101 protein-coding genes and 1 rRNA gene (1 of these 102 only partly in view) are annotated in these 107,826 nt (G+C 69.5%); 43 read left to right on the forward strand and 59 right to left on the reverse strand.

Annotated features, from left to right (window positions below; translation table 11 throughout):
* The 6 genes from KXS11_RS09840 to KXS11_RS09865 form a co-directional block, all read left to right on the forward strand.
* Positions 1-618, forward strand: the 3' end of a protein-coding gene (locus KXS11_RS09840; protein WP_437385389.1) for a bifunctional aldolase/short-chain dehydrogenase. The gene continues 1,422 nt to the left of window position 1, outside the view; only the last 618 of its 2,040 coding nucleotides appear in the window; the start codon falls outside the window, past its left edge; its stop codon occupies positions 616-618.
* Positions 615-2,102 (forward strand): rhamnulokinase, encoded by a 1,488-nt coding sequence (locus KXS11_RS09845; protein WP_437385390.1) that lies wholly within the window; start codon positions 615-617, stop codon positions 2,100-2,102. The genes KXS11_RS09840 and KXS11_RS09845 overlap by 4 nt, the downstream gene beginning before the upstream one ends.
* Before the next feature lie 9 nt (positions 2,103-2,111).
* Complete coding sequence (locus KXS11_RS09850; RefSeq protein ID WP_437385391.1) at positions 2,112-3,044, forward strand: 2-hydroxyacid dehydrogenase; 933 nt, start codon at positions 2,112-2,114, stop codon at positions 3,042-3,044.
* Positions 3,045-3,210: 166 nt separating this feature from the next.
* Positions 3,211-4,104, forward strand: a complete 894-nt coding sequence (locus KXS11_RS09855; protein WP_437385392.1) for a FadR/GntR family transcriptional regulator — start codon at positions 3,211-3,213, stop codon at positions 4,102-4,104.
* Positions 4,097-5,434: an alpha-hydroxy acid oxidase gene (locus tag KXS11_RS09860; protein ID WP_437385393.1), complete on the forward strand. Its 1,338-nt coding sequence runs from the start codon at positions 4,097-4,099 to the stop codon at positions 5,432-5,434. The genes KXS11_RS09855 and KXS11_RS09860 overlap by 8 nt, the downstream gene beginning before the upstream one ends.
* A 243-nt stretch (positions 5,435-5,677) precedes the next feature.
* Positions 5,678-6,346, forward strand: coding sequence for an NAD(P)-dependent oxidoreductase (locus tag KXS11_RS09865; RefSeq protein ID WP_437385394.1), 669 nt, complete (start codon positions 5,678-5,680; stop codon positions 6,344-6,346).
* 151 nt (positions 6,347-6,497) lie between these two features.
* Here the strand turns inward: KXS11_RS09865 and KXS11_RS09870 are convergent, their stop codons facing one another.
* The 4 genes from KXS11_RS09870 to ddaH all read right to left on the reverse strand — a co-directional run bounded on the left by KXS11_RS09870 (position 6,498) and on the right by ddaH (position 11,090).
* Positions 6,498-7,259 carry a polyprenol monophosphomannose synthase gene (locus KXS11_RS09870; protein ID WP_437385395.1) on the reverse strand — a complete coding sequence of 254 codons (762 nt, stop codon included), beginning with the start codon at positions 7,257-7,259 and terminating at the stop codon, positions 6,498-6,500.
* Between the two features lie 115 nt (positions 7,260-7,374).
* On the reverse strand, positions 7,375-7,614 hold the full coding sequence (locus KXS11_RS09875; protein WP_437385396.1) for a hypothetical protein: 240 nt from the start codon (positions 7,612-7,614) through the stop codon (positions 7,375-7,377).
* A gap of 105 nt (positions 7,615-7,719) precedes the next feature.
* The gene (locus KXS11_RS09880) at positions 7,720-10,008 is read right to left on the reverse strand and encodes a glycoside hydrolase family 3 C-terminal domain-containing protein (RefSeq protein WP_437385397.1); all 2,289 of its coding nucleotides are present in this window, start codon (positions 10,006-10,008) and stop codon (positions 7,720-7,722) included.
* 200 nt (positions 10,009-10,208) lie between these two features.
* Positions 10,209-11,090: a dimethylargininase gene (ddaH, locus tag KXS11_RS09885; protein ID WP_437385398.1), complete on the reverse strand. Its 882-nt coding sequence runs from the start codon at positions 11,088-11,090 to the stop codon at positions 10,209-10,211.
* 162 nt (positions 11,091-11,252) lie between these two features.
* On the opposite strand from ddaH, the gene KXS11_RS09890 reads away from it, so the two are divergent.
* Both KXS11_RS09890 and KXS11_RS09895 read left to right on the forward strand, forming a co-directional pair.
* Positions 11,253-11,690 carry an Lrp/AsnC family transcriptional regulator gene (locus KXS11_RS09890; protein WP_347870036.1) on the forward strand — a complete coding sequence of 146 codons (438 nt, stop codon included), beginning with the start codon at positions 11,253-11,255 and terminating at the stop codon, positions 11,688-11,690.
* 91 nt (positions 11,691-11,781) lie between these two features.
* Positions 11,782-12,141 (forward strand): GntR family transcriptional regulator, encoded by a 360-nt coding sequence (locus tag KXS11_RS09895; RefSeq protein ID WP_437385399.1) that lies wholly within the window; start codon positions 11,782-11,784, stop codon positions 12,139-12,141.
* Positions 12,142-12,207: 66 nt separating this feature from the next.
* Here the strand turns inward: KXS11_RS09895 and KXS11_RS09900 are convergent, their stop codons facing one another.
* On the reverse strand, positions 12,208-16,002 hold the full coding sequence (locus KXS11_RS09900; protein WP_437385400.1) for a proline dehydrogenase family protein: 3,795 nt from the start codon (positions 16,000-16,002) through the stop codon (positions 12,208-12,210).
* A gap of 190 nt (positions 16,003-16,192) precedes the next feature.
* On the opposite strand from KXS11_RS09900, the gene KXS11_RS09905 reads away from it, so the two are divergent.
* A complete protein-coding gene (locus KXS11_RS09905; protein WP_437385401.1) occupies positions 16,193-17,863 on the forward strand; it encodes a phytoene desaturase family protein in 1,671 nt (556 codons plus the stop codon).
* Between the two features lie 116 nt (positions 17,864-17,979).
* On the opposite strand, the gene KXS11_RS09910 is transcribed toward KXS11_RS09905, so the two are convergent.
* From KXS11_RS09910 to KXS11_RS09970, 13 genes are all read right to left on the reverse strand, one after another.
* The gene (locus KXS11_RS09910; protein WP_437385402.1) at positions 17,980-19,806 is read right to left on the reverse strand and encodes a glycoside hydrolase family 18 protein; all 1,827 of its coding nucleotides are present in this window, start codon (positions 19,804-19,806) and stop codon (positions 17,980-17,982) included.
* A gap of 152 nt (positions 19,807-19,958) precedes the next feature.
* Complete coding sequence (locus KXS11_RS09915) at positions 19,959-20,948, reverse strand: DNA-3-methyladenine glycosylase family protein (RefSeq protein ID WP_437385403.1); 990 nt, start codon at positions 20,946-20,948, stop codon at positions 19,959-19,961.
* 111 nt (positions 20,949-21,059) lie between these two features.
* Entirely contained in the window at positions 21,060-21,506 is a 447-nt protein-coding gene (locus tag KXS11_RS09920) for a hypothetical protein (protein ID WP_437385404.1), read from the reverse strand.
* 173 nt (positions 21,507-21,679) lie between these two features.
* Positions 21,680-23,140, reverse strand: a complete 1,461-nt coding sequence (locus KXS11_RS09925) for a hypothetical protein (protein ID WP_437385405.1) — start codon at positions 23,138-23,140, stop codon at positions 21,680-21,682.
* Positions 23,141-23,257: 117 nt separating this feature from the next.
* Positions 23,258-25,489, reverse strand: coding sequence for a hypothetical protein (locus KXS11_RS09930; protein WP_437385406.1), 2,232 nt, complete (start codon positions 25,487-25,489; stop codon positions 23,258-23,260).
* A 402-nt stretch (positions 25,490-25,891) separates the two neighbouring features.
* Positions 25,892-27,013, reverse strand: a complete 1,122-nt coding sequence (locus KXS11_RS09935) for a bifunctional 2-methylcitrate synthase/citrate synthase (RefSeq protein ID WP_437385407.1) — start codon at positions 27,011-27,013, stop codon at positions 25,892-25,894.
* Positions 27,014-27,122: 109 nt separating this feature from the next.
* Complete coding sequence (prpB, locus tag KXS11_RS09940; protein ID WP_437385408.1) at positions 27,123-28,022, reverse strand: methylisocitrate lyase; 900 nt, start codon at positions 28,020-28,022, stop codon at positions 27,123-27,125.
* Positions 28,023-28,284: 262 nt separating this feature from the next.
* On the reverse strand, positions 28,285-29,838 hold the full coding sequence (locus KXS11_RS09945) for an MmgE/PrpD family protein (RefSeq protein WP_437385409.1): 1,554 nt from the start codon (positions 29,836-29,838) through the stop codon (positions 28,285-28,287).
* Between the two features lie 463 nt (positions 29,839-30,301).
* The gene (locus KXS11_RS09950; protein ID WP_437385410.1) at positions 30,302-30,664 is read right to left on the reverse strand and encodes a helix-turn-helix domain-containing protein; all 363 of its coding nucleotides are present in this window, start codon (positions 30,662-30,664) and stop codon (positions 30,302-30,304) included.
* A gap of 214 nt (positions 30,665-30,878) precedes the next feature.
* Positions 30,879-31,703 (reverse strand): SDR family oxidoreductase, encoded by an 825-nt coding sequence (locus KXS11_RS09955; RefSeq protein ID WP_437385412.1) that lies wholly within the window; start codon positions 31,701-31,703, stop codon positions 30,879-30,881.
* The gene (locus tag KXS11_RS09960) at positions 31,700-32,578 is read right to left on the reverse strand and encodes an enoyl-CoA hydratase/isomerase family protein (protein WP_437385413.1); all 879 of its coding nucleotides are present in this window, start codon (positions 32,576-32,578) and stop codon (positions 31,700-31,702) included. Before KXS11_RS09960 ends, KXS11_RS09955 begins: the two co-directional genes overlap by 4 nt.
* Before the next feature lie 112 nt (positions 32,579-32,690).
* Positions 32,691-33,470, reverse strand: a complete 780-nt coding sequence (locus tag KXS11_RS09965) for an SDR family NAD(P)-dependent oxidoreductase (RefSeq protein WP_437385414.1) — start codon at positions 33,468-33,470, stop codon at positions 32,691-32,693.
* A gap of 88 nt (positions 33,471-33,558) precedes the next feature.
* Entirely contained in the window at positions 33,559-34,740 is a 1,182-nt protein-coding gene (locus tag KXS11_RS09970; RefSeq protein ID WP_437385415.1) for a thiolase family protein, read from the reverse strand.
* Between the two features lie 343 nt (positions 34,741-35,083).
* On the opposite strand from KXS11_RS09970, the gene KXS11_RS09975 reads away from it, so the two are divergent.
* The 6 genes from KXS11_RS09975 to KXS11_RS10000 all read left to right on the forward strand — a co-directional run bounded on the left by KXS11_RS09975 (position 35,084) and on the right by KXS11_RS10000 (position 40,794).
* On the forward strand, positions 35,084-35,482 hold the full coding sequence (locus tag KXS11_RS09975) for a hypothetical protein (protein ID WP_437385416.1): 399 nt from the start codon (positions 35,084-35,086) through the stop codon (positions 35,480-35,482).
* Positions 35,483-35,597: 115 nt separating this feature from the next.
* Positions 35,598-36,566, forward strand: a complete 969-nt coding sequence (locus tag KXS11_RS09980; RefSeq protein ID WP_437385417.1) for a tRNA uridine(34) hydroxylase — start codon at positions 35,598-35,600, stop codon at positions 36,564-36,566.
* Positions 36,567-36,759: 193 nt separating this feature from the next.
* Positions 36,760-37,713, forward strand: coding sequence for an L-lactate dehydrogenase (locus KXS11_RS09985; RefSeq protein ID WP_437385418.1), 954 nt, complete (start codon positions 36,760-36,762; stop codon positions 37,711-37,713).
* Between the two features lie 217 nt (positions 37,714-37,930).
* Positions 37,931-38,836 carry an ABC transporter ATP-binding protein gene (locus KXS11_RS09990; RefSeq protein WP_437385419.1) on the forward strand — a complete coding sequence of 302 codons (906 nt, stop codon included), beginning with the start codon at positions 37,931-37,933 and terminating at the stop codon, positions 38,834-38,836.
* The gene (locus tag KXS11_RS09995) at positions 38,833-39,642 is read left to right on the forward strand and encodes an ABC transporter permease (RefSeq protein WP_437385420.1); all 810 of its coding nucleotides are present in this window, start codon (positions 38,833-38,835) and stop codon (positions 39,640-39,642) included. Before KXS11_RS09990 ends, KXS11_RS09995 begins: the two co-directional genes overlap by 4 nt.
* A gap of 135 nt (positions 39,643-39,777) precedes the next feature.
* A complete protein-coding gene (locus tag KXS11_RS10000) occupies positions 39,778-40,794 on the forward strand; it encodes an acrylyl-CoA reductase family protein (protein ID WP_437385421.1) in 1,017 nt (338 codons plus the stop codon).
* A 264-nt stretch (positions 40,795-41,058) separates the two neighbouring features.
* On the opposite strand, the gene KXS11_RS10005 is transcribed toward KXS11_RS10000, so the two are convergent.
* The 9 genes from KXS11_RS10005 to hemQ all read right to left on the reverse strand — a co-directional run bounded on the left by KXS11_RS10005 (position 41,059) and on the right by hemQ (position 48,710).
* Positions 41,059-41,349: a hypothetical protein gene (locus KXS11_RS10005; RefSeq protein ID WP_437385422.1), complete on the reverse strand. Its 291-nt coding sequence runs from the start codon at positions 41,347-41,349 to the stop codon at positions 41,059-41,061.
* Positions 41,350-41,462: 113 nt separating this feature from the next.
* Positions 41,463-41,873, reverse strand: coding sequence for a DUF4190 domain-containing protein (locus KXS11_RS10010; protein ID WP_437385423.1), 411 nt, complete (start codon positions 41,871-41,873; stop codon positions 41,463-41,465).
* A gap of 168 nt (positions 41,874-42,041) precedes the next feature.
* Positions 42,042-42,389, reverse strand: coding sequence for a hypothetical protein (locus KXS11_RS10015; protein WP_437385424.1), 348 nt, complete (start codon positions 42,387-42,389; stop codon positions 42,042-42,044).
* Positions 42,390-42,498: 109 nt separating this feature from the next.
* On the reverse strand, positions 42,499-43,914 hold the full coding sequence (hemL, locus tag KXS11_RS10020) for a glutamate-1-semialdehyde 2,1-aminomutase (RefSeq protein ID WP_437385425.1): 1,416 nt from the start codon (positions 43,912-43,914) through the stop codon (positions 42,499-42,501).
* Complete coding sequence (gene hemB / locus KXS11_RS10025; RefSeq protein WP_437385426.1) at positions 43,911-44,918, reverse strand: porphobilinogen synthase; 1,008 nt, start codon at positions 44,916-44,918, stop codon at positions 43,911-43,913. The genes hemL and hemB overlap by 4 nt, the downstream gene beginning before the upstream one ends.
* An 87-nt stretch (positions 44,919-45,005) precedes the next feature.
* Positions 45,006-45,797 (reverse strand): uroporphyrinogen-III synthase, encoded by a 792-nt coding sequence (locus KXS11_RS10030; protein ID WP_437385427.1) that lies wholly within the window; start codon positions 45,795-45,797, stop codon positions 45,006-45,008.
* On the reverse strand, positions 45,794-46,741 hold the full coding sequence (gene hemC / locus KXS11_RS10035) for a hydroxymethylbilane synthase (protein ID WP_437385428.1): 948 nt from the start codon (positions 46,739-46,741) through the stop codon (positions 45,794-45,796). Before hemC ends, KXS11_RS10030 begins: the two co-directional genes overlap by 4 nt.
* Positions 46,738-47,988 (reverse strand): ferrochelatase, encoded by a 1,251-nt coding sequence (locus KXS11_RS10040; protein ID WP_437385429.1) that lies wholly within the window; start codon positions 47,986-47,988, stop codon positions 46,738-46,740. Before KXS11_RS10040 ends, hemC begins: the two co-directional genes overlap by 4 nt.
* The gene (hemQ, locus tag KXS11_RS10045; RefSeq protein WP_437385430.1) at positions 47,988-48,710 is read right to left on the reverse strand and encodes a hydrogen peroxide-dependent heme synthase; all 723 of its coding nucleotides are present in this window, start codon (positions 48,708-48,710) and stop codon (positions 47,988-47,990) included. Before hemQ ends, KXS11_RS10040 begins: the two co-directional genes overlap by 1 nt.
* Before the next feature lie 92 nt (positions 48,711-48,802).
* On the opposite strand from hemQ, the gene KXS11_RS10050 reads away from it, so the two are divergent.
* Positions 48,803-49,264, forward strand: a complete 462-nt coding sequence (locus KXS11_RS10050) for a GNAT family N-acetyltransferase (protein WP_437385431.1) — start codon at positions 48,803-48,805, stop codon at positions 49,262-49,264.
* Positions 49,265-49,303: 39 nt separating this feature from the next.
* Here KXS11_RS10050 and KXS11_RS10055 read toward each other — a convergent pair whose 3' ends face one another.
* Positions 49,304-50,035: a hypothetical protein gene (locus KXS11_RS10055; protein WP_437385432.1), complete on the reverse strand. Its 732-nt coding sequence runs from the start codon at positions 50,033-50,035 to the stop codon at positions 49,304-49,306.
* A gap of 165 nt (positions 50,036-50,200) precedes the next feature.
* Between KXS11_RS10055 and KXS11_RS10060 the strand changes: the two genes are divergently transcribed.
* The 3 genes from KXS11_RS10060 to KXS11_RS10070 are packed head-to-tail and all read left to right on the forward strand — an operon-like array spanning position 50,201 to position 53,394.
* Positions 50,201-51,505, forward strand: a complete 1,305-nt coding sequence (locus KXS11_RS10060) for an alpha/beta hydrolase (protein ID WP_437385433.1) — start codon at positions 50,201-50,203, stop codon at positions 51,503-51,505.
* Between the two features lie 51 nt (positions 51,506-51,556).
* Positions 51,557-52,954 (forward strand): alanine--tRNA ligase-related protein, encoded by a 1,398-nt coding sequence (locus KXS11_RS10065; RefSeq protein ID WP_437385434.1) that lies wholly within the window; start codon positions 51,557-51,559, stop codon positions 52,952-52,954.
* A 38-nt stretch (positions 52,955-52,992) separates the two neighbouring features.
* On the forward strand, positions 52,993-53,394 hold the full coding sequence (locus KXS11_RS10070) for a hypothetical protein (RefSeq protein ID WP_437385435.1): 402 nt from the start codon (positions 52,993-52,995) through the stop codon (positions 53,392-53,394).
* On the opposite strand, the gene KXS11_RS10075 is transcribed toward KXS11_RS10070, so the two are convergent.
* On the reverse strand, positions 53,395-54,018 hold the full coding sequence (locus KXS11_RS10075; protein ID WP_437385436.1) for a hypothetical protein: 624 nt from the start codon (positions 54,016-54,018) through the stop codon (positions 53,395-53,397).
* A 100-nt stretch (positions 54,019-54,118) separates the two neighbouring features.
* Between KXS11_RS10075 and KXS11_RS10080 the strand changes: the two genes are divergently transcribed.
* Entirely contained in the window at positions 54,119-55,873 is a 1,755-nt protein-coding gene (locus KXS11_RS10080) for an alkaline phosphatase family protein (RefSeq protein WP_437385437.1), read from the forward strand.
* A 50-nt stretch (positions 55,874-55,923) separates the two neighbouring features.
* Positions 55,924-57,555, forward strand: coding sequence for a bifunctional aspartate transaminase/aspartate 4-decarboxylase (locus KXS11_RS10085; protein WP_437385438.1), 1,632 nt, complete (start codon positions 55,924-55,926; stop codon positions 57,553-57,555).
* Positions 57,556-57,558: 3 nt separating this feature from the next.
* On the opposite strand, the gene KXS11_RS10090 is transcribed toward KXS11_RS10085, so the two are convergent.
* The 6 genes from KXS11_RS10090 to hemE all read right to left on the reverse strand — a co-directional run bounded on the left by KXS11_RS10090 (position 57,559) and on the right by hemE (position 63,545).
* Positions 57,559-59,625, reverse strand: coding sequence for a bifunctional lysylphosphatidylglycerol flippase/synthetase MprF (locus tag KXS11_RS10090; RefSeq protein WP_437385439.1), 2,067 nt, complete (start codon positions 59,623-59,625; stop codon positions 57,559-57,561).
* A 48-nt stretch (positions 59,626-59,673) separates the two neighbouring features.
* Complete coding sequence (locus KXS11_RS10095) at positions 59,674-59,925, reverse strand: DUF3618 domain-containing protein (protein WP_437385440.1); 252 nt, start codon at positions 59,923-59,925, stop codon at positions 59,674-59,676.
* Positions 59,915-60,337: a phage holin family protein gene (locus tag KXS11_RS10100; RefSeq protein WP_437385441.1), complete on the reverse strand. Its 423-nt coding sequence runs from the start codon at positions 60,335-60,337 to the stop codon at positions 59,915-59,917. Before KXS11_RS10100 ends, KXS11_RS10095 begins: the two co-directional genes overlap by 11 nt.
* A gap of 18 nt (positions 60,338-60,355) precedes the next feature.
* The gene (locus KXS11_RS10105; RefSeq protein WP_437385442.1) at positions 60,356-60,772 is read right to left on the reverse strand and encodes a hypothetical protein; all 417 of its coding nucleotides are present in this window, start codon (positions 60,770-60,772) and stop codon (positions 60,356-60,358) included.
* A gap of 140 nt (positions 60,773-60,912) precedes the next feature.
* The gene (locus KXS11_RS10110; protein ID WP_437385443.1) at positions 60,913-62,457 is read right to left on the reverse strand and encodes a protoporphyrinogen/coproporphyrinogen oxidase; all 1,545 of its coding nucleotides are present in this window, start codon (positions 62,455-62,457) and stop codon (positions 60,913-60,915) included.
* Complete coding sequence (gene hemE / locus KXS11_RS10115) at positions 62,454-63,545, reverse strand: uroporphyrinogen decarboxylase (protein ID WP_437385444.1); 1,092 nt, start codon at positions 63,543-63,545, stop codon at positions 62,454-62,456. Before hemE ends, KXS11_RS10110 begins: the two co-directional genes overlap by 4 nt.
* Before the next feature lie 91 nt (positions 63,546-63,636).
* Between hemE and KXS11_RS10120 the strand changes: the two genes are divergently transcribed.
* Positions 63,637-65,085, forward strand: coding sequence for a glutamyl-tRNA reductase (locus tag KXS11_RS10120; RefSeq protein WP_437385445.1), 1,449 nt, complete (start codon positions 63,637-63,639; stop codon positions 65,083-65,085).
* A 162-nt stretch (positions 65,086-65,247) separates the two neighbouring features.
* Here the strand turns inward: KXS11_RS10120 and KXS11_RS10125 are convergent, their stop codons facing one another.
* Positions 65,248-65,823 (reverse strand): DUF4190 domain-containing protein, encoded by a 576-nt coding sequence (locus KXS11_RS10125; protein ID WP_437385446.1) that lies wholly within the window; start codon positions 65,821-65,823, stop codon positions 65,248-65,250.
* A gap of 198 nt (positions 65,824-66,021) precedes the next feature.
* Between KXS11_RS10125 and KXS11_RS10130 the strand changes: the two genes are divergently transcribed.
* Entirely contained in the window at positions 66,022-66,795 is a 774-nt protein-coding gene (locus tag KXS11_RS10130; protein WP_437385447.1) for an esterase/lipase family protein, read from the forward strand.
* Positions 66,792-67,202, forward strand: coding sequence for an NUDIX hydrolase (locus KXS11_RS10135; RefSeq protein WP_437385448.1), 411 nt, complete (start codon positions 66,792-66,794; stop codon positions 67,200-67,202). Before KXS11_RS10130 ends, KXS11_RS10135 begins: the two co-directional genes overlap by 4 nt.
* Before the next feature lie 208 nt (positions 67,203-67,410).
* Here KXS11_RS10135 and KXS11_RS10140 read toward each other — a convergent pair whose 3' ends face one another.
* Positions 67,411-68,316 (reverse strand): serine hydrolase, encoded by a 906-nt coding sequence (locus KXS11_RS10140; RefSeq protein ID WP_437385449.1) that lies wholly within the window; start codon positions 68,314-68,316, stop codon positions 67,411-67,413.
* A gap of 422 nt (positions 68,317-68,738) precedes the next feature.
* Between KXS11_RS10140 and KXS11_RS10145 the strand changes: the two genes are divergently transcribed.
* From KXS11_RS10145 to KXS11_RS10180, 8 genes are all read left to right on the forward strand, one after another.
* Positions 68,739-70,025: an extracellular solute-binding protein gene (locus KXS11_RS10145; protein WP_437385450.1), complete on the forward strand. Its 1,287-nt coding sequence runs from the start codon at positions 68,739-68,741 to the stop codon at positions 70,023-70,025.
* A gap of 6 nt (positions 70,026-70,031) precedes the next feature.
* Positions 70,032-71,015, forward strand: a complete 984-nt coding sequence (locus KXS11_RS10150; RefSeq protein ID WP_437385451.1) for a carbohydrate ABC transporter permease — start codon at positions 70,032-70,034, stop codon at positions 71,013-71,015.
* 86 nt (positions 71,016-71,101) lie between these two features.
* The gene (locus KXS11_RS10155) at positions 71,102-71,944 is read left to right on the forward strand and encodes a carbohydrate ABC transporter permease (protein ID WP_437385496.1); all 843 of its coding nucleotides are present in this window, start codon (positions 71,102-71,104) and stop codon (positions 71,942-71,944) included.
* Positions 71,941-73,533, forward strand: a complete 1,593-nt coding sequence (locus KXS11_RS10160) for a glycoside hydrolase family 3 N-terminal domain-containing protein (RefSeq protein WP_437385452.1) — start codon at positions 71,941-71,943, stop codon at positions 73,531-73,533. The genes KXS11_RS10155 and KXS11_RS10160 overlap by 4 nt, the downstream gene beginning before the upstream one ends.
* A complete protein-coding gene (locus KXS11_RS10165) occupies positions 73,530-74,471 on the forward strand; it encodes an N-acetylglucosamine kinase (protein WP_437385453.1) in 942 nt (313 codons plus the stop codon). The genes KXS11_RS10160 and KXS11_RS10165 overlap by 4 nt, the downstream gene beginning before the upstream one ends.
* Positions 74,455-75,438 (forward strand): N-acetylmuramic acid 6-phosphate etherase, encoded by a 984-nt coding sequence (murQ, locus tag KXS11_RS10170; protein WP_437385454.1) that lies wholly within the window; start codon positions 74,455-74,457, stop codon positions 75,436-75,438. The genes KXS11_RS10165 and murQ overlap by 17 nt, the downstream gene beginning before the upstream one ends.
* Entirely contained in the window at positions 75,428-76,297 is an 870-nt protein-coding gene (locus KXS11_RS10175; protein WP_437385455.1) for a MurR/RpiR family transcriptional regulator, read from the forward strand. The genes murQ and KXS11_RS10175 overlap by 11 nt, the downstream gene beginning before the upstream one ends.
* 121 nt (positions 76,298-76,418) lie before the next feature.
* Positions 76,419-76,703: a hypothetical protein gene (locus KXS11_RS10180; RefSeq protein ID WP_437385456.1), complete on the forward strand. Its 285-nt coding sequence runs from the start codon at positions 76,419-76,421 to the stop codon at positions 76,701-76,703.
* A gap of 36 nt (positions 76,704-76,739) precedes the next feature.
* Here the strand turns inward: KXS11_RS10180 and KXS11_RS10185 are convergent, their stop codons facing one another.
* The 7 genes from KXS11_RS10185 to KXS11_RS10215 all read right to left on the reverse strand — a co-directional run bounded on the left by KXS11_RS10185 (position 76,740) and on the right by KXS11_RS10215 (position 83,240).
* Positions 76,740-77,390, reverse strand: coding sequence for a GntR family transcriptional regulator (locus KXS11_RS10185; RefSeq protein ID WP_437385457.1), 651 nt, complete (start codon positions 77,388-77,390; stop codon positions 76,740-76,742).
* 192 nt (positions 77,391-77,582) lie between these two features.
* On the reverse strand, positions 77,583-78,029 hold the full coding sequence (locus tag KXS11_RS10190; protein WP_437385458.1) for a hypothetical protein: 447 nt from the start codon (positions 78,027-78,029) through the stop codon (positions 77,583-77,585).
* A gap of 67 nt (positions 78,030-78,096) precedes the next feature.
* A complete protein-coding gene (locus tag KXS11_RS10195; protein WP_437385459.1) occupies positions 78,097-78,843 on the reverse strand; it encodes an SDR family NAD(P)-dependent oxidoreductase in 747 nt (248 codons plus the stop codon).
* Between the two features lie 25 nt (positions 78,844-78,868).
* A complete protein-coding gene (locus tag KXS11_RS10200; protein WP_437385460.1) occupies positions 78,869-79,654 on the reverse strand; it encodes an SDR family NAD(P)-dependent oxidoreductase in 786 nt (261 codons plus the stop codon).
* Positions 79,651-81,030, reverse strand: coding sequence for an MFS transporter (locus KXS11_RS10205; RefSeq protein ID WP_437385461.1), 1,380 nt, complete (start codon positions 81,028-81,030; stop codon positions 79,651-79,653). The genes KXS11_RS10200 and KXS11_RS10205 overlap by 4 nt, the downstream gene beginning before the upstream one ends.
* A gap of 163 nt (positions 81,031-81,193) precedes the next feature.
* The gene (locus KXS11_RS10210) at positions 81,194-82,075 is read right to left on the reverse strand and encodes a polysaccharide deacetylase family protein (RefSeq protein ID WP_437385462.1); all 882 of its coding nucleotides are present in this window, start codon (positions 82,073-82,075) and stop codon (positions 81,194-81,196) included.
* Positions 82,076-82,106: 31 nt separating this feature from the next.
* Positions 82,107-83,240 carry an asparaginase gene (locus tag KXS11_RS10215; RefSeq protein WP_437385463.1) on the reverse strand — a complete coding sequence of 378 codons (1,134 nt, stop codon included), beginning with the start codon at positions 83,238-83,240 and terminating at the stop codon, positions 82,107-82,109.
* Between the two features lie 182 nt (positions 83,241-83,422).
* On the opposite strand from KXS11_RS10215, the gene KXS11_RS10220 reads away from it, so the two are divergent.
* Positions 83,423-84,544, forward strand: a complete 1,122-nt coding sequence (locus KXS11_RS10220) for a LacI family DNA-binding transcriptional regulator (RefSeq protein ID WP_437385464.1) — start codon at positions 83,423-83,425, stop codon at positions 84,542-84,544.
* A gap of 79 nt (positions 84,545-84,623) precedes the next feature.
* On the opposite strand, the gene KXS11_RS10225 is transcribed toward KXS11_RS10220, so the two are convergent.
* The gene (locus tag KXS11_RS10225; protein ID WP_437385465.1) at positions 84,624-85,499 is read right to left on the reverse strand and encodes a LysR family transcriptional regulator; all 876 of its coding nucleotides are present in this window, start codon (positions 85,497-85,499) and stop codon (positions 84,624-84,626) included.
* 154 nt (positions 85,500-85,653) lie between these two features.
* On the opposite strand from KXS11_RS10225, the gene KXS11_RS10230 reads away from it, so the two are divergent.
* The 3 genes from KXS11_RS10230 to KXS11_RS10240 all read left to right on the forward strand — a co-directional run bounded on the left by KXS11_RS10230 (position 85,654) and on the right by KXS11_RS10240 (position 88,487).
* Complete coding sequence (locus KXS11_RS10230) at positions 85,654-86,556, forward strand: EamA family transporter (RefSeq protein WP_437385466.1); 903 nt, start codon at positions 85,654-85,656, stop codon at positions 86,554-86,556.
* Between the two features lie 159 nt (positions 86,557-86,715).
* Positions 86,716-87,309, forward strand: coding sequence for a hypothetical protein (locus KXS11_RS10235; RefSeq protein WP_437385467.1), 594 nt, complete (start codon positions 86,716-86,718; stop codon positions 87,307-87,309).
* A gap of 38 nt (positions 87,310-87,347) precedes the next feature.
* Complete coding sequence (locus KXS11_RS10240; RefSeq protein ID WP_437385468.1) at positions 87,348-88,487, forward strand: FAD-dependent oxidoreductase; 1,140 nt, start codon at positions 87,348-87,350, stop codon at positions 88,485-88,487.
* A gap of 37 nt (positions 88,488-88,524) precedes the next feature.
* Here KXS11_RS10240 and KXS11_RS10245 read toward each other — a convergent pair whose 3' ends face one another.
* Positions 88,525-89,460 carry an EamA family transporter gene (locus KXS11_RS10245; protein WP_437385470.1) on the reverse strand — a complete coding sequence of 312 codons (936 nt, stop codon included), beginning with the start codon at positions 89,458-89,460 and terminating at the stop codon, positions 88,525-88,527.
* Between the two features lie 91 nt (positions 89,461-89,551).
* Here KXS11_RS10245 and KXS11_RS10250 point away from each other — a divergent pair, with 91 nt between their 5' ends.
* Complete coding sequence (locus KXS11_RS10250; RefSeq protein ID WP_437385471.1) at positions 89,552-90,118, forward strand: CGNR zinc finger domain-containing protein; 567 nt, start codon at positions 89,552-89,554, stop codon at positions 90,116-90,118.
* Between the two features lie 34 nt (positions 90,119-90,152).
* Here KXS11_RS10250 and KXS11_RS10255 read toward each other — a convergent pair whose 3' ends face one another.
* Positions 90,153-90,686 (reverse strand): DinB family protein, encoded by a 534-nt coding sequence (locus tag KXS11_RS10255; protein WP_437385472.1) that lies wholly within the window; start codon positions 90,684-90,686, stop codon positions 90,153-90,155.
* 124 nt (positions 90,687-90,810) lie between these two features.
* Positions 90,811-92,109 carry a serine hydrolase domain-containing protein gene (locus KXS11_RS10260; protein ID WP_437385473.1) on the reverse strand — a complete coding sequence of 433 codons (1,299 nt, stop codon included), beginning with the start codon at positions 92,107-92,109 and terminating at the stop codon, positions 90,811-90,813.
* A 148-nt stretch (positions 92,110-92,257) separates the two neighbouring features.
* On the opposite strand from KXS11_RS10260, the gene KXS11_RS10265 reads away from it, so the two are divergent.
* From KXS11_RS10265 to KXS11_RS10285, 5 genes are all read left to right on the forward strand, one after another.
* Positions 92,258-92,566, forward strand: coding sequence for a DUF2470 domain-containing protein (locus tag KXS11_RS10265; RefSeq protein ID WP_437385474.1), 309 nt, complete (start codon positions 92,258-92,260; stop codon positions 92,564-92,566).
* A gap of 111 nt (positions 92,567-92,677) precedes the next feature.
* Positions 92,678-93,088 (forward strand): DUF4383 domain-containing protein, encoded by a 411-nt coding sequence (locus KXS11_RS10270; RefSeq protein ID WP_437385475.1) that lies wholly within the window; start codon positions 92,678-92,680, stop codon positions 93,086-93,088.
* A gap of 1 nt (position 93,089) precedes the next feature.
* A complete protein-coding gene (locus KXS11_RS10275; RefSeq protein ID WP_437385476.1) occupies positions 93,090-93,689 on the forward strand; it encodes a hypothetical protein in 600 nt (199 codons plus the stop codon).
* A 95-nt stretch (positions 93,690-93,784) separates the two neighbouring features.
* Positions 93,785-94,444 carry a heme oxygenase (biliverdin-producing) gene (locus KXS11_RS10280; RefSeq protein ID WP_437385477.1) on the forward strand — a complete coding sequence of 220 codons (660 nt, stop codon included), beginning with the start codon at positions 93,785-93,787 and terminating at the stop codon, positions 94,442-94,444.
* A 49-nt stretch (positions 94,445-94,493) separates the two neighbouring features.
* Complete coding sequence (locus KXS11_RS10285; RefSeq protein WP_437385478.1) at positions 94,494-95,198, forward strand: alpha/beta fold hydrolase; 705 nt, start codon at positions 94,494-94,496, stop codon at positions 95,196-95,198.
* Between the two features lie 7 nt (positions 95,199-95,205).
* Here the strand turns inward: KXS11_RS10285 and KXS11_RS10290 are convergent, their stop codons facing one another.
* Positions 95,206-95,637 carry a hypothetical protein gene (locus KXS11_RS10290; RefSeq protein WP_437385479.1) on the reverse strand — a complete coding sequence of 144 codons (432 nt, stop codon included), beginning with the start codon at positions 95,635-95,637 and terminating at the stop codon, positions 95,206-95,208.
* Positions 95,638-95,692: 55 nt separating this feature from the next.
* A complete protein-coding gene (locus KXS11_RS10295) occupies positions 95,693-96,952 on the reverse strand; it encodes an ATP-dependent DNA helicase (RefSeq protein WP_437385480.1) in 1,260 nt (419 codons plus the stop codon).
* A gap of 66 nt (positions 96,953-97,018) precedes the next feature.
* Between KXS11_RS10295 and KXS11_RS10300 the strand changes: the two genes are divergently transcribed.
* The gene (locus KXS11_RS10300) at positions 97,019-98,086 is read left to right on the forward strand and encodes a hypothetical protein (RefSeq protein WP_437385481.1); all 1,068 of its coding nucleotides are present in this window, start codon (positions 97,019-97,021) and stop codon (positions 98,084-98,086) included.
* A gap of 15 nt (positions 98,087-98,101) precedes the next feature.
* On the opposite strand, the gene KXS11_RS10305 is transcribed toward KXS11_RS10300, so the two are convergent.
* The 9 genes from KXS11_RS10305 to rrf all read right to left on the reverse strand — a co-directional run.
* Positions 98,102-100,087, reverse strand: coding sequence for a cytochrome c oxidase assembly protein (locus KXS11_RS10305; protein ID WP_437385482.1), 1,986 nt, complete (start codon positions 100,085-100,087; stop codon positions 98,102-98,104).
* 118 nt (positions 100,088-100,205) lie between these two features.
* The gene (locus tag KXS11_RS10310) at positions 100,206-103,424 is read right to left on the reverse strand and encodes an AAA family ATPase (RefSeq protein WP_437385483.1); all 3,219 of its coding nucleotides are present in this window, start codon (positions 103,422-103,424) and stop codon (positions 100,206-100,208) included.
* A complete protein-coding gene (locus KXS11_RS10315; protein WP_437385484.1) occupies positions 103,424-104,593 on the reverse strand; it encodes an exonuclease SbcCD subunit D in 1,170 nt (389 codons plus the stop codon). Before KXS11_RS10315 ends, KXS11_RS10310 begins: the two co-directional genes overlap by 1 nt.
* 125 nt (positions 104,594-104,718) lie before the next feature.
* Positions 104,719-105,000, reverse strand: coding sequence for an HU family DNA-binding protein (locus KXS11_RS10320; RefSeq protein WP_437385485.1), 282 nt, complete (start codon positions 104,998-105,000; stop codon positions 104,719-104,721).
* 203 nt (positions 105,001-105,203) lie between these two features.
* Entirely contained in the window at positions 105,204-106,598 is a 1,395-nt protein-coding gene (locus KXS11_RS10325; protein WP_437385497.1) for a DHA2 family efflux MFS transporter permease subunit, read from the reverse strand.
* Positions 106,599-106,773: 175 nt separating this feature from the next.
* Positions 106,774-107,079 carry a 30S ribosomal protein S14 gene (rpsN, locus tag KXS11_RS10330; protein ID WP_437385486.1) on the reverse strand — a complete coding sequence of 102 codons (306 nt, stop codon included), beginning with the start codon at positions 107,077-107,079 and terminating at the stop codon, positions 106,774-106,776.
* 2 nt (positions 107,080-107,081) lie between these two features.
* Positions 107,082-107,249 (reverse strand): 50S ribosomal protein L33, encoded by a 168-nt coding sequence (gene rpmG / locus KXS11_RS10335; protein WP_056010525.1) that lies wholly within the window; start codon positions 107,247-107,249, stop codon positions 107,082-107,084.
* Positions 107,249-107,485 carry a 50S ribosomal protein L28 gene (gene rpmB, locus KXS11_RS10340; RefSeq protein WP_056010522.1) on the reverse strand — a complete coding sequence of 79 codons (237 nt, stop codon included), beginning with the start codon at positions 107,483-107,485 and terminating at the stop codon, positions 107,249-107,251. The genes rpmG and rpmB overlap by 1 nt, the downstream gene beginning before the upstream one ends.
* Positions 107,486-107,735: 250 nt before the next feature.
* Positions 107,736-107,826, reverse strand: a 5S ribosomal RNA gene (gene rrf / locus KXS11_RS10345); the annotation flags it as partial.

A 107,826-nucleotide genomic window follows, 5' to 3' on the forward strand; every position in this document is an offset into this window, starting at 1 on the left:
GCCGACGTCTCGAACGAGGCCGCGGTCAGGGCTGCGATCGACGAGACCGTCCTCGCCTTCGGCGGCCTCGACCTCGTCGTCAACAACGCCGGCCTGTCGCTCTCGAAGTCGCTGCTCGACACGACCGAGGCCGACTGGGACCTCCAGCACAACGTCATGGCGAAGGGTTCCTTCCTCGTCTCGAAGGCCGCTGCCCGTGTCCTCATCGATCAGAAGCTCGGTGGCGACATCGTCTACATCTCCTCGAAGAACTCCGTGTTCGCCGGCCCGAACAACATCGCCTACTCCGCGACGAAGGCAGACCAGGCGCACCAGGTCCGCCTGTTGGCGGCGGAGCTCGGCGAGTACGGTGTGAAGGTGAACGGCATCAACCCCGACGGCGTCGTCCGCGGCTCCGGCATCTTCGCCTCCGGTTGGGGCGCGAACCGCGCCAAGACGTACGGCATCGACGAGCAGGACCTCGGGAAGTTCTACGCGCAGCGCACCATCCTCAAGCGCGAGGTCGTCCCGGAGAACGTCGCGAACGCGGTCTTCGCCATCTGCACGAGCGACTTCAGCCACACGACCGGACTCCACATCCCCGTCGACGCGGGCGTCGCGGCAGCCTTCCTGCGATGAGCGCGGCAGCGGCCACCGGGCCGGGCGGTCCAGGATCGAGCGGGACCGTCGCGGCGGTGGACCTCGGGGCGACGAGTGGCCGGGTCATGCTCGGTCACGTCGGCCCGGGCGAGCTCCGGCTGGTGCCGGTCGCCCGCTTCCCGAACACGCCCGTCCGCACCCCGGACGGCCTGCACTGGAACATCCTCGAGCTGTACCGGTCGATCCTCGCGGGGCTGTCGGGCGCCGCGAGGCAGGCCCCGCAGCTGTCGAGCATCGGCATCGACTCCTGGGCGGTCGACTACGGACTGCTCCGACAGGGACGCCTGCTCGGCGCCCCGTTCCACTACCGCGACGAGCGCACGGCCGCCGGAGTCGAGGCGGTGCACGCCACCGTCCCCTTCGCGGACCTCTACCGCGCGAACGGACTGCAGTTCCTGCCGTTCAACACCGTGTACCAACTGGCGACGGAACGCGACGCCGGCATGCTCGACGTCGCGGACACTGCGCTGCTCGTCCCCGACCTCATCGCGCACTGGCTGACGGGCGAGCGTGTCGCGGAGGCCACCAACGCCTCGACGACGGGCCTCGTCCGCGCCGGCGAGCCGACCGCTTGGGACACGGAGTTGCTGACGCGGCTCGGGATCCCGTCTGCGATCCTGCCGGCGCTCGTCCAGCCGGGCGACCGCATCGGCACCCTGCTGCCCGCAGTCGCCTCCGAGGTCGGCCTCGACGCCTCGACGCCGGTCACGGCGATCGGCTCGCACGACACCGCGTCGGCCGTGGTCGCCGTCCCGATGCTGTCGCCGGACGCGGCCTACATCTCCTGCGGCACGTGGGGACTCGTCGGAGTCGAGCTCGAGCACCCGGTCCTGACCGAGGCGAGCCGCGCCGCGAACTTCACGAACGAGGGAGGCGTCGACGGCCGGACCCGATTCCTGCACAACGTCATGGGTCTCTGGCTCCTGAGCGAGTCGGTCCGCACGTGGGAGCGCGGGGGCGAGACGATCGACCTCCCGGGCCTCATCGCCCAGGCGGCGGCCGTCACGGCCGAGGTCGCCGTGTTCGACGCGAACGACCCGCGCTTCATGACCCCCGGCGACATGCCGGTCCGCATCGCGGCGTACCTCAGCGAGCACGGCCGGCCCGTCCCGCGGTCCCGCGCCGAGTTCGTCCGCAGCATCATCGAGAGCCTCGCGCAGGCGTTCGCCGACGCGGTCCACACGGCCTCGGAGCTGTCCGGCGTCGACGTCCGGACGATCCACGTGGTCGGTGGCGGCTCGCAGAACGCGCTGCTCTGCCAGCTCACGGCCGATCGGGCGGGTATCGCGGTGGTCGCGGGGCCCGTCGAGGCGACCGCGCTCGGCAATGTGCTGGTCCAGGCACGCGCCGTCGGCATCATCGGCGGAGACCTCGAGTCGATGCGCGCGCTCGTCGCGGCGAGCTTCGAACCGACCAGGTACGAACCACGCCCGTCGCGCGGCTCGGCAGCGGTGAGCCGGTAGCGTCGCAGCATGAGTGCTTCCACCGTCACCGTCGCCCTGCCGTCCGAACTCCGCGAGGAGCTGCTCGCCCAGGGGCCGCTGCCCGAGGGGGTGGAGGTCTTCGAGTGGGACCTCCGCACGGATCCGCCGGCCGAACGCGTCGACCTCGTCGTGCCGTCGTACCTGGGTTCGAAGCGGCCGCTCGCGGACATCGCCCGGGTGAGCCCGAAGCTCATCCAGCTGCAGTCGATCGGCTACGACGGCATCGCCGACCTGGTGCCGTCGGGGATGACGATCGCGAACGCGGCGACCGTGCACGAGGCGTCGACCGCCGAGCTCACCGTCGGTCTCATCCTGGCCTCGCAGCGCGGGATCCCGGACTTCGTCCGCAACGCGGCCACGGGCTTCTGGGCGCAGGAGTCGCGCCCGAGCCTCGCCGACCGCCGCGTGCTCCTCATCGGCTACGGCGGCGTGGGCGTCGCGATCGAGGACCGGCTGCTGCCGTTCGAGGTGGAGGTCACCCGGGTCGCGTCCCGTGCTCGTGCGGACGAGCGCGGAGCGATCCACGGCATCGACGAGCTTCCGGAGCTGCTGCCGCACGCAGAGATCGTGATCGTCGTCGTGCCCTTGACGGAGCACACGCGGGGCCTCATCGACGACGCGTTCCTGTCGGCCCTGCCCGACGATGCGCTCGTCGTGAACGTGGCGCGCGGACCGGTCGCTGACACCGATACGCTCGTCCGGCACGCGACGAGCGGACGCATCCGGCTCGCCCTGGACGTCACCGACCCGGAGCCGCTGCCGGCCGACCACCCGCTGTGGTCGCTGCCGAACGTGCTCGTGTCGCCCCACATCGGCGGCGCGACGAGCGCGATGTTGCCGCGCATGGCCCGTCTCGTGCGCCGCCAGATCGGCCGGCTCCTCGAGGGTGCAGAGCCGGAGAACGTCGTCCTGCGCACCTGAGTCCCACCCCACGCGGGCACGTGCCCGCTCTCGCGGTGCGCCCTGCACGACGTGCCGCGAACCCGGGCACGCGCCCCTCGGAGAATGTCGGGTAACGGCTCGCATTGAATCGGTTCAAGGAGTACAGTTTGTGGTCTGACCACATCGGAGTGTCGAAGGAGGATCGATGAACGCCGCAGCACCAGCAGGACCACCGCTCGAGCAGGTGCTCGATCCGGAGGCGACCTCGGCAGCGCCCGACGACCCGACAGCGGCTCCCGCCGCTCCTGCGGCGATCGCCGTCCGACCCGAGCCCCGTGCCTGGGAGGTCGTCCTCGCCCGCATCGAGTCCGACCTGTTGAGCGGCGTCCTGAAGCCCGGCGACCGCCTGCCCGGTGAACGCCAGCTCGCGATCGACCTCGGTGTCGGACGATCGAGCGTCCGTGAAGCGATCCGCGTGCTGGAAGTCCTCGGGCTCATCCGGACGCACACCGGCTCAGGGCCGACCGCGGGCGCGATCATCGTCGCGACCCCATCGGGCGGCATGGCCACGCTCATGCGACTCCAGGTCGCCGCGCAGGGGTTCGCCGTCCAGGACGTCGTCGACACCCGTCTCGTCATCGAGACGGCGGTGGTCCACAGCCTCGCGACACAGGCGCAGCACCAGGAGCCCGAGCTCGAACACCCGGTGTCGCTGCTCGACGCAATGGATCAGCAGAACCTCACCGAGGCGGAGTTCCTCGCGCTCGACGCCCAGTTCCACCTGTCACTCGCCGAGGCCGAGGGCAATCAGGTCCTCGTGGCGACGATGTCCGGTCTCCGCGACGCCATCGAGCGTTACGTCCTCGCCGGCGTTCCGCAGCAGGCCTCGTGGTCGGCCACCGCCGATCGCCTGCGAGCCGAGCACCGAGGCATCCTCACCGCCATCCGTGCGGCCGACCCGGACGAGGCGCGCCACGCCATCCGTTCCCACATCACCAACTACTACCAAGCTCGCGAGGGGTCCCAAACGGCTGCCGCGAGCACGCCAACACCCACCATTTCGGCCCCCTCGCGGGAGAAAGAAGCCAGCCATGGTTGAACGCCGCATCCCCAAGCCCCACGACCTGCTGCCACTCATGCAGTTCAAGAAGCCCGAGTTCAACGCGCGTCGGCGACGCCTCGCGGCCGCGACGACCATCAGCGACCTCCGCACGATCGCCAAGAAGGTCACGCCGACGGCACCGTTCGACTACACCGACGGCGCCGCCGAGGGCGAGATCTCTCTCGCCCGCGCACGCCAAGCGTTCCAGGACATCGAGTTCCACCCGAGCGTGCTGAAGAACGTCGCGAACGTCGACACCGGTTGGGACGTCCTCGGCGAGCGGGTCGCATTCCCGTTCGGCATCGCCCCCACGGGCTTCACCCGCATGATGCAGACGGAGGGTGAGCGCGCGGGTGCCGCAGCCGCCGCAGCCGCCGGGATCCCCTTCACCCTGTCGACGATGGGCACCACGTCCATCGAGGACGTCAAGGCGGCAGCACCGGGTGGCCGCAACTGGTTCCAGCTCTACATGTGGAGTGAGCGCGAACGGTCGATGGCCCTCGTCGACCGAGCGGCCGCAGCGGGCTACGACACGCTCGTCGTCACGGTCGACACCCCGGTCGGTGGCGCGCGCCTCCGCGACGTGCGCAACGGCATGACGATCCCGCCGTCGCTCACCCCGAAGACCATCATCGACGCCCTCCCCCGACCGGCCTGGTGGATCAACTTCCTCACCACGGAACCGCTGGCGTTCGCGAGCCTCGACCGCTGGTCGGGCACCGTCGCAGCACTCATCGACACGATGTTCGACCCGACCGTCGGACCCGACGAGGTCAAGTACATCCGCGAGCAGTGGAAGGGCAAGCTCATCGTCAAGGGTGTGCAGTCCGTCGCCGACGCGAAGCTCGCCGTCGACCTCGGCGCCGACGCCGTGCAGCTGTCGAACCACGGCGGACGCCAGCTCGACCGCGCGCCGATCCCGTTCCACCTGCTCCCGAGCGTCGTCCGCGAGGTCGGCAAGGACACCGAGGTGCACCTCGACACCGGCATCATGAACGGTGCCGACATCGTCGCGTCCGTGGCCCTCGGAGCCCGCTTCACGTTCATCGGCCGCGCGTACCTGTACGGCCTCATGGCCGGCGGTCGCGAGGGTGTCGACCGCGCGATCCAGATCCTGTCGAGTGAGATCACGCGCACGATGAAGCTGCTCGGTGTCGCCTCCCTCGAGGAGCTGCAGCCGCACCACGTGACCCAGCTGTCGCGCTTCACCACCCTGCAGCCGCTGCCCGAGACCCTCGCCGCCGCGGCCCCCAGCCGCGCCGCGTCGAAGCCGGCCACCGCAGCACGCAAGGCCCCGGCACGGAAGCCGTCCGCCGCGAAGGCCTGACGCACCGGACACCACCCGAGGGGCCACGGACGCCAGGTCCGTGGCCCCTCGTCGTTCCCCCAGAACGCGCCCAGGGATCGAACGGGGTGCACGGTCCGGCATGCCCGGGGGCATCCCTGGGCTGCTTCCTCGGGTTGTCCCCGATGCCGATGCGCACACGCTGGACGAGCATGGGAGGGCACCAGTTTTCAGCAGTCCCTGCACCACATGTGCCTGTGCTCAGATGTCCGCGAAAGGAGCGCTGTGGCACATATCCTCGTGCTCGGCGGCAGCGGCCGCACCGGGCGACTCGTCATCGCAGAAGCGCTCCGTCGTGGCCATTTCGTCACGGCGCTCGTCCGCGACCCCTCCGTCATGGTGCCTGGCGACCGACTCACCGTCGTCGAGGGCTCGCCGCTCTCCCCCGACGACGTCGACGCGGCGATGCGAGGCACTCAGGCGGTCATCGTCGCGCTGAGCAACGTCGGTTCCTCCGAGTGGCCCTGGGCGCGCCAGGTGAGCCCGCCCGACCTCGTCGCCGAGGCGGTCCGCACGGTCACGGACGCGATGCGCTCGCGCGGCCTCAAGCGCATCGTGTTGCTCTCCGCGCTGGGCGCCGGCGACTCGGTCTCGAGTGTGCCACGGCTCCTGCGCTGGGCCACCAGGTTCCTCCGCCTCGGCACCGTGTACGCCGACCACGAGCGGGCGGACGGCGAGCTGCGTCGCTCGGGTCTCGATTGGACGATCGTCCGCCCGACGGTCCTCTCGGGTAGCGCCCACCGTCGCCCCATCGTCATCGCCGGACCGGGCAGCTGGCCGAGCTCGGTGCGCATCAGCCGGGCCGACGTCGCCGGGTACCTCGTCGACGCCCTGGGCGACGAGCAGCTCATCGGGGTCGCCCCCGTCATCTCCTCGGGCTCCGTCGCCGACTGACCTCCCTGCGCGTCCGACTCCACCACCGCACGTGCACAAGTCCTGCTCTCGCTCCGCAGGGCGGGCCCGCACCCCGCAGTCCAAGCCACGCAGGTGTCGCCCAGCCGCCCGAGCAGGAGTTGCGAACGGGCCGAGGCCTCCGGCAGGACGCCTACCGCTCGGCGACGGCGCCGGCACGAACCGGACGACGGCCGGTGATGCGGTCGGTCAGCTCGCAGATGCCCCACCAGGTGACGCGCAGCATCGCCTCGACCACGATGCCCGTCGTCATCTTCGAGGCGCCGTAGGCCCGCTCGGTGAAGGTGATCGGCACCTCGACGATGCTGAGCCCGGCTCGATGCGCATGCCAGAGCATGTCGACCTGGAAGCCGTACCCGTGGCTGTGGACCTCGTCGAGGTGCAGCCGTTCGAGCGCTTCCGTGGTGAACACCCGGTAGCCGCCGGTGACATCGCGGGCCGGCAGCCGCAGCATGGCACGTGCGTACGCGCTGCCGCCTCGGGAGATGAGTTCGCGCCGCTTCGGCCAGTTCACGACCGAACCGCCCGGTACCCAGCGGGATCCGAGCACGACGTCTGCGCCGGCCGAGCCCGCGTCGAGCATCGATTGCAGCTGTTCCGGGGCGTGCGAGCCGTCGGCGTCCATCTCGACCACGCGGTCGAATCCGCGCTCGAGCGCCCAGGCGAACCCGCCCTTGTAGGCGGCACCGAGGCCCTCTTTGCCCGCACGGTGCAGCACGTGCACGGCGGTGTCGGCTGCGGCGAGCGCCGTGGCGATCTCACCGGTGCCGTCGGGCGAGTTGTCGTCGACGACGAGCACCTGGACGTCCGGTGTGGCGACGCGGACGCGCGCGACGATCCGTTCCAGGTTCTCGCGCTCGTTGTAGGTGGGAATGATGACCACCGTGGATTCCATCGTTGCCGTCCTCGTGTCTGCTCAGTCAGCGTAGCGCGCTGAACAGGACGGTATCCGCGCTCCCCGATCGTCTGGTCGACGTGCGGTGAACGTGGAGCGAACCCGGAGGGTCCCGTCAGTTCCGGCTGGCGAAGTGCGCGGGGACGAAGAGGGCGAGGGCGATCATGAGGATGCCGCCGAAGAACCAGAGGAACTGCAGGAAGTCCGTCCGGAAGGCCTCCCCGAAGCACCAGAGTCCACCGGCGAACAGGGCGAGCGCGATGACGACCCAGAAGCCTGTGGCGTCGCCTGACGCGCTCGAGGTCGCGGCCCGTGAGCGCTCGGTGTCCCGTGATCCGCCGTGTTCCGTCGCCATCGTGCGCCTCCGTTCGTCGCGTGCCTGTGCTTGCCAGGTATACGCCGGGCCACCCACGCCCGCAAGCCCCTCGCGTCGGGTGCGAGGGGCTTGCGCGCCGACGGGTCAGACGTTGACGGTGTTGATCAGCTCGTCGAGCGCCTCGCTGGAGATCGGGCTGTTCGGGAAGGATGCGACGCGGCCGATGGGCATGGAGGCCATCATCTTGAGGATCGCGGGGTCGCCGAACATGCCGGCTTCGCCTCCCGCGCCGGCCGCACTGGCCATCGCCGCGCCGAGGACCTGGCCGACGACGGGGTGCTCCAGCCATTCGCCGATCGTGGAGTCCGCGTCGAGCGGCAGGATCAGTTCGTCTCCGACGAGGTCGATGCTCACGGTGGCGCGGAGGTCGCGTGACGAGGCACCGATCGCGAAGGTCACGGCGGCACCCTCGACGACCCAGCGGTCTGCGATGGGGTGGAAGTAGGCGAGGTCCTCGCGACGGATCGTGACGACGACTTCGGCGGACTCCCCCGCCTCGAGCGCGACCGATGCGAAGCCCTTGAGTTCCCGCTCCGGACGGATCACGGTGGATCCTTCGACCGTCGAGTACACCTGGACGACCTCGCGTCCCGCGACGGCGCCGGTGTTCGTGACGGTGACCCGTACCTCGAGGTCGCCCGACGCGTCGGAGCCTGCGACCGGGGCCACCGACGCGTCCGAGTAGGTGAAGGTCGTGTACGAGAGGCCGTGGCCGAACGGGTAGCTGACAGCGAGGTCGTGGCGGTCGAAGTGGCGGTAGCCGACGAAGAGGCCCTCGCCGTAGCGGACGTGGCCGAACTCGCCGGGGAAGTCGGTGTAGGAGGACGTGTCCTCGAGACGCACCGGGATGGTCTCGGCGAGGCGTCCGGACGGGTTGACCGATCCGAAGAGCACGTCGGCGATCGCACCACCGCCGGCCTGGCCGAGGAGCCAACCCTCGACGATGGCCTGCACGCGGTCGGCCCAGCCAGACACGCGCACGACGCCGCCGTTGGACAGCACGACGACGACGTTCGACGTGACGGCGAGCACCGCGTCGAGCAACTCGGTCTGCACGGCGGGCAGTTCCAGGTGCTCGCGGTCGAAGCCCTCCGACTCCTCGTCGCCCGGCAGGCCGAGGAAGAGGACGGCGACGTCCGAGGCGGCTGCCAGTGCGACGGCCTCAGCGGTGAGCGCCGCGGCGTCGGTGGCGGCTGCAGCGTCGGTGGTGATGCTGAAGCCCGGTGCGAACTCGATCGAACGCCCGCCGGCCAGCGCGCGCAGCTCCTCGAGAGCGGTGTCGAGGCGGGTCGGGTTGATCTGCGAGCTCCCGGCGCCCTGGTAGCGGGGCGTGCGGGCGAACTCCCCGATGACCGCGATGGTTCCCGCGCTGGCATCGGCGGCGAGCGGGAGCACACCGTTCTCGTTGCGCAGCAGCACGATCGAGCGACCGGCGACCTCGCGGGCGAGCGCGTGGTGATCGTCGACGCTGTACACCGCGTCGGGGTTGCGCCCGGCCGTGGCGCGCACGGCGAGCTGCAGCAGCCGGTCGACCGCGGTGTCGAGCGCGGCTTCATCGAGCGAGCCGTCGGTGACGGCGGCGACGACCTCGGCATCCGTTCGCCCGCCGGACGACGGCATCTCGAGGTCGAGCCCTGCCGCGACGCCCGCGACCCGGTTGTTCACCGCGCCCCAGTCGGAGACGACGATGCCTTCGAAGCCCCACTCGCCCCGCAGCACGTCGGTGAGCAGCCACGGGTTCTCCGAGGCGTAGACCCCGTTGATGCGGTTGTACGAGCACATGACCGTCCACGGCTTGGCCTCGGTGACGACGCGCTGGAAGCCGCGCAGGTAGATCTCGCGGAGCGGACGGATGTCGACGTCGGCGCTCACGCGCAGGCGATCGGTCTCCTGGTTGTTCGCGGCGAAGTGCTTGAGGGAGGCTCCGACGCCCTGGCTCTGCAGACCACGGACGAGCGCGCTGCCGAGCACCCCGCTGACGATCGGGTCCTCGGACAGGTACTCGAAGTTGCGACCGCACAGCGGCGAGCGCTTGATGTTGATCCCGGGGCCGAGCAGCACGGCGACGTCTTCGGCCGCAGCCTCTTCGCCGAGGGCGGTGCCGACACGGACGAGGAGTTCCGGGTCCCAGGTGGAGCCGAGCGCCACGGCGGGCGGGAAACAGGTGGCCGGGACACTGTCGTCGAGGCCGAGATGGTCGCCACTCCCCGTCTGCTTGCGGACCCCGTGCGGACCGTCGGTCATGAAGACCGAGGGCACACCGACGCGGTCGATCGCCTTGGTGCTCCAGAAGTTCGCGCCGCTCGTGAGCGATGCCTTCTCCTCGAGCGTGAGGTCTGCCGCGCTGAATGCGCTGAGCTCGGAGTTCGTCATCGTGAATGCCCTTCTCGCGGCCTCGGCGCCGCTGCGTCACGGTGATCGTATCACCCAAAACCGAACGGTATTAGGAATTGATTTCACCCGTCGGACACACTGAGCGCCGCCCCTCGACAGGCTCACGGACCAGGCCGGAGCGAACACGGGGCGTCAGGCACACGATCCCACTCGCTGAGCCGACTGCAGGGCGGACAGGCCTACCCGCGCAGCTCCAGCGTGCAGCACTTCACGCCGCCGCCACCGAGCAGCAGCTCGGAGAGGTCGACACCCACAGGGGTGTAGCCGCGCTCGCGCAGCTGCGCCTCGAAGCCGGCGGCCCGAGCAGCGATGACGACGTTCCGGCCGTCGGAGATCGAGTTGAGACCGAGCACGGCGGCATCCTCGGAGCTCACGTGGATGGCGTCGGGGTAGCGCTCGGCCAGGATACGGTTGCTCGCCTCGTCGAACGCGTCCGGCAGGTAGGCGATGTTCGCCGCGCGGCCGTCACCGGGGACGATCGGGTCGAGGACGGAGATGGCCGTGTCGAGGTGGTAGAAGCTCGGGTTCACGAGGTTCAGGGTCACGACCTCGCGATCGAAGATGCGGCGCACCTCGTCGTGGCTGCGCGGGTCGGTGCGGAAGCCCGTGCCGGCGAGGATCGTGTCACCGACGAGCATGATGTCGCCCTCGCCCTCGTTCACGAACTCGGGGCGCACGACGCGGAACCCGTTCGCCTCGAACCAGTCCATGTACGCAGGACCCTCCGGGATGCGCTCGTCGTGGGTGAACTTCGCACCGTAGGCGACGCCGTCGAGCGTGAAACCGCCATTGGCCGCGAACACCATGTCGGGCAGGCCGTCGAGGGGGTCGATGAGCTCCACCGTGTGCCCGAGTTCGAGGTAGTGCTGGTGCAGGACCTCCCACTGCGACACGGCGAGCGAGGTGTCCGTCGGGTCGTCCGGGTTCATCCAGGGGTTGATCCGGTAGCTGACCGTGAAGCGGTCGGGCCGACACATGAGGTACCGGCGGCGCGTGGCCTGGCGGCCCGCCTGTGCGGAGTCCTGGGCGGTGGGTGCAGGGGTGTTGAGCGTCGACGACACGTCGGCCTCCAAACGAGCGAGGAACGGCGGACGAGGTCCAGGGGCCCGGGGGCACGCCGGAATCATCATCGCATGCGATTCACGGCGTTTTCTCGGAATATGGCGCATGATATCTGCGAATTGGCAGCTTTTCACGCAATGAAAGCGCGTACACTTGCCCTCATGGACAACCTTGATCGTGGCATCATCGACCTGCTCCGGCAGAACTCCCGCGCCGGCTACGGCGACATCGGAGCGGTCGTCGGGTTGTCGGCATCAGCCGTCAAGCGCCGCGTCGACCGCCTCGTCGCCGACGGGGTCATCCAGTCCTTCACGATCCAGGTCGACCCCACTGTCGACGGCATGCAGACTGAAGCCTACGTGGAACTGTTCTGCCGCGGCACCGTCTCACCCAACGAGCTGCTGCGCATCCTCTCCGGAGTGCCCGAGGTCGTCGACGCCGGCACGGTCACCGGCAGCGCGGACGCCATCGTGCACATGCGCGCACGCAACATCCCCGCCCTGGAAGACGCGCTCGAGAAGGTGCGCATCGCCCCGAACGTCGACCACACGCGGAGCGCCATCGTCCTCACCCGCCTGATCCACCGCCACGTCGACTGACCGCCCCTCCCCGGCCCGCGAGGGGTCCCGAATGGCTGGTTCTGATGCTCCAAACTCACCGTTTGGGACCCCTCGCGGGCAGGATGGGGGGATGATGGCGATCAGGATAGAGACCGGGAGCAGTGTCAGCGTGTTCGAGCAGCTCCGGACGCAGGTGATGGAGCAGGTGCGCGACGGACGACTCGCCCCCGGAGCGAAACTCCCGACCGTCCGCGGGCTGGCCGACGAACTCGGCATCGCGCCGAACACGGTCGCGAAGGCGTATCGTCTGCTCGAGACCGATGAGGTCATCGAGACCCGTGGTCGCGCAGGCACCTTCGTCTCCGCCCACGGTGACCCGACCACCCGCCAGGCACAGCAGGCGGCAGCCGCCTACGCGGCGCGGATCCGCGAGCTCAACATCCCGGCAGACGAGGCGCTCGCGCTCGTGGAGGCGGCGCTGCGGAGCTGACCACCCTTCGACGAGCTCAGGGACCGGGACACCTCAGGACCGAGACGCCTCAGGGACCGGCCCCGCTCAGATGACGGACTGGGTCCACGGATCGGGCTGACCGTAGCGGTGCGTGGTGATCGAGATCGACTGCTCCCGCAGGAACGGCAACAGCTCGACCCGCCCCGCCTGAGTCACCGGGCCCGCGTAGACGGCGACCTCCGGGTCACCCCCGAGGACCTCCGCCAGCTGCGCGACGAGCGGCTCGGGCGCCGGACGAAGCGCCTCGACACCGCCCGGCACCGTGACGAGCTCGGGTTCCCGCCTCCGGCCGACGATCCGCACGCGCGACACGGTCTCCGAAGCACTTCGCGCGAGCGCGTCGACTCCGCCACCGGATCCGGCGCTGAACCCGTCGGACCCGTCGAGAGCACCCCGCGCGCCCATCCGGGCCAACCACTGGTCATCGGTCTCGAGCGCCACCGGGACCTCCAGCAGCGTCAGCCAGTCGCGAACCTCGCGAGGCAGACGACCGCCGAGGCTCACCGTGAACCGCGACCGCGAGCGGACGGCGGCGATGAGCACGCGGAGCGCGTCACCGAGGTCTGCTCCCGCCGCCACCCGCACCGCGACGGCGACCGGACGGTACCGCCGCAGATTCCGCTCGACACCCAGCTGTGACACGTCCGTCACCTCGCCGAACTCGTTGCCCCAGGCCACCGCGTCGGAGAGTGCCGCGCGGCGCAGCACGTCGAAGGCTTCGTAGGTGAGCGACGGCTGCGCGGCCTCGATGAGCTTCACGATGCGCGTGTCGAGCCCCCGAAGGTGCAGCGTACGGCTCTGAGAGCCCTGGTCGGGCAACCAGTCGCCGAGCACGGCGAGGGCGTTCGGCCCGCCGAGCTTCGCGCCGCCGCCGAGCGCGGAACGCTTCCAGCCGCCGAACGGCTGCCGCTGCACGATCGCGCCCGTGGTCGCCCGGTTGACCGCGAGGTTCCCGGCCTGAACGGCGTCGATCCATTCGCCGACGTCGACCGGGTCGAGGGTGTGGAGTCCTGCCGTCACGACACCGGCGGGAGCGTTCTGGGCGTCGATCGCCTCGCCGAGCGTCTGCACCTGCATGAGTCCGAGCACCGGACCGAACGTCTCGGTGAGGTGGAACGGCGATCCCGGCTGCACCCCGGTGCGCACACCCGGCGACCACAGCCGATTGCTCGGTTCGCCGAAGTTCACGGATGAGTCGTCGAGCAGTTTCGGCTCCACGAGCCACTGTTCGCCGAGTCGTGGTTCGGTCAGCGCTGCGAGCAGCTGCGGACCGGCCGGCTCGATGACGGGCCCGAGCTCGGTGCGTCCATCCGACGGCCACCCGACCCGGAGCGAGCGGACGGCGTCCACCAGCTGCCGACGGAACCGCTCCGACCGGCCCATCGATCCGACGAGGATGACGAGGGACGCCGCGGATCGCTTCTGTCCGGCGTGACCGAACGCACTCCGCACCACGTCGGCGACGGCCAGGTCGACGTCGGCGCTCGGCATCACGATGATCGCGTTGCGGCCCCCGACATCGGCGTGCATCGGCAGCGCTGGGCGCCACGCGCGGAAGCGCGCGGCGTCCTCGAACGAGCCGGTGTGGAGCACGCGGTCGACGGCCGGGTGCCGGACGAGGTGCCTGGTCAGGGACTCGTCCGCGAGGTCGGCGACGACGAGCAGGTCTCGTGGCACCCCCGCATCCCAGAGCGTCTCGGCCAGCACGGCCGCGGACCTCCTGGCGAGCGGGTCCGGGGTGAGGATGACGCCGCTCCCGGCGGCCAGCGCGTTCAGCACGCCTCCGGCCGGGATCGAGACGGGGAAGTTCCAGGGCGAGGACACGACGGTGAGTCGGGCCGGCACGAAGCGGGCGCCCTGCACGCGATCGAGTTCGTGGGCTGCTGCGGCGGCGAAGTGGGCGAGGTCGACCGCCTCGCTCACCTCGGTGTCCGCCTCGCCGAAGACCTTCCCGGTTTCGGCGGCGACGACCTCGATGAGGCGCGCACGACGGGAGGCGAGCATCCGTCCGACCGCGTGCAGCACGACCGAGCGGTCCGCGGCGGTCTTCGCACCCCAGCGCGACCCGGCGGCGGCGACCATCGCGACGGTGCGGTCGAGCACCCGCGCATCACTGATCTCCTGGGCCGCCACGCCCGCCTGACCAAGGGTCGATCCGGGGATCCGCGCCAGGATGTCGCCGGCCCACTTCCGGTTCGCCGCGGTCGACGGATCGGTGTCGGGTGTGTTGGTGAAGCCGCCGGCGCCGCTGACGATGCCGCCCCGCTCCGAGCGCGCGAACACCGCCGTCTCGACGTACCCGGTGCTCGAGGGGATCACCCCGTCACCGCTCGACCCCCGATCGAGGCCGAGGACCTGATGGGTGAGCCCGGGCTCGTCCTGGTCGGCCGGATCGCGGAAGCGCGTGTCCGCTTCGAGGCGAACCGGTTCTTCAGCCTCGGCGATACGATCCTGCGTCCGGTTCGTCTCGGGCACCTGGTCGGCAGAAGCCTCGAGCGACTGGACGGACGCGACGAAGCGTCGCCGTTCGCGAGTGAAGAGCGACGGCTTGGCGGCGAGTTCGTGTGCCGCGGAGAGGAAGTTCTCGGGCCCCGCCTGCTCTTCGAGCCGTCGTGCGAGGTAGGAGATCGCGACGTCGAGCTCCTTCGGGTCGACGACCGGCACGTAGAGCAGCACCTGACCGACGTCCCTCTTGACCGCGGCGACGTGTCCGGTGGCCATGCCGAGGAGCATCTCCACCGTGAGCGCCTCCTGCACGCCACGCTCGCCGGCGAGCAGCCAGGCATAGGCGATGTCGAACAGGTTGTGGCTCGCCACACTCACCCGCACGACACGGGCGTGCTCAGGGGTGAGCGACCACTGCAGCACCCGCTTGAGGTTCGCATCCGTCTCGCGCTTGGAGCCGTAGCTCGCGAGCGGCCAGCCGCGCAGCGCCGAGTCGACCCGTTCCTGCGCGAGGTTCGACCCCTTCACCAGACGGAGGGTGATCGGCGCGCCACCCGCGGCGACCCGCTGCTTCGACCACGCGGTGAGCTGCATGACGGCGGTCAACGCGTCCGGCAGCGACGTCTGGATCGCGAGTCCGGCCGAGTACCCGTGCAGCTGCGGTTGATCGAGGAGCGAGGTGAACACCGCAATGGTGAGGTCGAGGTCGCGATACTGCTCGAGGTCGAAGGTGATCGTCGTGCCGTTCGCGAGCGCCGTCTCGAACAGCGGCATGAGCCGACGGACCGCTCGGGCGACGGTCTGCTCGAACGACCACGACGAGCTCGGACCGACGATCGACGAGACCGTGAAGGACACGTGGTCGACGTCCGCACGCTCGATGAGTGTCCGCACCGCGGCGAGACGCTTCTGCGCTTCAGCAGCACCGAGCACGGCGTCGCCGAGCGGCGCGAGGTTGAGGGCGGCACCGTCCTCACGCAGGCTCGCGATGCGCTCTCCGAGCTGCTTCGGTCGGGAGTCGAGGACGAGGTGACCGACCATGTCGTGCAGCACACGGCGGGCGATGGGCACGACGACCCACGGCAGCACCGGTCCGATGGCACCACCCGCGTGGATGGCGGCACGCTGGTACCAGGGCAGGAAGGCCGGAGCGAGCTGCGCGAGTCCGTGGAGGGTGTTTCCCGCGACGAGGCGGTCCTCGGGTCGGAGGACGCCGTCGACGAAGCCGAGGGTGAAGCCGAGGCCGTCCGGGTCGCGCAGGATGCCGGAGAGCCGTTCGGTCGCGACGTCGGCCGGCTCGTTCGCCGCGGCCTGCACCCAGGTGGAGGCGAGCGCGATCGCCCGGTCGGTGAGCCCGGTCGTCCCGGTGGACTCCTCGCCCGCTACGTTCGCCATGCTCACAGACTATTCGCTCACCCGCCGCGCGCCCCTCAGGCGCACCCCGGTCCGTGAGGCAAACCCCGGGACCACGAGGCGCACCCCGTTCTCTGAGCGTGTCGAAGGGGCTTGCCGCGAACGCGCCGCCCCTCGACGAGCCCGGGGCCGACACCGGGGGGCTCGGGGATCGATGCCATAGGCTCTCCGCATGCACTCGGAGGAACGCTACGACGCGATCATCGTCGGCGGTGGCCACAACGGGCTGACCGCTGCCGCCTATCTCGCCCGCGCCGGGAGGCGGGTGCTCCTGCTCGAACGTCTCGACCACACCGGCGGCGCCGCGGTGTCGGAGCGCCCGTTCCCCGGCGTCGAGGCACGCCTCTCCCGGTACTCGTACCTCGTGAGTCTGCTTCCCCAACGCATCATCGACGACCTCGGGCTCGACGTCCGCCTGGCGCGTCGCCGCTACTCCTCCTACACGCCGGACCCGGCAGCTCCCGGCACGGGTCTGCTCGTCGACAACGGCGACGACGCAGCGACCACGGCGTCGCTCGCCAGTGTCGGGGCCGAGGAGGACGCGGCTGGACTGGCCGAGGTCCACCGACTCATCGACCTCGTGGCCCGCACCGTCTGGCCGACGATGACCGAGCCGCTGCGGTCCCGGTCCGAGATGCGTGCCGCCGTCATCGACGCCGCAGCGACGATCGGCCTGAGTCGTGCGGACGCCGAGCACGTGTGGTCGGCGATGACCGAGCGACCCATCGGTGAACTCATCGAACAGGAGACCGGGTCCGACCTCGTCCGCGGCGTCGTGCTGACCGACGCGCTCATCGGCACCTTCGCCCGTGCGGGAGACACGGACCTGCAGCAGAACATCTGCTTCCTCTACCACCTGATCGGCGGCGGGACGGGAGACTGGGACGTCCCGATCGGCGGGATGGGCGCCGTCACCGATGAGCTCGCCCGCGTCGCCCGTGAGGCCGGTGCGGAGGTCCGCGTCTCCACCGAGGCCACTGCCATCGACGCCGAAGCGGGAACCGTCCAGTACCGCGCGGCGGACGGCTCGGCGATGAGTGCCACCGGTGACTGGATCCTCTCCGGCGCGGCACCGCTCGTGCTCGACCGGCTCCTCGCGGAGGGCGCACGCCTCGGTGGTGACGGCGCTGATGCGGCACCGGGCGCAGCAGCTCCGGAGCACGCCACGCCGGAGGGCGCCCAGGTGAAGGTGAACCTGCTCGTGCGCCGGCTCCCCCGCCTCCTCGACCCGACGGTGGACCCCGCGGCCGCGTTCGGCGGCACCTTCCACGTGAACGAGGGGTGGGCACGGCTCGACGCCGCCTACCTCGAGGCAGAGGCGGGGCGGATCCCTGTGCCACTCCCCCTCGAGATCTACTGCCACACGCTGAGCGACCCGAGCATCCTCTCCCCCGAACTGCAGGAGGCGGGCGCCCACACGCTCACCGTGTTCGGTCTGCACGTCCCTCACCGCTTGGCGCTCGCGGCGGACGAGGTCGACGGCGGCCACGACGCCTTCCGAGATGAACTGACCGCCGCGGTCCTCGCGTCGCTCAACGCCGTGCTCGCCGAACCGATCGACGACCTGCTGCTCCTCGACGCCGAGGGCCGGCCGTGCCTTGAGACGCGGACGACGCTCGACCTCGAACGCTCACTCGCCATGCCGGGCGGCAACATCTTCCACGGTCCGCTGTCCTGGCCGTTCCAGGACGACGACGCCGCTCGATCGACCCCCGCCGAGCGGTGGGGTGTCGCGACGACCCACCCACGTGTGCTGCTGTGCGGGGCCGGCGCTCTGCGCGGCGGAGCCGTCAGCGGGCTCGGTGGGCACAATGCGGCGATGGCCGTGCTGGAACACGACTGACGACTCGTCGCCGGCCACACGGACGGCGAGGCCGCCCGGCTCCAGCGCGATTGCGCCGAAACCGGACGGCCTCGTGGGGTGGCCCGAACCTGACCCCGGAACCTCAGCGGCTGGGATCAGCTCTGGGCGTCGGCGATGGCCGTGATCAGCTCGCCGTCCTCCGTGTCGCCCGAGAGCTCCCAGATGAACGTGCCGCCCATGCCCTGGGACTGCGCCCATGCGACCTTGGTCGCGATGGTCTCCGCGGTGTCGTACGACCACCAGTCTGAACCGCAGTGCGCGTAGGCGGAGCCACCGACCGTGCCGGTGACCGGGCAGTCCTGCTTCAGGAGCTTGTAGTCCTGAATACCGGGCTCGTACTTGCCGAGCGCCGCGCCGGTGGCCGAGCCACCGGGCTCGCTCTGCGTCACGCCCGTCCACCCGCGGCCGTAGAAGCCGATGCCGAGCAGCAGCTTCTCGGCGGGGATGCCCTGCGAGCGCATCTTCTCGAAGGCGGCCTGCGTGTTGAAGCCCTCCTTCGGAACACCGGGGTAGGAGCTGAGCGGCGAGTGCGGAGCCGTGGGGCCGGTTGCGTCCCACGCGCCGAAGTAGTCGTACGTCATCGGCATGAGCCAGTCGAGCTTGTCGATGGCCGCGCCGTAGTTCGCCTTGTCGATGTTGCCGCCGTCGCTACCGTCCGCGGTGGTCGCAGCGGTCACGAGACGGTCGGGACCGAACTCGTCGCGGATCGCGGAGATGATCGTGTCGAACGAGTCCGGACCGCTGGTGTCGCACGTGGCACCACAGGCGTTGGGGTACTCCCAGTCGATGTCGATGCCGTCGAAGAGGCCCGCGTACCGCTCATCGTCAAGGAGCTTCTTGCAGGACTCGGCGAACTTCGCGGGGTCCTTCATGGCCTCACCGAACCCGGCGGACCAGGTCCAACCACCGACGGAGTAGAGCACCTTGAGGTGCGGGTACATCGCCTTGAGGCGCAGCAGCTGACCGAAGTTCCCGGCCTTGCCGGCCTCCGCGTCCGCCCAGTCCATCGCGATGCCGTCGACGCTCTCCTCGGCGGTGTAGGTCTTCTGGGTCGACGCGTATTCGTCACCCATCGAGCACTGGCCGCCCGCGGTGTTCGCGAAGCCGTAGAGGATGTGTGTGAGCTTCTCGGCCGAGCCGCTCGTCACGAGGTCTTTCACGTGGTAATCGCGATCGTAGACGCCCCACTCCGTCACGTAGCCGACCACGCGCTGCGCGGGAGCCGGCTCGGGCTTCTCGCCGCGGACGATCGTGAAGTCGTACGGCGTCGTACTGTGCAGCTTGTCGCCGAAGTACTGCTTCACCAGACCGCCGGCGTGACGGCCGGGAGCGACCGACTTGTTCCAGGGGGCGCTCCAGGTGCCGTTCTCGACGGTGGTCGTAGCGAGCTCGGTGCCCCATGCACCGACGATCAGGATGCGAGCACCGTTGACGCCCGTGCCGGAGAACGTGGGGGCGAGGCTCGCTTCGCCGGCGGCGTCGAGGGTGTCGCCGACCTTGGGGCTCGTGAGTGCGACGGGCTGCTGCGCGACGGTGAAGTCGTAGCGCACACGGGCGGTCTCGACTCCGTCGACAGAGGCGATGGTGTTGCCGCCGACGTAGCGTGCGGGGAGCAGCTGCTTGTCCCATTCGATGTTCCAGCTGCCGTCGTTCGCGGCCTGCGTGCTGCCGACATCGTCCTGCCAGGCGGTGACGATGCGAACGGTGGAACCGGGAGTCGCGGTGCCGGAGAAGACGGGCGCGACGCGGCCGGAGGCGTCGGCGTCGACCGTGCCGCCGACCGTGGGCCGGTCGACGGTGAGCGCCGGAGCAGTCCCGGCGGAGGGTTCGGGTGCGGCGGACGGTTCGGCTGCCGCTGGTGCGGTCAGGCCGATCGTCGAGAGCACCGCTGCCGCCCCGAGGGAGGCGATCAGACGTTTCATGGGTGGGGAGTTCCCTTCGAGTGCGCGGAGCCTCGATGCGCCACGAAACCGTTCGGTGTCACCGGGCTGACACCAGAACTCCACAGGTTGTCATATATCAGAACTAAAATACCACACCGATGCAGATGGGGCAATGTGCAGCCCTCGACACCTCAGTGGGAGCGATGATCCTGGATGGTGATCTTCGGGCCGCGCCGAGGCTTCCTGATGCCGCTGATGGCGATGAGTCGCAGCACGCGCTGACGCTGACCCGCCCAGGGGGCGAGGAGTTCGAGCATCCCGTCGTCGTCGACAGGGGCCCCCGTGAGCGCCTGCCCCACCGTGGACGCGAGGTGGTAGTCGCCGACGCTCACCGCATCCGGGTCGCCGTGCGCTCGGAGGGCGATCTCCGCCGCAGTCCAGACACCGATACCGGGAAGACTCTGGAGGCGAGCTGAGGCCTGGGCGGAGTCCGCCTCGATCGTGCGCTCGATCGCGCTCGCACTGCGGGACGAGCGGACGACGGTCTGCGACCGCTGCGGCCCGACGCCAGCCCGATGCCACTCCCAACTGGGTACCCGACGCCATTGCTCGGCCGTCGGCGCCACCACCATGCCCTCGGGAGCCGGGCCAGGGGCGCTCTGCCCGTGACGACGGACCAACTGCCGCCAGGCGCGCCACGCCTCGAGCGCGGTGACCTTCTGCTCGAGCACGGCCGGGACGAGCATCTCGAAGACGAGCCGATTGCGACTCAGCCGGACGCCGGGGTTCCGACGCAGCACCTCGGTGAGCAGCGGGCTGCGGGAGACGTCGAGGTCGGTCCAGTCGTCGTCGCGGCCGAGGAGTTCGGGCACGCCGGCGATCGCCCACTCGGCGCCGGCCCCCCATGCCGTCGCGTCGACCTCGCCGGAGCGCAGGGTGGAGACGTGGAGGGTCGCGCCGCCGTGGGGCGTCTGCATCGTCACCCAGACGCCTCCGGGCGTGCGCCGGAAGCAGGGACCGTCGCCACCGCGGGCGATGAGCGACAGGGTGGCGTGCACGTCGAGAGGCCCGGACGGACGGTAGGTGGCGCGAAGTGCTTCGACAGATTCAGGGGGCGGCGTCCGCTCAGCGGGCAGGGTCGGCGCGGAGAGCGGGGAGGGGAATCGCTCGATCGCCGACATGCCTGCAACCCTACGTCGCCACCTCTGACATCGATGAGCGTTCAGGCGTCCCCCGACGGCAGCACAGCGGCCCGCGGGAAGGCGCGGGCCGCTGTGCTGTCGCAGGACGGGTTACTCTGCAGCCGGCGCTTCCGCACCGACGGTGTTGTTCTCGACGTCACCCTCGAGCACCGGCTCGCCCGGCGTGACGACGAAGTTGCCCTGGCCGCCGAACACGATGTGTCCGACCGAGGTGGTCTCGATGAGCGAGATCGAGGAGTTGACGGTGAGGTGATCCACGGTGCCGAGGATGACCTTGCTGTTGGACGCCTCCACGACGACGGTCTCGCAGTCACCGACGGTGATGATGGAGCTCGAGGCGTCGTCCGCGATGGTGGCGATGCCGTCGACGCACTCGCCGTTGACCTCGGGGAAGACGTACTCCTCGACCTCGGCACCCGCGGAAGCGGAGGCACTCGGGGACGCTGTGGGCTTCTCAGCCGCGTCGGTGGCGGAGCAGCCGGCGAGCGTGAGGAGGAGGGCGCCGCCAGCGGCGATCATGGTGAGCTGTTTCTTCATGCGGGAGTCCATTCGGTGTCGGGTTGAGTGATGTCGTTCATGACGACGTATGTAGTATATCAGAGTGTTGCATGCAAAAACCTGACCGTGACGCCTGCCAGCGGATTCTCAGCGAGCGCTCGTGCGGACAGGCCGCCCAGCGCGCGCTGAACGGCCTGTCGGCGCGGAGGAGATCAGTCGGAGGCGGGCGCCGAAGCGTCTGCAGCGACGACGGTGAAGTCGTATCCGACCGTGGAGTGCAGGCCGGAGTCCGTGAGGTACTGCTTCACCAGCCCGCCACGGTAGGTGCCCGGCTTCAGCTCCTTCGTCCACTCGATACTCCAGGTGCCGTCCACCACGACCCCGGTGCCGAGCATGGTTCCCCAGGCACCATAGATGTCGATCCGCGCACCTTCGGCACCGGTGCCGGTGAACGTCGGCGCGACCACTCCGGCCGGGCCTGCCGGGATGATGCCCGCATTGGCAGGGCTCGTGAGCGCGACGTCCGAGGCGGTGACCGTGAAGTCGTACTTCACGCGGTCGAGCTCGACGCCGTCGATCGACTGGATGGTGCGCCCGCCACTGTAGTGCGCGGGCTTGAGCGCCTTGTCCCACTCGATCTCCCATGCACCGTCCTCGTCGGCGACGGTGCTGCCGACGAGGTCGTCCCACAGGGTCACGATCTCGACGTCGGCGCCCGGTGTGGCAGTGCCGGAGAACACGGGCGTGGCCTTGCCGGAGGCATCGATGCCGATAACGCCTCCGACGCCGGGCTGCGTGACGACGAGTGGCGCGTCGTCCGCAAGGACGTCGACCGACCAGGTGCTGAGGACCACCCGTTCGGCCCCCACGCGCATGCCGATGTCGCCACCGGTGATCTCACCGATGGGGGCGAAGTTCTGCACCATGAGCGTGAAGGCCACGGTGGTCTGGTTCGCGGGCAGTCGGCCGGTCAGTCGCCCCTGCGTGATCGTGAACGCCGGGTCACTGGCTCCGACGATGAGCGTGCCGTCGGGTGCAGCGATGTCGATGACGCGGATACCTTCCGAGGCACTGAACTGCGCTTCGACGTCGACGGTCTCTCCACGGTGCACCATTGGCGTGGTGATGCTCGCGGACTGCTCGTCGAGGGAGAGGAGGCCCATGTCGACGGGAATCGGGGACGCCGGCCCGACGCCGAGCTTGCCACCGTAGTTGAACATCCGCTCACCGCTGGCAACGGAGTACAGGTAGGTCCGCTCGTCGATCGCGCCGAAGCTCCATTCCTGCGACGTGCTTCCAGCCTCGCACTGCAGGCCGAGCACGAGGGCGTTCAGGTTGGAGCCCTGCGGCGCCTGGGCGGTGAGACACAGGCCGGTCGCGTCGTCGACGACGGGGCCGGTGCTGCCGACGGCGGGGAAGGAGTAGCGCGTGGGCATCTGCCCGGACATCACTTCGCCGGTTGCCTCGTCGGGGCTCCCCCAGAGGTATCCGTCCAGCCCGAAGTGAGTGGTGTGGCGGAAGGTGCCGGCCAGACGGTCGCCAGCGGCTGCGACGGATTCAGGGGCATCCAGACCGGATGCCGACTCGTCGGCGGTGGCGGCGCTCACATTGAGCGCACCGGCAGCGACGACGGCGATGAGGCCGAAGGCACTCAGTGGGATGGTGCGTTTCATGGGTGTTCCTCGTCGGGGTGTTGGAGTGGAGTGAGTGGAGCGGCCGCCCACCCGAGTGGATGGACGGCCGCTGTGGTGCCGCGTCATGACCCGCCAGGGTCGTGACGCTGCGTGGTGCTACTTGGTGACGGTGAAGTTGGTGAAGGTGTCCGTGTCGAACTTGCCGTCGATGTACTGGAGGGTGCGGACGTTCTTGTAGTCCGTCGGCACGATCGAGATCTCCCAGCGGATCGACCACTCACCGGAAGGCGACACGGTGCCCTCGCCGACGTTGGTGCCGTACGCGGTCACGATCTTGATGCGCGCTCCCGCTGCACCCGTGCCCGTGAAGACCGGAGTGGCCTTGCCCGAGATCGGGTCGGCCTGGATGGTGGCGTTGTTGGCCGGGCTGGCGACGGACACCGGAGCCTTGGCAGCCGTGACCGTGAAGTCGTAGCCGACCTTCTGCTCAGCACCGTTGATCGACTGGATGGTGTTGCCACCCAGGTATCGGGCCGGCTTGAGCGACTTGTTCCAGGCGATGCTCCAGGCACCGGTCTTCGCGTCAGCCGTGTCCCAACCCACGAGATCCTGCCAGGCGGTCCTGATCTCGACCCTGGCACCCGGGGTCGCCGTGCCGGAGAACACCGGCGTCGCCGTGCCCGAGGCATCGGCCTCGAACGTGCCGCCCACTGCCGGAGCCTCCACCTTCAGTGGCGCCGTGAACGGAGCCTTGACGGTGAAGTTGTAGCCGACCGCGTCGATCCTCTTGCCATCGATGAACTGGTTGGTCATCCCACCGGTGTACACACCAGCGCGAAGCGCCTTCGTCCAGGTGATCGACCAGTCGCCGTTCGCGTCCACGGGGATGGAGCCGACATCGTCGCCCCAAGCCGTCTTGATCTGGATGGTGGCACCGGGCGTCGCCTTGCCGCGGAACGTCGGGTTCACGACGCCGTTGGCACCCGTGAACACCTCTCCACCGACCGCCGGCGACGTCACCACAAGGGGCGAGACCGGGGCTGCGGCGACCGTCTTCGTGTAGGTCATCGGCACGGTCGTGCCCGCGGGGACCACAACGTCGTCATCGAAGCGGAGCGAGCCGCCCGCCTGCTCACCGGAGCTGGCGTTGTCGTCGGCCTTGATCTTGACCGTGATGTTCAACGTCGAGTTCGCCGGAACGTTGAAGCCGCCGGTCTTCGCCGTCAGCGTCTTCTTGTCGCCCGACAGCGTGGCGACCTTCGTGCCCGTCGCACCATTGAGCTCGTAGTGGTAAAGCGCCTCAGTGAAAGTGGAGTTGTCGGGAGCGGTGAAGGTGAAGTCGGCCTCACCGTACGCGGCCCCACCCGAGTTGACGAACGGGAACGTGACGTCGCCGACCTCGTTGTTCGCCAGCGTCGGCTTGACCGACTGCGACACGGCAACCGACGGCGCCGGGGCGGCAGCCTCCGTGATCGTTGCACCGAAATCGCTGATCTTGGTACGGCCCGAGCCATACGTCACCTTGCCGTCGTTCACCGTGCCGAACGCCGCATCAGCGTTCGCGGTGATCGTGAACTTCAGCGTCGTCTGACCAGCCGGCAGCGTGCCACCGATACCCGAACCGTCCAGCTGGAACGCCGGGTCGGAGGTCGAGGTGATCTTCGTGCCCGTGGGCTGATACACATCGATACGCTGGCCACCAGCAGCCGCATTGAAGGTCACCGTGACCTCCTTCGACTGACCCCGCTCCAGGGAAGGAGCAGTCACGGACGCCGTCGGCTTCGCCGGGTTCACGTCGGGTGCATCAGCGGGTACCGCATTCGCGGTCAGGATCTGATCCGCCCCATGCTTGCCGTTCGTGAGATTCAGCCGCTGCCCGCCGTCGAGGAAGTTGCCGTTGTGGTCCTTCAGTCCGTAGCCCTGCGTGAAAGAGTTGTCGAACCACGCCATGGTGAACGACTGCGATGCGGCACCAGGCTTGCACTCCGCCGCCCAGACACTCCACTGCGTGTTGGTCTCGAGGCAGAGCGGGTATGCCGGGTTGTCGTAGTTCACGACCGGGCCCGTGACGCCGACACCGGGCCACACCCAGTTCGGGCTTGCATCTCGGACAGCCGCGTCGAGGCCATACCCGTACGTGCCAGTGACGGACTGGTTGATCTTCGGGCCGTAGACACCCATGAAGTTCTGGGTGTTCTTCTCACTGAAGGTGACGAGCTTGCCGCGCCACCATCCACCAGCGTTGAGTTCGACCTGCTCGGTCGAGCGTTCGACCGACGGGTCGGTGGCGGGGTCGCCCGCCGAGGCGAACGCCGCGGGGGTGTTGAGGAGCCCGGAGGCTGCAATGGAGACGGCTCCGAACGCCGTCAGGGCTTTCTTGAGCTTCATGAGGGAAGCGTCCTTTCTAGGGAAGAAGACTGCGGCTCGGGTGCGCTCTACATTCGGGCAGAGGAGCGCGCAGAGAAGGTTATGTTCGGGTGAACGGTATTACTCTAACAGATATTTTAGATATGGCAAGGAGAAATTTGAAATACAGCCGTGCATGCTCAACGGCGCTGGCTCATCGGCAGCGACGACGCCAGCGACGTGTCAGCGGCGACGAACACCGCTGCCGCCCGCGCTTCGCGACGAGCATGGATCCGCGTGCAACGCAAACCATCCCCGCTCTGTACCGTCACGGCACAGGGCGGGGATGGGGAAGCCGGACGTCGTCACCGCGATCCGGCGCACCTCCACGAACTCAGGTGCGTTGGTACGGACAGGACAGACGACCGGCTGCAGTCGACCTCGTCAACGAGGCACGTGACGCTCCTCGGGCCCCACGTACTCGGACAACGGACGGATCAACGCGTTCGACGCAAGCTGCTCGGCGATGTGCGCCGTCCACCCCACCACACGGGCAGCGACGAACAACGGCGTGAACGTCGCCGTGTCGAAACCGATCAGGTTGTACGCCGGGCCCGACGGGTAGTCGAGGTTCGGCTTGATGTTCTTGCGGGCCACCATGTCGGCCTCGAGTGCCGTGTACAGCTCGAGTACCTCGGGACGGCCGTAGTGCTCGGCGAGCTTCTCCAACGACTTCAGCATCGTCGGGACGCGCGAATCACCGTTCTTGTAGACCCGGTGACCGAAGCCCATGATCTTCCGCTTCTCGGCGAGCGCCGCATCCAGCCAGGCACTCGCACGGTCTGCGGTGCCGATCTCGTCGAAGACGTGCATGACCGCCTCGTTCGCACCGCCGTGCAGAGCACCCTTGAGGGCACCGATGCCGCCCACGACCGCGGAATACAGGTCGCTCAGCGTCGAGGTGATGACGCGCGCCGTGAAGGTGGAGGCATTGAAGGAGTGCTCCGCGTACAGGATCATCGAGACGTCGAAGGCGTCGACCACGACCGGGTCGGCCTCCTCGCCGAACGTCATGAACAGGAAGTTGGCGCTGTAGCCGAGGTCGTCGCGTGGTGGAACGAGATCGAGGCCGTGGCGGCGGCGCTGGTCGTACGCGACGATGGCGGGCAGCTTCGCGTACAGGCTCGCGGCCTTCACCGCGTTCACCGCTGGCGCATTGTCCTCGGCAGTGGGGTCGTTCGCGCCGATGACACTGACCGCGGTGCGCAGCGCGTCCATCGGGTGGCTCGTGGTGGGGAGGAGGTCGATCGCCGCCTTCACGTTGTCGTCGAGCGCGCGCTGGCCGCGTTCGAGCGCGGTGAACTCGGCGAGCTCGGCGGCACTGGGCAGCTCACCGTTCCAGAGGAGGTACGCTACCTGCTCGAAGGAGCAGTGCTCGGCGAGCTCCTGCACCGGGTACCCGCGGTAGAGCAGGGAGTTCGTCTCGGGGTTCACCTTCGAGACGGCGGTCACGTCGACGACGACGCCGGCGAGACCCTTCTTGATGTCGGCGGCCTGATCGGTCATGCGTTGCTCCTTTGCGTTGCGGTTGCCTTCGAACGAGCTGAATCGCCCGGATCTGCGCCGTTTCGGCTCGAAGGAACGCAGATTCGGGCACGTGACACGGGCTGGGGGCCTAACGATCCACGGTGAAGTTGAACACCGAGGTGTCGAAGCGGTTGTAGCCCTCGTAGTCGATGAGTTCGTAGAGGTCGGCCCGGTGCTGCATCTCGCCGAGCCTGCTCGTGAGCGAGCCCTCCTCGTTCAGGGTGTCGAGCGCGCGCCCTGCGGCACCCATCGCCATCCGGAGCAGCGACACCGGCCAGATGACGAGGTTGATGCCGACATCGGCGAGCTGCTGCGTGGTGAACAGCTCGCTCTTGCCGAACTCCGTCATGTTGGCGAGGATCGGCACGTCGACCGCTTCACGCACCGCGGCGAACTCCTCGAGCGAACGCATGGCCTCCGGGAAGATCGCATCCGCCCCGGCATCGACAAGCTGTTTGGCCCGGTCGATCGCAGCACCGAGCCCGTCGACGGCGGCGATGTCGGTGCGCGCCATGATGAGGAGGTTCGGGTCGCGGCGGGCGTCCACGGCTGCGCGGATGCGGCCGAGGGCGGTCGCGGCGTCGACCACCTGCTTGCCGTCGAGGTGCCCGCAGCGCTTCGGGTTCACCTGGTCCTCGATGTGCAGGCCGGCGAGCCCGGCGTCCTCGATCTCCTGCACCGTGCGCGCGACGTTCATCGGTTCGCCGAAGCCGGTGTCGGCGTCGACGATCGCCGGCAGCTCCGTCATCCGAGCGATCTGCTTGGCACGGCCGGCGACCTCGGTGAGCGTCGTCAGGCCGATGTCCGGCAGGCCGAGGTCGGCAGAGAGCACCGCGCCGGAGATGTAGACGCCGTCGAAGCCCTTCTGCTCGATGAGTCGGGCCGACAGGGGGTTGAACGCTCCAGGGAACCGGAGGAGCTCACCGGTGGCGAGTCGCTCGCGGAACAAGCGGCGCTTCTCGGCTGGTGTCGTCTGGCTGTACAGCATCAGCGTGATCCTCTCATCAGAACAGGCCCGTCGGCGTGTGTCATGTCCACAACTCCTGCATTCCGGCGTCGAGCAGGGAGTTCCAGCCGCACGGCGGCCGATTCGGGCCGCAGTGCAGGAGTTGTGCACGCGCCGTCGGGCGTTCGCCCTCCGCCCATCGAGCTGCGCACAACTCCTGCAGCCCCGGCCGCCACGCCGGCCGGCGCGCGCCGCTGTCGCACGTTCAGCTCCGATCGCAGGAGGTGTGCACGGGCGGCGGGCATCAGAAGAGGCCCGCCGGGTGCGGCGCGGACGCGAGGACGCCGGCAGAGGCCTGGATGGTGAGCTGCCGTACCTCGTCCGCGTCGAGCTCAGGGAGCCGTTCGGCGAGCGCGAGGAAGCGCTCGATCTCAGCTTCGTCGAGCACCCCGGCGGCCAACGTGCGGAACTTGTGCACGTAATCGGCCCGCGCGAACGGGCGCGCACCGAGCGGATGGGCGTCGGCGACCGCGATCTCGTCGACGATGGTCGAGCCGTCGCTCAGCGTGATCTCGATGCGACCACCGAAGGCTTGCTCGGTCGGGTCGAGGGAGTGGTAGCGGCGCGTCCACTCGGGGTCCTCAGCGGTGGTGATGCGCTGCCACAGGTCGACCGTGTCGGGACGGCCCGCGCGCTCGGGGCTGTACGAGTCGACGTGATGCCACGCGCCGTCCTGCAGGGCGACCGCGACGATGTACGGAATCGAGTGGTCGAGAGTTTCACGTGAAGCGGTGGGGTCGTACTTCTGCGGGTCGTTCGCGCCCGAGCCGATCACGTAGTGCGTGTGGTGGGAGGTGTGCAGCACGATGCGGTCGACAGTGGGACCGTCGACCGGCCGTTCCTGAGCCGGTCGACGAGCGAACAGCCCAGGGTGCTCCCCGTGCAGTTTCCGCGCGAGGTCGATCCACGCCTGGGCCTGGTACTCGGCCGAGTGCTCCTTCGTGAAGGAGTCGAGGATCGCGCGCTTCGGCTCCCCCGCGCCGGGCAACGGCACGTCGTAGGACGCGTCCGGGCCGTCGAGCAGCCATGCGATCACGCCGTCCTCACCCTCGTAGATCGGTGATGGGCTGGTCTCGCCGCGCATCGCGCGGTCGACGGCCTCAACCGCCATCTTGCCGGCGAACGCCGGGGCGTGGGCCTTCCAGGTGGAGATCTCACCCTTGCGGGATTGGCGGGTGGCGGTGGTGGTGTGGAGCGCTTGCGCGATGGCCTGCGCGATCGTCTCCTGGTCGAGGCCGAGGAGCGTGCCGATGCCCGCGGCGGCGCTCGGGCCGAGGTGCGCGACGTGGTCGATCTTGTGCCGATGCAGGCTGATCGCCTTCGCGAGGTCGATCTGGATCTCGTACCCGGTGGCGATGCCACGGACGACGTCTGCACCCGTCGAGCCGACGTGCTGCGCGACGGCGACGATCGGCGGGATGTTGTCGCCCGGGTGCGAGTACTCGGCGGCGAGGAAGGTGTCGTGGAAGTCGAGCTCGCGGACGGCGACACCGTTGGCCCAGGCCGCCCACTCGGGCGAGACCCGGCGCGTGAAGTCGGGTCCGAAGACCGTCGCGCCGTCGCCGCCCGTGCTGACCGGGTGGCTGAGTGCCTGTGCGCGGGCCGACGAGACCGGTCGACGCGTGAGGGAGGCTGCTGCGACCGCGGCGTTGTCGATGACGCGGTTGATGATCATGTCGACCACCTCGGGCTCCACCTCCACCGGGTCGGTCGCCACTCGGGCGAGCTGCCAGGCGAGCTGGCCCTCGCGCGCCAGGTGTTCGTCGCTGCGGTGGACACGAAGGTGGTGCTGGATCACAGGGCTTCCTCTCGAGTGCTCGGCACGCACGCGGTGCCGCCCGCACACGCCGGTGGGCGCCTGAACGCGGGCGTCTCCAGCCTACGCCTCGCACCTCGGATCGACGTCGGCCCGGCGCCCCGGTCAGACGCCCACCCGCGCGCCACCCTTCCCCGCACCCTCTCCAGCCCTCCCACCACTCCCTTCCCTATCTCAGGACGGCCCCGGCGCGTCGACGCACAGACCCGCCCGACACGCCGCGACACGCGGACACGTTCCTGAGTTGGGGACAGGGCTGCGGGCATCTCACTCGCCGCACAGCCACCAGATGACGCCCACTCCCCGCCCCTCACTCAGGACGGCCCCGGCGCGTCGACGCACAGACCCGCCCGACACGCCGCGACACGCGGGCACCGTCCTGAGTTGGGGACGGGCGACGGGCGGGTCGGCGCGACAGCAGACTGCGAACCGGTGGGGCTCGGCGCTACGCGGCCTGGAGGTGGGCGTCCGGCGAGGGACGGAGCTCGGTGACCGTCGCGTCGGCGAGCTCGTGGGTGTCGTCGTCTTCCCGGATCGGGGACTCGTCTGCGCGTCGCGGCGGATCCAGGACGAGGACCGGTGCGGCGTCGATGCGGTCTGCGACATCGAACATCACCAGGTCGAGGCGCGTGCGGAGTGCATCGGCGATGGTCGCGACGACCTCCGACGACGCGTCCTTCCGGCCCCGCTCGACCTCCGACAGGTATGGCGTGGAGACGGCTGCGGCCGTGGCCACGTCCTGGAGGGTGCGCCCCTGCTCCAGGCGACGGCGCCGCAGCACGGCACCGAGGGCTTCGCGATACAACATGGCGTCCCTTCCGATGGTGGCGGCGTGTGCTCTCACCATAGATCGGGCGTCGCCCCGCCGGGTGCAGGCGCATTCTGCCATCAGCGGACAGCCCCCTGACGACCGTTCTCGGTGAGCGCCCGCTCCCGGTCACTGAGGCTGTCGAAGTCCCCCTCCCCCGCCCCCGGAAAGCGCTCTTCGACAAGCTCACTGGCCCAGTGGGCAGACGCCGCCGTCAGAGGAAGATGTCCGGGAAGAGCTCTGACTCGTCGACGCCCGGGGAGTACTTCGCGAGGTCGGTGACGCCCGCCTCGGCGAGCACGTCCTCCACGATGAGCGAACGACCGGTGAGTTCGCGAGCCGACGCAGTGAGCACCTCGTAGGCCGCGTCCGCGTAGATCTCCGGCGTCCGGCTCTTCGCCAGCAGCGCTTCGCCGCCGAGGATGTTGCCGACGGCCGCCGTCTTGATCGTCGTCTTGGGCCACAGCGTGTTCGCGGCGATGCCGTCTCGCGCGAACTCGGCCGCCAAGCCGAGCGTCACCATCGACATGCCGTACTTCGCCAGCGTGTACCCGGTGTGGGCGCCGAGCCACTTCGGGTCGAGGTTGAGCGGCGGCGACAGCGACAGGATGTGCGGGTTCTCAGCGTCCTTCAGGATCGGGATCGCGGCCCGCGACAGCATGAAGGTGCCGCGCACGTTGACGTCCTGCATGAGGTCGTAGCGCTTCGCGTCGAGGTCGAGGGTGCGGGCGAGGCTGATGACGCTCGCGTTGTTCACGACGATGTCGATCCCGCCGAACTCGCCGGCTGTCTCGAACACCGCGCGGGCGATGTCGTCGTCGCTCCGGACGTCGCCGAGGATCGGGAGCGCCTGGCCGCCGGCCGCCCGGATGGCGTCCGCCGCGGTGTGGATCGTGCCCTCGAGCCGCGGGTCCGGGGTGTCGGTCTTGGCGAGGATGGCGACGTTCGCACCGTCCGCCGCAGCCCGCAGGGCGATCGCGAGACCGATGCCGCGACTGCCTCCCGACATCAGGATGGTCTTGCCGGCGAGTGTCGTCATGCGTGCTGCTCCTTCGTTTCCGTTCCGTGTGCCGTCTCCGCTGCCCGAGCCTGGTCGGGTCCTCGAGCCTGCCGAGGGGCGTCGCCGCGCTTCGATGACGACGCGGCGAACGCGGCGATCCGCGCTACCGACTCGGGCGTCTCGATCGCCGCGCCGATCGTCCGCGCCTCGTCGTCGAGCGCGTCCCGGTAGGACCGCCCGACTCCCTCGCGGAGCAGCCGTCGTGCCTGACCGAACGCGGCAGTCGCGCCGCCGAGCCAGAACGCGGCGACCTCGCGGGCACGCGCGTCGAGCTGCTCGGGAGCCACGACCTCTGTCACGAGGCCCCAGTCGAGCGCCTCTGCCGCGCTCAGCATGCGCGGGCTGAGGGTCAGCTCGAGCGCGCGGCGCATGCCGACCGCCTCGGGCAGCAGCGTGCTCACACCGCAGTCCGGAGTGAGGCCGATGTCGGCGTACTTGCTCACGAACTTCGCGCGGTCGGACGCGATGATCACGTCGGCGACGAGCATGAATCCGAGTCCACCACCCGCGACGGCGCCCTGCACAGCTGCGACGATCGGCTTCGACACCGACTGGAGGGTGCGGTGGCCCTCGTGGATGACGTCGGCGAGCTCAGCGACGAACGCACCCGTGGAGCCCGCTGTTCCGTCGCCCATGCCCGCCATCTGCAGCACGTCGCCACCCGCGCAGAACGCCGGGCCGTTCGCGTCGAAGAGCACCGCCCGCACGTCGTCGCGCTCGGCGATCTCCCGCGCGAGGTCGCGCCAGCGGCGGGCCGCCGCCGGGTCGATGGCGTTGAGGCTCGCCGGCCGGTTGAGGGTGAGGTGGGCGAGCCCGTCCGTCACCTCGAACAGGATCGTCTCGTCGTCGGTCACAGGTTCCTCCATCGGATGGTCGTTCGTGGGAGCGGGCACGTGCCCGGGTTGCCGGCACGCTGCAGAGGGCGTGCCCCGAGTACGGGCACGTGCCCCGAGGGTGGGGGTGGGGTCACTTGGGCGCCATCCGGATCGAGCCGTCCAGGCGGATGGTCTCGCCGTTCAGGTACCCGTTCTCGATGATGTGGAGGGCGAGGGCCGCGTACTCGTCGGGGCGCCCGAGTCGCGCCGGGTACGGCACTTGCTCGCCCAGGGAGGCCTGCGCCGCTTCGGGGAGCCCCGCCAGCATCGGGGTCTCCATGATGCCGGGTGCGATGGTGACGACGCGGATCGCGTACCGGGCGAGCTCGCGTGCGATGGGCAGCGTCATCGCGTGCACCGCGCCCTTCGACGCGGCGTACGCCGGCTGCCCGATCTGCCCGTCGAACGCCGCGACCGACGCGGTGTTGACGATGACGCCTCGATCGCCGTGCCCGTCGGCTGCGACTCCGTCCGGCTCGTTGTGCTGCATGGCGTCGGCTGCGAGACGGATCACGTTGAAGGTGCCGAGCACGTTGACGCGCAGCACCCGCTCGAACGCGCCGAGGTCCGCTGGGCCGTCACGGCCGAGCACCTTCGCCGGCGGGGCGATGCCGGCACAGTTCACGACGACGCGCAGCGGGCCGCGCTCCACCGCAGCTCCGACCGCCGCTTGGACCTGGTCACCGTCGGTGACGTCGGCCGCGATGAAGGTCGCGAAGCCACCGAGCTCCGCCGCGCGCTGCTCCCCCGCCGAACCGGGGAGGTCGACGAGCACGACGCGCGCGCCGGCACCCGCGAGTCGGGTCGCGGTCGCGAAGCCGAGGCCGGACGCTCCGCCGGTGACGATGGCCGATGCTCCTGTCACATCCATGCGGTGATTCCTCTCTGGAATGGGTGCCGCTCGACACGCTCGGGGACCGGAGACCGTACAAGCCGCGGCGGCAGGATCCCGGCGCGCATCACAGGCGCTCGATGATCGTCGCGTTCGCCATGCCGCCGCCCTCGCACATGGTCTGGAGGCCGTAGCGGCCGCCGGTCGCCTCGAGCTGACCGAGCAGCGTCGCCAGCAGCTTCGTCCCGGAGGCGCCGAGCGGATGTCCCAACGCGATCGCTCCCCCACGCGGGTTGAGGCGGGCGTCATCGACGCCGAACTCGCGTTGCCAGGCGAGGGGCACGGATGCGAAGGCCTCGTTGACCTCGAACGCGTCGATGTCGTCGATGCCGAGGCCGCTGCGCTCGAGGATACGGCGCGTGGCGGGGAGGATACCGGTGAGCATCTCGATCGGATCGCTGCCGACCGCGGCGAAGGAGACGAACCGGGCGCGCGGTGTGAGCCCGAGGGTGAGCGCGCGCTCCTCGCTCATGATGAGCGCGGCCGACGCCCCGTCGGTGAGGGGCGACGCGTTTCCGGGGGTGATCCGCCACGCGATCTCGGGATATCGGGCGGCGAGTGCATCATTCTGGAACACCGCGGGCAGCCCGGACAACCCCTCCACGGATGTTCCGGCCCGGACGGTCTCATCGGAGGTCACCAGCGTGCCGTCGGGCAGTGCCACCGCGACGACCTCGCGGTCGAAGCCGCCCGACGCCCAGGTGGCTGCTGCTCGTTCGTGGGATCGCGCGGCGAAGGCGTCGAGTTCGTCGCGGCTGAGGTTCCACCGTGCGGCGATGAGTTCCGCTGAGACGCCCTGCCCGACGAGACCCTCGGGGTACCGCGCGCGCAGCCCGGAACCGAACGGATCCTGTCCGCCGAGGTTCGAACCCATCGGAGCGCGACTCATCGACTCGACGCCGCAGGCGATCACGACATCCGCGACACCGGCGACGACCGTGCTCGCGGCGAACGTCGTCGCCTGCTGACTCGAACCGCACTGACGGTCGATCGTCGTGCCCGGCACGTGCTCCGGTAGTCCTGCGGCGAGCGCCGCGTTCCGTGCGATGTTCTGCGCCTGTTGTCCGGCCTGGGTGACGCAGCCGGCGTAGACGTCGTCGACGATGCCGGGGTCGATGCCCGTGCGTTCGACGAGGGAGCGGATGGTCTGGGCCAGGAGGTCGACCGGGTGGACGTCGCTCAATGCGCCGCCCGGTTTGCCCCGCCCGGACGGGGTCCGGATCGCATCGACGATCACCGCAGTTCGCATAGCCATCCCCTTCGAGGTCTGCACCCACGGTATGCGCAGCGCCCCTCGGGCGGCAGGGGGTTGTAGCCCTCCGACAAATCGCCCCTCAGCCCTTCCGCGGCACCAGGAGTCTGTCTAGGCTGCTGATATTCATTATTCGGACGCATTGTTTGTTGTGAAAGGACCTGTCGTGTTCCATCGACCACCGCCCAACGGATCCACTCGGGCGCCGGGCCACGCCCGCTCGCGCCTTCGCGAGCGCCTGAGCGGCTCCCTCGCCAGATTGGGCGGCTCGTCAGCGATCTCCCGCCAGGCGGAAGACGACCAAGGCCGGGTTGGTTCCGCACGCGACGGCTCGTCGATCGTGAGTGTCGCCGGGCCAGCCGCACTCCGCGGGTACGCGTTCGTCCGATGGCGGCGGACCGGATCGACCCTGACGGTTCGCATCAACCACTACCGGATCAGCAGCTCCGACGGCTGCCGCAACCCGGCCCTCTTCCTCGGTGTCGGGAGCGGGGCGTTCGTGCGGCGGACGGATCTCATCGCTGACGGCGACTGGCATGAGGTCCCCCTGACCGCCTCGACGCCCCTCGCCACCACAGCGACGATGACCTGCATCCGTGTCGGCTTCGGATTCGACGGCTTCCTCGCATACCCGGGCGCGGTGATCGAGCTCGATGTCGACGCGAGGACGACTGCACAGCACCGGGACCCCCTCCGGATGCGACACTCGGCGGCCGACGCCCTGAACCCCGCATCCTGAGACCGCGCCCTTCGACAGGCGCAGGGAGCGGGCCACGTGGCGCGGGCCAGGGAGCGGATGCGCATCGCGAACGGGAAGCAGCCGTGCGCGCGGACCTCCCGCGTACCATTGAGCGGTGGCCGACTCGAAGATCCTCCTGTACTACGCGTTCGCGCCGCTCGCCGATCCGGAGGCGATCCGGCTGTGGCAGCGCGACCTCTGCGAGTCGCTCGGCCTCCGCGGGCGCATCCTGATCTCGAAGGACGGCATCAACGGCACTGTCGGTGGCGAGCTCGACGCCTGCAAGCTCTACGTCAGGAAGACGAAGGAGCATCCGGCGTTCCGTGGGCTCGATGTGAAGTGGAGCGACGGGTCAGGTTTCGACGAGGACGACCAGGTGCACACGGCGAAGCATCGACCGGCTCCCTGGCGACGCAGTGCGGACTTCCCGCGGCTCAGTGTGAAGGTCCGCGAGGAGATCGTGTCCTTCGGCGCACCCGGCGAGTTGGTCGTGGACGGGCACGGCGTCTCGGGCGGCGGTGTCCATCTGCAGCCAGAGCAGCTGCACGAACTCGTGGCGGAACGAGGCGACGAGGTCGTGTTCTTCGACGGCCGGAACGCCTTCGAGGCGGAGATCGGGCGATTCGCCGGGGCGGTCGTCCCCGACGTCGCGACCACCCGCGACTTCGTCACGGAGCTCGACAGTGGCAAGTACGACCACCTCAAGGACAAGCCCGTCGTCACCTATTGCACGGGTGGCATCCGGTGCGAGGTCCTCTCGGGTCTGATGCGCTCGCGCGGGTTCGGCGAGGTCTACCAACTGGACGGCGGCATCGTGCGCTACGGCGAGCAGTTCGGCGACGACGGTCTGTGGGAGGGGTCCTTGTATGTGTTCGACAAGCGCGGGTCGCTCGATTTCAGCGACCACGCCGCGGTGATCGGGCACTGCGTGGTCTGCGATGCATCGACGAAGCTCCTGCAGAACTGCGCAGACCCGTCCTGCAAGACGCAGCTCGTCGTGTGCGAGGAGCACTCGTCCGGCCCGACCGGCGGTCCGTACTGCGCCGTGCACGCCGACGCCGGCACCGCGGCAGCCACGGCCTGAGCGCGACGTGACCGCGCACTTCATCCTCCGCGAAGCTCCACGGCACACCCGGGCAGGCGAGTGACCCTCGAACGCGCAGACGGTGCCGCGCATCACGGGCGGGGCACCCGCGAACTCTCTCGACATCGAGACAAGCTGGGCCCTTCCCGAGATTCCGAGACCTCGCACACACGTCCGCTGCCAAGATGGAGGCATGGGCGCTCGCACGAAGTCGAAACTGGCCATCATCGGTGCAGGAAGCGTGGGTTCGTCCCTCGCCTACGCGTCCCTGATCCGCGGGAGCGCCCGTCGTGTCGCCCTGTACGACATCGACGGCAAGCGAGCAGCGGCCGAGGTCCTCGACCTCGCACACGGCACGCAGTTCACCGGATCGAGCAGTATCACGGGCGGTGACGACATCTCGGTCGTCGCCGATTCGGACGTCGTCGTCATCACGGCCGGCGCGAAGCAGGAACCGGGGCAGACCCGCCTCGACCTCGCGGGCACCAACATCCGTATCCTCGAGAACCTGCTGCCGAAGCTCGTCGAGCAGGCACCGGACGCCGTGTACATGCTCGTCACGAACCCCTGCGACGTCCTGACGGTCGCCGCGCAGCGCATCACCGGGCTGCCGAGTGAGCGCGTGTTCTCCTCGGGTACCGTGCTGGACACCTCACGGCTGCGCTGGTTGCTCGCAGAGCGCGCCGGCGTCGCGACCTCGGCGGTGCACGCCCTCATCGTCGGCGAGCACGGCGACAGCGAACTCCCGCTCTGGTCTCAGGCGACCATCGGTCCGGTGCCGATCCTCGACTGGGAGCTGCCCGACGGCTCGCGGTTCACCGAGGCGCAGCTCGACGAGATCGCGCACGACGTGAAGACCGCCGCCTACCGGGTCATCGAGGGCAAAGGCGCCACGAACTACGCGATCGGCCTGTCCGGTGCGCGCATCGTCGAGGCGATCCTGGGAGACGAGCACGCGATCCTCCCCGTGAGCACCGTCCTCGACGGGTACCACGGCGTGAGCGGCGTCGCCCTGTCGGTGCCGAGCATCGTCGACCGCACCGGCGTGCGCAGCGTGCTCGATGTCGTCATGTCGCCCCGCGAGGAGCAGCAGTTCGCCGATTCGGCCGCGGCGGTGCGCGAGTCCCTCGCCTCCCTCGGCCTGTAGGCGCCTCAGGTCCCACTCCCCGGCGCGGCCCGTCCCCAACTCAGGACGCACACGGCGCGCCGCTTCCATCCGGACACGACACGCCGAGCCGGTCCTGAGTTGGGGACAGGTCGATCGCCGGCGATCTCCCCCGAGCGGCCGATGCGGCGACAGAACCACACCGATACGGTGGACCGACGAGGGCGCGGATCCGGCCACGCCCCAGGGGAGGTACCGGATGACTGCTGGCGTGACGATCGAGTTCAATGCACTCACGAAGAGCTTCGGGGCGGTGCAAGCCGTCGACGACCTGACGTTCCACGTGGAACCGGGCAAGGTCACCGGCTTCCTCGGCCCGAACGGCGCCGGCAAGACGACCACGCTGCGGATGCTGCTCGGCCTCGTGAAGCCCACGTCCGGCAGCGCGACCTTCGGCGGTGTCCCCTACGCGAAGCTCCCGGTTCCGGCAGCGACGGTCGGCGCGGCGCTCGAGGCGGCGAGCTTCGTTCCGGGCCGCACCGCCCGCAACCATCTGCGCGTCCATGCCTCCGCGGCGCGCCTCCCGTCGACCCGGGTCGACCTGGTCCTCGCCCAGGTCGGGCTCCTGGAGGCAGCCGACCGGCGGGTCGGTGGCTATTCGCTCGGCATGCGTCAGCGCCTGGGGCTCGCGACGGCGCTCCTCGGCGATCCCGGTGTGCTGGTGCTCGATGAACCGATCAACGGCCTCGACCCCGAGGGCATCAAGTGGATTCGCGGTTTCCTCACCGCGCTGGCCGCGGAAGGGCGCACGGTGCTCATCAGCTCCCACCTCCTGAGCGAGGTGCAGCAGTCGGTCGACGAGGTCGTCATCATCGCCAAGGGACGACTCGCGCACGTCGGGACGCTCGGGAGCCTCGACACCGCAGACACCCTACGCGTGGTCGTGAACTCCCCTGAGCACGATCGCCTCGCCGCAGCGCTCACCGCAGCCGGCTACACCTTCGAGGAGGCGAGGTCGGGTCTCATCGTGCACGACGTCGAATCGATCGAGATCGGTCGGGTCGCTCTCGCGGCAGGCGTCCCACTGAGCGCGCTGTCCCGGCATCGATCCGGACTCGAGGACTCGTTCCTCGCACTCGTCGGCGGCACGGAGGACCACGCATGAGCTCCCAACTCGCGGCGATCCGTTCCGAGTTCCTCAAAGTGTTCACCACCCGCGTGTGGTGGGGCATCGGGATCATCCTCTTCGTCTACGTCGCGTTCGTCGCGGCCGGCGCAGCACTGCTGTTCACGAACATCCCCGGCGCAGCGAACTCCCCAGCCGAAGCCGGGGTCCTCACCCAACCGCACCTCATCTACGGCTTCGCGACGAGTATCGGCTACGTGTTCCCCGTGCTCCTCGGAGCGCTCGCGACGACCGGCGAGTTCCGGCACCAGAGCCTGACGCCCACCTTCCTCGCCAACCCGAACCGCGGCCAAGTGCTCATCGGCAAGCTCGTCGCGCTCACCGGTGTCGGCGCGTTGTACGGGGTGATCGCGCTCGTGGCCTCGGTCGGGCTCGGTGGCGCGGCGCTCGCGATCGGCGGCATCGACCCACTGCTCGGCGACAGCGACACCTGGGCGCTCATCGGGCGGGCCGTGCTCGCGATGGCGCTGTGGGGCGCGATCGGCGTCGGGCTCGGTGCGGTACTGCCGAGCCAGGTCGGAGCGATCATCGTGGTCCTCGCCTTCACCCAGTTCGTCGAGCCGCTGCTCCGCCTCGCGGCCGGGTTCTCGTCGATCACCGCGGACATCGGCCGGTTCCTGCCCGGGGCCGCCACCGATGCACTCGTCGGGCCGAGCTTCTACTCGCTGATGTCGGCGCAACAGGGCGCCTTGGAGTGGTGGCAGGGCGGTCTCGTGCTCCTCGGCTTCGCGGTGGTGTTCGCCGGCATCGGAGCGGCGACCACCTGGCGTCGCGACGTCACCTGATCGCCCACCCGTCGACAGACTCTCGGGCCGGCGGCTTCCTCCACACCGGTCCCCGAGCTCGTCGTGGGGCGAGGACACGGGCGTAGGCTCGACGGACAGCCAAACACCGGTGTCCGCGCCGGGGACGGGAGCACCATGGGCCGCGCGTACGTCATCGAGCAGGTCGAGCAGGAGGACGCGAAGCCCACGAGAACCGTGGAACTGCGGGACGTGCCGGACGCATCACTCCCGGACGAGTCGGTCACCGTGGATGTCGAGTTCTCCAGCGTCAACTACAAGGACGCCCTCGTCCTCACCGGCAAGGCCGGGGTCGTGCGCTCCTTCCCGATGGTCGCGGGCATCGACCTCGTCGGCGTCGTCGCGGCGTCGAGCGACCCGGACTGGACGCCCGGCGACCGGGTCGCCCTGTTCGGCGACGGGCTGAGCGAGACGCGCTTCGGAGGTCTCGCCGAGCGTGCGCGGGTGCGGCCCGACGCCCTCGTCCGCGTCCCCGACCACGTCTCCAGTGAGCGGGCTGCTGCGATCGGGACCGCCGGCTACACGGCGGCGCTGTGCGTGCTGGCGCTCGAGCACGGCAGCCTGGCGTCCGGTGCCGTGCAACCGGGTGGCCTCCCCGTGCTCGTCACGGGGGCCGGCGGTGGTGTCGGCAGCGTCGCGATCGCCCTCCTCGCCGCGGCCGGCTTCGACGTCGCGGCATCGACAGGGCGGGTCGACGAGCTCGGCTCGGAACTCCGTCGGCTCGGCGCCACCTCGATCGTCGACCGGGCTGAGCTGTCGGAGGCTGGGCGTCCGCTCGCCACGCAGCGCTGGTCCGGCGCGATCGACTCGGTCGGCGGCCAGACCCTCGCGACCGTGCTCTCGCAGGTGGAGTACGGCGGCACGGTCGCCGCCTGCGGGCTGGCGGGTGGACCGGACCTCCCGGCCACGGTCATGCCGTTCATCCTGCGTGGGGTGACGCTCGCCGGCGTGAACTCGGTCGAGGCTCCCCTCGCACTCCGGCAGGCGGCGTGGGATCGCGTCACGTCTGCACTCGACCTCGACCTGCTCGACTCCCTCACCGCGACCGTTCCCCTCGCCGACGCGGTGTCAGCGGCCGAGCGCGTCCTCGCGGGCGGCGTCCATGGCCGCATCGTCGTCGACGTCCGCGCCTGACCGCCCGAACCAGACAGGTGCCCGCCGACCATCCGTCCCCAACTCAGGACGCCCGCGGCGTGTCGCCCGCGTCAGAGCACCACACGACCCGACACGCCGGAGCGTTCCTGAGTTAGGGAGAGGCTGACGGGAGGTGGGGGCGGGGTGCAGGTGGGGGCGGGGTGGAGGTAGAGGTGGGGTCGAGAGGACGAGGGGACGCAGCGACGGCGGCCGAGCCGGAGCCCGACCGCCGTCGTGAGTGATGCTGCGCCGAAGCGCGGGTGACTAGTAGCCCGTCGACGCCGACATCAGCGATGCGAACGCGGCGAAGTACAGGATGCCGCCGATGATGCCGAGCACGACGAGGATCGCGCCGATGATGACACCGATCTTCGCGAGCTGGTTCGGGTAGCCGGCGGCCTTCGACTGGTTCTGCGCGACGATGCTCAGGATCAGGCCCACGAGCGGGACGACGATCGCGAGGATGAGGCCGACGAGGCCGAGCGTCTTGCCCGGGTAGTCGGCGGGAACGGCGGCGGGCTGCTGGCCCGGCTGGTACTGCGGTGCGTTGGTCATGATGGTTCCTCTCGGGATGGTAGGTGCGCCGAGGGCGCGACCCAACAGTAGTGGGTTATCCGACTGAGATGGGATGGGGAGAACTCCCCAATCGTCAGCCTGGCGGAGTCGGGTTACGGGCAGGTGATGGTGGTGGCGCCGCTCGTGTGCGTGCCACTGCCGAGCTCAGCGCACGCCTCGGAGAACGCTGCCGCGCCGATCGAGATGGCGACGATCGTGATGATGATCCCGAGCACGATGAAGATGATCGACAGGATGAGGCCGACCTTCGCCGGGGTGTTCTTGACGCCAGCGCCCTTCGACTGCACGAGGGCGACGATGCTGAGGATGAGGCCGATCGGCGTCGCGACGAACGCGAGGATCAGGCCGACGATACCGAGCGTCTTCCCGACGGTCGGGTCACCCGAAGGGGTCGGTCCGCCCGAGTAGGACGGAGCCGCACCGTACGACTGCTGCGGCGGTTGCGGGGCCTGCGGCGGCTGCGGAGGCTGGCCGGGAAGATCACCGGGAGGAGGAGTCGACATGTCTGCGGGTCCTTTCGAACAGGCGAGCGCTACGGTTCGAGCGGCCCCCAGGATACCGGCCAACCGTCGTTTTTGTACCCTGTTCGGGGCAAATGAATACAGTTCCGCGCCGACCAGCAGGGGTATCCCTGAGCTGACACCCGGGCGGACCCACCCTCGAGGCGTGCGTCAGGGGAGGTTCAGGGCCGCGATCAGCTCGGCACCGTGGCGCGTCGTGACGATGACGCGCGAGTACTCGGCGTCTTCGAGATCGATGACGACGGAGGGCTTCGTGCCCTTGATGACGAGGAAATCCTTGCCGCCGTGGAACTTCCACTGGCCGATGGCGAGCGTCAACGGGATCGCCGCGCCGGGCGCCCGAATACCGCGGACCCAGATCCATGGATCGTCGGTGATGGTGGCGGAGCGAATGCTCGACCGCGGCACGACGACATTGCTCTTGCGCAGCGCCAGAGCCTTGTCGTACGCGGACAGCTCGATCTCCAGTCGGTCGGGGTGTAGACGCAAGGAGGCCATGCCTCTAGTCTGCCAAGCCCCACCGACGTTCGTGCAGCCGCAAGTTCACAAAGCGGTAACGCATCAGTTGTGCGACAGCACGAGCCCGAGGTGGACGCCAGGCATCGCCCTACCGGACCGCAGCCGCAGCGGCCCGCGCCGCACCGGGCAGGGCGTCGAGGATGCGTCCGATCGCCTCGTCGTCATGCGCAGCCGAGACGAACCAGGCCTCGTAGACGCTCGGCGGCAGGGACACCCCGGCGTCGAGCATGCGGTGGAAGAACGCGGGGTACCGGAAGGCGTCCTGGCTGAGCACGGCCGCGTAGTCGGTGGGCGCCGTCTCGCTGAAGGCGAAGGAGAACAGGTTGCCGGCGCGCTGGACCGTGTGGGCGACGCCCGCCTCGGTGAGCGCGTCCGACGTCGCCTGCGAGACGGTCGCGGCAGCGGCGTCGACCGCACGGTAGACGTCCTGGTCGGCCAGCCGAAGGGTCTCGATGCCGGCCGCGAGCGCCACCGGGTTCCCCGACAGCGTGCCCGCCTGGTAGACGGGGCCGAGTGGCGCGAGCAGGTCCATGAGCTCGGCGCGACCACCGAGGGCGGCGAGCGGCATGCCACCGCCGATGACCTTGCCGAAGGTGAAGATGTCAGGCTGGTACACACCCACGGGGATGCTGATCGCACCGGTCGAGTTCGCGACCGCGTGGTTCCCCGCCTCCCACGCCTCGGCTCCCGGCACCGGCTCCGTCCCGGGCGCGACGGCTGCGAGCCCTCGGTTCTCGAGCCCCCACCAGCCGGCGGAGGACACGCGGAATCCGGTGAGCACCTCGTCCATGATGACGAGCGCACCGTGCCGGTGGGCGAGCCTGATCACCGCGGCGTTGAAACCCGGTGCCGGCGGCACGACACCCATGTTCGCGGAGGCCGCTTCCATGATGATCGCGGCGATCTCGGTGCCGCGCTCGGCGAACACCTCGTCCAGCGCCGCACGGTCGTTGTACGGGACGACGATCGTCTGCGCCGCGGTCTCTGGTGTGACGCCGGCCGAACCGGGCAGCGCGAGCGTCGCGACACCGGAGCCAGCCTCGGCGAGCAGGCCGTCGGAGTGGCCGTGGTAGTGACCGGCGAACTTGACCACGATGCTGCGACCGGTCGCGCCACGGGCGAGACGAATGGCGGTCATCGTCGCCTCGGTGCCGGTGGACACGAGCCGCAGTTTCTCGATCGGCGCGACGCCCGAGGCCTGCACACGCTCCTTGACGAGCTCGGCGAGCTCGGTCTCGGCCGGGGTCGATGCACCGAACGACAGCCCCCGGGCCGCGGCCGCCTGCACGGCTTCGACGACCTGCGGGTGCGCGTGCCCGAGGAGCGCAGGGCCCCACGCGCTCACCAGGTCGACGTACGAGGCGCCCTCGGAGTCGGTGATGTAGGCGCCCTTCGCCGACACCATGAAACGGGGAGTGCCGCCCACCGAACGGAAGGCTCGGACCGGCGAGTTCACGCCGCCGGGAATGGAGCGCTGGGCTCTCGCGAAAGCTGCGTCGTTCATCGGGTTCCTCCCGCACGCAGACCGCGTGCCTCATCCAGCCAGCCCGCGAGTTCGACGGCCCAGTAGCTCAACACGACCTCCGCGCCGGCACGCTTGATCGACAGCACCGACTCCTCGACGGCGCGGCGGCGATCGATCCAGCCCTGCTGGGCGGCAGCCTCGATCATCGCGTACTCGCCGGACACCTGGTAGGCCCAGACGGGGATGGAGACCGTGGCGGCGACATCTGCCAGCACGTCGAGGAAGCTTCCGGCAGGCTTCACCATCACGATGTCGGCGCCCTCGGCCTCGTCGATCAACGCTTCGCGCAGACCCTCGCGGCGGTTGGCCGGGTCGAGCTGGTAGGTGCGACGATCGCCCTGGAGCTGCGAGTCGACGGCCTCTCGGAAGGGGCCGTAGAGGGCGGAGGCGAACTTGGCGGAGTAGGCGAGGACGATCGTGTCCTCGAAGCCGGCGACATCGAGGGTCTCGCGGACGGCGGCGACCTGGCCGTCCATCATGCCCGAGAGGCCGAGCAGCGCGGAGCCGGCCTCGGCCTGCGCGACGGCCATGTCGCGATACCGCTCGAGGGTGCGGTCGTTGTCGACGCGGCCGCGGCTGTCGAGCACACCGCAGTGGCCGTGGTCGGTGAACTCGTCGAGGCACAGGTCGGTCTGGACGACGAGCGCGTCGCCGACCTCCGCGACGAGTTCGCGCGTCGCGACGTTGAGGATGCCGTCGGGGTCGGTCGCGCCGGAGCCCGTCGCGTCGCGCTCCTCCGGGACGCCGAACAGCATGACACCGCCGACGCCGGCCGCCGCAGCCTCGGCAGCCGCGCGGCGCGCACTGTCGAGCGTGTGCTGGACGACGCCCGGCATCGAGCTGATCTCGACCGGTTCGGAGATGCCCTCACGGACGAACATGGGGAGCACCAGCTCTGCCGGGTCGAGTCGCGTCTCGCTGACGAGACGACGGATGGCCGGCTGCTGCCGGAGACGACGGGGGCGGGTCTCGGGAATGCTCACCACACCAGCCTACGCGGGCCTCACGCCACTTACTGACTTGCCCGGAAACGCACGGATTCGGCGCATTTTCGTGCGTTTTGAGGCGACTCAGCGCGGGAGGGCGACCTTCACGATGGCCTCGATGAGCGAGTCGACGGTCTGCTGCTCGGCGACGATGTCGACCCGCAGACCGAAGCCGCGGGCGTCGCGAGCCGTCCGGGGACCGATCGCCGCGATGACCGTGGTCTCGGGGATCTCCGGGAACTGCGTGCGCACCTGCTCCGCCACGCTGCCCGACGTGATGAGGATTGCGCGGACCTTGCCGCTTGCGACGTCTCCGACGATCTTCTCCGCGACCGGCACCCCCACGGTGCGGTACGCGACGACCGACTGCACGTCGTGACCGGCGGCGATGAGGCCCTCCGTGAGCAGCGGCTTGGCGATGGCGGATCGGAGTGTGAGGATGCGCTTCGGGTGGGGCTCGAGGGCCGTGAGCTCCTGCACCATGCCCTTCGCGGAGTTGTCCTTCGCCGGGACGAGGTCGACGTTGTAGCCGACAGCGGTGAGTGCCGCAGCTGTGGTCTCACCGACGGCCGCGACCTTCGTCGTGTCGGGGATGCGGATGCGCTGGGAGGACAGGACGTCGACCGTCGTCGCACTCGTGACGGTGAGCCAGTCGAACTCCCCGGCCTCGAGTGCCGCGAGCGCCGTTGCCAGGGTGTCGGGGTCGTCCGTGCTCGCGAAGTTGATCATGGGTGCGACGACGGGCGAGCCGCCCTTGCCGCGCACGGTCCCGGCCACGGAGTCGCCCCAGGGACCACCGCGCGGCACGAGCACGCGCCACCCGCCCAGGGGTTTCGTCGCGGTCGGCACGGTGACGGGTGTGGTCCAGTCGTTCACGCAGCGCCTCCCAGCGGGGCGAGATCGGCGGCGCCGGCCTCGATGAGCTCGTCGGCGAGCGCGACGCCGAGGGCGTCGGCCGCCTGCAGCAGCTCGCGTCGGTGTCCGTCGCCGGAGAAACCCTCGGTGTGGCTCTCCAGGTGGATGATCTTCGTGCCGTCGAGCGCGTAGACAGCTGCCTGCAGGACGAGGACCTCGTCGTCGAGCCAGGCGGCGGCACCGACGGGGGCTGAGCAACCGGCTTCGAGGCGGCGCAGCACTGCGCGCTCCGCGGTGGCCTGCCAACGGCTCGGCGCGTGGTCGAGGAGGGCGATGGAGCCGGCGATCGAGGACTCCTCGTCGTCGAGGCACTCGACTGCGAGTGCACCCTGGCCGGGCGCGGTGGGCCAGGTGTCGAGGTCGAAGAGACCGGTGACGGCGTCGAGCCGCCCGAGTCGTGTGAGGCCGGCCGCCGCGAGGACGACGGCGTCGAGGTCTTCATCGATCCGGCGGAGGCGCGTGTCGATGTTGCCACGGATGTCGATGACGTCGAGGTCGGGGCGGACCCGCTTCAGCTGGGCGATGCGGCGCGGCGAACCGGTGCCGATGCGGGCGCCCTGCGGCAGCTCCTCGAGTGAACGGCCGCCGGATGCGCACAGGGCGTCGCGAGGGTCTTCGCGCATCGGGATCGCGGCGATGGTGAAGCCCTCGGCCGGGGCCGTCGGGAGGTCCTTCAGGGAGTGCACCACGAGGTCGCACGCGCCGTCGCGCAGCGCGTCGCGGAGCGCGTTGACGAACACGCCCGTTCCCCCGATGGTCGAGAGCGATTCACGGCTCGTGTCGCCGTGCGTCGTGACCGTGACGATCTCGATCTCCTCGCCGGTGGCGGCGGAGAGCGCGTCGGCCATGTGGCCGGTCTGCGCCAACGCGAGTGCGCTGCCGCGGGTGCCGATGCGCAGGGTCATGGAGCGATCCCCGAATAGGCGGGTTTGAAGCCGAGACGAGCGTTCTCGCAGCACCCGGGGCGACAGACGTCGTACCAGGGACCGAGCTCGGTCATCGCCGGCCGTTCCTCCACCGGCACGCCGTCGCGGCGCTCCAGGACGAGGTCGACGAGGCCCTTGACGTACGCGGCCGATGTTCCGGGGGTCGCGACGCGCACGGCGGCGAGGCCGTGCTCACCGGCCGTCTCGATGGCCTCGTTGTCGAGGTCCCACATGACCTCCATGTGGTCGCTCACGAAGCCGAGCGGCACGATGACGACGGCCTTGCGACCGGCGGCAGGGAGCTCGGCGATCGCGTCGTTGATGTCGGGCTCGAGCCACGGCATGCTCGGCGGGCCGGAGCGGGACTGGTACACGAGCTGCCAGGGCACGGTGATGCCGGAACCGATGGCACCGCCGAGGACGCCCTGCTCGCGCAGCTGGTCGATGGCGTTCGCCATGACGACTTCGGCCACCGCGAGGTGCTGGGCCTCGTACGCGCCGTGGTCGCCGAAGTTCCGGAAGTCGGGGCCCGACTTCGCCGCATCGCCCGTGGGGATCGAGTGGGTCGCGAAGAGCACCTCGATGTCGGTCGACGCGTCGAGGTCCGGCTGCTCGCGCAGGTAGTCGGCGATCGCGTCGCGGACACCGTCGATGAACGGGTTCACGAAGCCGGGGTGGTCGAAGAACTGACGCACCTTGTCGATCTGGATGACGCCGTCGAGGCCTGTCTCGTCGATCGCGATCGCGAAGTCCTCGCGATACTGGCGACAGCTGGAGTACGAGGAGTACGCACTCGTCGCGATGGCGATGAGCTTCGTGTATCCGCGCTCGTTCGCCTCGGTGAGGGCGTCGCGCAGGTAGGGGTCCCAGTTGCGGTTGCCCCAGAGGACCGGAAGGTCGATACCTCGCGAGGCGAGTTCGAGCTCGAGCGCCGCTTTGAGCGCACGGTTCTGGTCGTTGATGGGGCTCACGCCGCCGAAGTGGCGGTAGTGGTGCGCCACCTCCTCGAGGCGTTCCTCGGGGATGCCACGGCCGCGTGTGACGTTGCGCAGGAAGGGGATGACGTCGTCCTGACCCTCCGGACCACCGAAACCGGCGAGCAGGATGGCGTCGTAGGCGACGGGTTCGGTGACGTGCTCAGGGCCGGCTGCAGCAGCATCCGTCGCGCCGAGGACGATTCGTTCCGGACGGTCGAGGCCGGTGCTTCCGAGGTTCGCGGCGGCCATCAGCGCACCACCTCGAGCGCCTCGGCGGGCGTGATCCGACGCCCCGTGAAGAACGGCACCTCTTCACGGACGTGGCGGCGGGCCTCCGTGTTGCGAAGATCGCGCATCAGGTCGACGAGTTCGACGACATCGTCGGCTTCGAGCGGCAGGAGCCACTCGTAGTCGCCGAGTGCGAACGACGCGACCGTGTTGGCCAGCACCCCGGTGAACGCCGCACCCTGTCGGCCGTGCTCGGCGAGCATCTTGCGACGCTCCGCCTCGGGGAGCAGGTACCACTCGTAGCTGCGCACGAACGGGTACAGGCAGAGCCACCCCTTCGGCTCGATGCCGCGGAGGAAGCCGGGCACGTGCTGACGGTTGAACTCCGCGTCGCGGTGCACGCCCATCGCGTTCCACGTCGGCGCGAGCGACCCGATGATCGCCGTACGGCGCAACTCGCGGAGCGCGGCCTGAAGGCCTTCCGCGGTGTCGCCGTGCAGCCACAGCATCAGATCGGCGTCGGCACGGAGGCCGGACACGTCGTAGATGCCGCGCAGGGTCACGTCTTGCGCCTCGATGAGCGCGATCGACGCTTCGAGTTCGGAGACATGCTCATCGCCGAGCGGCAACGCAGTGGCCGGCTCTCGGCGCAGGACGGCCCACAGGGTGAAGCCTGAGGGTCCAGTCGGGGTGTCTGAGTCGGATGGGTGGTGCGATGCCTCGGCAGAGGCCGGGTGAGTCATACCCCTATCCTCACCCAGTTCCGTCGATTGGGCAAAAGGGGCAGGTCACGATTGACTCTGAGCCTGCCCTCACTCCTCGCTACAGTCGGAGGATGAGCGCCCCGCAGACCACGGTCGAATACCACGTCGCCCACGCCGCGGACATGGACCCGGTGGTGCTGTACCGGCTGTTGAGGATCCGTGTCGACGTGTTCGTCGTCGAGCAGACGGCCCTGTTCGCCGACCTCGACGGCCGCGACATCGACAGCGACACCCTCCTCGCCTGGGCGCAGGAGGGTGATGAGGTGCTCGCGACCATCCGCATCCTGACCGAGGACGACCATCTCGTGATCGGGCGTGTCGCCACCGCGTTCGGGGCGCGCGGCCGGGGACTGGCCGCCGAACTCATCCGACGTGCGGTGGACGAGCACGGCCACCACGAGCTGCGGATGGAGGCGCAGGAACGGCTCGCGGGGTGGTACGGCCGGTTCGGTTTCGAGGTGAGCGGCCCGTCGTACGTCGAGGACGACATCCTGCACGTGCCGATGACGCGCCAGGCGACCGCCGCTCCCTGAACCGGACCACGGCCCGAACCGGACCACGGCCCCCGGAACTCACCCGGGCAGCGGACGCAACGGGTTCTGCTGCGCGAGCTCGACCACGATGCGTCTGTCGTCTCCAGGCTTCGCCGGGTCGAACCAGAGGCGCGTCTCCTGCCCGTTCTCCACCGGGTGCGCGGCGTGGATCACCATCTGGCGCTGCACCCACCGGCGCGTACCCGCGAGGTCGACGAAGCTGAACGTGACCGTCGTGAAGATCCGGTCGCTCTCGTGGAAGACGGTCCATCCGCGGTCGGTGACCGTCGCCGTCGTCTCCCGTCCGGAACGCACCGCGTCATCGGCACGGGTGACCGATCGGCGACGTGCGGCTGCGGCGACGAGACCGAGGATCAGGGCACCGGCGGCGAGTACCAGCAATCCGATGACGACGAGGCTGAGCATTCCTCGGTCGTCCACGCGCTGCGAGACGAGGAACACTCCGAGCGCACCGCCGAGGAGCACCGCGGTGCTGCCGTACATGATCCCGAGGTCGCCGCGCCTGGCGACGAGGAACGTCCAGGCGATCGACGAGATGACTGTGAGGGCCATGCCGACGGGGATCGCCGCGGCGACGAGTCCGTCCACCTGCTCGGTGTCGAGATCGACCATCCACCCGAAGCCGCCCCAGCCGAAGCCGAGGGCGCACCCACCGGCGAACAGGAGGAGCAGCGTGACGACCACGCGCAGGTTCGACGGCCGACGCGCCGCCCGGAGCTGCTTCGCGATGCCGGGATCGATGGTGCTCATGCCTCCAGTGAAGCGCAGGGGCAGCCCCTCGACAAGCTCGGGGACCGGAACCGAGGGGAGCCGCACGAGGCGCGCACGCGCAAGCCACTGGTGGGAGCGCGCCGCTCCCGGTAGTGTCCGAGGACTCCTCAGGCGGAGCGACGACAGCGGTACGGGGCTGGGTGCATGGACTGGTTGTGGGATCTGAACGTCATCGACGGCCCCTTGGTGTGGGTGCTGTACGGGCTGAGTCTCGCCGGCCTCCTGTACCTGTTCATCCGACGGGCGCGCCTGCTCTGGTACCTGAGCGCGATCATCGCCCTGCTCGTCGGAGCGCTGCTCGCGGTCGCGACGGTCTGGCTGCTGTTCGACCTGCTCGACCTCTTCGGCGGCCCGCTGCTGGTCGGGGCGATGCCCTGGATCCTCGCCACCTTCGCCGCCATCGCCCTCGCGATCCTGACGATCTGTTGGCGCGTCACCTGGAAGCGTCGGGTGCTCGCCGTCGTCTGCATCCTCGTCTTCGGCGCGACCGGCGCGATCGGCGTCAACGGTGCGTACGGACTCCAGACGACGCTCGGCTCGATGTTCCACATCCCGAGCGGCAAGGCGGTCGACATCCTCCGCCCGCCGACGACACCGACGCCCGACCCCACGCAACCGCTGTACGAGACCTGGAAGCCGCCGGCCGACATGCCGAAGGTCGGGACGAGTGGCCCGCTCCCCGCGGGCGAGCAGATCCCGAACACGAAGTCCGGCTTCGCCGCTCGCCCAGCACAGATCTACTACCCGCCGGCAGCCCTCGTGAAGAACCCTCCGGCGCTGCCGTTCGTCCTCATGATGATGGGCCAACCGGGCGACCCGGAGGCCAAGTGGATCGGCGGCGCCCTCGATGCGATCGCAGCCGAGAACAACGGCCTCGCACCGATCGCCCTCGTCGTCGACCAGCTCGGCGATCCGTCGAAGGATCCGCTGTGCATCGACGGCAAGCTCGGCAACGTCGAGACGTACATCACGCAGGACGTCATCCCCTGGGTGAACACGAACCTGCACGTCCTCCACGGCCGCGACTTCTGGACCGTGGCCGGCTACTCCTCCGGCGGCGGCTGCGCGCTCTACTACGGGGCGAAGTACCCGGACACCTTCGGCAACATCGTCAGCATCTCCGGCGAGGAGTACCAGGGCTCCGACGTCGCCGACGCCAACCTCAAGACGATGTTCGGCGGCGACCAGGCGGCCTATGACGCGATCAAGCCGACGACGATCATGACCGGTCGGAACTACCCCGACACGGACGCCTTCTTCTCGGCAGGCACCGCCGACCCGGTCTACCTCGCCGCGATGCAGCGGAACGCCGCGGCGACGGCGGCCGCCGGGATGGTGACACGCACCTTCGAGGTCCAGGGCGGCGACCACGGTGTCGGTTCGCTCACCGGTGGGCTCGACCAGACACTGCGCGCCCTCTACCCGAGGCTCGGCCTCTCGAAACCCTGACCCAGAGCATCATCGACGAACCCGACCGATCACGAGCAGATTGCAGAGCGTATGAACACCGACGAGATCCGCCAGGCCTTCCTCGACCTCATGCAGGAGAACGGGCACGTCCGCATCCCTCGCGCCCCGCTCATCCCGCGCGACGACCCGACGACGCTGTTCACGGGCAGCGGGATGCAACCGCTCCTGCCGTATCTGCTCGGCGAAACGCATCCGGCGGGTACCCGGTTGACGGACAGCCAGACCTGTCTGCGGGCGCAGGACATCGACGAGGTCGGCGACAACCGGCACACGACCTTCTTCGAGATGCTCGGCAACTGGAGCCTCGGCGACTACTTCAAGCAGGAGCAGATCCCCCAGGTGTGGACGTTCCTCACCGAACGCGTCGGACTCGACCCCCACCGCATCTACGTCTCCTGCTTCAGCGGCGACGAGGAGCACGGCATCCCGAAGGACGAGGAGTCGGCCGGGATCTGGGCCCGTCTCTTCGCAGCCGCCGGAGCGGACACCGAGACCTTCGACGCCGGCACCGAGGAACATGCGGCCCAGGTCGGCACGGACGGCGCCCGCATCGTGTTCTACAGCAAGAAGAACTGGTGGTGCAGAGGCGGGAGCGCTGCCGACATGCCCGTCGGCGAGCCGGGCGGGCCCGACACCGAGATCTTCTACCTCTTCCCGCACGTCGAGCACGACCCCGCGTACGGCGAGCACTGCCACCAGAACTGCGACTGCGGCCGCTTCATCGAACTCGGCAACTCGGTCTTCATGGAGTACCGCAAGACCGAGGACGGGTTCGAACTCCTGCCCCGCCGGAACGTCGACTACGGCGGCGGGCTGTCCCGGATCGCCGCGGCCGCGATGGACACGTCCGACGTGTTCCGGACCGCACTGCTGTGGCCGATCATCGAGCGGCTCCAAGACCTGTCCGGGCACTCCTATGAGGACGAGACCAGGGCGATGCGCGTCATCGCCGACCACCTCCGCGGTGCGGTGTTCCTCGCGGTCGACGGCGTGCAGCCGAGCAACAAGGCACAGGGGTACGTGATGCGTCGGCTCATCCGTCGTGCCGTCCGCTTCGCCTTCGACCTCGGCCTCCAGGAGAACTTCCTGCCGGAGATCGTGCCGGCGATCGCCGGGATCTACGACACCCACTTCCCCGAGGTCGCAGAGCACGCGGAGTACGTCGAGGCAGTGCTCGCGAAGGAGGAGCAGTCCTTCCGACGCACCCTCCGCAAGGGCATCAACCAGCTCGAGGGGTTCCGGGAGAGCGGCGTCACCGGCGCTGAACTGTTCCTGCTGTACGACACCTTCGGCTTCCCCATCGAGCTGTCGGTGGAGGAGGCGCAGCGGCAGGGCATCGAGCTGAGCGAGCACTGGCACGAGGAGTTCGACGAGCACATGGCGGCGCAACGTGCGAGATCGCAGGCGTCGACGACGCTGCACGTCTGAACCCACCCGCACCCTATCGACCACCGGAGGTGAGCAGCATGCGCGACGCACCACGCAGCGTCCGAGGCGTCACGATCCTGGCCTGGATCGCGGGCATGCTGAGCATCCTCGGCGGGCTGTTCGTGCTGTGGGTCGCGGCGCTCCCGACCGACGAGCTGCTGCGCGACGACATCCTCGTGCTCGGGGTGTTCGAGATCGGGCTCGGACTCGCACTCGTCCTCAGCGCGAGCGCCCTGCCGAGCAGGCGGCGCTCGGCGCGGATCGTCGTGACGGTCATCGCGGGGCTCATGATCACGCACACCGTCCTCGCCGCACTGATCGGGCTTCCGCTCGCGTGGATCCCCAGCATCCTCAGCGTCATCGTGCTCGTGCTGCTGTGGGCGGGGCCGGCGCGGCGGTCCTTCGCGCGCACGACCGTCGAGGAGCCCCCGGCGGCGTGATCAGGCCGGAACCGAGGCGGGGCGCCCTCGTCGATCCCGCGCGAGACGTGCCACGGCGCCGTCGACGAGGGCACCCAGCCACGCGGCCGCCAGACCGCAGACGACCACGGTCCCTTCGATGAGCAGCGTGTACGTGCCCGACGTGACGGCGGCGATGTCGAGTGCGCTGCCGACGATCGGCGGGACGAACACGACGAGGAACGCGATCCACCCGAAACGACGCCCGCGCACGATGAACCACCCGCCGAGCCCGACGACGAGGGTGATGAACCCCTGGTTGAGGACGAACTGCCAGAACTCGACGGGATGCACGATGCTGCCGGTCCCCCGCTCGATGCCGAGGGTGGCCCAGGTGAACAGCACCGTGCAGGCCAGGGTGACGGCCGCGACCCGGCGAGCGCCGTCGACGGGCATGATCGAGAACGAGGCGACGTACAGGCCGACGATCGTGAGGAACTGGACGACGTTCACCAGTGGGACGTCGGTCCCGAGCGAACCCGCGTAGTTGGAGGCCTGGATGAACGCGGAGAAGTCCGTGGCGATGTTCAGGTAGCCCGCGAACAGCACTCCGACGAGCGCAGCACCGTACCGGGCACCGGTGTCGAAACGGAGGCGGTCTGCCATGAGTGGAATCTAGCCCACGGGGCGGACGATGTCAGCCCCCCTCCCGCGCCCGGCCGCAGGTCTACACTGAAGCAAATTGCACGCCTACCCGGGGGTCCGCATGGACGATCAGGACGGGACCGAGCGGTCCGAACCCGCGCACGAGGGTGCGTCGCGGCGCGACTTCCTGCGTCGTGCCGGGCTCGGTGCCGCGGGGCTCGCGATCGGTGGTTCCGCCGGTGCTGCCGCGACGGCGGCTCTCACGATCCACCCGCCGGAGTTCGCGCCCCTCCCGAAACGCAGTGCGCCCGGCTTCGACCACGTGGTCGTGGTGATGTTCGAGAACCGCAGTTTCGACAACATGCTCGGCTGGCTCTACACGGCTGAGGAGAAGCCGAGCCCTGCGGACTTCGACGGACTCGCCCAGGGGTCGTACGCCAACCCAGGACCGGACGGCAAGCCCATCCCGGCGTACGTCTACGAGGGCACGACCGACGTCATCATGCAGCAGCCGCAGCCCGATCCCGGCGAGCACTACGTCCACGTGAACACGCAACTGTTCAACACGGTGGACCCGCCGGGAAACGCCGACATCCGGAAGAACGGCCAGAATCCGCCGTACAACGCTCCGCCTGCGGGCACGAAGCCGAACAACCAGGGTTTCGTCAACGACTTCGTCATCAACTTCCGGCATGCTCGCGGCACCGAGCCGACCGCCGAGGACTACCGGGTCGCGATGGGCGGGTTCAGCCCGGAGATGATGCCGGTGCTCTCGACACTGGCCCGCGAGTTCGGGGTGTACGACCACTGGCACGCCGCCGTCCCGTCGCAGACGTTCTGCAACCGGCTGTTCTTCCACGCCTCCACCTCGCATGGCTTCGTCACGAACCACGGCGGTGACAGCTACTACAAGTGGATCAACGGTCCGGCGGCCGCGACGGTGTTCAACCGCCTCGAAGCGGCCGGGGTCTCGTGGCGGGTCTACTACGACGGCTCGCAGCTCGTGTCGCTCACCGGGATGCTGCATGCACCGTCCCTGCAGCCGTATTGGAAGAGCAACTTCCGCGACATCGAGCAGTTCGAGCAGGATGCCGCCAACGGCGACCTCCCGGCGTACTCGTTCGTCGAACCGCGCATGGTGTTCAACCACAACGACATGCATCCGCCGTGGGGGTCGACCGTGAACGAGGCGACGCTGCGGCTGAGCGACGGCGAGAAGATCCACGTGTACAACAGCGCACTCTCGGATGTGCGGGCGGGCGACGCCTTCGTGCACCGCGTCTACGAGGCGATCCGCACGGCGAACTCGGCGAAGGGTTCGAATGCGATGAACACGGCTCTCGTCTTCACCTTCGACGAACACGGTGGGACGTTCGACCACGTCGCACCGCCGGCGGCCACTCCTCCGGACGACTCGGGGCCTGGCGAGATGGGGTTCCTCTTCGACCGTCTCGGGCTGCGGGTGCCGACCATCGTCGTCAGCGCGTACACGGCCCGGAACACCGTGATCCACGACGAGATGCACCACGGCTCGATCATCAACACGCTCAGCCGACTGCACGGACTCACGCCACTCACCCGTCGTGACGACGAGGCGAACCCGATCTTCAACGCCGTCAACCTCACCGAGCCCCGCCAGCCGTACACCTGGCCGACGCCGTCGCCGCTCTACCTCCCGAAGAACCCGGAGTCGGGCGGCGCCCAGAAGGCTGCGGTGCAGCACCACTCGCGTCGGCTCTCGGCTCCGGGCGAAGGCCTCACCGGTCTGCTGCTCGCGCGCTTCAACCCGGGCAGCAAGGCACCCACGACGTACGGCGAGGCCTACGACGCCATCTACACCTACGGCAACGGCCTCTTCGGCAGCTTCGACACCTGACACCACCAGCCGCCGCGCCGACCCGCACGAACCGACCGGAAGGACGACCCATGCCCATCGCCGGTGTGTCCCGCGACCTCATCGCCCGACTGCAGACGCTGTCGCCGTTCGAGCTGAAGGCCGAGCTCGAGCGTCTTGCCGGCGAGCACGAATCGCGCACGGCCTTCCAGATGCTCAACGCAGGACGAGGCAACCCGAACTTCGTCGCGTCCACACCGAGGGAGGCGTTCTTCGCGCTCGGTCAGTTCGCGCTCACCGTGTCACGGGAGAACGCGGAGTGGGACCCTGAACTCATCGGGGTGCCGGAGAAGGACGGCATCGCCGAGCGCTTCGGCCGATGGCTGGACGAGCATCAGGGGGAACCGGGCACCGCCCTCCTGCGCGCGGTGCTCGACGACGGCGTCGCCCGGGGCTTCGTCCCGGACTCCTTCGTGTGGGAGCTCGCTGACGCCGTCATCGGCGACCACTACCCCTCGCCGGACCGCATGCTGCGGCACACCGAGATCATCGCCCGCGACTACCTCACCCAGGAGCTGTGCGGCGGCATCGCACCCGAGACCCCCTTCGACCTGTTCGCGGTCGAGGGCGGGACTGCGGCCATGTGCTACCTCTTCGACTCCCTCCTCGCGAACCGGATCCTGCACCCGGGCGACCGCATCGCCATCATGACGCCGATCTTCGCGCCCTACCTCGAGATCCCCGCCCTGCCCGACCACCGGTTCGACGTCGTGCACCTCACGGCGAGCACGGTCGACGCCCGCGGTGTGAACACCTGGCAGTACCCGCCCGAGCAGATCGACCGGCTGCGTGATCCGTCCATCAAGGCGCTCTTCGTCGTCAACCCGTCGAACCCGCCGTCGGTGCGCATGGCCGCCGACACGATGCGCCGCATCGCCGACGTCGTCAGGGAGGACAACCCGCAGCTCGCGATCATCACCGACGACGTGTACGCGACGTTCATCGACGGTTTCCGATCGCTCATGGCCGAACTGCCGCGCAACACGATCGGCGTGTACTCGTACTCGAAGTACTTCGGCGCGACCGGGTGGCGACTGGGACTCATCGCGGTGAACCGCGACAACATCTTCGACGAGGCGATCGCCGAGCTCGACGAAGCCGACCGGCAGGAGCTCGATGCGCGCTACGGCTCGCTCTCGCTCGACCCGCGGTCCATCCGTTTCATCGACCGCATCGTCGCCGACAGTCGTTCGGTCGCACTCAACCACACCGCGGGCCTGTCCCTCCCGCAACAGTGCATGCTGCTGCTCTTCTCCGCCTACGCACTCCTCGACACCGAGAACCACTACCGGCAGACGGTGCAACGCCTCATCGCGCGACGCCTGGACACGCTGGCCAGAGGCATGGGCGTCACGTTCCCCGACGACCCGGACCGTGTCGGGTACTACGTCGAACTCGACCTCCTCGCCTACGCCCGGCGGCACTGGGCTCCGGGCTTCGCCGACTACCTCGAGGCGACGTACGAGCCGACGGACATCCTGTTCCGGCTCGCCGAGCAGACCGGCATCATCCTGCTGAACGGGGGCGGCTTCGAGGGCCCGGTGTGGTCGATCCGCGTCTCGTTGGCGAACCTGCGCGACGAGGACTACGCACAGATCGGGAGGAGCCTCCGCGCGGTCGCACTGCAGTACGTCGCCGAGTGGGAGGCACGGCCGTCGAGCTGACGGTCAGTCCTTGCCGCGGACGAGCTCGAGACCGGCGCCCGCGAACTGGCGAAGGGTCGCCCCCGGCAGGAACGCGCGCGTGAGTGCCGCAGCGATGCGGGTGAGGTCCGACTCATCACGGAACAGCAGGTACAGCGTCTCGTAGCGCGGGTGGAACTTCTCCTTGAAGCGGTGCAGCGACTGGAACCCGTACACGGGCTCCAGGGTGTCCGCGAGCTTCTCACTGAGCACCGCGATCGGACCGGCGTCCGGCGGGTACTCGTGGGCGAGCGGAGCACCCGACAGGGACATGAACTGTGCACCTTCGTCACGGAAATGCAGGGCGGAGGAGCCGAGCAGGAACTCCATCACCGGCGGGAACCCGCCGTCGCGACGACGCATGAGATCGAGCGTCCAACCACGGACCGAACCCTCGCCGTACACCGGCAGCCACGACAGGAAGCCGTCGACGTCGCCGTTCGAGGACACCGCGAGGGCGACACGCACCTCGGGGTCGAGCGCCTGGTCGAGGGTGCCGAGCGTGAATCCCATCTCCGGCAGGCTCTTGTCACCCACCCACATGTCGGAGATCCCGCGCAGCTGCGCCTTGACGCCCCACGACTCGTCGGCGAGGGTCGTCATCCGGAAGGTCACGTCGTCCCGGGCGGCCCGGTTGATCGCCGTGCGGACCGAGTTCCACCGCTTGCCGACGAACTCGAGACCAGGGAGGTCGACGATCGTGTCGTCGGCGACGATGAGGTTCCGCCAGCTGTCGGGCACGGCAGCGCGGGTGCTCTCCTGCGAGCTGAAGAAGCACGGGATGAGCCCGGCCTCCTCGACCATGGTCGAGAACTCCGCCACCGCCTGCGCACGGCCCGACTCCGGCCCGATCGGGTCAGCGAGCGCGATCGCGACGCCGGCGTGCACCTGGTACGCGATGACGCCGGTCGAGGTGCGGGCGTAGTGCTGCCCCTCCCACGTCGTCATCCACGACAGCGTGCCGCCGCCGAAGGCGCGCAGCTCGTCCTTGACGTCGTCGACCGTCGGTGTCGGCGCGATCCCCACCTTCGACTTCCGTCGCCAGCGGAACGCGTTCCGGGTGACGATCAGGTACACCATCATGGCGACCCACAGCAGGGCGGTCGCGACCTCCGTCGACGGGTCGCCACCGATGTCGACCGTCACCTCGTCCTGGTCACCGACGGCGACGAGGAGCAGCACGAGCGCCGCCGTCAGGAGGTTGACGACGCCGAGCAGGATCGCGATCAGCCAGGCGAGGCGACGCGAACGCCGCAATCCGTTGGCGATGAGCAGGATGACGACCACGTCGAACGCGACATCGGCGAACGACCCGGACAGCGGCTCGGTCCGCCCGAACGGCCCGTTCGTCGGCACGAGGGCGACGAGGACGGTGATGGCGCCGAGCGCGAGCAGCCCGACGAACGCGATCAAACGCTTCTCACGGACCGTCGTGCGACGGAAACGGAGCGGCTTGTCGACCACGAGGACGGCGACCGCCGCGATCAGATGCTCGACGTCGGCGAGGCGCCCGCCGAAGAGGGTGGCGACGAGCAGGCCCGTCAGCAGGACGAAGAGTCCACGAACACGCCACGGCGCGGGGATCAGCGTGAGCGCGGCGATCATGCACGCCATGAGACCGCTGCCAGGACCGGCGTCGAGCAGCCCCGCGAGCATCCGGGCCCACGGCCACCCGGTCATCGAGAGCAGCCAGAAGATCAGCGAGGCAGCGAAGACGGCGAGGAGCTGGCCGAACCAGAAGTACGCGAGCGCCGCCCGCGTGCCCCGCTTGAACTCGAGATACGCCATGCCGAGGAAACCCACCGGGATGAGCGCGTAGAACCACGGCTGCGAGAAGAAGAACGTGCCCGTGATCGCCGTCCAGAACCGCCCCTGCTCGAACGCAGGCAGGCCGTACGCGACCCAGTCGTGCCAGGGACCGTCAGCGAGTGGTCGCCAGAGCCCCTGTGACACGACCCCGAGCACGAGGACGAGCGCGATGAGGGCCAGCGTCGCCGGGAGGCGTCGCACCACGTGGAGGAACCGGACTCGTGTCTCTCGCGGCGGGGCCAAGCGGGTCTCCGATGTTCAGCAGGCCAGGAGGCCAGCGGCTCGAAGCCGCTAGCGGGTGAGTGACCTGACGATACCCCAGACGGCGAGTCCTGCGACAGCCGCAACTCCGGCGACACCGGCGTAGAACACGGCCGGCCGTTCGACCTTGACCGTCGCGATGCGCACGATCATGCGACGCTTGGCCCGATGCATCTGCTTCGGGACGTTGAGCTTGTCCTCGATGGCGTTCAGCGTCGCGACGAGCTCGGCACGTGCCTGCTCGGGCGTCGGTGCCTGGCCCGGATACTGATCAGCGGTCATACTCGCCGACCCCCTTCACAGCCTTGATGTCTTCCTTCACGTTGTCGATCGGGCTCGGGTCCTCGTTGATCTTCTTGAAGTACCGCAGGGCGATCAGTACCAGGACGGCGGCGACGAGGACGAAGAGGACGAACACGCACAGCGCTGCGAGCCACGACGGCATCACCAGGGCCAGGGCGAGGATGAGCACCGCGACGAGCACGCCGACGGCGAAGAACAGGAACACGGCTGCACCGGCGACGAACGCCGCTCCGATGCCCGCGTACTTGCCCTTGTGGGCGAGCTGCGTCTTGACGTTCGCGATCTCCGCCTTGACGAGGTTCGACACCACGCCGGGCAGCTGACCGACGAGGGTCAGCAGGGACTCGTCGCGCTTGTCGACGCGCGGTTCGGATCGGTTGCGATCACTCATGAAACCCACCTTGCTGCGCTACTCTGCCGGCTTCGGCTTCGCCGCGGCCGGCTTCCGTGCAGCCGGCTTGGCAGGCGCCTTCGCGGCGGGCTTCGACGAACCCTTCGCCTCGATGGCGTCTTCGATGGCGTCTTCGACGTCCTCGATGGTGTTCTCGGCCTTCGCGATCGACCTGTCGAGCTTCTGGCCCGGCGTCGCACCTTGCTGCGAGACGACCTTGGCGATGCCGGTCACGCCGCTCCACAGCGCCGCGGGCACCTCGCTCACACGCGCCTTGGCGAAGTCCTCAACCTTGGTGCGCTGCACACGCACCGGCTTCGCGTTCCACAGCTTCAACCACTGCGTCTTGATCTGCTCGTATCGTTCGCGTCCGGCGCGGGTTCCGAGCACGTAGCCCGTGAGTCCACCGACGACGAACAGGACCTTGCCCTTCATGGCGCCTCCGTCTGTTCGAGTCGTGCTGGGGTACTGCATCCAACTGTTCCAGCGTAGTCGCGTGACGCCGGGGCGCCACCATCCTGTCGGGGGTTGACAGGAAAAGATGCCCGCCCCGGCATATGTCGTGCGTTTCGTGACTACAGCTGCAGCGCCTGATGGCGGAGGCGGGCAGCCGCCGCGTGGGCGTCCGGGACGACCGATGCGAGGCCGGTGCCCGAGAGCCAGGCGCCCGTGACCGCGAGATCGGGGACCTCCGCGACGGCCTCGCGGATGATCCCGGAGCGCTCACGCTGCCCGCGTGCGGCGGTCGGCTGCGTGCCCGTCCAGGACACCCGGTGGAAGCCGCGCACACTCGCCGGGTCGAGCTCGACCCCGAGCATGGCCGAGGCGTCTGCGAGCGCGACGGCCAGCAGCTCGTCATCCGACAGCTCGCTCGTCGCATCGGCATCGCCCTGACGACCGAAGGACAGGCGGATCACATGGCGGTGCTCGCCCTGCTCGTGCGCGCGCTCCGCCAGCCACGCCCACTTCGCCGTCGCGTGGGTGAGCGCCTTCGCACGGAGGGTGGAGCCGGGTGCCACCAGCAGACCGGAACCGCGCGGAGCGGCGTCCAGGGCCGGTTCGTCGAGCACGATCGTCGCGAGCTCGATGGGAGCAGGGAGTACGGGGTCTCCGGCGTCGTCACCGGCAGCGGGGAGGTCGCGAAGAGCCGGTCCGACATCGGCGAGGAGGTTCCGCGCCTGCTGCTCGGGGGTCGCGATGAGCACGAGGTCCGCCTCGAGCACCCGACCGTCGGTGAGGGCGACGTACCAGGGCGCGGGCGTCGCTCGCGGGTCGGCAGGACGCTCGCTCATGCGCGGGAGCCCCGCGTCCCCCAGGCCGACACCGTCGCCGTCGGCGTCGATGTCGAACGGCTCCCGGGAGATCGCGCTGACGGCGACGCCCGTGATGAGCGTCGACGCCCAGTGCTCGAGCTCGGCCAGGAGGGCGTCGACGAGGACGGTCATGCCGCCGTCGAAGCCACCCACGGCGGCCCCGGCCGGTGCGTTCTCGCGCAGGTCCGCGACGGCGAGGGACAGCGCGCCGGTGCGCGTCAGCGCCGAGTTCAGGCCGGGCGCCGCGCGGTCGACGTCGAGGTCCTCCGGCATCGCCGAGTAGACACCCGAGGTGACAGGGGCGACGAGCAGGTCGTGGACGGCTGCGCCCATGCGTTTGCGGACGAGCGTGCCGAGGTTGTGCTCGGCACCGATCGTCAACGGCGGACGGACGCGGTCGAGGTAGGCACGGAGCGCGCCGCGCCAGCCGATGACACGACGGACGTCGTCGGCCAAGGGGTTCATCGGGATGCCGAGGAGACCGGCCTTCGGCAGGGGGACGGTGCGCGCGGCCATGCCGGGCTTCGCGATGTGCAACCAGGCGCCGGCGCGGTTCGGGCGGACGACCCGATCGCTGATGCCGAGCTGCTCGACGAGTTCGGCGACGGAGCCGCCGCGCGTCGCGAAGCTCTCGGCGCCGACGTCCACGCGGAGTCCGGCGACCTCGGCCGCAGCGACCGCGCCGCCGAAGGACTCGCGGGACTCGACGACCGTCACGGAGATGCCGACCTTCGCGCAGTCGACGGCACCGACGAGCCCGGCGATACCGCCGCCGATCACGACGACGCGCTTCGGAACGACGCTCATGCGCTCTGCCAGTCATGGGCGAGGGCGACGATGCGGGTCAGCACGGCCGGATCGGTGTCGGGCGGGACGCCGTGGCCCAGGTTGAGGACGTGGGACGGGGCCGCCGTCCCACGACGCAGGACGTCGAGCACGTGCGCCTCGAGGACGGGCCACGGTGCTGCGAGCAGTGCCGGGTCGATGTTGCCCTGCACGGGAACGGTGCCGCCGAGTCGACGGATGCCCTCGTCGAGGGCGAGACGGTAGTCGATACCGACGACATCGGCGCCGACACGGTGCATCGCGCCCAGCAGTTCGCCCGTCCCGACGCCGAAGTGCACCTTCGGGACGGGGAGGTCGGCGACGTGCGAGAGCGCAGCCGTCGAGGCAGGAGCGACGTGGCGCTCGTAGTCGTCGAGCGAGAGGGCACCGGCCCAGGAGTCGAAGAGCTGCGCGGCCGAGGCACCGGCGAGCACCTGGGCCCGCAGGAACCGTCCGGTGACGTCGGCACACCACGCCATGAGCTTCGCCCACGACGCGGGGTCGGCGTGCATGAGCGTGCGTGCGGCGAGGTGGTCCTTCGACGGCCCGCCCTCCACGAGGTACGCGGCGAGGGTGAACGGGGCGCCGGCGAAGCCGATGAGCGGAGTCGTGCCGTCGCCGATGCCGGCGAGCCCGGCGACCGTGGCCGCGACGCCCTCACGGATGGGGGCGAGTGTGTCGTCGAGCACGGCCGGGTCGAGCGCGACGAGTGCGTCGACCTCCGCGGCCGTGCGCACTGCCGAACCCATGACCGGCCCGCGACCCGGGACGATCTCGACGGCGACACCGGCGAGCTTCAGCGGGACGACGATGTCGCTGAAGAAGATCGCCGCGTCCGTGCCGTGGCGACGGATCGGTTGCAGGGTGATCTCGCTGGCCATCGTGGGATCGAGGCAGGCGTCGAGCATCGCCGTACCGATGCGCAGTTCGCGGTATTCGGGCAGCGACCGACCGGCCTGACGCATGAACCAGACGGGCGTGCGCTCGGGGCGCGTTCCACGGTAGGCGGTGATGAGCGGTGACGCCTGGGTCACGCCGGTGACGAGCGGATGTTCGGGAGGAAGACTCACCCCTCCATCCTCCCATCTCCTCCTGAGCAGGTGAGGTCCCCCTGGGTGCTTTCCGGAGAGCCCGAAGCGCGTGCTCGGGTACACTCGTCGGGTGCTCATGTGTGTGACGGCGAGCCATAAGAACGCCAGTTTCGACCTCCTCGAACGACTCTCAGTCGGCGCGGAGGGCGTTGCCGCGCGCCTGATCGCCCACAACGAATGCGTGTCCGGCGCTGTCGTCGTCGCGACCTGCAACCGCTTCGAGGCCTACATCGACCTCGACGAACCGGTCACCGCCGCAGCGTCCGTCGCCTTCGAGGCTGCGGCGGAAGCCGTCAGCGACACGACGGGCATCCCCGCCGAAGAACTCCGTGAGGTGTTCGACCTCAGCGTCGGCACCGCGGCGGCCGAGCATCTCTTCGCCGTCTCCGCCGGCCTCGAATCCGTCGTCGTCGGTGAGGGCGAGATCGCCGGCCAGGTGCGTCGCAGCCTCGAATCCGCTCGCGCTGGCGGCACCACGTCCTCCGAACTCGAGCGTCTGTTCCAGCGCGCCTCGCAGACCTCCCGTGGCATCAAGAACCGCACGCCCCTCGGCCGAGCCGGTCGCTCCATCGTGCGCCTCTCACTGGACCTCGCGGAAAGCCGCATCGACGACTGGGCAGCACAGCGTGTGCTGCTCGTCGGTACCGGCGCCTACGCCGGCGCGAGCCTCGCAGCCCTCCGAGACCGCGGCGTCACCGACGTCCTCGTGTACTCACCCTCGGGTCGCGCCGAGAAGTTCGCCCGCTCGCACGAGATCGGGTGGATCGGCGACGACGAGCTCGCCCAGACGACCGCCGAGGTCGGCCTCATCGTCACCTGCACCACCGCGGCGGGCCACGTCGTCGACGCAACGCTCCTCCGTGCTGGCCGGGCCGAGCTCGGTGCCGCGCACCGCGCGCTCGCTTCGTCCGGCGTCGCCCCCGTCGTGTCGATCCTGCCCTCGTCGGCAGCCGCCGAGCAGACCGGCGTCACCGCGATCGCCCACGACGTCATCGCGGAGGCAGCGGCCGAGTGCCCCGTGCCACACGGGAACGCACAGCTCGTGATCGACCTCGGCCTGCCACGGAACGTCGACCCCGACGTCGCCACCGTCCCGGGCGTCGAGCTGCTCGACCTCGAGACCATCCGGATCCACGCACCGCTCGAGGAGCTGCAGGCCACCGAGGTCGCGCGCTCGATCGTCAGCCGCGCCGCGCAGAAGTTCGCCGCCGTCGGCGAGGAACGCAGCCTCGAGCCGGCAGTCGTCGCGCTCCGCAGCCACGTGCACGCCCTGGTCGAAGCGGAGGTCGCCCGCGCAGCGGCACGCGGCGACGACGGCACGACGGCGCAGGCGCTGCGCCACCTGGCCGGTGTCCTCCTGCACGAGCCGACGGTGCGCGCCCGCGACCTCGCCCGCAACGGGGAGCAGGCGGCGTACACCGCCGCACTCCAGACGCTCTTCGGTCTCGAGGTCCAGGCCCCGAGCACCGTCGCCCGCGCCGCCGACACCGGCACCGGCACGGCCGCCTCGGCCTCCTAGCAGGCACAGGCGCCGTCACTCGCGACCGGACGTCCACCGCTCAGCCACGACGGTCTTCCCTCGGGACCGTGCTTCGCCGTCCACGGAATGGCCGCGGTAACGACGAAGGGCACCGGCGCGATGCCGATGCCCTCGTGGTCCGCCTGCCGCGCAGGCGTCGGATCAGTAGTCGTAGTTGTACGAGCTGGCACCGGCGATCGCACCGGCGATGAAGAGCACGTAGATGATGATGAAGATGACGCTCAACGCGAGGACGGCGCCGCTCACGATCGTTCCGGCGAGCGCGAGGCCGCGCCCCTGCTCGCCCGTCTTCTTGATCTGGCCGAGGGCGATGATGCCGAGCACCAGACCGACGAGCGAGAACCCGACGAACGGGGCGATGAGGGAGATGATCGCCATGACGTTCGTCTTCGGCCCGGTGGGCTGCGCGTAGCCGTACGGCTGCTGCGGCTGACCGTAGGGAGCAGCGGGCTGGCCGTACGGCTGCTGCGGCTGACCGTAGGGAGCCGACGGCTGACCGTACGGGTTCTGGGGCTGTTCACCGTACGGTGCCTGCGGCTGACCGAACTGGGGAGCCTGCGACTGTCCGTACTGCGGCGCCTGCGGCTGACCGTACTGCGGAGCCTGCTCGCCGTACTGCGGCGCCGGCGGGACCTGCGACTCGCCGTAGGCCGGCTGCTGGGGAGGCTGAGCCTGACCGTACTGGTCGTTCGGCTGGCCGGAGTTCGGATCGGTCATGGGTTTGCACCTCGCGCATAGGGGTTCGACGAACGGGACTCATGCTTGCAGCGTGCAGTCACCTTGTCAACACAGCGTAACGCCGTGTTCCCGGGCGCTGTCTGGCAAGCTGCGACCCCGCTGCGACCGTCTCCACGATATCCGCAGGGGCGGTGTGTTCCCAGGATGCCGGTGGCAAGATGGAAGACGGGGGTGGGCATGGATCAGGAATCGGTGGCGGGAGCCGAGGACGTCACCCTCGCGGATGCCCCACCCGTCGCGCCGCGTCCCGGTCCGCTGGCCATCGCGGCGATCGTCGCTGCCGACTACGTCCACGCGAGCCTGTGGCACGTTCGCGCCTTCTTCGGCGGCCGGATCCCGAGGGAGTACGGGCGCGGCGACCCTGCCCGACCGGTGGTCGTGCTCATCCCGGGCGTCTACGAGACGTGGACCTTCTTGAAACCTGTCGCCGACCGCTTGAACGCCGACGGCTACCGCATTCGCATCGCCCGTGGGCTCGGCCTGAACCGCCGTCCGATCCGCGACACCGCTGCGCGGTTCGCACGGGCGCTCGGCCGACTGCCGAAGCCGGACGCCGGCTGCGTCGTCGTCGCACACAGCAAGGGCGGTCTGGTCGGCAAGGAACTCCTCATCACCGATCGGGAGCGTCTCGGTCTGCTCGGCGTGGTCGCGGTGTGCACGCCGTTCTCCGGTTCGACCCTCGCCCGGTACGTGGTGGACCCGAGTCTCCGCGAGTTCCTGCCGACCGACGCGACCATCGTCGCGCTCGGCGATGAGCGCGGGGTCAACGGCGACGTGGTCTCCATCTACAGCACTTTCGACCCGCACGTCCCGGACGGAAGCGTGCTGCCCGGGGCGACGAACGTGCTGCTGCCGGTCGCGGGGCACTTCGTGATCCTGGGTTCGTCCGAGCTCGCAGACGCGGTCGAGCTCGCGGTCGATGATCTGGCCGAGCGGTCGCAGCGAGCATGAACCTCGCCCTCACCGACATCCTCGTGTCGGCGGTCGCGGTCATCCGTGATCGCCGCGTCCTCATGGTGACCGCGCGCGGTCGTGACGTGCTCTACATGCCCGGCGGGAAGATCGACGCCGGTGAGACGCCACCTGAGGCCGCGGTTCGGGAGGCGTCCGAGGAGGTCGCCCTCGCCCTCGACGCCGCGGCGGTCGAGCTGCTCTTCACCGTGGTGACGCAGGCGCACGGCGAACCCGACGGGCGGCTCGTACGGATGCACGTCTTCGCGGCATCGACGGATGCCGAACCGCGCCCGTCGGCGGAGGTCAGCGCCGTGCACTGGGTCGGTACCGAATCACTCGATCGATGCCCGCCCGCGGGTCGTGAGGTCCTGGAGCGACTCGCAGCGCTGGGTCTCATCGACTGACGCGCGCTCCGCCCTCGGTACGCCTCCCTGATCCAGCCGGGCAGACCTGCCCACCTGCCTGAACCCGCTCTGCCCTTTCTCAGGAAGGTCGCGGCGTGTCGCGCTGCTGCAAGCCCTCCCGGCGGCGACTCGCCGGAGGTCTCCTGAGACAGGGGAACGACAAGAGGGAAAGAGAAACAGGGGTGCGAGGGACGCCGGGGGTGCGAGGTCAGTGCACGTACTCGAGGAGGTCCTGGCCGAGGATGCGGACGGCGTCGACCACACCGAGGCGGATGCCGAGCTCGGTGTCGTCGTAGCTCGTGCACACGGCGAAGCTGACCGCACCGTTCGGGCCCCGGAGGATGCCGGCCTCCGAACGCACACCGACATCCGACCCCGTCTTGTTGAAGAGCTGGATGCCGTGGTCGGGTTCGCGGTGCGCCAGAGGGTCGAGGCCGAAACCGGAGGCCACGAGCGAGAGGTCGGTGTTGAGGGACAGCCACCCGAGCACACGACGACTGGTCGTGGCATCGACGATCTCGCCGGTCGCGAGCGCCTGGAACAGCCACGCGAGTTCGCGGGCGGAGCCGACGGACAGCTGCGGTGCGTTGTCGGGGCCGCGGTGGTCGCGCACGATGTCGAGCAGCGCGGTGCGCTTCAGGCCGATCTCCTCGGCTCGATGCCGCACGGCGTCGAGACCGATGTGGCGGAGCAGCACGTTGGTGGCGAGGTTGTCGCTCGTCGCGCCGACGAGCGCGGCGAGGTCTGCGACGGGGAGCGACGGTGCCTGCAGGTGCTGCCAGATGCCCGAGTCTGCGACGGCGTCGAGCGGCTCGCGGTCGAGGATGGTGAGGCCGCTGAAGTCGGCGTCGCCGAGACGGGCAGCGACCTCGATGAGGAGCAGGACCTTACCGATGGAGGCGGTGGGGACGACGACGTGGTCGTCGACCGACATGAGGGCCTCGCCGGTCGTGATGTCGTTGATGCGCAGGCTGACCTGCGCTCCGGAAGCGGCGAGTTCACCGAGGGCGCTGAACCCGCGCGTGAACGGCTCGGTCTGCCCGGAGGCGCGGTGGCGTCCTCGACGCGCTTCGCGCGACTTGCGACGCTCAGACTCTTGGACTCGTGAAGCCACGACTGACCGAACTCCTCTGCTCCCGATGGTGATTCCGACGGTGGTACCGGGTGGCAGGCCTTGCCCCGATCGGCCCACTCGACGGCTTCCAGAGACCCGCTGCACGGGTCGGAGGATGTGTCGTCCAAGGTATCGTAAGCGCCCTTTGCGCGAGCTGCGAATCCGGGCTCAGGACGTGTCCGTCGGGCGCGTCGCTGTGCGACAAGTGACCGATAAGTGGACTCGATCGCACACGGTTCTCGCAGCTTCACGAAACATGAACGTCACCCAGGTAACGAGCGTGTTGCAGTGCTGAAAAATATTTGCAAGCATCCTGTACTTATTGAATACTGTTTCCACACCCACTGAAAACAGCAGGGATCGATCATCGGTTCCGGCCAACGACGGCCGGCACCACGATCCCCTCTATCGAGGAGTAGCACATGCGCAAGCGCACCCTTCCGCTGGCCGTCCTCGCCACCGCAGCACTCGGCCTGACCGCCTGTGCCGGTGGCGGTTCCGGCAGCGGAGACGTCTCCGCAGACGGCCAGACGCTCACCGTCTGGATCATGCAGGGCACGAACCCCGACTCCGAAGCCTTCTTCGACGAGGTCGGCTCGGCCTTCAAGAAGGAGACCGGCGCCACCCTGAAGGTCGAATACGTCCAGTGGGCCGACGCCCACGACCGCTTCGTCACCTCCATCGCCGGCAACACCACCCCGGACGTCGCCGAGACCGGCACCACCTGGACCGCCGAGTTCGCCGACGCCGGGGCACTCGCCCCCATCGGCGACTACGTCGAGAAGGCCGGCCTGAAGGACGACCTCGTCGAGGGCCTCGTCGGCTCCGGTACGTACGACGGAGAGCTGTACGGCATGCCCTGGTACGCCGGCGTCCGCTCCATCGTGTACCGCACCGACGTGTTCGAGGAACTCGGCCTCAAGGTCCCCACCACCTGGCAGGAGATCATCGACGCCGGCACGGCCATCAAGGCGGCAAAGCCGGACATGATCCCGTTCCCCGTTCCCGGTGACGCCGAGTTCACGGCGTACCCCTGGGTCTGGGGCGCGGGCGGCGAGGTCTCCGAGCTCGACGGCAAGACCTGGAAGTCCGGTCTGGCGAGCGACGAGTCGCGCGCCGGCATCCAGTTCTGGACCGATTTGGCCACCAAGTACGACCTGTCCTCCTCCGGCGCAACCACGTGGAAGGAGACCGACGTCCTCGACAACTTCGTGCAGGACAAGGTCGCCATGGCGATCATGGGCTCCTGGACTCCCGCGACCATCGTGGAGAAGAACCCGGAGCTCGAGGGCAAGTTCGCCGCCATCCCGATCCCGGGTGAGGACGGTGGCATCTCGCCCTCCGTGCTCGGCGGCTCGCACCTCAGCATGTTCAACACCTCGAAGAACAAGGACCTCGCGTTCCAGTTCATCGAGATGATGACCACCGGCAAGTACGCGGCGGAGTGGGCCGAGCAGACCGGCTACTTCCCCGGCCAGACCTCGCTCCTCGCGGACGCGACGGAAAGCGACGACCCGCTGGTGAAGCCGTTCGCCGAGCAGTTCGTCGACGGCGGCGCTTCCCTTCCCGTGACGCCGAAGTTCGGCGCGGTGCAGGCGAAGAAGACCACCAACGCGATGATCCAGGCCATCCTCTCCGGAGCGAAGTCGGTCGACCAGGCGACGACCGACGCCGCCACCGAGATGGACGACATCATGAACGGCAAGTAGCCGATCGTGTCGACCCTCACCCCGCCCACGGTCACCCGCGAAGCCCCCGCTTCGCGGGTGGCCGGGGGCCCCTCCCCCAAGCGGCAGCCGTCGCGGGTGCGGCTCCTCATGCGCACCCGCCCCTGGCTCCTGCTCGCACCGGCGCTCGTCATCCTCGCCGTGCTCCTGCTCTGGCCGCTCATCCGGGTCGTCCTGTTCTCCCTCCAGGACTACGGCCTGCGCGAGATCGTCAGCGGCGACACGAACTTCAACGGCGGCGCCAACTACCTCGAGGTGTTCGCCGACCCCACGCTGTGGACCACCGTCCTCCCCAACACCGTCTTCTTCGCCGCAGCAGCCGTCATCGGCACGGTCCTGCTCGGCACCCTCGTGGCGCTGCTCATGGCGAACCTGGGCTCCTTCTGGCGCACCATCGTGGGCAGCGCCATCATGGTCGCCTGGGCCATGCCCGCCGTCACCGGCACCTACGTGTGGGTGTGGATCTTCGACGCCGACCGAGGCATCGTCAACCAGACGCTCATGGGCCTCGGGCTCATGGACGAGCCCTTCAACTGGTTCACCAACCAATTCACCTTCTACGGCATCGCCCTGCTGAACGTCATCCACCACGGCTTCCCGTTCGTGGCCATCACCGTCCTCGCCGGCCTCCTCGGCGTCTCGAAGGAGATGCTGGAAGCCGCGGAGATGGACGGGGCGGGCGCGTTCCGCCGCTTCTTCCAGATCACCTTCCCGTCCCTGCGCCAGGTGTTCTCCGTCGTCATCATCCTGTCGACGATCTGGGACTTCAAGGTGTTCGCGCAGATCTACCTCATGCCGGGCGGCTCCGGCTCCAACCGCGAGGTCTTGAACCTCGGCGTGTGGTCGTATGTGGAGTCGTTCGGTCAGAACCGGTACGGCTTCGGCTCGGCCATCGCGGTGCTCCTGACCCTCGTGCTGCTCGGCATCACGATCGTCTACATCCGCGCCCTCATGAAGGAGGACGAACTGTGAGTACGCACACCCCCACCCGCGAGCCCGGGACTCCGGTCCCTGAGTCCGTCGAAGGGCAGGGACAGCCACAGCGGCAGCAGGTCCCGATGCACCGCAAGGCGAGCGCTCGCAAGATCCGCTCCAACACGGTCAAGGCGGTCCTCGTCACCCTGCTGCTCGTGTTCACCCTGTTCCCGGCGTACTGGATGCTGTCGAGCGCGTTCGACGCGCAGGCGTCCAGCGGCGGCCAGTCGTTCTTCCCGAAGGAGTTCTCCTTCTCGAACTTCGAGTCGGTCCTGACGGACGGCGGCTTCGGTGTCTTCCTGCGGAACTCCGCGATCGTCGCCGGCGCCACCGTCCTCATCTCCGCCGCCGTCGCCCTCCTGGCCTCGGTCGCGGTCGCCCGGTTCCGCTTCAAGTTCCGCACGGCCGTGCTGCTCATGATCCTCGTCGTGCAGATGGTGCCACTCGAAGCGCTCGTCATCCCGCTGTTCGTGCAGATCCGTGACCTGCAACTGCTCAACACCCTGCTCGGCCTCATCATCGTCTATGTGGCGCTCGCGCTGCCGTTCGGGATCTGGATGCTCCGCGGCTTCGTCGCGGCGGTACCGGTGGAACTCGAAGAGGCCGCGTTCCTCGACGGCGCCAGCTGGTGGCGCATGTTCCGCTCGATCATGCTCCCGCTCGTGGCCCCCGGCCTCGTCGCGACGAGCGTGTTCAGCTTCATCACCGCGTGGAACGAGTTCATCTTCGCGATGACCCTGCTCGGTGGCTCGACGGAGAACTACACCGTGGCCATCGGCCTCAAGCAGTTCTTCGGGCTGAACTCCAACGACTGGGGTTCCGTCATGGCGGCGTCGACGATCATCACCATCCCGGTCATGATCTTCTTCATCCTCGTGCAGCGTCGCCTGTCCGGTGGCCTCGTCTCCGGCGCGGTGAAGGGATGAGCGGCTCCGGCGTCGACGAGGCGACCGCCCGGCTCGTCCGCGGCGTGCTCTGGCCGGGGTTCCTCGGACGCACGGCACCCGAGTGGCTGCTTCGTGAACTGGACGGCGGCCTCGCGGGCGTCGTCTACTTCGGGCAGAACGTGTCGCCGGACCCGGCGGAGGTCGTCGCGCTGTCGACGACGCTGCACGCGCACCGCCCGGAGATCCTCATCGGGATCGACGAGGAGGGCGGCAACGTCTCCCGCCTCGAGGCGCTGACCGGCTCGACCCTGCCCGGTCATGCTCAGCTCGGCGCTCTCGACGACGTGGACACCACGCGAGCCGTCGGTGCCGCTCTCGCGGCACGCCTGCGTGCTGCGGGCGCGAACCTCGCCATCGCGCCGGTCGCGGACGTCAACACCAACCCCGCGAACCCCGTGATCGGCGTGCGTTCGTTCGGGCCCACCGCGGCCCTCGTGTCGCGGCACACCGCCGCGTTGATCGAGGGTCTGCAGTCGGGTGGTGTCGCGGCGTGCGTCAAGCACTACCCCGGACACGGTGACACCGCGAGCGACTCGCACCTCGACCTGCCCCGGATCGACCTCGACCTCGCGGCACTCGAGGCGGAGCACCTCCCGCCGTTCGACGCCGCGATCGCCGCGGACGTGGCGAGCGTCATGACCGCGCACATCGTCGTCCCGGCTTTCGGAGACGCGCCCGCGACCCTCAACCCCGTGCCACTCCGGCGCCTCCGCGACAGCGGCTTCGACGGCGTCATCATCTCCGACGCCCTCGACATGGCGGCCATCCGCACCACGACCGGCTCCGGTCGGGGTGCGGTGCTGGCGCTGGCCGCGGGGGTCGACCTGCTGTGCATCGGGAACCCGTCGAACCTCGGCCCCAAGCAGGGTGCGACGACCGACGAGGACGACTACCTCGAGGTGTTCCACGCGGTGTGTGCCGCGGTCCGCTCAGGTGAACTCGACCGCGGCGTCGTCGAGCGGGCGGCCGCGCGCGTCGCGAAGCTCGCGGCGTCGGTCGCCCCGTTCGGCGCCGAGCGCCCTGGCCCGGTCGCCGAGCACCTCAACCCGGTCGCCGAGCGTGTCGAGGCGCGCCCCTTCGCCGACGCGATCCGTCGCGTGGTGCGTGTCCGCGGCGACGTCGCGCTGTCCGCGACGCACCTGTCGCTCGTCGACCTCCGCGACCGCCCGACGTTCGCCGTCGCCTCCGCACTCGACCCGTTCGCCGAGTCGCTGAGCGAGCGCTTCGCCGTGGCCCGCGTGGCGGCGGGCGCGATCCTCTGCGAGGACGAGGCTCCTCTGACCTCGCTCATCTCGACCATCCCCGCCGACCACGGCGTCGTCCTCCTCGCCGACCGCCTCACCGAAGGAGGACCGCAGCGCGTCGCCGTCGACACGATCGCGTCGCTCCGGCCGGATGCCGTCCTCGTCGGCGTCGGACTCCCCCTCGCCGACGCCGACGCGCTCCCCGTGCCGTTCATCGACTGCCTCGCGGCCTCCCGTGCTTCAGCGGATCGCGTCACGGAACTCCTCACCTCCTCCCACGGAGAGCACCACCAGCACGACCAGCACCAACGGAACGGATCATGACCCACCACGAACGAGCGGTACTCGCCATCGACCTCGGGAAGACCTCCTGCCGGGCCAGGGTCACGACGGGAGAGGGTCCGGAGCCGACCGTGCTCGCCGAGACCCACGGCCGGGGAGCCCCTGGTCTCGCCGACCACGAGGGCGCCGAGCTGTCGGTGCGCGCGATCCTCGACACCGTCGCCGGGATCCCGACCGACATCCTGGCCGCTGTCCAGCACGTCGGGATCGGTGCGGCGGGCGTCGAAGCCGCGCCGCACGAGGTCGCCGCGTTCACCGCAGAGCTCCGCCTCGCGCTCGGCGCCACCATCGCCGTCGTCAACGACGCGCTCGCAGCCCACGCTGGAGCGTTCGCAGGCGGGCCGGGCACCGTGCTCATCGCAGGCACCGGCGCGGTCGTGTTCGACGTCGACTCCAGCGGAGGCGTCAGACAGATCGACGGATGGGGTCCCTGGCTCGGCGACGAGGGCAGTGGACGCTGGATCGGCCAGCAGGGGCTCGAAGCGGCCCTCCGCGCCTCGGACGGCCGTGGTCCGGCCACCGCGCTCCTCGCCGACGCCGAAGCCCTCACGGGAAGTGTCTCAGCCCTGCCGCTCTGGGTCTCGCACCACGGCGCACCGGCCCGCCAACTGGGCACCTTCGCCCCGACCGTGATCGCCCGGGCGGAAGAGGGCGACACCGTCGCCGCCGCGGTGATCGTCGAAGCCTGCGCGCGCCTCGCGACGAGCGCGGCCGCCGCCGGAACGGGGTCGGTCTGTGTCGTCGGTGGCATCGCCTCCCAGCCGTACTTCGCCGCCCACCTCGCGACAGCGATGCACGAGGTCGGCGTCGAACTCGTCGCGCCCAGAGGCGACGCCCTCGACGGCGCCCGCCTCGTCGCCCTCGACACCACGATCACCTACGACGGAAGGGTCGTGCGCGACGATGTCCACGCAGCCTGAAACCCCTGGATCACCGGCGACCACGCGCGACACGCTCCGCGCGGAGCTCGCCACGCTCTCCACCGAGCAGGTCGGCGAACGCGTCCCCGATCTGGACGCCCTCAGCACCCGCGACCTCGTCGCCGCGATGAACGACGACAACCGTTCCGTCCCGGACGCGGTCGCAGCCGTCGAACCGCGCATCGCCGAGGCCATCGACGCGATCGTCGAACGTCTCCGTCGCGGAGGTCGCCTCATCTACCTCGGAGCCGGTACGGCCGGGCGCATGGGTATCCTCGACGCGAGCGAGGCCCCGCCCACCTTCGGCACCGACCCCGGCCTCATCGTCGGCCTCATCGCCGGCGGGCCGGGTGCGATCCAGCAGGCCGTGGAGGACGCCGAGGACCACGACCACGCCGGCCGCGCAGACCTCGCGTCCCTCGCCATCACCGCCGACGATGCGATCGTCGGGGTCTCGGCGTCCGGCCGCACCCCCTACGTGCTCGGCGCACTCGACTACGCGCGGTCGATCGGCGCAGTGACGATCGGGCTCTCCTGCAACGCCGGTTCCCCGCTCGGCCGCGACGCGGACATCGGCATCGAGACCGTCGTCGGCCCGGAACTCCTCACCGGCTCCACCCGGTTGAAGGCCGGCACCGCACAGAAGCTCGTGCTCAACATGCTCTCGACCATCTCGATGGTGCGCCTCGGCAAGACCTACCGGAACCTCATGGTCGACCTCCGGGCGACGAACGAGAAGCTGCGGGCGCGATCGGAGCGCACGGTCATGCTCGCGACCGACGTCGACGCCGCCACCGCGGCACGCACGCTCGAGGCGACCGACGGTTGGGTGAAGGCCGCTATCCTCGTGCTCATGACCGGCATCGACGCAGGCGAAGCCGTCGCCCGCCTCCGCGGCGGCGACGGATCCCTGAGCGCTGCCATCGCAGCGTACGGATCGACGGGGGCAGCGCCCGATGGCGACTGACGCGCTCCTCGTGCTGCGCCAGGCGATCCCCCGCCTGAGCGCTGCGGAGACGCGCGTCGCAGAGACCATCATCGGCACCCCCTCGCTCGTCGTCGAGCTCACCATCACCGAACTCGCGAAGGCCTGCGGCACCTCGCAGGCCACCGTCGCACGCTTCTGCCAGACCATCGGCTACACCGGGTACCGCGAGTTCCGGGTGGCCGTCGCGACGTCGACGAGTCGCGAACAGGCGGAACGCGACCGGTTCGAGGTGGACGACGCCGACATCGACCCCGACGACTCGGTCGAGGCGGTCGTGGCGAAAGTCGCCTACCAGGAGGTGCAGGCCATCGAGCTGACGGCCCGCTCCCTCGACCGGGTCGCGCTCGACGCCGTGGTCGACGCTCTGCTCGCCGCGCCGCGCATCGACATCGTGGGCTTCGGGTCGTCGAACCTCACCGCGCAAGACCTCCACCAGAAGCTCTACCGGATCGGCATGCCGGCGAACACCTTCGTCGACGCCCACCTGGCGCTGCCGTCCGCGGCGCTCCTCGGACCGGGCGGTGTCGCGATCGGCATCTCGCACTCAGGGCTCACGGTCGAGACGGAGCAGGCGTTGCAGCTCGCGCGGGCCGCCGGCGCGACGACCGTCTGCATCACGAACTTCCCGGATTCCCCCATCGCGAGTCGTTGCGACCTCGTCCTGGTGACGCAGGCCCGGGAGAGTCGCTACCGTTCGGGCGCCATGTCGTCGCGAATCGCGCAGCTCGCACTCGTCGACCTGCTCTTCATCCGCGTCGCCCAGCGTCGTTATGACGCTGCCGCCGAGTCGCTGCGCCGCACCTATGACTCCATCCAGGACCACCGCATCGACAGCTGAGTCCGTGTCGCGCGCGTCACGGCCGGCCGACTCGGCGAACCGCGCCGGACGTGTCCCGCGCACGGATGCCAGCGATACTGAGGAGGACACGAGTACCCATCTCGTGCTGGAAGGTGCAGCTATGACGGATCACCCGGTGGACCTGAGCGACGCCGTCGTGCTGTTCCTCACGGGATTCCCGTCACGGAACGACGACGAGTTCCTCGCCGGCGTCGCCGACGAGGCCACACGGGATGCCGTGCACGCAATCCTCGACGAGACCCGGAGGATCCCCATCGAGTGGGGGCGGAAGACGCTCCCCGAGATCGGCCAGGAGGTTCGCGGAGTCGTGCGCCAGCGTCATCCCGAGCTGACAGACACCGCGGTGGACCGACTCGGCAGCTATTTCACCTATCTCGTGAAGTGACGTCGCCCGGGCTCCGGCGCACGGATGCGCCCGGTGCTAGAGGGTCTTCGAGAGGCGGAAGACGTCTTCGACGGCGAGTTCCGCCGCGACGGCGTCGCCTGCCTGCAATGCATCGCCGAGCGCGGGGAACGCTGCCCGCTTCGTGTCCCAGTCGATGACCTCGGGTGTCGTCATGACGGAGACGCGGTAGGACAGCCCGTTGATGATGTCCTTCGTCGCATCGACGAGTGTGGGGTTCGGGCAGGCGTCGATGAAGGCGTCGAACAGGCTGCGGCTCAGGCGGTCGTACTCCGCGGCGTCGCGCTCGTCGACGACGACCCGGATCTGATCGATCGACCGGCCGAGCGCCTTCTTCTGCGTCGCTCCCAGGCCGGGGACGGTCACGCGGACGACGCCGCCGAGCATCGCGCCGAGCGTCTGCATGAGCTCGGTCCGCTGGGCGGGGTCGGGGAGGGCGACGCGTGTGTACCGCTGAGCGGCCATCTCGACGAGACCGACGCGGGCGAGGTCGTTGAGCGCCTCGCGGATGGGCGTGCGGGAGATGCCGAGCCACGACTGCAGCTCGCCGTCGTTCAGGTGCTCGCCGGGCTCCAGCGTTCCCTCGAAGATGGCGGCGCGGATGCGTTCGACGGCAACCTCGCGGAGGGAACGACGCTCGACCGGCGGGGTGGCTGATGGCACAGGCATGGGATTCTCCTTCGACGGGATGCTACGAGATCAGCGTACCGAGTATCAGCGCACCTGCACCCGTGCGCGGCCGTCGTGGCGCCGGTACCGTGACATGCGACGCCGAGTCGCCCGAATTCGTCCGAAACTGCGAGCGTTTCGCACGATTCAGGGCGACTCGGAGCTCGTCCTGCGGGCTCACGCGGCCCGGACTCAGGCTCTGACGAGGAGCGTCCACGTGCCGGCGTCGTCTGCGAGCCGAAGCTGGACCTCGGTGCCCGCGACCCGCGCCGAGATTGCGGCCGCGAGGACGTCGAGCAGCGCGCGATCGGGGGCGGAAGCGTCGTTGGAACCCGAGTCGAGGCGCCGCTCGGCTCGCACGGATCCGCGGTCGAGGCGCACGGCCCGGTGGCGCGGCAACGCCTGCGGATCGAGAGCCGTCACGCCCGCGTCGACAACGGCGTCGAGGAGCGAGTCGAAGGTGCGGTGGAGCCGGGCCGGGCGACCGCCGACGGCGACCATCCAGCCGGACGGCCCGGTCGTCACGCGTACCCGCGGCGAGCCGGAGGACAGCACGCGGGCGACCACCGCGCGCTCGTAGCTCCCGCCGACGAGGCCGGCCGCCCAGTCGGTGGGACCGCCACCGCACGCGCCGCACACGGTTACCGCCCTCCGACGACGGCGTGGCGGCGGGCACCGCGGACCGGACGGTCGAGAACCCGCATCGTCACATCACGTCCCCGCTGTTGGGACCGAGCGTCTGACCGACGAAGAGGTTGCCGTCGGGGCTCGCGGCGAGCAGCACCGCGGTGGGAGCGACCTCGTCGACCGTCCCGAACCGCCCGAGCGGCAGCTCCGCACGCTTCGCGACCTTCCACTCCTCGCTGATCCCCTCGACGAGCGGCGTCTCGATGGGCCCGGGTGCGATCGCGTTGACCAGCACCCCGCGGGCCGACACCTCGAGCGCGAGCGACTTCGTCAGCGCGATGACGCCAGCCTTCGCAGCCGCGTAGTGCGCGAGTCCGTCGCCACCCTTGATGCCGAGCTGCGAGGCGATGTTGATGATGCGTCCGTCGCCGCGGTCGAGCATCCCGGGGAGCACCTCACGGCACAGCACGAACACGCTCGTGAGGTCGACGTCGATCGTCTGCTGCCACTGCGTGGTCGCCATCGAGGCGACCGGCGACTCGGTGAGGATGCCGTGCGAGGTGACGAGCGTGTCGATGCGCCCCAGCACAGCCGTCGCCTCGGCGACGGCTCGCACCACCGCGGACTCATCGGAGACGTCGAAGACGAGCGCCGCTGCGCCACCGAGATCGATGGTCGCCTGCTCCACCCGTGGATCTCGGTCCGCCAGCACCACCGTCGCGCCTTCGGCGATGAAGTGTCGGGCGATCGCGAAGCCGATCCCGCTCGCGGCACCCGTGACGAGCGCCGTGCGCCCCGCGAGCCTGCCGTTCCGCTGCTGCTGCATGGTCCGATCCTCCTCCATGGTCCGGTCAGTCGCGCATCGCGACGGTGAGCGCGCCATCGACCGTGATCGCCTGGCCGCTCACGTAGTCGGCGTCCGAGGACGTCAGGAACCCGATGACCGAGGCGACCTCCTCAGGCTTCCCGACCCGTCCCCAGGGGATGTACGAGCCGGCGTCGCGCAGACCGTCGGCGCCGAGCGAGTTGACCGCGTCGAGCGACTGGGGCGTCTCGATGAGGCCGGGGATGATCGCGTTCGCGCGCACGCCGCGAGGGCCGTACTCGACGGCGAGACTGCGGACGAGACCGATGACGCCAGCCTTCGCCGTCGCGTAGTGCACGTGTTCCTGCCAGCCGTAGACGCCGCCCGCGATCGAGGAGATCGCGACCACCGAACCGCCGCGACCGAGATGCGGGGACGCGGATCGGGCGAGACGCATGACCCCGTGGAGGTCGACCTGCAGCACCTCGTCCCACTGCTCGTCCGTCATCGTCTCGAACGGAGCGCGACGCAGGATGCCGGCGTTGGCGATCACGTGATCGACCCTCCCGAAGGCGCGCACCGCCTCGGCGACGAACGCGTCCACCGATCTGGTGCTGCTGACGTCGAGGTCGACGACGACACCGGACCCACCGATCGCCTCGACCTGACGCAGGGTCTCACCGGCGTCGTGCGGGTCACCGGCGAAGGTGCCGATGACGACGCGGTCGCCACGAGCGGCGAGCCGCACGGCGGCAGCCCGCCCGATGCCGGAAGCGGCGCCGGAGATGATGGAGACCGCAGCCTCCCGGGACTCCGTCGGGGCCGCCGTCATCGCGCAGCCTCCGTGGCGACGTCGGCCGACGCTGCAGCCGCACCATCACCGCGGTCCGCGGCCTTGACCGACTTCGCGCCCAGCATCACGAGCCCGGACACGACCGTGCCGACGGCACCGACCACGAGGGCCGCGGTGGAGAACGGGACGGCTGCCGCGACGAGACCCGTGAGGATGAAACCGCCGATGATCGCGCCCGGCTGGCTCATCGCACCGATGAAGGTGCTGCCGGTGGCGCGGCAGTCCTGGTCGAAGCACTCGGCCTGGAAGAACATGATCGCCGCGTAGGGGCCGAGGAGGAAGAACAGGCCGGCCATGTAGGTGAACAGCACGAAGAACGGGTCGCTCGGGCCGAGCAGCATGGCGGCGAAGCAGACGCCTCCGAGGATCCAGCCCATCACGATGACGCGCTTGCGTCCGAAGCGGTCGCCGAGCCAACCGTGTGTCAGGTAGCCGAGAGCACCGACGAGGTTGGAGCCGATGACGAGCAGCAGGGCGTTCGAGGCGTCGATCCCCTTGCCGGTCTCCAGCACGGTCGTGCCGAGGACGGAGAAGGTCTGGATGCCGAACCAGTTGAACAGCCAGGCGAGCGACAGCACGATCGTGTTGCGGAGGTGCTTGCCCTGGAAGATGCGCTTGAACGGCGCCGAGGTCTGGACGTCGAGGCCCGTGGCCGCAGCCAGCGCTTCGGCCTCCGGGACCTCTCCGACCTTGCGCAGTCGCTGGATCTCCCGCTGAGCCTCGAACTGCGGGCTCTCCTTGAGACGACGGCAGACGAGGGCGACGATGACCGCGGGGATGGTCGCGAGGATGAAGGCGATGCGCCAGCTGTCCGCGCCGAAGATCGCGGTGACGATGGCGACGAACGCCGCAGCGGTCAGCGCTCCGATCGGCCAGCCGGTCTGCACCATCGAGTACACGAAGCCCTGGTTGCGCTTGATCTTCTTGTCCTCGGTGACGGCGTAGAGCTCGTTGAGGTAGGTCGCGTTGACCGACTGCTCTGCGAGACCGAGGCCGCTGATCGCGCGCACACCGACCAGGGATGCGGCCCCGACGGTCGCAGCGGTGGCCGCCGAGGATGCTGCTGTGCCGGCGACGGAGATGATCATGCCGCGACGACGCCCGAGCTTGTCGACGAGCGGCCCCACGAGCATGACGACGACGAAGGTGCCGATGCTCACGAGGGTGGAGATCAGGAGCGCGTAGCTGGTGTCCCAGCCGAAACTCTCCTCGATGCGCGGGAGGAGCGTGCCGAAGAGGATGAAGTCGTAGACGGCGATCGTCCAGGCGAAGAAGGCGATGCGCGTCGCGCGACGCGTCTCCTTGACGCCGACGGACCGGAGGCCCGCCGGGTGGTTCGTGGTTGGGGAGGTCATGATGATCCTTGTGATCGGGTGATGCGACGGAGGTGCGGGCGCGCCGGACGTCGGTGGGGTCGCCTCGTGGGCGCTCGCCTGGTCTGGCGGGTGGGGCGCTGGTCGCGCTGCAGAACGGGTCAGGGTGCCGGTCAGCTCGGGGAGTCGGCCGGCACCGGTCTCATCAGGAGGTGCGCGGGTTGCGCTGGACGAAGTCCTGCGCGATCGCGTCGAAGGTCGTCCAGCGGACGCCCTCGTGCCGGTTGATGTGCTCGATGAGGCGCTCCAGCATGAGGAGTACCTGTGGGCGACCGGAGACGTCGGGGTGGATGGTGAAGGTGAAGACGCCGTAGTCCATCTCGCGGTAGACCCAGTCGAACTGGTCGCGCCACATCTCCTCGAGATGGCGCGGGTTCACGAAACCGTGACTGTTGGGACTCGATTTGATGAACATCATCGGAGGCAGGTCGTCGAGGTACCAGCTGGCGGGGATCTCGACGAGGTCGGTCTCCTGACCGCGCACGAGCGGTTTCATCCAGGTCTCGGCGGGCTGGTCGTAGTCGATCTTCGTCCAGCTGTCACCGACACGCACGTAGTACGGCTCGAAGTCGCGGTGCATGAGCGAGTGGTCGTAACGGATGCCGCGTTCGATGAGGAGTTCGTTGGTGACGGGCGAGAACTCCCACCAGGGGGCGACGTAGCCGGTGGGCCGGGAGCCGCTTCGGTCGGTGATCAGATCGATGCAGCGGTCGAGGATGTCGGACTCCTGTGTCCGACTCATCGCGATGGGGTTCTCGTGGCTGTACCCGTGGATGCCGATCTCATGCCCAGCCGCGACGACCTGATCGAACTGCTCGGGGAAGGTCTCGATGGAGTGGCCTGGCCAGAACCAGGTGGAGGGGAGGTCGTATTTCGCGAGGAGTTTGTTGAGGCGAGGGACGCCGACCTCGCCGGCGAAGACGCCGCGCGAGATGTCGCCGGGCGAGTCCTCTCCGCCGTACGAGCCGAGCCAGCCGCCGACGGCGTCGACGTCGATACCGAAGGCGACGAAGATCTCTTTGGTCATGGGGTGTCCTTTCGAGTGGGGCTGTCGGCGTTCACCGGGCCGGACGAAGGGCGCTGGGCCCATCGATCAGCTCGGAGAGCGGGGTGGAATCGGGGAGCGGGGTGGACGTCCCGGCCGCTGAGCCTGCCGGGGTGCGCACGGGCGCAGGCCCTTCGACAGGCTCGGGCAGGGTTGCATCGGGGCTGCAGTATCGCGCGATCTCGTCACGGACGACGGCAGGATCGCCGGACTCAGACAGCAGGAGCGCGAGGAGGATGCGCACCTGCGACCAGGGGAGGTCGCCGGTGGGCACGGCACCTGCGTCACGAGCGTCCACCGCTCCCCCGCCGCCGTAGATCGGCACGACCGGGCCGTCGCCGGCTCGGCTCGCGAGGGCGACCACCACGCCGTCGGCGGTGGCCTCACCGATCGCGGTCACGATGGCGGAGTTCGGGTTGCCGGTGCCGGATCCGATGACGACGATCCCGCTCGCACCGGAACGGATGGCCGCGTGGAACAGGGACTCGTCGGCGCCCGGATAGGTGAGCAGGGCGTCCACCCGAACGGTGTCGAACGCTGAGGAGGGCAGCGCGCGGGCCGGGAGACGGACCGGACGGAGGCGGATGTCGACTCGACCGTCCCGGACGTGTCCGAGGGGGCCCGTGCCGGCCGAGGCGAACGGTGCCATCTCCAGAGAGTGCATCTTGCGCACGCCTCGAGCGGCGAAGACCTCGCCGGCGAAGCTCACGAGCACGCCCATCTCGCGGGCGACCGGGGAGGCGGCGAGCAGGATCGCGTCACGGAGGTTGGCGGGGCCGTCGGTGGCCGCCTGGTCTGCGGCGCGCTGGGCCCCCGTGAAGACGAGGGGGCGCGGGTCGGCGTGCACGAGGTCGGCGAGGAACGCCGTCTCCTCGACCGTGTCGGTGCCGTGGGTCACGACGATGCCGTCGATGTCGGGACGGGCGAGCTGGTGGCCGACGGCCTCGACGATGAGCCGGAGGTCACCGAGCGTGAGATTGAAGGAGTTCTTGCGGAGCACGTCGACTGCCTCGACCTCGATGCCCTCGAGCTCCCGGTCCAGGCCATGGAGCAGCTGGGCGGCGGCATCGCTCGCAACGGCCGCACCATGCTCGTCCACGCGGGAGGCGATGGTTCCCCCCGTGGCGAGGATGACGATTCGAGGCATGTCGGCCCTTTCGGAGGCGGCTCGCGGGCTGCGAGTTCCCATAGTCTGCACCTACACAAACGTTTGCGTCAATCGTTTGCGTGTGTCGATTGTGTCAAGATGCTGTTTCGACGACGTTACGCAGATCAGGCCGGACAACGGGGTGCCGCACGCGATAATCGAGTGAAGCACGAGGAGGCTCCATGGCCACGGCCCCCAGCGATCCGCCGCTCCGGATCGAGCAGGACACCACGCCCAGCGCGCCGCCCTCCGCGAACAGCGGCGCACCGGCCCGCCGCTCCGGCGCCCCGCGGCGCCCGATGACCCAGCGCATGATCGCCGAGCTCGCCGGGGTGAGCGTGACGACCGTCTCCCGCGTCCTCAACGAACGCGAGACCCAGCCCGACCGCTGGGCGTCACCGGAGACGATCGCGTCGATCCTCGAGATCGCGAAGGCCAACGGCTACCGACGCAACCCGCATGCCGCGAGCCTCCGGACGAGCCGTTCCGACCTCGTCGGCGTGCTGGTGCCGCGCCTCCAGGACTTCGTGCTCGCGACGATCTACGAGGGCATCGACGAAGCGGCGACAGAGCGCGGGATCTCCACCTTCGTCACCAACTCCCTCGACGACCCCGAACAGCAGCGCATCCGCACGCAGAGCATGCTCGACCGTCGGGTCGACGGCCTCATCTTCGGCGACGCCCACCTCGACGACCCCTTCCTCGACGAACTCGCCGCCGAGGGCGTCTCCTTCGTGCTGACCTCCCGTCGAGCCGGAGACCACCTGTCCGTGACCTGCGACGACCTCGCCGGCGGGCGCCTCGTCGCCGAGCACCTGCTCGAGATCGGGCGACGCGACGTCGCGATCCTCGCCGGTCTGCCGTTCGCGTCGACCGCACGCGAGCGCACCCAGGGCGTGGTGGAGGGCTTCCGTGAGGCAGGCTTCGAGATCCCCCCGGAACGCATCATCTACAACGGTTTCGACGCCGCGGCCGGCCGCGAGGCCGCCGAGCAGTTGTTCGCGACCGCCCCCTACCCCGACGCCGTGTTCGCGACCAACGACTTCGCCGCGATCGGCGCCATGGGCGTCCTGCGCGACAAGGGGCTGCGCATCCCCGAGGACGTCGCGCTCGTCGGCTACAACGACACTCCGATCGCCGCCTCGATCGGCACGCCGCTCACCACCGTCCGCTCGCCGATGCACGAGATGGGACGCGAGGCGCTCACCACGCTGCTCGGTCTCCTGGCAGGCAAGGAGGTCGCGTCCAAGCGCCTCACCCCCGAGCTCGTCGTGCGCGCGTCAACCGTCGCCGCCTCCCACTGACTCGCCCGGATTCGTCCGAAATCGCGCGATTTTCGCGCCGATTCGGGCAACTCAATGCCTCAGCGCGGGCCCGGAATCCTCAGGCGCCCGAGGACCACTCCTCGCGCACGAAGCGCACGAACTGCTCGACCGCGGGTGACACGACCCGTGCGCGGCTCGTCGCGACGCCGATCACCCGCACCGCCTCGTCGTCGAGCGGCACGAGCACCACGCCCTCGATGCTCGTGGAGTCCGGCAACACCGCGATGCCGACACCCGAGCGGACGAGCCCGCGGAGCGTCGACAGCTCGGAGACCTCCATCGTCACGCGCGGGACGATCCCGTGGCGGGCGAAGTACGCGTCGGCGATCTGCCGGAGCCCGGAGTCCGTGGTCATCGCGAGGAAGTCGACCTGCTCCAGCTCCGACGCGGACAGCGAGGCGCGCGACGCGAACGCGTGCCCGGCCGGAACACCGAGCACGAGGCGCTCCGAGGTCAGCGGCCGCCACTCGATCTCCGGGTCGCGTGGCTCCGGGCTGAGGAACGCGACGTCGGCCGAACCGGAGCGCAGTGCGTCCAGCACACTGTCGGCCTTGCCGCCGTCGAGCACGAACTGGATGTCCGGGAGCAGCTGCCGGTACTCGCTCACGATGCGCGGGATGAGCCAACTGCCGAGCGACGACACGTAGGCGATGGACACGAGACCGGCGGACGGGTCGCGCAGCTCGTCGATCCGGGACTGCGCGTTGTCGAGTTCGGTCTGCGCCCGGAGGGCGTGGACGAGGAGGATCTCGCCGTAGCGGTTGAGTTCCAGACGGTTCTTGTGCCGGTCGAACAGCTCGACGCCGGCATCGGCTTCGAGACGCCCGATTGCGCGGGTGAGGGTCGACTGCGAGATCCCGAGCGCTTCCGCGGCGTACGGGACGTGGCCGTCCTCGGCGAGCGCCCGGAGGTACGCGAGTTCGTCGATCCTCATCCCCTCATGATGCCGCAGATGTCCCATATCGGCCGGACCTGCGGCGGTGTCTCCCCGCAGGGACCAGGACTTCCGCACGGCACCAGCACAGAACCGCGCATGTTCGCCCTCGCCGGTGCAGATCTCCTGTCGCCAGGGCCAGTACCGTGGTGCAGTGACCCGCGCAGCGAACCCCAACGCCACGGCGACCGGAGCCCTGCTCGTGGTCGCCGGTCTGGTGTGCCAGGAGGTCGGCGCGTCGATCTCGGTCACCCTGTTCCCGCAGATCGGTCCGATCGGCATGGTCACCCTGCGACTGGTGTTCTCAGCGATCATCCTGCTCGCCATCGCGCGGCCGGTGCTGCGCGGGCACACCGCGGGCTCCTGGGGCAGTGCGATCGGATTCGGTCTCGTGCTCGCCGGCATGAACACCTTCTTCTACCTGTCGCTCGAACGCATCCCTCTCGGTCCGGCGGTGACGCTCGAGATCCTCGGGCCGCTCACCCTCAGCGTGATCGCGGGGCGTCGGTGGATCAGCGCCCTCTGGGCCGGGGTCGCGCTCATCGGCGTCCTCCTCCTCGGCGGCGTCCTGCTGCACCGCGGAGAGACTGCCGCCCTCGACCCGCTCGGCACACTGTTCGCGCTCATCGCCGGAACACTCTGGGTGGGGTACATCCTGCTGTCGTCGCGCACGGGCAAGGCGTTCCCCGGCCTCAACGGCCTGGCGATCGCCGCAGCCGTCGCGGCCCTCGCGACCATCCCGCTCGCCGCGGTCACGGCAGGCCCGAACCTGTTCGACCCCGTGATCCTCCTGCTCGGCCTCGGAGTCGCGGTGCTGTCGTCGGCGATCCCCTATGCCCTCGAGTTCATCGCGTTGCGACGCCTCAGCCCGGCGACCTTCGCGATCATCCTCGCGTCGGCACCGGCCATCGCCGCGATCGCCGGGCTCGTCCTGCTCGCGCAGCAGCTCACGGTGCCGCAGTGGGCCGGGATCGGGTGTGTGGTGGTGGCGGGAATCGGCGCGGTGCGCACCGCGAAGCGCGACCTCGGTCCTGAGGCGCAACCAGGTCTCGCGTAGCACGTCGACGAGCTCAGTGACCAGGGGCGGAGCTCAGTAGCCGAGCCAGGCGTGCGGTGACCCTTCGACCGGTTCAGGGCTCCGCGCGCGGCACTCGGTCCCCGAGCCCGTCACCCGGTCCCCGGGCCTGTCGAGGGGCGCTCGGATAGGCTCGAAGCCATGAGCGACGCGCAACCCTTCGACCCTCGTGCTGCTCGTCGCCGGCTCCGCAGACGGAACCACCGGGAACAGCCCGAACACGGCGACGCCCGCGGCTTGCCACCCGGCAACGCTGCAACGGTCGCGAAATACCTGAAGGAGCGCGTCTACGCGACCTTCACGGGGCTGGCGATCGTGCTGGTGCTCGCCGCGAACGTCGAGCACCACGATGCGGCGGGCGCGCTCTTCACGCTCGTGATCGGTGTCGCGGGCATCACCGTCGCCGGGCTCGTCGCCGAGATGATCGCGCACCTGGCCGCGCACGGCGCCTTCCCCGACGCCACCGAGTGGCGTGTCATGTTGCGCATCGCGTGGGGTTCGCTCTTCACCGTCGCGACACCGGCCATCCTCCTGATCCTCGCGGTGTTCGGCGTCATGCAACTCGACACCTCGCTCCGCGTCTCGACGATCGTCTACCTGGTCACGCTGGGCCTCAGTGCCTGGTTCGCCGTCCGCCGCGCAGGGCTCACCCTCTGGAGGCAGCTCATCGCGATGGCCGCACTCGTCCTCCTCGGTGCCGCAGTCATCGGACTCCAGGTCCTCGCGCACGGGTGACCGACGTCCGCGGAAATGCCAGCGCACGCTCGAGCGTTGTGCTGGGGGTGAGCGAACCGGTCCCCGTCGACGTCGTCGTGATCGGCGCGGGACAGGCAGGTCTCTCCGCCGCGTACCACCTGCATCGTCGCGGCTTCGTCCCCCTCGTCGACGACGCCCTGCCCAGCGACTCCAGCGCCCGCACCTTCGTCGTGCTCGATGCGAACGACGCCCCTGGAGGGGCGTGGCAGCACCGCTGGCGCTCACTCGTCATGGCGACCGTCAACGGCATCTACGACCTCCCCGGCATGCCGAAGCCCGAGCTCGATCCGACGTCCCCGAGCGTCGATGTCATCCCGCCGTACTTCGCCGCGTTCGAGCAGCAGTTCGGGCTCGCCGTCCGGCGGCCGGTCCATGTGCAGGCGGTCACCCGAGCGGACGACGAGCCGCACGGCCGGCTGATCGTTGAGACGTCGGCGAGCAGCTCCCCGTCTGCGCAGCGCTTCGCGGCGAGCGCCGTCATCAACGCGACGGGCACCTGGACGAAGCCGTTCTGGCCGTCCTACCCGGGGCGCGAGCGTTTCCGCGGGCGTCAGCTCCACGTGGCCGACTACGTCTCTGCCGAGGAGTTCCGGGGGCAGCGCGTCGTCATCGTCGGTGCCGGGATCTCGGCGATCCAGTTGCTCGATGAGATCTCGCACGTCGCCGAGACGGTGTGGATGACGCGTCGTGAACCCGAATGGGTCGAGGAGGAGTTCGACACGCTCGCGCGGGTCGAGGCGATCAGGGGTGTCGAGGAGCGGGTTCGCCAGGGGCTCCCGCCAGGCAGTGTCATCTCGGTGACGGGCATGCACTGGACCCCGTGGGCGCGTGCGGCCCAGGCGCGTGGAGTGCTCGTGAGGCATCCGATGTTCCGCAGGATCGAGGAGCACGGGGTGATCCTCGAGGACGGCTCGTACCTCCCGGTCGACGCGATCCTGTGGGCGACGGGTTTCCGCGCCGCCCTCGACCACCTCGCGCCACTCGGCGTCCGTCTCCCCGGGGGCGGCATCCGGATCGACGGCACGCGCGCCACGGACGAGCCCCGTCTCCACCTGATCGGCTACGGCCCGTCCGCATCGACCGTCGGCGCCAATCGCGCCGGTCGGGCCGCCGTCAGTGCGATCCTCGCGGACGAACGGTCGCGTTCCGCCGCCTGATCGTGCCGCAGCCGAAGGTTCGCTCGCGACACGCCGACTACTGCACGGGCACCGGGATCGGCACTGCGGGAGCTCGTTCCGAACGCACGAAGGCGATGCCGAGGAGGATGCAGACGCCGCCGAGGAGTTGGGCGAACGACAGCTGCTCACCGAGCAGGATCCAGGCGAAGCCGGTCGCGGCGACGACTTCCAGGAGACCGGCGAACGACGCCAGGCGCGAGCCGAGCATCTGGCTCGCGGTGATGCTCGAGGCATAGGCCACGGCGGTCGAGACGACCCCGACGAACAGCAGCGGCACCCACCAGACGACCGCGTTGCCGAGCACCTCGACATCGGCGGTGGACGTCGTGAACGGCACACCGAGCAGCCCGGCGAGCCACAGACTGAGCGAGCCGATCAGGAGTCCGAGCGACGCGAAGGCGACCGGTGGCAGCCCCTGGGCAGGACGCGCCGAGATGACGTAGTAGGCCGCGCATCCGACCATCGCGAGGATCGCGAACACGAGACCGAGGGGGTCGAGCGAGGAACCGCCGCCGGGCGCGACGACGAGCACCAACCCCACCATGGACACGATCGATCCGACGAGCACGACGGTCGCGGGCCGCCGCCTCGTGAGCACCCAGGCCACGGCCACGAGGAGCAGCGGCGCCATGTACTCGATGAGGATCGCCGTCCCGACCGCGATCGTCTGCAACGCCGCGAAGTACACGAGCTGGGTGGCGGCGACCCCGATGAGCCCCATGCCGAGCAGCCGCCAGCGCGCGCGCCACACCGTGTTCCAGCGCCCACGCAGCGCGAACAGTGCGAACGGTGCTAGCACGATCCCACCGATGAGCGCCCGGACGGTGACCGCGGCGGCCGGGCTCCACCCCGAAGCGAGCACGGGCTTGATGAACGCGCCGGAGGTGCCGAACGCGAGCGCCGCGAGCACGGCGATGAGGAGGCCGACGGTGGTCGACGAGGTGGGTTTCATGGCTGAGCCTCCAGGCTGCGGCTGACGGGCCGCGCGCTCGGTGGACGCTTGGCTGAGATGAAGCTACTCTGGACCGAAGTAAGGAGTCAACTTGCATTTCACCCCTGACACCGAGGATGCGCTCGTCTTCGCAGTCGACCTCGTGAACACCCGTCCAGGAGCATCGCGCAGTGGCACCGACGAGCTCGCGACTCCCGAGCAGCTCGGCGAGCTCCTCCGGATCAGCCGCTACTCGGGGCGGGTCGACGGCGACGAGGCGGAACACGGCGCCGTCGCCGCGCTGCGCGAGCGACTCCACGCCCTGTGGGCGAGCGACGTCGACACCGCGACCGCCCGAGACCACGCGGTCGCCGAGATCAACGCGATGCTCCGGGAATCGGCCGCGCTCCCCCAACTGCGCCGCCACGACGGTTTCGACTGGCACCTGCACGCCACCGACTTCGACGCCCCACTCGTCGACCGCGTGCAGACCGAGATCGCGATGGCCCTCGTCGACGTCGTCCGGGCCGGCGCGTGGGATCGGCTGCGCCTCTGCGAGGCCGCGGACTGCGACGGGCTCCTGGTCGACCTGTCGCGGAACGGATCGAAGCGCTACTGCTCCGTCCGGTGCAGCAACCGCGTCAACACGATCGCGTTCCGCGCACGGAACGCCGGCTGAGGACGGCGCTCACGAACCTGCCGTTCCGGTCGTGTCAGCCGTGGGTGACGTCCCACAGGTGGTGCACGGGGTCGTGGATGAAATACCGGCCGAGGGTCTCGGTCGTGAACCGCGCGCCGTCACTGCGCAGACCGGTGCGCCCGAGCGCCGTGTCCGGCACCTGCTCGAACGCCGCGGCGAGCGCCTCGGCCGCCTCGACCAGCTGGGCTGCGACGAGCTGCGGGTCCTGCTCGTCGTACCGGTCCTCGATCGCCGTCGCGTCCTGATCCCAGTTCGCGAAAGCCGGGTCGTCCTCGTCGAGCACGAGCTGGAGCCGGACGCCGAAGATGCGGAACACGTCGCGCACGTGGGCTCCGTATTCAAGGGCGGACCACGTCTGCGCATCGGGACGCTCCCGCACATCGGCACGGGACAGGACCGCCGGCCACGCCGCGGCGTTGTCGCGGATCAGCGCCGGCAGCTCGTCGAACCGCACCCGCGTGGTGTCGAGGCCGCACTCGGGGCAGGCGCGCTCGAGCACCCAGGTCCAGTTCTTCGTGTCGGGGACGATGCCCGCGGAGTCGCTCATGCCACCACTCTAGGAAGCAGCCCGGTGTCGCGCGTTCGGGAAACCGTCATCGTGCGTCGATCCGCCGCCAAGCGGTCGACGCCACCCGGCTGGTCGCCGTGGGCGGGCGCCGCTGCGCCGATCGCTACTCGGCCGGAGCCACCGGTGCCGCGCACACCATCGCTGCTGCAGCGAGTGCCTCGGCCATCTGCTGCTCCGACCACGGCAGTTGGATCTCGGGCGCCTTCTGACCGCTCGCCGGGGCCGCCTTGGCACCGATCGATGCGAGCTGCTGCGCGAGGGTCTGCGCGAAGCCGGCGCCGAGCGTCGAGTTGTTCAGCATCACCACGACGGTGAGTCCGGAGCCCGGGTCGGAGAAGGCTGCGGAGAGCGAGCCTGGGATGGCTCCTGCCTGACCACGGAGCGGACCCAGCTGCACGGCACCGATGCCGAAGCTCTTCCACGCCGGCTGATCCTCGCCGAGCGAGACCGGGTCCTTCCACTGCTTCTTGTAGGTGCTGTCGTCCAGCAGGGATCCCGAGGCGAGCGACTGCGTGTACCGACGCAGGTCGTCGACCGACGACACGACACCGCCCGCCGTCCACACCATCGACGACGAGAGCTTGGTCTCGTCGGTCGGGGCGTCGCACTGGTAGGTGCCGTCGGCGATCCGCGGCGTCGTGTAGCCCTTCGGGTGGGCACCCGGCAGATCGACCGTGGTCGCCCCCGGGAACGACGAACTCGACATTCCGAGGGGAGAGAAGACGTAGTGGTCGTAGAGCGACTGCCACGATTCGCCGGTGAGTTCCTGCAGCGCCATGCCCAGCAGGATGTAGCCGGTGTCGCTCGAGTTGAAGAGCGCGCCCGGTGCGGTGCGCGAACCGCTTGCGAGCCCGTTGGCGAGGATCTCGGCCATCGACCAGTTGCGTGTCGGGTTCGTGACGAACTGCGTGTTGAGCGCGGGCTTGTAGCTGCCGAGGCCGGAGGTGTTCTGGCAGAGCTGTTCGTAGGTGATGCCCTCGATGCCCTGGATCTGCGGGAGGGTCTTGTTCACCTTGTCGGTGAGCTTGACCTTGCCCTCGTCGACGAGTTCGAGCAGCACCGTGCAGGTCATCGGGCGGGTGGTGTCACCGATCCGGTAGACCATCGACGGGTCCATCTTCGTCTTGCCGCCGGGCTCGGTCGTGCCGACGCCCGCCGTGTAGCTGCCGGCCCAGGGAGCCCAGACGCCGACGATGGCGCCTGAGGAGCCGGACTGGACGATCGCGGACTCGACCGCTGCGGTGATCGCGTCGGTCGTCTCACTCGGCAAGGCCCCGCTCACCTGGTCGGGGAAGTCGGTGTCGGCGACGGACGGACCCGAGCATCCGGCGAGCGCCGTGGCGAGCGCCGCCGCGGTGATGAAGGCGGCAAGCCGTCTACGCCTCGTACCTGTTGCAGTCACGTCATCCCCCTGATGAGCGGTCTGCCGAACTGCAGATCCGATGCCGATTCTAACCGGGAGCGGCTGGGAGGACTCGCCGGGCGTCGCGTGGCGGACGTCTGCCGTCGTTTCGCTGGTGCGGACGGGACCGATGGTGTTCCCTGGAGGGGTGACCTCGAATCCGTTCCCGCAGACCACCGTCGACGCCGTCCTCTCCCACATGAACGGCGACCACCCGGACGACAACGCCCTCATCGTGCAGGCGTTCCTCGAGCCGTCTGCCACCGGGGCGACGATGACGGCGCTCGACGCCGACGGCGGCGACTGGGCCTGGCAGGTCGAGGGGGTGCCCGCTGCCGGCCGTGTCGCCTGGCCCGCCGGCCCCATCTCGGAGCGTGCCGAGATCCGCCGCGAGATCGTGGCCCTCTACGACGCCGCCTGCGAGCGTCTCGGCGTCACCCCACGCCCCCACGCCTGAGCCACGCCCCGAGCCGCGAGGTCGCGCGGGCACCAATCCGCGGCGCCGCGATCCTCCGAACTCCTTCATGCCCCGAGGTCTCTCGAGGTTCGAAGGATCAGGAGGCATCTCATGCGCCAATCACCGAATCGTCTGCTGGCCACCGTCTTCGGGGCGGTCTACGTCCTCGTCGGGATGCTCGGCTCGCTCGTCTCAGGCGGACTGGCTTTCGCCGCGACGCAGGGCGGCCTGCTCCTCGGCGTCTTCGAGGTCAATCCGCTGCACAACGTCGCACACATCCTCATCGGAGCAGCGCTGCTGATCGCCGGTCTGTCGAGCGCTGCAGCGGCCAAGACGGTCAACACCGCCATCGGCGCGGTCTACCTGCTGCTCGGTGTCGTCGGATTCTTCATCGTGGGTTCCGCGTTGAACGTCCTCGCGCTCAACACGGCGGACCATGTGCTGCACCTGGCGAGCGCGGTCGTGCTCCTCGGGGTGGGTCTCGCGGCCGACAAGCGTGTCGGACACGTCGCGACGGCCTGACATGTCAATCTCCACCACGCGCAGAGAGCCCCTGGTGGGCGACACCGTCGCCGCCCACCAGGACACCACCTCCATCGGTAACAGCCTGCTGGCCCTCGCGGCGATCGGCTCGGGTCTCGTGCTCGTGGGCACCGGCGCGGGGTCGGCTCCTGTCGGTGCGGTGCCGCTCCTCGTCCTCGGTGTCGCGTCGTTCGTCTGGGCCGTCGTGGTCCTGCGGCGCGACCGCGTTCCCTTCCTCCGCACCTCCTTCGCCGCCGCGGTCGGCACGATCATCGTCTGGGTGGTCATCGACGCCCTCGCCTCGCTCGGGGCGACCACCGCACCGCCGCTCGGACCGATGGCCTCCTCGACGATCATGCTGCTGGCCGTCGCCGGCGTCCTCGCCGCACGCCTCCGCCGTGAGACGCTCGGCGCGGAGCACACCGAGGCGACCACGGTCCCGCGTCGTCCGCGGACGCCCCGACAGCCGAGCACCGCGCGCTATCTGCTCACCCTGCTCGCGGGAGCCGTCGTCGTCGCGGCCCTCACCGCTCCGGCACTCGCCCAGACGCACGCGGGCGAGTTCGCGGTGCCGCACGGTTCCCTGCACAGCGGCCACTGAGTGGCTGGGCGAGTGCCGGACACCTCTCCCACGAGTCCGCTCCTCCGGCTAGGCTAAGGCAACCCTTACCATCCGAGCCGACCGCGGAGTCCGACATGAGCACTGTGATCCCCTTCTCCCAGGCCCTGCGTGAGCGGACGTCGTCCGGTCACTCGTCGAGCGAGGGTGCCGACTTCATGAGCGACCTCATGACCGGCAAGGGCTCGAAAGCGGACTACATCGCCCTCGTCGCGCAGCACTACTTCATCTACGAGGCCCTCGAGGCCGCTGCCGACCGCATGCGTCTCGACGCCGTGGCCGCCCCGTTCATCAGCGAGAAGCTCACCCGCCTCCCCGCGATCGAGCAGGATCTCCGGTTCCTGATCGGCGACGACTGGCGCGAGCGGATCACGCCGCTGCCGACGACGGAGCGCTACGTCGCCCGCATCAACGAGGTCGGCGCCGTCTGGGCCGGCGGATTCGTCGCCCACCACTACACGCGCTACCTCGGTGACCTCTCCGGTGGCCAGATCATCCGGACCCTCATGCAACGCCAGTTCGGCTTCGACACCAATGGCGTCGGCTTCTACCTCTTCGGCGACATCGCGAAGCCGAAGGAGTTCAAGGACACCTACCGCGAGCAGCTCGACGCCGTCCCCTGGGACGATGCCGAGCAGGCGCGGGTCATCGACGAGGTCATGGTCGCGTACCGGTTCAACACCGACCTCTTCCGCGACCTCGCCGCGGCGAAGGCTTCCTCGAGCGCCATCGCCTAGCTCCGGCGCCGCCCGCCGAGATGTCGGACCCCGGGCGTAGCATCGCCACATGGACATCATCCTCGTTCCCGGCTTCTGGCTCGACGCGTCCTCGTGGAGTGCGGTGACCCCACCGCTCGAGGAGGCCGGCCACCGCGTCCGACCGCTCACGTTGCCTGGGCTCGAGTCCGCCGATGCCCCGCGTGCCGAGGTCACACTGCGCGATCACATCGACGCGGTCGTCGCCGAGATCGACGCGAGCGACGGGCCGGTCGTCCTCGTCGGGCACTCCGGCGGCGGAGCGATCATCTACGGCGCGATCGACGCCCGACCAGGCCGCGTCGTCCGCGGCATCTACGTCGACTCCGGCCCGTTGGCCGACGGCGCGTGCATCAACGACGAGCTCCCGGCCGCCGCCGGCGAGGTCCCGCTGCCCGATTGGAGCGTCTTCGAGGAGGAGGACCTCGTCGACCTCGACGACCGACTGCGCGCCGAGTTCCGCGCCCGGGCGATCCCGCAGCCGCAGCATGTCGCCAGCGACAAGCAGCAGTTGTCCGACGACGTCCGCCGGTTGCAGGTGCCGGCCACGGTCGTCGCGTGCGAGTTCTCCTCGGAGATGCTGCGCGGGCTCATGGAGCAGGGGCATCCGTACGTCGCTGAGCTCGCGCGTCTCACCGACGTCGAGTTCGTCGATCTCCCGACCGGGCACTGGCCGCAGTTCACGAAGCCCGCCGAACTCGGAGCCGTCCTGCTCGCGGCCGTCGACCGCGACTGAGCAGACGCTACAGCGTCAGCGACAGCGCCAGAAGCCCGAACATCGCGACGAGGAAGAGGCCGAGCACCGCGTACATCGCGATCTGCGCGCCTCGGCCCTTGATCACCGCCTGGCCACGAGGTGCGAGCGAACCGGACACCCACTGCTGAGCCGGCGCAATGTAGTCGAGCGACGGCGCCTCCCCGGGGTGGACGAGATACTCTGCACGACCGAACTCCCACAGCCACGCCATCGAGCATGAGACCTGCACCGGTCGGTCGGCCGGGACGGTGAACTGCGACCAGCCCCAGTTCGGCCGATGCTCGAACCCGTCGATGCGCACCACGAGGGGGATCATCGACCAGTACCCGGCGAAGGGTGGCTTCGACGCGTGCAGATCGAGCGTGCGCCAGGCGGTGATCGGTCCGGGCTGTGGCCAGCCCTGCATCGGTTGCGTCATAAGCGACAAGCGTAGGGCACCCGTTCGCCCATTCCGGGGCGAACGAACCAGGTGGTCAGCGGCCGGACATGAACCGCTTCACATCGGTGTCGACGATGATGTCGCTCGGGCGCAGCGGCCGCGACAGGTACAGGCCGTCGAGCGTCGAGATGCGGCTGAGTGCGACGTAGCTCTGACCGGGGCTGAACGCACGGCTGCCGAGGTCGACGATCGCACGGTCGTAGGTCTTGCCCTGCGACTTGTGGATCGTGACCGCCCACGCGAGCCGCAGCGGGAACTGGGTGAACTCGGCGACGATGTCGCGCTTCAGCTGCTTCGTCACCGAGGAGTAGGAGTACTTGTACTTCTCCCAGGTTGCCGGTTCCACCTCGAACTGCTCGCCGTCCACGTCGACCCACACCGTCGAGTCGATCTTCACGACCGTGCCGAGCGTGCCGTTCACCCAGCGCCGCTCACTGTCATTGCGGAGGAACATGACCTGGGCACCGACCTTGAGGTCGAGTGCTTCGTCGGCGGGGAACGCCCGACCACCGAAGTCGCCCGACACCTCCGCATTCGCGGTGAGGGGTTTCCCGTCGAGCTTCGCGAGCGCGGCCTTGTTGATGCGGTCGACGGTGTCGTTCCGGCTCGCGAGCGTGATGACGCCGTCCTCCGGCGGCGTGCGCGCACCCATGCCGTTGAGGCGGCCAGCCATCTCGGCGGTCACCTGGCCATGCCGCACACCGTTCAGGAGGTACTTGAACTCGGCCTCGTGCTGGCGGTGCACCTCCGTCAGTTCGATGAGCTGCAGCGGTGTCTCGGACCACACCTTCGCGTCGAAGAACCAGAAGGAGCGGTAGGTGTCGGCGATGTACGCGCGCTCCTCGAGGCTTCCAGGCACCGGCGCGAGCTGATACGGATCGCCGAAGAGGACGATCTGGACGCCTCCGAACGGTTCACGTGGCCGTTGTCGCGCCTGGCGGAGGCTGCGGTCCATCGCGTCCATGAGGTCGGCGCTCACCATCGACACCTCGTCGACCACGAGGGTGTCGATCGAGTTGAGGAGTTTGCGCGTCTGGTCGTTCTGGTCGATGGTGTGGTCGGCGATGAGGCCGATCGGCAGGCGGAACAACGAGTGGATCGTCTGGCCGCCGACGTTCAACGCGGCGACACCGGTCGGCGCACAGATCGCGAGCTGCTTCGACGTGTTCCACGCGAGGTGGTTGAGCAGGGTCGACTTGCCCGTCCCGGCTCGGCCGGTGACGAACATGTGTTCCCGAGTGCTCTCGATGCGATCGAAGACCGCTTGCTGCTCGGCGGAGAGGGCCACGCTCATTGTGCTGTCGGTTCCCTCCCGTTTCGCCCTCCAATCCTACGCGAGGCGCCCGCCTAGGATGTCTGGATGAGCCATGTCGCGACACGCGGGGAGCTGCGACGCCCGGGGGCGCCCCGGGGCGCACTCCTCCGAGCCGTCGCGCTCTGGCTCGGCATCGCTGTGCTGCTCGCCGGCGCGATCACCGCGGCGTGGTCGTCGGTCGCACGGGACGTGTACGGCGCGGGCTCCTTCGTGCAGCAGTACCTGGTGGCGCTCGAAGAGCACGACGCTGCGGCGGCGCTCGCACTCCCCGGGGTCGCGCTGAGCGCCACGGAGCTCACGGCCGCCGGCCTGCCCTCAGGGAGCTCGGACGCCCTGCTTCGCAGCGAAGCGCTCGGCGATCTCGACGACGTGACCCTCATCTCCGACGTCGCGACCGCGGACGGCACCCACGACGTCACGTTCTCCTACACGCTCGCCGGGCAACCGCACCGGACGGTCTTCTCCGTCGTCAGTGGCGAACGCACCTTCGGCTTCTTTCCCTCCTGGCGGTTCGCGACGAGCCCGCTGAGCGTCGTCCAGCTCACCGTCCAGCACACGACCGGTTTCCGTGCCAACGGCTTCGAACTCGACACGCGCCGCGTCCTCGAGGGCGCGGACGAGGCGTTCACGACGACCCTCCCCCTGCTCACGTTCACCCCGGGGAGCGTCGACTTCGATCTCGACACGACGTACCTTGCAGCCTCGGTGCAGACCGCGACGACGACGGACGTCGCGAGTGTTGTCGACGTGGGCGTCGTCGCGCAGGCCACCGCCGCGTTCGTCTCGGAGGTGCAGACCCAGATCAACGGCTACCTCGACGGGTGTGCCACCCAGCAGGTACTCCAGCCGACCGGATGCCCGTTCGGCATCGTCATCCGCGACCGCGTCGACGATGTGCCGGTGTGGTCGATCGCCGCCTATCCGGTGGTCGCCGTGCAGCCCGGCGAGACGAGCTGGCAGATGCCCGCGGCAGCCGGAGCCGCCCATCTCCTCGTCGAGGTGAAGTCGCTGTTCGACGGAACGCTGTCGACCCTCGACGAGGACGTGCCGTTCACGCTCTCGGCGTTCGTCACGATCCGTGACGACGGTTCGCTCTACATCGACCTGCGCTGAGCTGCCGCAGGAACCCTACTCGCTGTCTCGTGCAGCCATCTTCGCCAGGCGCTCGTTGTACTCGTTGAGCTCGGCGTCGTTCGTGCGGTCGGCGTTGCGGTCGAGGCGTTTCTGGTCCTTCGCGTCGCTCTTGCTCCAGGAGATCGCGACGGCCACGGCGAGCGCCAGCGTCGGGATCTCGCCGACACTCCACGCGATCCCGCCACCGGTCTGCTGGTCGAGCAACGGCGCCTGCCCCCAGGTGCGCCCCATCGCACCGAACCAGTCGGCGAGGAAGAGCCCGGAGGAGGAGATGATCGCCAGCCCGAAGAAGGCATGGAACGCCATCGTCGCGAACAGCAGCAGGAGGCGCATCGGGTACGGCAGACGGTACGGGACCGGGTCGATGCCGATGAGCGACTGCACGAACAGGTATCCGGTGATGAGGAAGTGCACCACCATCCACTCGTGCCCGATGTGGTCCACCATCGACCAGCGGAAGAGCGGCGTGTAGTAGAAGACCCACAGCGAACCGGCGAAGAGCACGGCTGCGACGAGCGGGTTCGAGATGATCCCGGCGAACTTCGAGTGCACTGCGAGCAGGATCCACTCGCGGCCGCCGCGGGAGCCGTCGGGACGCTTGCGGACGGCGCGGGCGATGAGGGTGACGGGTGCGCCCGGCACCAGGAGGACGGGCACGAGCATCGTCAGTCCCATGTGGCCGAGCATGTGCACACTGAACAGGTACGGCTGGTAGGCGTTGATACCGCCGGAGGTGAGGTAGAACAGCACGAGCAGGCCGAGGACCCAACTGACGGCACGCAGGATCGGCCAGCTGTCGCCGCGACGACGCAGGCGCACGACACCTGCGATGTAGAAGAAGATGCCGAACGCGCAGGCCAGCAGCCACAGCAGGTCGACGTTCCACTCGGTGAAGTAGCGCGCGAAGGTGAGCTCTGGCGGCAGAGCCTCACCGGTGAGCAGCTCGGCAGGCGTCGGCGTGCTCGGCAACGCCTGATCGACGGGTGGAGCGGTCTTGGCGAGTGCGGCCGCAGCGCCGGAGGCGATGCCCATGAAGCCGAGCTCGAGCGCGACCAGCCACCAGAAGGTGCCGTTGGCGCCCTTCCCTCCGGCGACGCCGGTCGAGCGTTCGATACGGCGGATGAGCACACGACGTTGCAGCGCACCGAAGAGACCGAGCGCGAGCAGCGCGAACACCTTGACGAGCACGAGGATGCCGTACGGCGTTCCGAGGCGGTCGAGCGAACCGATGCGGAGCTCGGCGCTCGCATAGCCCGACACGGCGACGACGACGAACGAGACGAGTGCGACGGTCGAGTACCGGAGCAGCACCGGCGTGAGGCGGCCGTCGTCGAGCGTCTTCCGGATGAGCACGAGCGTGAGCAGCCCACCGAGCCAGATCGCGGCGAACACGAGGTGGAGGCCGAGAGCCGTGACGGCCGCGTTGTGGCCGCTTGCTTCGGCGGAGTGCCCCTGCTGTGCCATCGGGAGGAGCGACAGGAGGGACAGCCCGAAGACGAAGACGAGCACCGTCTGGTTGCGCACCGCGAAACAGAGCACCGTCACGGCGGCGGCGATGAGCGTCGTCTGCAGCCACGCCTGACCGGCCTCGATACCGGTGAAGAAGAGGCTGAGCTTCGCACCGAAGGCGTCGTCGAAGGTCAGCGGCACCTGCGTGACGTTGAGGAACGTGAAGAACCCCGTGACACCGGCAGCGACCGTGAACACCGCTGCCGATGCGGCGGCGACGTCGAGTGCAGCGCCGTACTCGCGGCGGTCGGGGCTGAGCGCCCAGCAGGCGAGGAGCAGCGCGCCGATCGTCCCGGCGGCACTGAGGTTCACGAGCAGCTGGGCGATCGGGAGACCGTAGCGGACGACGGCGCCGGGATCACCGAGGAGTTGTGCGTCGGCCCCTCCGCCGAAGGCGAGGCCTGCGAGCAGGGTCGCCACCGCCACGAGGAGCAGGAGGGCAGGACCCGCGAGACGGACGGCACGATTCACCCTGCAAGCCTACGCGTCGCGGCTGGGAACCCTGACCGCAGCGGAGCGGGCTCCGGCAGCCCGTCCTGTGGTCCTTCTGGCCTGTCGGTCCCTGAGCCTGTCGACGGGCCCGGGCCGTCTACGCGCGCACCAGGAGCGTCGACGAGCCGTCCTCGAGACGACGCACCTCGATCCGCTCGCCGATGCGCTGCTTCATCTCCTCGACGTGGCTCACGACCCCCACCACGCGGCCCCCGGCCGACAGTCGCCCGAGTTCCGCCATGACGGTGTCGAGGGTCTCGGGGTCGAGGCTGCCGAACCCTTCGTCGACGAACAGCGTGCCCAACTCGACGCCGCCGGCCTCCCCGGTCACGACGTCGGCGAGCCCCAGCGCGAGGCACAGCGAGGCGTAGAAGGTCTCGCCGCCCGACAGGGACTTCGGATCGCGCCGGCGATCGGTGCGATGGTCGTGGACGGTCAATGACAGGCCGACCCGCTGGCTGCGCGACGGGCCTTCCTTCGTGTCGCTGCGGACCAGTTCGTAGCGCCCACCCGACATCGACTCGAGGCGCGCGTTCGCTGCGGCGACGACGTCTTCGAAGCGGCGGAGCAGCACGTAGGTGCCGAGGGTCACGCGGGTCGTGTTCTCGCTCCCGGTGGCCGAGACGACGTCCGCGAGCCGGATCACGGCTGCGGCTTCGCGCACCGCCTCGGCGTTCTCAGCCGCGGCGGCGTTGAGCGCTTCAGCGGCCGTCCTGGCGTTGTCCGTTCGACGAGCCGACACGGCTGCTGCGGCAGTCGCGGCGGTCGCTTCCTCCTCGGCCTCGCGCAGCCTGGTGGCCGTCGCCTCGGTGTCGACCGACTCTGCGCCGGTCAGAGCGGCGATCTCGGGACGCGCCAACGCGCTCGCGTTCGCGGCGCTCTTCCGTCGGTGGTCCTCGACCCGGGCCTCGGCGTTCGCCCGCTCGATGCCGAGCATGGTGGCGGCCTCCGCTGCGGCACGGTCGGGGAAGCCGGCCCGATCGAGGGCGGTGCGCAGCTCCGCGGCCCGCTCAGTGTCGCGCTGCGAGCGTTCTGTCACGGCCACCCGGGCTGCTGCGAGTCGCACGAGTTCGGTGAGCTCGCGCTCGAGAACGGCGTCGAGCTCCGCGAGGGAGTCCGCTCGACCGTCCAACACGCGGGCGACGTCGGTCCTGGCCTGCTCATGGGCGGTGCGCGCCGCATCGGAGCGTTCCGTGAGGGTGGCGCGTCTTGCGAGAAGCTCCGACTCGGCGACGACGGCGGCGAGGTGCTCGGCGGCGAGGCGCGTCGCCTCTTCGGCGTGCATCTCGGCTGTGGCGAGCGCTGTGGCGGCGGCGGCTCGCATCGTCTCGGCGCTCTCGGCCGAAGCGGTGACCTCCGCTCGCGCGGCGCCCACGACGAAGGGTTCCGGCGAACGGTCCGCGTCGGTCGCCGCGTCGGTCGCCGCGTCGGCTCCCGCGTCGGCTCCCGTGTCGTCTCCGGCCGACGATCCGTCGGCTCCGAGGAAGCGTGCGATGAGTTGCGCACGCTCGGCACGCGCACTGTCGTGCGCGCTCTGGGCAGCTTGCAGTTTCTCCTCGGCCGCAAGGCGAGCCGATGCCGCCATCTCGACAGCGTCGGCGTCGGGGTGGTCGGTCGCGAGCGCAGCCGGCTCCGGATGGTTGACCGAACCGCACACCATGCACGGCTCGCCGTCGTGCAGCGCCGCCGCGAGTTCCCCGGCCATGCCGTCGATGCGACGGAACCGCAGGGCGGTCTCGGTCTCGACGGCCCGCTTGGCGTCTCCGGCGGCACTCGAGACACCGGCGGACGCGCGCGCGACACGGTCGTCGCTGCGCTCGATGCGATCGAGGAGTGCGGTGCGTTCCTCCTGCTGTTCCACCGATCGTCGGGCCGCCTGGAGCTGCGTGGTCGCGCGGTCGACGGCGGCGGCGCTGTCGCTGAGTTCGCTCCGCCTCCTCGCCCGGAGCTCTTGCGCCTCGATCAGCGCGTCGAGTTCGGCCCCGATGTCGTCGAGTTGCCTCGTCAGCGTCTCGAGTGCGGCAGTGCGGTGGGCGTCCGCGGCCTCGAGCGCGAGGATCGACGCCATGCCGGCGCGTTCCACCGTGATCGCCTCGCGGCGGGCAGCCAGCGCACCGTCGTCGAGCGCGACGACGGGAGCGGAGGTCCGGCGAGTCGTTTCCTCGAGCACTTCGTGCGCCTCGGACAGCGCGCGCGCGGCGGATTCCGCCCCCGCGAGTGCAGACGCCACCGTGTCTGCTCGCACCGCGGCTGCCACGCGTTCGGCGAGCTGAGCGATCGGTTCGTCGTCGACCGCGAGCAGCTCGCGTTCGGTGAACAGCTCCGCGCGCCGCGCGAGTGCGGATCGGAGCGCTTCAGCGGCGAGGTGCTCGTGCCGCGCCCGCTCGAGCGTCGTTCGCGCGCGGGTGGCACGGTCTGCGTCAGCGGTCGCGAGGCTCGCGAGCGCCTCGACGATCCGCTGCGCGTCGCCGAGCAACGACTCCGAGTCGGGCGTCAAGACGAGGTCGAGCGCGGACAGGTCGACGTCGGGCCGGTTGGCATGGGCGTCTGTTCCGTCGTCTCCCGCCCCGACGGCGTCGATCGGCACGAGGTCGGAGTCGGGTGCGTCCTCTCCCGCGACGGCCTGCCGTGCCTCGAGGAGGTCTGCGGCGCCGGTGAACCGGGCGATCGCACGGCCCAAGGCCTCCTCGGCGCTCTCGACGTCTCGGTGTGCTTGGCGCCGCTGCTCCACCAGGTGCTTCGACAGCCGCTCGTAGTGCTCCGTGCCGAAGAGGGAACGCAGGAGGTCGCTGCGTTCCTCTCCGCCTGCCGCGAGGAACTTCGCGAACTCGCCCTGCGGCAGCACGATCGTCTGCACGAACTGTTCTCGGGTGAGACCGACGATCCGGTTGATCTCCAGACCGATCTCCTGCGCGCGAGTGGACAGTGTCTCGCCAGAGTTCGCGTCCGGATCGGTGAGACGGACGAGGGTCGCGCTCGCCTGTTGCGGGGTGAAGCCGTCTCCGCGCTGTTTCGGCCGCTGGTAGGCGGGCGTCCGCCGCACCCGGTACACCCCGGAACCCGTCTCGAAGACGAGTTCGACGAACGGCTCCACGCCGGGGTGCGCATGGTGGGAGTGCAGACGGTCCTTGCTCGCTCCCGTCCCCGCGAGTTCGCCGTACAACCCGAACACGATCGCGTCGATGATCGTCGACTTGCCGGCACCGGTCGGCCCTTCGAGCAGGAACAGTCCGGCGCGGCCGAGCTCGACGAAGTCGATGGTGTGCTCACCGGCATACGGGCCGATCGCCTGCAGCGTGAGACGGTGGAGGCGCATCAGGCGCTCGTCTCCGCCGCGAGGGCTGCTTCGTTCGCTGCGGCGATGAGTTCCCGCTCGCGGGCCGTGGCCGGGGTGCCGGTCGCGTACTCGAGGAACTCCGAGGACACCTCGACCGGGTCGGACACCGCCGTGACCGCCGCCGCTCGCACCTCGTCCGCGCGGTTCGCGGGAGCATGCGACCAGACGAGCAGATGTGGGAAGCGACGGGCGAGCGTCGCGTACAGTTCCGACGGCCTCACATCGTCGGTCACGGTCGCGCGGACCCACGCGTCGACGGCGTGCGCTCCGGCGGGACCGAGCAACTGCTCCATCGTCCCCGTGACGTCGACCAGTCGGCGCGGAACCGGCGTTGGGACGAGTTCGAGCTGCACCGAACCCTCGGCCGAGAGTTCGACGAGGACGCACGACTTCACCTGGTCGCGTTCGGAGAACGAGTACGCGAGCGGCGAGCCCGAGTACCGCAGGCGGCCCGGCCCCGTCGATGAGCCGACGCGCTGGGCGCCGTGGAGGTGGCCAAGCGCCACATAGTCGAAGTCGTCGAACAGCGACGCAGGAACGGCGTCCACCCCGCCGATCCGGATGTCGCGTTCGCTGTCGCTCGCGGCACCGCCGATCACGAAGGCATGGGCGGCGACGACGGAGCGGACCGGACCGTGCGCACGGCGCGCGACCAGGTCGGCGCGGACGAGGTCGAGGGCCGCACCCATCACGGCCGCGTGGGAACGGGCGAGCGGCGCGTCGTCGGAGCCGAGCACTCCCCTCGCCGTGTCAGGGTCGAGGTAGGGGAGCGGATAGAACGCGACCGTGCCGTCTGCGTCGTCGACGAGCACCGGTTCCCCCACCCGCGCGATGTCCGCCCGGATGTCGATGCCGTCGCGCAGCATCGCCGCACCGAACCCGAGCCGGATCGCCGAGTCGTGGTTTCCGGGGGCCAGGATGACACGGGTGTGGGCGGCGAGGCGGCTGAGCGACTCCGACAGGAGGGTGACGGCCTCGACCGGCGGGATCGCGCGGTCGTAGATGTCGCCGGCGACGAGGAGCACGTCGACCGAGCGGTCGATGACCAGCTGCTCGAGGTGCTCGAGGAACGCGCGCTGATGCTGCAGGAGGTCCACACCGTGGAGGGACCGGCCGAGGTGCCAGTCAGAGGTGTGGAGGATCCGCATGAGAGCAATGCTAGGCGGATCCACCGACAGGTCCGGGAACGACTGCAGGGCGTCGCGACAGCGACGCCCTGCAGTGTGTGGACGGGCCGAGGGCCGCGTCCGTGCGGACCGAGGTCCGCGGGAGACTACTTGACGGAAGCCTTGAGCTTCGAGCCAGCGGTGACCTTGACGCGCTTGCCGGCCGGGATCTGGATCTCGGCGCCGGTCTGCGGGTTGCGGCCCGTGCGAGCCGAGGTCGCGGTCTGCTCGAAAGCGATCCAACCCGGGATCGAGACCTTGCCGCCCGTTGCGACGGTCTCAGCGACGGTCGAGAACAGCGCGTCGACGACGCTGCCGACGGTCGCCTGGCTCTGGCCGGTCGATGCGGCGATGGCGGCGACGAGCTCGGTCTTGTTCAAATTTGCCATTGTGAGGGTCCTCCTCGGACGTTGCTGCAACGTACAGCTGATCTGTTGGTATCGAAGGTGTCGCTGTTACGGCACCAACTGGTCGGTGTGACCGCCTCGAATGTAGCAGCATTCCGCGAGATTTCGCGGATTTATCCGCTGTTCGCGGACAAACACCCTCGCGTGTCGGCGCTTTCCCAGCTCGGAGCGGCGTTCATCCTGTCTCAGCGCGCACCGATGACGCTGTGGCCGGCCGCCCGCGACAGCAGCCAGGCTTCGATCGTCGGGAACAGCGTGATCACCGCGATCGCGACGAATGCGAACTGGTACGGCAGCAGCAGGCCGTCGGCGAGCCCCGCTTCGAGGGAGAAACCCGTCGAGAGCAGGATCGCACCGACCGCGACACCGAACCCGCTCGCCACCTGCTGCAGCGTGGAGTTGAGCGTGTTCGCCCGCGTCATCTCCGCCGGCTCGATGTCCGCGAACGTGATCGTGTTGTACGCGGTAAACCCGACCGAGCGGGCGACACCGCTGAGGAACAGCAGCAGAGCCATGACGACGATGGAGGTGTCCGCGGTCAGGAACGCCATGGCCGCCATGCACAGCACACCGACGACATTCGAACCGACGAGCACGAGCCGGAACCCGAAGCGCCGAAGCATCCAGGTCGTCGCGGGTTTGATCGCCAGGTTGCCCGCGAAGAGGAACAGCACCATCGAGCCGGCTTCCACCGGTGACCAACCGAATGCGTCCTGGAACAGCAGTGGCAGGAGGAACGGCACTGCGCTGATGGTCAGCCGGTACACCGAGCCGCCGGCGTTCGCCAGCCGGAACGTCTCCACACGGAGGACGCGCAGGTCGACGAATGGATGCTGCGCGCGGAGGAGGTGACGGACCGCGGCGCCGAGGAGGGCGATGCCGAGCACGAGCGAACCGATGAACCACACGGCGTCGAATCCGACTCCGGACACCAGCGACGCCGCCACGAGGAGCGAGGCGAGTCCCGCGCAGCTGAGCGAGAGGCCGGGCCAGTCGAGCGGTGGCACGTCCTCGGCGGTGAAGTCGGGCACGATGCGCAGGGCGACGATGAAGGCGACGACGCCCATCGGCACGTTGATGAGGAAGATCCAGTGCCAGGACGCGTACTGGGTGATGACACCGCCGAGGAAGGGCGCGATGATGGGAGCCGCGAGCGCTGGCCAGGTGAGCAACGCGATCGCCTGGATCAGTCGCTCTTTGGGGGTCACCCGCAGCACGGCCAGTCGGCCGACGGGCACCATGAGCGCACCACCCACACCCTGTAGCACCCGGAAGGCGACGAGCATCGGCAGGCTCGAACTCACGGCGCACAGGATCGACGCGAGGGTGAAGATCGCGATGGCGGCCGCGAAGATCCGCTTGGCTCCGAAGCGGTCCGTCAACCAGCCGCTGACGGGGATCAGGACCGCCACGGTCAGGAGGAAGGCGGTGACCGCAAGGCCGACGGCTGTCGACGAGGTGCCGAGGTCGCGCGCGATGCTCGGTGCCGCCGTGGTGAGGATGGTCCCGTCGAGGTTCTCCATGAAGAAGCACCCGGCGACGAGCAGCGCGATCGCGCGTTGGGTCCGGACGTCCAGCAGCGTCTCCTGTCTCGGGTGGGAAGAGCCCGCGAATCAGTCGAACCGATCGGTCGACGTGAACGACCTGACCGGCGCGCCGTCTTCGATCCTGGCACGGGTGACCGGAAACGCGAAAGGGCCGCCCGCGATGCGGACGACCCTTTCGATGGTGCGTTGCTGTGTCAGCCGGGAATGGTTACCAGGACGACTTGGTGATGCCGGGGAGCTCACCCTTGTGCGCCATGTCACGGAAGCGGACACGGCTGATGCCGAACTTCGTGAGGACACCACGGGGGCGGCCGTCGACGGCGTCGCGGTTGCGGACGCGGATCGGCGAGGCGTTGCGAGGGAGCTTCTGCAGGCCGACGCGAGCTGCTTCACGCGACTCGTCGGTGCCGGCGGGGTCCACGAGGGCCTTCTTCAGCTCGGCGCGCTTCGTGGCGTAGCGGTCGACGATAACCTTGCGCTGCTCGTTACGGGCGATCTTGCTCTTCTTAGCCATGTTTAGCGCTCCTCTCGGAATTCAACGTGCTTGCGCACTACGGGGTCGTACTTCTTGAGCACGAGACGGTCTGGGTTGTTGCGACGGTTCTTCTTGGTCACGTACGTGTAACCGGTGCCGGCCGTCGAACGGAGCTTGATGATGGGACGTACGTCCTGCTGCTTTGCCATTAGATCTTCACCCCACGAGCGAGAATGTCCTTGACCACGGATTCGATGCCACGAGCGTCGATCACCTTGATGCCCTTGGCGGACACCTTGAGGGTGACGTTACGACGCAGCGAGGGCACGTAGTAGGTCTTCTTCTGCACGTTCGGGTCGAAGCGGCGCTTCGTGCGACGGTGCGAGTGCGAAATGTTGTGTCCGAAGCCGGGAACGGCTCCAGTCACCTGGCACACTGCTGCCATAGTAGTTTCTCCTTCATTACCGCAGGACGAGTGCCCTGCCCAAGATCTCTTGTCGGCGTGCGCGACCCCTTCGGCGTGAGCGGTGGGGATCGTGCGACACGATGTGGACATGGAGCGTCCACACCAAGGGTCAAGCTTACGCGCTGACCAGGCGTTTTGCAAACTGTCGTGCTTGTGCGCGTGTGCGCACGGATGTGACTTAACGCAAAATGGCCACCCAAGAACCTTGGGTGGCCATTTCAACGAAGAAGTCCGGCGGTGTCCTACTCTCCCACAGGGTCCCCCCTGCAGTACCATCGGCGCAAAGAGTCTTAGCTTCCGGGTTCGGAATGTAACCGGGC

It is taken from the genome of Plantibacter flavus (assembly GCF_051487245.1).
GTDB classification, from domain to species: domain Bacteria; phylum Actinomycetota; class Actinomycetes; order Actinomycetales; family Microbacteriaceae; genus Plantibacter; species Plantibacter flavus_B.

Bases quoted from the DNA above. Each gene is read 5' to 3' on its own strand.
- KXS11_RS09845 (WP_437385390.1), top strand. From the start codon at position 615: ATGAGCGCGGCAGCGGCCACCGGGCCGGGCGGTCCAGGATCGAGCGGG.
- KXS11_RS09850 (WP_437385391.1), top strand. From the start codon at position 2,112: ATGAGTGCTTCCACCGTCACCGTCGCCCTGCCGTCCGAACTCCGCGAG.
- KXS11_RS09855 (WP_437385392.1), top strand. From the start codon at position 3,211: ATGAACGCCGCAGCACCAGCAGGACCACCGCTCGAGCAGGTGCTCGAT.
- KXS11_RS09860 (WP_437385393.1), top strand. From the start codon at position 4,097: ATGGTTGAACGCCGCATCCCCAAGCCCCACGACCTGCTGCCACTCATG.
- KXS11_RS09870 (WP_437385395.1), bottom strand. From the start codon at position 7,259: ATGGAATCCACGGTGGTCATCATTCCCACCTACAACGAGCGCGAGAAC.
- KXS11_RS09875 (WP_437385396.1), bottom strand. From the start codon at position 7,614: ATGGCGACGGAACACGGCGGATCACGGGACACCGAGCGCTCACGGGCC.
- KXS11_RS09880 (WP_437385397.1), bottom strand. From the start codon at position 10,008: ATGACGAACTCCGAGCTCAGCGCATTCAGCGCGGCAGACCTCACGCTC.
- KXS11_RS09890 (WP_347870036.1), top strand. From the start codon at position 11,253: ATGGACAACCTTGATCGTGGCATCATCGACCTGCTCCGGCAGAACTCC.
- KXS11_RS09895 (WP_437385399.1), top strand. From the start codon at position 11,782: ATGATGGCGATCAGGATAGAGACCGGGAGCAGTGTCAGCGTGTTCGAG.
- KXS11_RS09900 (WP_437385400.1), bottom strand. From the start codon at position 16,002: ATGGCGAACGTAGCGGGCGAGGAGTCCACCGGGACGACCGGGCTCACC.
- KXS11_RS09905 (WP_437385401.1), top strand. From the start codon at position 16,193: ATGCACTCGGAGGAACGCTACGACGCGATCATCGTCGGCGGTGGCCAC.
- KXS11_RS09910 (WP_437385402.1), bottom strand. From the start codon at position 19,806: ATGAAACGTCTGATCGCCTCCCTCGGGGCGGCAGCGGTGCTCTCGACG.
- KXS11_RS09915 (WP_437385403.1), bottom strand. From the start codon at position 20,948: ATGTCGGCGATCGAGCGATTCCCCTCCCCGCTCTCCGCGCCGACCCTG.
- KXS11_RS09920 (WP_437385404.1), bottom strand. From the start codon at position 21,506: ATGAAGAAACAGCTCACCATGATCGCCGCTGGCGGCGCCCTCCTCCTC.
- KXS11_RS09925 (WP_437385405.1), bottom strand. From the start codon at position 23,140: ATGAAACGCACCATCCCACTGAGTGCCTTCGGCCTCATCGCCGTCGTC.
- KXS11_RS09930 (WP_437385406.1), bottom strand. From the start codon at position 25,489: ATGAAGCTCAAGAAAGCCCTGACGGCGTTCGGAGCCGTCTCCATTGCA.
- KXS11_RS09935 (WP_437385407.1), bottom strand. From the start codon at position 27,013: ATGACCGATCAGGCCGCCGACATCAAGAAGGGTCTCGCCGGCGTCGTC.
- prpB (WP_437385408.1), bottom strand. From the start codon at position 28,022: ATGCTGTACAGCCAGACGACACCAGCCGAGAAGCGCCGCTTGTTCCGC.
- KXS11_RS09950 (WP_437385410.1), bottom strand. From the start codon at position 30,664: ATGTTGTATCGCGAAGCCCTCGGTGCCGTGCTGCGGCGCCGTCGCCTG.
- KXS11_RS09955 (WP_437385412.1), bottom strand. From the start codon at position 31,703: ATGACGACACTCGCCGGCAAGACCATCCTGATGTCGGGAGGCAGTCGC.
- KXS11_RS09965 (WP_437385414.1), bottom strand. From the start codon at position 33,470: ATGGATGTGACAGGAGCATCGGCCATCGTCACCGGCGGAGCGTCCGGC.
- KXS11_RS09970 (WP_437385415.1), bottom strand. From the start codon at position 34,740: ATGCGAACTGCGGTGATCGTCGATGCGATCCGGACCCCGTCCGGGCGG.
- KXS11_RS09985 (WP_437385418.1), top strand. From the start codon at position 36,760: ATGGGCGCTCGCACGAAGTCGAAACTGGCCATCATCGGTGCAGGAAGC.
- KXS11_RS09990 (WP_437385419.1), top strand. From the start codon at position 37,931: ATGACTGCTGGCGTGACGATCGAGTTCAATGCACTCACGAAGAGCTTC.
- KXS11_RS09995 (WP_437385420.1), top strand. From the start codon at position 38,833: ATGAGCTCCCAACTCGCGGCGATCCGTTCCGAGTTCCTCAAAGTGTTC.
- KXS11_RS10000 (WP_437385421.1), top strand. From the start codon at position 39,778: ATGGGCCGCGCGTACGTCATCGAGCAGGTCGAGCAGGAGGACGCGAAG.
- KXS11_RS10005 (WP_437385422.1), bottom strand. From the start codon at position 41,349: ATGACCAACGCACCGCAGTACCAGCCGGGCCAGCAGCCCGCCGCCGTT.
- KXS11_RS10010 (WP_437385423.1), bottom strand. From the start codon at position 41,873: ATGTCGACTCCTCCTCCCGGTGATCTTCCCGGCCAGCCTCCGCAGCCG.
- KXS11_RS10015 (WP_437385424.1), bottom strand. From the start codon at position 42,389: ATGGCCTCCTTGCGTCTACACCCCGACCGACTGGAGATCGAGCTGTCC.
- hemL (WP_437385425.1), bottom strand. From the start codon at position 43,914: ATGAACGACGCAGCTTTCGCGAGAGCCCAGCGCTCCATTCCCGGCGGC.
- hemC (WP_437385428.1), bottom strand. From the start codon at position 46,741: ATGACCCTGCGCATCGGCACCCGCGGCAGCGCACTCGCGTTGGCGCAG.
- KXS11_RS10040 (WP_437385429.1), bottom strand. From the start codon at position 47,988: ATGGCCGCCGCGAACCTCGGAAGCACCGGCCTCGACCGTCCGGAACGA.
- hemQ (WP_437385430.1), bottom strand. From the start codon at position 48,710: ATGACTCACCCGGCCTCTGCCGAGGCATCGCACCACCCATCCGACTCA.
- KXS11_RS10050 (WP_437385431.1), top strand. From the start codon at position 48,803: ATGAGCGCCCCGCAGACCACGGTCGAATACCACGTCGCCCACGCCGCG.
- KXS11_RS10055 (WP_437385432.1), bottom strand. From the start codon at position 50,035: ATGAGCACCATCGATCCCGGCATCGCGAAGCAGCTCCGGGCGGCGCGT.
- KXS11_RS10060 (WP_437385433.1), top strand. From the start codon at position 50,201: ATGGACTGGTTGTGGGATCTGAACGTCATCGACGGCCCCTTGGTGTGG.
- KXS11_RS10065 (WP_437385434.1), top strand. From the start codon at position 51,557: ATGAACACCGACGAGATCCGCCAGGCCTTCCTCGACCTCATGCAGGAG.
- KXS11_RS10070 (WP_437385435.1), top strand. From the start codon at position 52,993: ATGCGCGACGCACCACGCAGCGTCCGAGGCGTCACGATCCTGGCCTGG.
- KXS11_RS10075 (WP_437385436.1), bottom strand. From the start codon at position 54,018: ATGGCAGACCGCCTCCGTTTCGACACCGGTGCCCGGTACGGTGCTGCG.
- KXS11_RS10080 (WP_437385437.1), top strand. From the start codon at position 54,119: ATGGACGATCAGGACGGGACCGAGCGGTCCGAACCCGCGCACGAGGGT.
- KXS11_RS10085 (WP_437385438.1), top strand. From the start codon at position 55,924: ATGCCCATCGCCGGTGTGTCCCGCGACCTCATCGCCCGACTGCAGACG.
- KXS11_RS10095 (WP_437385440.1), bottom strand. From the start codon at position 59,925: ATGACCGCTGATCAGTATCCGGGCCAGGCACCGACGCCCGAGCAGGCA.
- KXS11_RS10100 (WP_437385441.1), bottom strand. From the start codon at position 60,337: ATGAGTGATCGCAACCGATCCGAACCGCGCGTCGACAAGCGCGACGAG.
- KXS11_RS10105 (WP_437385442.1), bottom strand. From the start codon at position 60,772: ATGAAGGGCAAGGTCCTGTTCGTCGTCGGTGGACTCACGGGCTACGTG.
- KXS11_RS10110 (WP_437385443.1), bottom strand. From the start codon at position 62,457: ATGAGCGTCGTTCCGAAGCGCGTCGTCGTGATCGGCGGCGGTATCGCC.
- KXS11_RS10125 (WP_437385446.1), bottom strand. From the start codon at position 65,823: ATGACCGATCCGAACTCCGGCCAGCCGAACGACCAGTACGGTCAGGCT.
- KXS11_RS10130 (WP_437385447.1), top strand. From the start codon at position 66,022: ATGGATCAGGAATCGGTGGCGGGAGCCGAGGACGTCACCCTCGCGGAT.
- KXS11_RS10135 (WP_437385448.1), top strand. From the start codon at position 66,792: ATGAACCTCGCCCTCACCGACATCCTCGTGTCGGCGGTCGCGGTCATC.
- KXS11_RS10145 (WP_437385450.1), top strand. From the start codon at position 68,739: ATGCGCAAGCGCACCCTTCCGCTGGCCGTCCTCGCCACCGCAGCACTC.
- KXS11_RS10155 (WP_437385496.1), top strand. From the start codon at position 71,102: ATGCACCGCAAGGCGAGCGCTCGCAAGATCCGCTCCAACACGGTCAAG.
- KXS11_RS10160 (WP_437385452.1), top strand. From the start codon at position 71,941: ATGAGCGGCTCCGGCGTCGACGAGGCGACCGCCCGGCTCGTCCGCGGC.
- KXS11_RS10165 (WP_437385453.1), top strand. From the start codon at position 73,530: ATGACCCACCACGAACGAGCGGTACTCGCCATCGACCTCGGGAAGACC.
- murQ (WP_437385454.1), top strand. From the start codon at position 74,455: ATGTCCACGCAGCCTGAAACCCCTGGATCACCGGCGACCACGCGCGAC.
- KXS11_RS10175 (WP_437385455.1), top strand. From the start codon at position 75,428: ATGGCGACTGACGCGCTCCTCGTGCTGCGCCAGGCGATCCCCCGCCTG.
- KXS11_RS10180 (WP_437385456.1), top strand. From the start codon at position 76,419: ATGACGGATCACCCGGTGGACCTGAGCGACGCCGTCGTGCTGTTCCTC.
- KXS11_RS10185 (WP_437385457.1), bottom strand. From the start codon at position 77,390: ATGCCTGTGCCATCAGCCACCCCGCCGGTCGAGCGTCGTTCCCTCCGC.
- KXS11_RS10195 (WP_437385459.1), bottom strand. From the start codon at position 78,843: ATGCAGCAGCAGCGGAACGGCAGGCTCGCGGGGCGCACGGCGCTCGTC.
- KXS11_RS10200 (WP_437385460.1), bottom strand. From the start codon at position 79,654: ATGACGGCGGCCCCGACGGAGTCCCGGGAGGCTGCGGTCTCCATCATC.
- KXS11_RS10205 (WP_437385461.1), bottom strand. From the start codon at position 81,030: ATGACCTCCCCAACCACGAACCACCCGGCGGGCCTCCGGTCCGTCGGC.
- KXS11_RS10210 (WP_437385462.1), bottom strand. From the start codon at position 82,075: ATGACCAAAGAGATCTTCGTCGCCTTCGGTATCGACGTCGACGCCGTC.
- KXS11_RS10215 (WP_437385463.1), bottom strand. From the start codon at position 83,240: ATGCCTCGAATCGTCATCCTCGCCACGGGGGGAACCATCGCCTCCCGC.
- KXS11_RS10220 (WP_437385464.1), top strand. From the start codon at position 83,423: ATGGCCACGGCCCCCAGCGATCCGCCGCTCCGGATCGAGCAGGACACC.
- KXS11_RS10225 (WP_437385465.1), bottom strand. From the start codon at position 85,499: ATGAGGATCGACGAACTCGCGTACCTCCGGGCGCTCGCCGAGGACGGC.
- KXS11_RS10235 (WP_437385467.1), top strand. From the start codon at position 86,716: ATGAGCGACGCGCAACCCTTCGACCCTCGTGCTGCTCGTCGCCGGCTC.
- KXS11_RS10245 (WP_437385470.1), bottom strand. From the start codon at position 89,460: ATGAAACCCACCTCGTCGACCACCGTCGGCCTCCTCATCGCCGTGCTC.
- KXS11_RS10255 (WP_437385472.1), bottom strand. From the start codon at position 90,686: ATGAGCGACTCCGCGGGCATCGTCCCCGACACGAAGAACTGGACCTGG.
- KXS11_RS10270 (WP_437385475.1), top strand. From the start codon at position 92,678: ATGCGCCAATCACCGAATCGTCTGCTGGCCACCGTCTTCGGGGCGGTC.
- KXS11_RS10275 (WP_437385476.1), top strand. From the start codon at position 93,090: ATGTCAATCTCCACCACGCGCAGAGAGCCCCTGGTGGGCGACACCGTC.
- KXS11_RS10280 (WP_437385477.1), top strand. From the start codon at position 93,785: ATGAGCACTGTGATCCCCTTCTCCCAGGCCCTGCGTGAGCGGACGTCG.
- KXS11_RS10285 (WP_437385478.1), top strand. From the start codon at position 94,494: ATGGACATCATCCTCGTTCCCGGCTTCTGGCTCGACGCGTCCTCGTGG.
- KXS11_RS10290 (WP_437385479.1), bottom strand. From the start codon at position 95,637: ATGACGCAACCGATGCAGGGCTGGCCACAGCCCGGACCGATCACCGCC.
- KXS11_RS10295 (WP_437385480.1), bottom strand. From the start codon at position 96,952: ATGAGCGTGGCCCTCTCCGCCGAGCAGCAAGCGGTCTTCGATCGCATC.
- KXS11_RS10300 (WP_437385481.1), top strand. From the start codon at position 97,019: ATGAGCCATGTCGCGACACGCGGGGAGCTGCGACGCCCGGGGGCGCCC.
- KXS11_RS10310 (WP_437385483.1), bottom strand. From the start codon at position 103,424: ATGCGCCTCCACCGTCTCACGCTGCAGGCGATCGGCCCGTATGCCGGT.
- KXS11_RS10315 (WP_437385484.1), bottom strand. From the start codon at position 104,593: ATGCGGATCCTCCACACCTCTGACTGGCACCTCGGCCGGTCCCTCCAC.
- KXS11_RS10320 (WP_437385485.1), bottom strand. From the start codon at position 105,000: ATGGCAAATTTGAACAAGACCGAGCTCGTCGCCGCCATCGCCGCATCG.
- rpsN (WP_437385486.1), bottom strand. From the start codon at position 107,079: ATGGCTAAGAAGAGCAAGATCGCCCGTAACGAGCAGCGCAAGGTTATC.
- rpmG (WP_056010525.1), bottom strand. From the start codon at position 107,249: ATGGCAAAGCAGCAGGACGTACGTCCCATCATCAAGCTCCGTTCGACG.
- rpmB (WP_056010522.1), bottom strand. From the start codon at position 107,485: ATGGCAGCAGTGTGCCAGGTGACTGGAGCCGTTCCCGGCTTCGGACAC.